This window comes from Rubellimicrobium roseum (assembly GCF_006152145.1).
GTDB lineage: Bacteria > Pseudomonadota > Alphaproteobacteria > Rhodobacterales > Rhodobacteraceae > Rubellimicrobium > Rubellimicrobium roseum.
In genome coordinates this window covers 1-97,218 of the sequence record NZ_VDFV01000013.1, presented here as the reverse complement: position 1 = coordinate 97,218, position 97,218 = coordinate 1, and the positions used below count along the sequence as shown (strand labels likewise).

General features: G+C 68.2%; 92 protein-coding genes, 2 tRNA genes, 1 other RNA gene and 5 pseudogenes. 62 read left to right on the top strand and 38 right to left on the bottom strand.

The features are described from left to right. Positions 1 to 540: 540 nt before the first annotated feature. Positions 541 to 617 (bottom strand) — tRNA-His (locus tag FHG71_RS11460). Between the two features lie 101 nt (positions 618 to 718). Here FHG71_RS11460 and FHG71_RS11455 point away from each other — a divergent pair. Further along, positions 719 to 919, top strand: a complete 201-nt coding sequence (locus FHG71_RS11455; RefSeq protein WP_139081810.1) for a DUF6324 family protein — start codon at positions 719 to 721, stop codon at positions 917 to 919. On the opposite strand, the gene FHG71_RS11450 is transcribed toward FHG71_RS11455, so the two are convergent. Continuing rightward, positions 916 to 1,386 (bottom strand): MmcB family DNA repair protein, encoded by a 471-nt coding sequence (locus tag FHG71_RS11450; protein ID WP_139081809.1) that lies wholly within the window; start codon positions 1,384 to 1,386, stop codon positions 916 to 918. The genes FHG71_RS11455 and FHG71_RS11450 overlap by 4 nt on opposite strands. A 102-nt stretch (positions 1,387 to 1,488) precedes the next feature. Between FHG71_RS11450 and FHG71_RS11445 the strand changes: the two genes are divergently transcribed. From FHG71_RS11445 to nusB, 7 genes are all read left to right on the top strand, one after another. Beyond that, positions 1,489 to 2,085 carry a riboflavin synthase gene (locus FHG71_RS11445; RefSeq protein WP_139081808.1) on the top strand — a complete coding sequence of 199 codons (597 nt, stop codon included), beginning with the start codon at positions 1,489 to 1,491 and terminating at the stop codon, positions 2,083 to 2,085. Next, positions 2,076 to 2,648 carry a hypothetical protein gene (locus FHG71_RS11440; RefSeq protein WP_425467350.1) on the top strand — a complete coding sequence of 191 codons (573 nt, stop codon included), beginning with the start codon at positions 2,076 to 2,078 and terminating at the stop codon, positions 2,646 to 2,648. The genes FHG71_RS11445 and FHG71_RS11440 overlap by 10 nt, the downstream gene beginning before the upstream one ends. Before the next feature lie 125 nt (positions 2,649 to 2,773). Next, on the top strand, positions 2,774 to 3,523 hold the full coding sequence (locus tag FHG71_RS11435) for a hypothetical protein (RefSeq protein WP_139081807.1): 750 nt from the start codon (positions 2,774 to 2,776) through the stop codon (positions 3,521 to 3,523). A gap of 303 nt (positions 3,524 to 3,826) precedes the next feature. Next, positions 3,827 to 4,984: an OpgC domain-containing protein gene (gene opgC / locus FHG71_RS11430; RefSeq protein WP_139081806.1), complete on the top strand. Its 1,158-nt coding sequence runs from the start codon at positions 3,827 to 3,829 to the stop codon at positions 4,982 to 4,984. A 93-nt stretch (positions 4,985 to 5,077) separates the two neighbouring features. Continuing rightward, positions 5,078 to 6,205, top strand: coding sequence for a 3,4-dihydroxy-2-butanone-4-phosphate synthase (gene ribB / locus FHG71_RS11425; RefSeq protein ID WP_139081805.1), 1,128 nt, complete (start codon positions 5,078 to 5,080; stop codon positions 6,203 to 6,205). Further along, positions 6,206 to 6,727: a 6,7-dimethyl-8-ribityllumazine synthase gene (locus FHG71_RS11420; RefSeq protein ID WP_139081804.1), complete on the top strand. Its 522-nt coding sequence runs from the start codon at positions 6,206 to 6,208 to the stop codon at positions 6,725 to 6,727. Further along, positions 6,724 to 7,200, top strand: coding sequence for a transcription antitermination factor NusB (gene nusB / locus FHG71_RS11415; protein WP_139081803.1), 477 nt, complete (start codon positions 6,724 to 6,726; stop codon positions 7,198 to 7,200). The genes FHG71_RS11420 and nusB overlap by 4 nt, the downstream gene beginning before the upstream one ends. A gap of 168 nt (positions 7,201 to 7,368) precedes the next feature. Here the strand turns inward: nusB and ssrS are convergent. Then, positions 7,369 to 7,524: non-coding RNA, 6S RNA (gene ssrS / locus FHG71_RS11410), on the bottom strand. Between the two features lie 294 nt (positions 7,525 to 7,818). On the opposite strand from ssrS, the gene FHG71_RS11405 reads away from it, so the two are divergent. Then, positions 7,819 to 8,259: a pseudoazurin gene (locus tag FHG71_RS11405; protein ID WP_139081802.1), complete on the top strand. Its 441-nt coding sequence runs from the start codon at positions 7,819 to 7,821 to the stop codon at positions 8,257 to 8,259. Between the two features lie 18 nt (positions 8,260 to 8,277). On the opposite strand, the gene ribD is transcribed toward FHG71_RS11405, so the two are convergent. Together ribD and nrdR are read right to left on the bottom strand one after the other, a co-directional pair. After that, positions 8,278 to 9,360: a bifunctional diaminohydroxyphosphoribosylaminopyrimidine deaminase/5-amino-6-(5-phosphoribosylamino)uracil reductase RibD gene (ribD, locus tag FHG71_RS11400; RefSeq protein ID WP_281281963.1), complete on the bottom strand. Its 1,083-nt coding sequence runs from the start codon at positions 9,358 to 9,360 to the stop codon at positions 8,278 to 8,280. After that, complete coding sequence (gene nrdR, locus FHG71_RS11395) at positions 9,357 to 9,824, bottom strand: transcriptional regulator NrdR (RefSeq protein WP_139081801.1); 468 nt, start codon at positions 9,822 to 9,824, stop codon at positions 9,357 to 9,359. Before nrdR ends, ribD begins: the two co-directional genes overlap by 4 nt. A 95-nt stretch (positions 9,825 to 9,919) precedes the next feature. Between nrdR and FHG71_RS11390 the strand changes: the two genes are divergently transcribed. Next, positions 9,920 to 10,303 (top strand): YkvA family protein, encoded by a 384-nt coding sequence (locus FHG71_RS11390; protein WP_139081800.1) that lies wholly within the window; start codon positions 9,920 to 9,922, stop codon positions 10,301 to 10,303. A 5-nt stretch (positions 10,304 to 10,308) separates the two neighbouring features. On the opposite strand, the gene FHG71_RS11385 is transcribed toward FHG71_RS11390, so the two are convergent. From FHG71_RS11385 to FHG71_RS11365, 5 genes are all read right to left on the bottom strand, one after another. After that, positions 10,309 to 11,937, bottom strand: a complete 1,629-nt coding sequence (locus tag FHG71_RS11385) for a DNA recombination protein RmuC (RefSeq protein ID WP_139081799.1) — start codon at positions 11,935 to 11,937, stop codon at positions 10,309 to 10,311. Positions 11,938 to 12,430: 493 nt separating this feature from the next. Further along, a complete protein-coding gene (locus FHG71_RS11380) occupies positions 12,431 to 13,144 on the bottom strand; it encodes a hypothetical protein (RefSeq protein WP_139081798.1) in 714 nt (237 codons plus the stop codon). 83 nt (positions 13,145 to 13,227) lie between these two features. Next, entirely contained in the window at positions 13,228 to 15,222 is a 1,995-nt protein-coding gene (rpoD, locus tag FHG71_RS11375; RefSeq protein ID WP_139081797.1) for an RNA polymerase sigma factor RpoD, read from the bottom strand. Positions 15,223 to 15,364: 142 nt separating this feature from the next. Beyond that, a complete protein-coding gene (dnaG, locus tag FHG71_RS11370) occupies positions 15,365 to 17,368 on the bottom strand; it encodes a DNA primase (RefSeq protein WP_139081796.1) in 2,004 nt (667 codons plus the stop codon). A 63-nt stretch (positions 17,369 to 17,431) separates the two neighbouring features. Continuing rightward, positions 17,432 to 17,887, bottom strand: a complete 456-nt coding sequence (locus FHG71_RS11365; protein ID WP_139081795.1) for a nucleoside deaminase — start codon at positions 17,885 to 17,887, stop codon at positions 17,432 to 17,434. 75 nt (positions 17,888 to 17,962) lie between these two features. Here FHG71_RS11365 and FHG71_RS11360 point away from each other — a divergent pair, with 75 nt between their 5' ends. The 12 genes from FHG71_RS11360 to ppk2 all read left to right on the top strand — a co-directional run bounded on the left by FHG71_RS11360 (position 17,963) and on the right by ppk2 (position 30,481). Next, positions 17,963 to 19,840: a pseudouridine synthase gene (locus FHG71_RS11360; protein ID WP_139081794.1), complete on the top strand. Its 1,878-nt coding sequence runs from the start codon at positions 17,963 to 17,965 to the stop codon at positions 19,838 to 19,840. Between the two features lie 112 nt (positions 19,841 to 19,952). Next, on the top strand, positions 19,953 to 20,168 hold the full coding sequence (locus FHG71_RS11355) for a hypothetical protein (protein ID WP_139081793.1): 216 nt from the start codon (positions 19,953 to 19,955) through the stop codon (positions 20,166 to 20,168). Further along, positions 20,168 to 21,067, top strand: coding sequence for a 5-bromo-4-chloroindolyl phosphate hydrolysis family protein (locus tag FHG71_RS11350; protein WP_139081792.1), 900 nt, complete (start codon positions 20,168 to 20,170; stop codon positions 21,065 to 21,067). Before FHG71_RS11355 ends, FHG71_RS11350 begins: the two co-directional genes overlap by 1 nt. Before the next feature lie 12 nt (positions 21,068 to 21,079). Next, positions 21,080 to 22,270, top strand: coding sequence for a toxic anion resistance protein (locus FHG71_RS11345; protein WP_139081791.1), 1,191 nt, complete (start codon positions 21,080 to 21,082; stop codon positions 22,268 to 22,270). An 18-nt stretch (positions 22,271 to 22,288) separates the two neighbouring features. Continuing rightward, a complete protein-coding gene (locus FHG71_RS11340; protein WP_139081790.1) occupies positions 22,289 to 23,272 on the top strand; it encodes a DUF2927 domain-containing protein in 984 nt (327 codons plus the stop codon). Positions 23,273 to 23,388: 116 nt separating this feature from the next. After that, positions 23,389 to 24,498, top strand: a complete 1,110-nt coding sequence (locus FHG71_RS11335) for an SPFH domain-containing protein (RefSeq protein WP_139081789.1) — start codon at positions 23,389 to 23,391, stop codon at positions 24,496 to 24,498. Positions 24,499 to 24,608: 110 nt separating this feature from the next. Then, positions 24,609 to 25,775, top strand: a complete 1,167-nt coding sequence (locus FHG71_RS11330) for a TFIIB-type zinc ribbon-containing protein (protein ID WP_246045428.1) — start codon at positions 24,609 to 24,611, stop codon at positions 25,773 to 25,775. A 22-nt stretch (positions 25,776 to 25,797) separates the two neighbouring features. Next, entirely contained in the window at positions 25,798 to 26,718 is a 921-nt protein-coding gene (locus tag FHG71_RS11325; protein ID WP_139081788.1) for a carbohydrate kinase family protein, read from the top strand. Next, the gene (dtd, locus tag FHG71_RS11320; RefSeq protein ID WP_139081787.1) at positions 26,715 to 27,152 is read left to right on the top strand and encodes a D-aminoacyl-tRNA deacylase; all 438 of its coding nucleotides are present in this window, start codon (positions 26,715 to 26,717) and stop codon (positions 27,150 to 27,152) included. Before FHG71_RS11325 ends, dtd begins: the two co-directional genes overlap by 4 nt. Positions 27,153 to 27,329: 177 nt before the next feature. Then, entirely contained in the window at positions 27,330 to 28,508 is a 1,179-nt protein-coding gene (locus FHG71_RS11315; protein ID WP_139081786.1) for an aspartate aminotransferase family protein, read from the top strand. A gap of 57 nt (positions 28,509 to 28,565) precedes the next feature. Then, positions 28,566 to 29,492 (top strand): ornithine carbamoyltransferase, encoded by a 927-nt coding sequence (gene argF / locus FHG71_RS11310; RefSeq protein ID WP_139081785.1) that lies wholly within the window; start codon positions 28,566 to 28,568, stop codon positions 29,490 to 29,492. 71 nt (positions 29,493 to 29,563) lie between these two features. Further along, on the top strand, positions 29,564 to 30,481 hold the full coding sequence (gene ppk2, locus FHG71_RS11305; protein ID WP_176559389.1) for a polyphosphate kinase 2: 918 nt from the start codon (positions 29,564 to 29,566) through the stop codon (positions 30,479 to 30,481). Here the strand turns inward: ppk2 and FHG71_RS11300 are convergent. The 4 genes from FHG71_RS11300 to FHG71_RS11285 form a co-directional block, all read right to left on the bottom strand. Next, positions 30,478 to 30,960, bottom strand: a complete 483-nt coding sequence (locus tag FHG71_RS11300) for a periplasmic heavy metal sensor (RefSeq protein ID WP_176559388.1) — start codon at positions 30,958 to 30,960, stop codon at positions 30,478 to 30,480. The two genes, ppk2 and FHG71_RS11300, sit on opposite strands and share 4 nt — an antisense overlap. Positions 30,961 to 30,965: 5 nt before the next feature. Next, complete coding sequence (locus FHG71_RS11295) at positions 30,966 to 31,307, bottom strand: hypothetical protein (RefSeq protein ID WP_246045427.1); 342 nt, start codon at positions 31,305 to 31,307, stop codon at positions 30,966 to 30,968. Continuing rightward, positions 31,300 to 31,905 carry an RNA polymerase sigma factor gene (locus FHG71_RS11290; RefSeq protein WP_425467348.1) on the bottom strand — a complete coding sequence of 202 codons (606 nt, stop codon included), beginning with the start codon at positions 31,903 to 31,905 and terminating at the stop codon, positions 31,300 to 31,302. The genes FHG71_RS11295 and FHG71_RS11290 overlap by 8 nt, the downstream gene beginning before the upstream one ends. Positions 31,906 to 31,976: 71 nt before the next feature. Continuing rightward, positions 31,977 to 32,549 (bottom strand): EF-hand domain-containing protein, encoded by a 573-nt coding sequence (locus FHG71_RS11285; protein WP_176559387.1) that lies wholly within the window; start codon positions 32,547 to 32,549, stop codon positions 31,977 to 31,979. A gap of 199 nt (positions 32,550 to 32,748) precedes the next feature. Here FHG71_RS11285 and FHG71_RS11280 point away from each other — a divergent pair, with 199 nt between their 5' ends. Beyond that, positions 32,749 to 33,165, top strand: a complete 417-nt coding sequence (locus FHG71_RS11280) for a DUF983 domain-containing protein (protein WP_139081781.1) — start codon at positions 32,749 to 32,751, stop codon at positions 33,163 to 33,165. Here FHG71_RS11280 and FHG71_RS11275 read toward each other — a convergent pair. Next, on the bottom strand, positions 33,082 to 34,068 hold the full coding sequence (locus FHG71_RS11275) for a fatty acid desaturase (protein WP_425467347.1): 987 nt from the start codon (positions 34,066 to 34,068) through the stop codon (positions 33,082 to 33,084). The two genes, FHG71_RS11280 and FHG71_RS11275, sit on opposite strands and share 84 nt — an antisense overlap. A gap of 118 nt (positions 34,069 to 34,186) precedes the next feature. On the opposite strand from FHG71_RS11275, the gene FHG71_RS11270 reads away from it, so the two are divergent. Next, positions 34,187 to 35,044: a helix-turn-helix domain-containing protein gene (locus FHG71_RS11270; RefSeq protein WP_139081779.1), complete on the top strand. Its 858-nt coding sequence runs from the start codon at positions 34,187 to 34,189 to the stop codon at positions 35,042 to 35,044. 60 nt (positions 35,045 to 35,104) lie between these two features. Next, positions 35,105 to 35,560 carry a tryptophan-rich sensory protein TspO gene (gene tspO, locus FHG71_RS11265; RefSeq protein ID WP_139081778.1) on the top strand — a complete coding sequence of 152 codons (456 nt, stop codon included), beginning with the start codon at positions 35,105 to 35,107 and terminating at the stop codon, positions 35,558 to 35,560. Between the two features lie 13 nt (positions 35,561 to 35,573). Here the strand turns inward: tspO and FHG71_RS11260 are convergent. The 3 genes from FHG71_RS11260 to FHG71_RS11250 form a co-directional block, all read right to left on the bottom strand. Continuing rightward, positions 35,574 to 35,647: transfer RNA gene (locus FHG71_RS11260), tRNA-Gly, on the bottom strand. A gap of 45 nt (positions 35,648 to 35,692) precedes the next feature. After that, positions 35,693 to 36,367, bottom strand: coding sequence for an SOS response-associated peptidase (locus FHG71_RS11255; RefSeq protein ID WP_139081817.1), 675 nt, complete (start codon positions 36,365 to 36,367; stop codon positions 35,693 to 35,695). A gap of 54 nt (positions 36,368 to 36,421) precedes the next feature. Continuing rightward, positions 36,422 to 38,083: a bifunctional metallophosphatase/5'-nucleotidase gene (locus tag FHG71_RS11250; RefSeq protein ID WP_139081777.1), complete on the bottom strand. Its 1,662-nt coding sequence runs from the start codon at positions 38,081 to 38,083 to the stop codon at positions 36,422 to 36,424. Between the two features lie 145 nt (positions 38,084 to 38,228). Here FHG71_RS11250 and FHG71_RS11245 point away from each other — a divergent pair, with 145 nt between their 5' ends. Both FHG71_RS11245 and FHG71_RS11240 read left to right on the top strand, forming a co-directional pair. Continuing rightward, positions 38,229 to 38,561 carry a DUF952 domain-containing protein gene (locus FHG71_RS11245; RefSeq protein ID WP_139081776.1) on the top strand — a complete coding sequence of 111 codons (333 nt, stop codon included), beginning with the start codon at positions 38,229 to 38,231 and terminating at the stop codon, positions 38,559 to 38,561. Continuing rightward, complete coding sequence (locus FHG71_RS11240; RefSeq protein ID WP_139081775.1) at positions 38,558 to 39,613, top strand: quinone-dependent dihydroorotate dehydrogenase; 1,056 nt, start codon at positions 38,558 to 38,560, stop codon at positions 39,611 to 39,613. Before FHG71_RS11245 ends, FHG71_RS11240 begins: the two co-directional genes overlap by 4 nt. On the opposite strand, the gene FHG71_RS11235 is transcribed toward FHG71_RS11240, so the two are convergent. From FHG71_RS11235 to FHG71_RS11225, 3 genes are read right to left on the bottom strand one after another with little or no spacing between them, the layout of a single operon-like run. After that, entirely contained in the window at positions 39,610 to 40,923 is a 1,314-nt protein-coding gene (locus FHG71_RS11235) for an MATE family efflux transporter (protein WP_139081774.1), read from the bottom strand. The genes FHG71_RS11240 and FHG71_RS11235 overlap by 4 nt on opposite strands. Then, positions 40,920 to 41,411, bottom strand: a complete 492-nt coding sequence (locus FHG71_RS11230; protein WP_139081773.1) for a PaaI family thioesterase — start codon at positions 41,409 to 41,411, stop codon at positions 40,920 to 40,922. Before FHG71_RS11230 ends, FHG71_RS11235 begins: the two co-directional genes overlap by 4 nt. Beyond that, on the bottom strand, positions 41,408 to 41,851 hold the full coding sequence (locus FHG71_RS11225; RefSeq protein ID WP_139081772.1) for a PaaI family thioesterase: 444 nt from the start codon (positions 41,849 to 41,851) through the stop codon (positions 41,408 to 41,410). The genes FHG71_RS11230 and FHG71_RS11225 overlap by 4 nt, the downstream gene beginning before the upstream one ends. A 106-nt stretch (positions 41,852 to 41,957) precedes the next feature. Between FHG71_RS11225 and FHG71_RS11220 the strand changes: the two genes are divergently transcribed. From FHG71_RS11220 to FHG71_RS11190, 7 genes are all read left to right on the top strand, one after another. Beyond that, positions 41,958 to 42,341 (top strand): MerR family transcriptional regulator, encoded by a 384-nt coding sequence (locus FHG71_RS11220; protein WP_139081771.1) that lies wholly within the window; start codon positions 41,958 to 41,960, stop codon positions 42,339 to 42,341. Between the two features lie 165 nt (positions 42,342 to 42,506). After that, positions 42,507 to 42,905: a MerR family transcriptional regulator gene (locus tag FHG71_RS11215; protein WP_139081770.1), complete on the top strand. Its 399-nt coding sequence runs from the start codon at positions 42,507 to 42,509 to the stop codon at positions 42,903 to 42,905. Between the two features lie 30 nt (positions 42,906 to 42,935). Further along, the gene (locus FHG71_RS11210) at positions 42,936 to 44,714 is read left to right on the top strand and encodes an acyl-CoA dehydrogenase C-terminal domain-containing protein (protein ID WP_139081769.1); all 1,779 of its coding nucleotides are present in this window, start codon (positions 42,936 to 42,938) and stop codon (positions 44,712 to 44,714) included. A 301-nt stretch (positions 44,715 to 45,015) separates the two neighbouring features. Continuing rightward, entirely contained in the window at positions 45,016 to 45,651 is a 636-nt protein-coding gene (locus FHG71_RS11205; RefSeq protein WP_139081768.1) for a glutathione S-transferase family protein, read from the top strand. A 108-nt stretch (positions 45,652 to 45,759) separates the two neighbouring features. Then, positions 45,760 to 46,971 (top strand): acetyl-CoA C-acetyltransferase, encoded by a 1,212-nt coding sequence (locus FHG71_RS11200; protein WP_139081767.1) that lies wholly within the window; start codon positions 45,760 to 45,762, stop codon positions 46,969 to 46,971. Positions 46,972 to 47,086: 115 nt separating this feature from the next. Next, positions 47,087 to 47,509: a hypothetical protein gene (locus tag FHG71_RS11195; RefSeq protein WP_139081766.1), complete on the top strand. Its 423-nt coding sequence runs from the start codon at positions 47,087 to 47,089 to the stop codon at positions 47,507 to 47,509. A gap of 70 nt (positions 47,510 to 47,579) precedes the next feature. Further along, on the top strand, positions 47,580 to 49,778 hold the full coding sequence (locus FHG71_RS11190) for an FAD-dependent oxidoreductase (protein WP_139081765.1): 2,199 nt from the start codon (positions 47,580 to 47,582) through the stop codon (positions 49,776 to 49,778). Here FHG71_RS11190 and FHG71_RS11185 read toward each other — a convergent pair. Next, the gene (locus tag FHG71_RS11185; RefSeq protein ID WP_139081764.1) at positions 49,745 to 50,314 is read right to left on the bottom strand and encodes a DMT family transporter; all 570 of its coding nucleotides are present in this window, start codon (positions 50,312 to 50,314) and stop codon (positions 49,745 to 49,747) included. The two genes, FHG71_RS11190 and FHG71_RS11185, sit on opposite strands and share 34 nt — an antisense overlap. A gap of 250 nt (positions 50,315 to 50,564) precedes the next feature. Between FHG71_RS11185 and FHG71_RS11180 the strand changes: the two genes are divergently transcribed. Further along, entirely contained in the window at positions 50,565 to 51,581 is a 1,017-nt protein-coding gene (locus tag FHG71_RS11180) for a hypothetical protein (protein WP_139081763.1), read from the top strand. Between the two features lie 4 nt (positions 51,582 to 51,585). Here FHG71_RS11180 and FHG71_RS11175 read toward each other — a convergent pair whose 3' ends face one another. From FHG71_RS11175 to FHG71_RS11140, 9 genes are all read right to left on the bottom strand, one after another. After that, a complete protein-coding gene (locus tag FHG71_RS11175) occupies positions 51,586 to 52,338 on the bottom strand; it encodes an SPOR domain-containing protein (protein ID WP_139081762.1) in 753 nt (250 codons plus the stop codon). Positions 52,339 to 52,409: 71 nt separating this feature from the next. After that, entirely contained in the window at positions 52,410 to 53,102 is a 693-nt protein-coding gene (upp, locus tag FHG71_RS11170) for a uracil phosphoribosyltransferase (RefSeq protein ID WP_139081761.1), read from the bottom strand. Beyond that, positions 53,099 to 54,085, bottom strand: a complete 987-nt coding sequence (locus FHG71_RS11165) for an adenosine deaminase (protein ID WP_139081760.1) — start codon at positions 54,083 to 54,085, stop codon at positions 53,099 to 53,101. The genes upp and FHG71_RS11165 overlap by 4 nt, the downstream gene beginning before the upstream one ends. Next, complete coding sequence (locus FHG71_RS11160) at positions 54,082 to 55,257, bottom strand: phosphopentomutase (RefSeq protein ID WP_139081759.1); 1,176 nt, start codon at positions 55,255 to 55,257, stop codon at positions 54,082 to 54,084. Before FHG71_RS11160 ends, FHG71_RS11165 begins: the two co-directional genes overlap by 4 nt. After that, positions 55,254 to 56,555, bottom strand: coding sequence for a thymidine phosphorylase (locus tag FHG71_RS11155; protein ID WP_139081816.1), 1,302 nt, complete (start codon positions 56,553 to 56,555; stop codon positions 55,254 to 55,256). The genes FHG71_RS11160 and FHG71_RS11155 overlap by 4 nt, the downstream gene beginning before the upstream one ends. An 11-nt stretch (positions 56,556 to 56,566) precedes the next feature. Further along, positions 56,567 to 57,028, bottom strand: a complete 462-nt coding sequence (locus tag FHG71_RS11150; protein ID WP_425467351.1) for a cytidine deaminase — start codon at positions 57,026 to 57,028, stop codon at positions 56,567 to 56,569. Positions 57,029 to 57,499: 471 nt separating this feature from the next. After that, positions 57,500 to 57,658: a hypothetical protein gene (locus tag FHG71_RS23540; protein WP_176559386.1), complete on the bottom strand. Its 159-nt coding sequence runs from the start codon at positions 57,656 to 57,658 to the stop codon at positions 57,500 to 57,502. A 58-nt stretch (positions 57,659 to 57,716) separates the two neighbouring features. Further along, positions 57,717 to 58,541 carry an aldo/keto reductase gene (locus FHG71_RS11145; RefSeq protein WP_139081758.1) on the bottom strand — a complete coding sequence of 275 codons (825 nt, stop codon included), beginning with the start codon at positions 58,539 to 58,541 and terminating at the stop codon, positions 57,717 to 57,719. Between the two features lie 73 nt (positions 58,542 to 58,614). Beyond that, the gene (locus FHG71_RS11140; RefSeq protein ID WP_139081757.1) at positions 58,615 to 60,039 is read right to left on the bottom strand and encodes a glycoside hydrolase family 1 protein; all 1,425 of its coding nucleotides are present in this window, start codon (positions 60,037 to 60,039) and stop codon (positions 58,615 to 58,617) included. A gap of 367 nt (positions 60,040 to 60,406) precedes the next feature. Here FHG71_RS11140 and FHG71_RS11135 point away from each other — a divergent pair, with 367 nt between their 5' ends. The 3 genes from FHG71_RS11135 (at position 60,407) to FHG71_RS11125 (ending at position 64,380) form a co-directional block, all read left to right on the top strand. After that, the gene (locus FHG71_RS11135; protein WP_139081756.1) at positions 60,407 to 61,438 is read left to right on the top strand and encodes an aldo/keto reductase; all 1,032 of its coding nucleotides are present in this window, start codon (positions 60,407 to 60,409) and stop codon (positions 61,436 to 61,438) included. Continuing rightward, positions 61,435 to 62,772, top strand: coding sequence for a glycoside hydrolase family 1 protein (locus tag FHG71_RS11130; protein WP_139081755.1), 1,338 nt, complete (start codon positions 61,435 to 61,437; stop codon positions 62,770 to 62,772). The genes FHG71_RS11135 and FHG71_RS11130 overlap by 4 nt, the downstream gene beginning before the upstream one ends. A gap of 246 nt (positions 62,773 to 63,018) precedes the next feature. Further along, positions 63,019 to 64,380, top strand: a complete 1,362-nt coding sequence (locus tag FHG71_RS11125) for a polysaccharide biosynthesis/export family protein (protein ID WP_176559385.1) — start codon at positions 63,019 to 63,021, stop codon at positions 64,378 to 64,380. A 59-nt stretch (positions 64,381 to 64,439) separates the two neighbouring features. On the opposite strand, the gene FHG71_RS11120 is transcribed toward FHG71_RS11125, so the two are convergent. Further along, the gene (locus tag FHG71_RS11120; RefSeq protein WP_246045432.1) at positions 64,440 to 66,602 is read right to left on the bottom strand and encodes a polysaccharide biosynthesis tyrosine autokinase; all 2,163 of its coding nucleotides are present in this window, start codon (positions 66,600 to 66,602) and stop codon (positions 64,440 to 64,442) included. Between the two features lie 861 nt (positions 66,603 to 67,463). On the opposite strand from FHG71_RS11120, the gene FHG71_RS11115 reads away from it, so the two are divergent. From FHG71_RS11115 to FHG71_RS11025, 19 genes and pseudogenes are all read left to right on the top strand, one after another. Next, positions 67,464 to 68,606 carry a nucleotidyltransferase family protein gene (locus FHG71_RS11115; protein WP_139081753.1) on the top strand — a complete coding sequence of 381 codons (1,143 nt, stop codon included), beginning with the start codon at positions 67,464 to 67,466 and terminating at the stop codon, positions 68,604 to 68,606. Beyond that, positions 68,603 to 70,255, top strand: coding sequence for an ABC transporter ATP-binding protein (locus tag FHG71_RS11110; RefSeq protein ID WP_139081752.1), 1,653 nt, complete (start codon positions 68,603 to 68,605; stop codon positions 70,253 to 70,255). The genes FHG71_RS11115 and FHG71_RS11110 overlap by 4 nt, the downstream gene beginning before the upstream one ends. Continuing rightward, positions 70,252 to 72,186, top strand: coding sequence for an asparagine synthase-related protein (locus FHG71_RS11105; protein WP_139081751.1), 1,935 nt, complete (start codon positions 70,252 to 70,254; stop codon positions 72,184 to 72,186). The genes FHG71_RS11110 and FHG71_RS11105 overlap by 4 nt, the downstream gene beginning before the upstream one ends. A 4-nt stretch (positions 72,187 to 72,190) precedes the next feature. Further along, entirely contained in the window at positions 72,191 to 73,096 is a 906-nt protein-coding gene (locus FHG71_RS11100) for a phosphoenolpyruvate carboxykinase (ATP) (RefSeq protein WP_139081750.1), read from the top strand. A 682-nt stretch (positions 73,097 to 73,778) separates the two neighbouring features. Then, positions 73,779 to 74,057: a PqqD family protein gene (locus tag FHG71_RS11095; RefSeq protein WP_176559382.1), complete on the top strand. Its 279-nt coding sequence runs from the start codon at positions 73,779 to 73,781 to the stop codon at positions 74,055 to 74,057. After that, the gene (locus FHG71_RS11090) at positions 74,050 to 74,499 is read left to right on the top strand and encodes a lasso peptide biosynthesis B2 protein (protein ID WP_139081748.1); all 450 of its coding nucleotides are present in this window, start codon (positions 74,050 to 74,052) and stop codon (positions 74,497 to 74,499) included. Before FHG71_RS11095 ends, FHG71_RS11090 begins: the two co-directional genes overlap by 8 nt. Before the next feature lie 36 nt (positions 74,500 to 74,535). Next, positions 74,536 to 74,859 (top strand): annotated as a pseudogene (locus FHG71_RS11085) (IS3 family transposase); the annotation flags it as partial. A 169-nt stretch (positions 74,860 to 75,028) separates the two neighbouring features. Further along, entirely contained in the window at positions 75,029 to 75,709 is a 681-nt protein-coding gene (locus FHG71_RS11080) for a sugar transferase (protein ID WP_246045425.1), read from the top strand. Positions 75,710 to 76,052: 343 nt separating this feature from the next. After that, positions 76,053 to 77,171: a GDP-mannose 4,6-dehydratase gene (gmd, locus tag FHG71_RS11075; RefSeq protein ID WP_246045424.1), complete on the top strand. Its 1,119-nt coding sequence runs from the start codon at positions 76,053 to 76,055 to the stop codon at positions 77,169 to 77,171. Positions 77,172 to 77,174: 3 nt separating this feature from the next. After that, the gene (gene fcl, locus FHG71_RS11070; RefSeq protein WP_139081746.1) at positions 77,175 to 78,134 is read left to right on the top strand and encodes a GDP-L-fucose synthase; all 960 of its coding nucleotides are present in this window, start codon (positions 77,175 to 77,177) and stop codon (positions 78,132 to 78,134) included. Positions 78,135 to 78,249: 115 nt separating this feature from the next. Then, positions 78,250 to 79,674 carry a mannose-1-phosphate guanylyltransferase/mannose-6-phosphate isomerase gene (locus FHG71_RS11065; RefSeq protein ID WP_139081745.1) on the top strand — a complete coding sequence of 475 codons (1,425 nt, stop codon included), beginning with the start codon at positions 78,250 to 78,252 and terminating at the stop codon, positions 79,672 to 79,674. Positions 79,675 to 79,881: 207 nt separating this feature from the next. Then, entirely contained in the window at positions 79,882 to 80,376 is a 495-nt protein-coding gene (locus tag FHG71_RS24745) for a glycosyltransferase (protein ID WP_176559381.1), read from the top strand. A 97-nt stretch (positions 80,377 to 80,473) separates the two neighbouring features. After that, entirely contained in the window at positions 80,474 to 81,304 is an 831-nt protein-coding gene (locus tag FHG71_RS11055; RefSeq protein WP_139081744.1) for a hypothetical protein, read from the top strand. 78 nt (positions 81,305 to 81,382) lie between these two features. Further along, positions 81,383 to 83,167 carry an ABC transporter ATP-binding protein gene (locus FHG71_RS11050; RefSeq protein WP_218014081.1) on the top strand — a complete coding sequence of 595 codons (1,785 nt, stop codon included), beginning with the start codon at positions 81,383 to 81,385 and terminating at the stop codon, positions 83,165 to 83,167. A gap of 199 nt (positions 83,168 to 83,366) precedes the next feature. Further along, positions 83,367 to 84,290 (top strand): glycosyltransferase, encoded by a 924-nt coding sequence (locus tag FHG71_RS11045; RefSeq protein ID WP_176559380.1) that lies wholly within the window; start codon positions 83,367 to 83,369, stop codon positions 84,288 to 84,290. A gap of 213 nt (positions 84,291 to 84,503) precedes the next feature. After that, positions 84,504 to 85,691, top strand: a complete 1,188-nt coding sequence (locus FHG71_RS11040) for a glycosyltransferase family 4 protein (protein WP_176559379.1) — start codon at positions 84,504 to 84,506, stop codon at positions 85,689 to 85,691. A gap of 4 nt (positions 85,692 to 85,695) precedes the next feature. Continuing rightward, positions 85,696 to 86,892, top strand: coding sequence for a glycosyltransferase (locus FHG71_RS11035; protein WP_176559376.1), 1,197 nt, complete (start codon positions 85,696 to 85,698; stop codon positions 86,890 to 86,892). Further along, positions 86,892 to 88,166 (top strand): glycosyltransferase family protein, encoded by a 1,275-nt coding sequence (locus tag FHG71_RS11030; RefSeq protein ID WP_139081739.1) that lies wholly within the window; start codon positions 86,892 to 86,894, stop codon positions 88,164 to 88,166. Before FHG71_RS11035 ends, FHG71_RS11030 begins: the two co-directional genes overlap by 1 nt. 230 nt (positions 88,167 to 88,396) lie before the next feature. Beyond that, on the top strand, positions 88,397 to 89,701 hold the full coding sequence (locus FHG71_RS11025) for a hypothetical protein (protein ID WP_139081738.1): 1,305 nt from the start codon (positions 88,397 to 88,399) through the stop codon (positions 89,699 to 89,701). A 56-nt stretch (positions 89,702 to 89,757) separates the two neighbouring features. Here FHG71_RS11025 and FHG71_RS11020 read toward each other — a convergent pair. Then, positions 89,758 to 91,040 (bottom strand): IS3 family transposase gene (locus tag FHG71_RS11020; RefSeq protein WP_425467346.1). Its coding sequence is split into 2 segments (ribosomal slippage): positions 89,758 to 90,684 and positions 90,687 to 91,040, totalling 1,281 coding nucleotides; the frame shifts between segments, so codons are not numbered across the junction. Between the two features lie 488 nt (positions 91,041 to 91,528). Between FHG71_RS11020 and FHG71_RS11015 the strand changes: the two are divergent. Together FHG71_RS11015 and FHG71_RS11010 are read left to right on the top strand one after the other, a co-directional pair. After that, a pseudogene (locus FHG71_RS11015) lies at positions 91,529 to 91,744 on the top strand (IS3 family transposase); the annotation flags it as partial. A gap of 419 nt (positions 91,745 to 92,163) precedes the next feature. Beyond that, complete coding sequence (locus tag FHG71_RS11010) at positions 92,164 to 93,213, top strand: acyltransferase family protein (protein ID WP_139081737.1); 1,050 nt, start codon at positions 92,164 to 92,166, stop codon at positions 93,211 to 93,213. 312 nt (positions 93,214 to 93,525) lie between these two features. Here the strand turns inward: FHG71_RS11010 and FHG71_RS24265 are convergent. Then, positions 93,526 to 93,705, bottom strand: a pseudogene (locus FHG71_RS24265) (hypothetical protein); the annotation flags it as partial. A 289-nt stretch (positions 93,706 to 93,994) separates the two neighbouring features. On the opposite strand from FHG71_RS24265, the gene FHG71_RS11005 reads away from it, so the two are divergent. Together FHG71_RS11005 and FHG71_RS11000 are read left to right on the top strand one after the other, a co-directional pair. Continuing rightward, positions 93,995 to 94,276 (top strand): type II toxin-antitoxin system ParD family antitoxin, encoded by a 282-nt coding sequence (locus FHG71_RS11005; RefSeq protein WP_139081736.1) that lies wholly within the window; start codon positions 93,995 to 93,997, stop codon positions 94,274 to 94,276. Beyond that, positions 94,277 to 94,561, top strand: a complete 285-nt coding sequence (locus tag FHG71_RS11000) for a type II toxin-antitoxin system RelE/ParE family toxin (RefSeq protein ID WP_139081735.1) — start codon at positions 94,277 to 94,279, stop codon at positions 94,559 to 94,561. 114 nt (positions 94,562 to 94,675) lie between these two features. On the opposite strand, the pseudogene FHG71_RS24260 reads toward FHG71_RS11000, so the two are convergent. Next, positions 94,676 to 94,801, bottom strand: a pseudogene (locus tag FHG71_RS24260) (RES family NAD+ phosphorylase); the annotation flags it as partial. Positions 94,802 to 94,824: 23 nt separating this feature from the next. Further along, positions 94,825 to 95,772 carry a tyrosine-type recombinase/integrase gene (locus FHG71_RS10990; protein ID WP_139081734.1) on the bottom strand — a complete coding sequence of 316 codons (948 nt, stop codon included), beginning with the start codon at positions 95,770 to 95,772 and terminating at the stop codon, positions 94,825 to 94,827. Positions 95,773 to 95,801: 29 nt separating this feature from the next. On the opposite strand from FHG71_RS10990, the pseudogene FHG71_RS24740 reads away from it, so the two are divergent. Continuing rightward, a pseudogene (locus FHG71_RS24740) lies at positions 95,802 to 95,927 on the top strand (helix-turn-helix domain-containing protein); the annotation flags it as partial. 226 nt (positions 95,928 to 96,153) lie between these two features. Here the strand turns inward: FHG71_RS24740 and FHG71_RS10980 are convergent. After that, the gene (locus FHG71_RS10980) at positions 96,154 to 96,846 is read right to left on the bottom strand and encodes an RES family NAD+ phosphorylase (protein ID WP_139081732.1); all 693 of its coding nucleotides are present in this window, start codon (positions 96,844 to 96,846) and stop codon (positions 96,154 to 96,156) included. Beyond that, positions 96,843 to 97,218: MbcA/ParS/Xre antitoxin family protein (locus FHG71_RS10975; protein ID WP_139081731.1), on the bottom strand; the 376-nt coding region annotated here is incomplete at its 5' end. The genes FHG71_RS10975 and FHG71_RS10980, both read right to left, overlap by 4 nt.

Here is a 97,218-nt window from a genome sequence, read left to right as displayed (position 1 = left end):
CCCCCTCAGACCGGGAGCTTGAATCACACCGTCACAGCGGGAGCGAGCAGATCAATGGGTCCTGAACCTACAGTCGTCCACGCTCCCACCCCTCGGCTGCTGCGTCATTGTTGGGGCTCCAATCTGCTACCAATCGGAATCAATCATGGCGAAAATGGACCATTTTTCCGCGCTCCGGCCTGCCGGCGCGTCAACGGCCCCGCAGGACCCATCGGTCATGTCCAGGTCGGAAGAGCGCGTCCCCGGCATCCGGGATCTGTCGTCCGGCCGAGAAGTCTCCGATGACGTGACCACTCCCCCTTGTGGATCGTCGCTGACCCACCTCGGCGCGCCAATGCCGTCGGGGGGCGGTCACAAGATCAGAACCGTCCTGAACAGGACACCCGTTCGAGAATTGCGACACGGAAATGCGAGATCAAAGAAAGCGGCTCTCTTGTGTGCAAACGTCCGTTCCGGCGGGCCGCCAGAAACCGGCTTGCATACATCGATGTACAGCGCTGTCGCTCGGAGGACCAAAGCTCAGGAAACATTGTCCCTGAATGGTACCGACACCCCGGCTCGAACGGGGGACCCCCAGATCCACAATCTGGTGCTCTAACCAACTGAGCTATGTCGGCACTGACCCGGGACCTAACGCCACCTTTGGGCGAATGCAAGACCCTTGCCGCCCCCTGCCCCCCGCGCTAACCCCAGGGCAGCGCAGCCGAAGGAGGGACCCATGGGGATCGACAAGGAAAGCGAGGTCGCCGCCAACCTCCAGATCGGGCCCACGTCGATGGGCATGGTCCGCATCTACGTCGAGGCCGAGGGCGGGATCGAACTGCCGCTCGACTTCGACCCCGAAGAGGCCGAGGAGATCGCCGAGGAGATCCGCGCGGCCGCCGAGATGGCGCGCTCCATGGGCAAGAAGCGCCGCTAGCCCAGTCCCATCCCGGGGTCGCGCGCGCCGTGCCAGCGCAGCGCCGCATGCCGCGCGAAGCGGTGCGTCAGGTGCTTGCGGCGTGCCCCTGCCAGCTTTGTCTCGGGCGCCATCCGCACGATCTCGGCATCGTAATGGTCCGCGATGATCAGTCCCATGCCCTCGGGCAGCAGCTCCACCGGGAACTCCGCGTCCACCGCCCAGAAGAAGCGGTCGCAGAACTCTAGGTAGCCCTGCCACTTGTGGTCCGACTGGAAGTCCGCGCGCGAGGACTTGCACTCCACGACCCACAGCTCCCCCTTCGGCCCCAGCGCCATCACGTCCACCCGCAGCCCCGGAGCGGGGGTCATCTCCTCGACCGTGACGAAGTCGTGGCTCAGCAGGTGCCGGCACACCCCGCGCGCCAGAAGCTGCCCCGGGCGGGGCGCGGGGGCGGGTAGGTCGAGCGCGGGCTGGGGAAGCGGCATCCCCCGAATCTCGCCGCTCCGATTCACGGGGTCAAGCGCGCGCCGCTCACGGTTGCGTCCCTCTTTCCGCCAGTCTAGCAACGGGCGCGGAGGGCCCATCCCATGTTCACCGGCATCGTCACCGACCAGGGCGAGATCCTCGCCACCGAAGCCCAAGGCGACCTGCGCGCCCGCATCGCGACCCGTTACGACGTGGACCGCATCGACATCGGCGCCTCGATCGCCTGCGACGGCGTCTGCCTCACGGTCGTCGCCAAGGGCCACGAGCCGCGCCCCTGGTTCGAGGTGCAGGTCTCGGCCGAATCCGTGGGCAAGACCAATCTCGGCACCTGGGAGCCCGGCAAGCGCATCAACCTCGAACGCGCGCTGAAGGTGGGAGACGAGTTGGGAGGCCACATCGTCTCGGGCCATGTGGACGGCGTGGCGCGGATCGTCTCGCTCCGCGGCGAGGGCGACTCGACCCGCGTCCGCCTGCGGGCGCCCGATCAGCTCGCGAAGTTCATCGCCCCCAAGGGCTCGGTCGCGCTCGACGGCATCTCGCTCACCGTCAACGAGGTCGAGGGCGCCGAGTTCGGCGTGAACCTGATCCCCCACACCAAGGAGGTGACGACCTGGGGGAGCCTTCAGGAAGGCCAGCCCGTGAACCTCGAGGTGGACACCATGGCCCGCTACGTGGCGCGGCTGCGGGAATGGGGCTGACGCCCGGCCCCGGCCACAACGGCGGACCCTCGCTCGACGAGGGCACCGCCTGGCGCCGTCACTGCTGGACGCGCGCCCGCACGGATCTCCTGCCCACCCTTCCGGTCGAGGTCGTGCGCCTGCGTGTGGCCCGAGCCCGCGAGCTGGGCCTTCCATACCGCACCTATGCGGGCTTGCGCGCCAGCACCGGGCGCGACCTGATCGGCTTCCTGTTCTCCTCGAACGCGCTGCGCCTCCTGCGCGCGACCGATCCCCTGCCCGAGGACCGCCACGCGCGCCTTATGGCTCTGGTCGCCTGCGACCGCGTGGGCCTGGCCCAGCCGCCGCTCGCCCCTTCGGCCCTCCTGGCCCGCGCGCCACTCGACGCCGCCCAGGCCGCGCCGCCCGCGCTCGCCTCCTGGCCCGCCCTGCGCAACGACCTCAAGGCCCTCCTTCGCACCCGGCGCCTGCCCGGCGACGCGGTCCTCCTCGTGGCCGACACCGCGCTCGAACGGGACTGGGTCGCGGCCGGGGGCCTTGCCGGAGTCCTCGCCGGCGACGCCTACTTCGCCCCGCAGCCCTGACGCCCTGCCCGATCACCCCCGCGCGATCGCCACAAAACGGCCGCAATGACCTCGTCTGAGCCGCCCTCAATTCGCGCTCGCCTTCCGGCGACCCGCGGCGTTCCGGCAACGCGAAAGGACGGCCCATGGCGACCCGACTCGGCCCGCATCCCCCCAAGAAGGGCTGGGCCCTGCGCTGGACCCGACAGGCCGCGTCGCTGCTGCTGGCAACGCCGATGGCTTTCCTCGCGCTCGCGACCGCCATCCTGACCTTGGGCGCGCTGGGCGAGGCCGCGCGCCACCTTCTTTGGGGACCGGGCGAGATCGCCGCCGCGGGCGTCCTCACCGCGCTGGCCATCCTTCCGGCCGTCACGGTGTCGAACCTCATCCTCATGGCCGACGGGCGGGGCCGGCGCAGCCTGACCGAGATCTGGGACATCGCGCGTCCGCTCCTCCTGCCCGCCTTGGCGCTGGCCGGGGCTCAGGCGCTGATGAACGCCCTCCTGCCCGGCGGTCCGGCCCCTGTCGACGCCAACCTGCCGGAAACCTGGCGGGTCGCCCAGACCGGCCTTGCTCTTTACGCCGAGGCAGCGGCGCTCCTCGCCGTTCTGAACGTCTTCTGGCTGGGCTCGGCCGCTGCCTTGGGCCTGCGCCCGGCCGAGGCCTGGACGCTGCAGGAGCTTCTGTCGCGCCGCGAGGCCAGCCTCTTCCTCACCCTCCTCCTGATGACGCTGGCGCTGGGCAAGGTCCTGGCGGTCCTCCACCCTCTCCTGGGGCTCGTCCTGCTCCTGGCCTATCAGACCTGGAACTACGTCGCCGGACGCGAGGTGCTGGGCGGCCTCGATGGCAACGGCACGCCCGAGACGTCGCCAGCCGCGCGGGCGCAGGCTGCCTGAGGCCCCGGCCGAGCGCGCCCTGCGGCCCCCGGCCGTCTGCGAGACGGTGAGTCTGGCGAGCGTCCCGGCCCGATCTGCCGTCAAGCGGCCCCGGACCACGGGGCGAGGTCCATCCTGCGCGCCCGCCGCCTGCCCGCAACCGGCCGACCGCTCCCATCGTTCCGCGCCACCCAAGGGGCCGCCGGCTCTCTCAAGTTCGAGGTCCGAGCTGCGGGTTGAGAGATCATCCCGCGCGAAGTAAGCCGATCCGGGGATGCGCCGGATGTCGTCCGCCGACCTCCCGGGCAACGGCCGGAGATCCCGATGCGCTATCAGTCCCTCGACGGCCTGCGTGGCCTGTTCCTGATCCTGATGATGGAGGCGCACGTCAACGCCGTCCTGCGCTCGGGCCTCGGCCGGCTCGACCATCACGACGTGAGCTGGGCGGACGCGGCGCACGGCTTCGTGCTGCTCTCGGGTCTGGTCGCCGGCCTCGTCTACACGCGCATCCTGGCCCGCGATGGCGCCTCCCGCATGACCCGGTCGATGCTGGACCGCGTGCGCACCGTCTACGCCTACCATGCGGCGACGGTCCTCGCGCTGCTCGCGCTCGCGCTGGCCGCGCTTGCCTTGGGACGGTCGGTGCCGCTCCTTGCGCCCGTCATGGAGCATCCCGCGATGATGACGGCGCTGGCGCTGGGCCTGGTGGCCGACCTCGACTTTCTCGATATCCTGCCGATGTACGTGGTCTTCATGGCGGTCTCGCCCGGACTGCTGCGGTGGATGTGGCGGGGGCGCCTCTTCCCGATCCTGGCGGCCAGCGGCGCCCTCTGGCTCATGGCGCAGGGCGGCCTCGGCGGCTGGTTCATGAGCCGGATCGAGGCGTGGCTGCCGCGCAACCTTTCCGATCTGCCGATCGGGATCTTCTTCGACCTGATGGGCTGGCAGCTTGTCTTCGTGGTCGGGATGGCCCTGGGACATCTGGTCGCCACGGGGCGCAATCCCGCCCCGACGCTCCTGCGACCGGACCGGCAGGGCCCGGTCTGGGCGGCCCTGGGCGTGATCGTGGCCCTGGCGGTGCTACGCCTCCTCGTCAAGCCGACCTCCTTCGGCCCGCTTCCGCCGCTTCTCGACGACAAGGCGCGCAACAGCGTCATCTACCTTCTTTCCCTCGTCGCGAACGGCTATGTCGTCGCGTGGCTGCTGGTTGCCGCCCAGGCCGCCTCGACCCCATGGCTCAGGGCCGCGGGCCGGGGACTGACCGGCATCGCGACCTGGAGGCCGCTCGTCTTCCTCGGCCAGCATTCGCTCCAGGCCTTTGCGGCCCATGTCGTGTACGTCTACGCGCTGGCGCTGGCGATCGGACCCACGCCGCTCGACCAGGGTCCGGCCGCGGTCCTCTTCCTGACCAGTCCGGCCCCGCTGTTCCTCGCGGCCTGGCTCCACAGCGCCGCCCGGCATCGCCGCCTGGGCGCCGCCTGAACCGGCGGGAGCATGGCCCCTCGCCCGCACATCCTGCGCCCTTTCCATCGCGCGCCGCCTCGGCTATCTGCCGCCCGACAGGGAGCGCACGCCATGACCATCGCCTTCGAACAGCCCGGACCCGTGGAACGCGACTGGTCCGACGCGATCTCGCCCATCGAGGACATCATCGAGGACGCGCGCAACGGCCGCATGTTCATCCTGGTGGACCACGAGGACCGCGAGAACGAGGGCGACCTCGTCATCCCCGCCCAGATGGCGACCCCCGAAAAGATCAACTTCATGGTGACGCACGGGCGCGGCCTCGTCTGCCTCACGCTGACCGGCACCCGCGTGGACCAGCTCGGCCTGCCGCTGATGGCCTCGCAGAACCATTCCCGTCACGAGACCGCCTTCACCGTCTCCATCGAGGCGCGCGAGGGTATCTCGACCGGCATCTCGGCCCATGACCGCGCCCGCACCGTGGCCGTGGCCATCGACGCCAGCCGTGGCCCGCAGGACATCGCCACCCCCGGCCACATCTTCCCGCTACGCGCCCGCGACGGCGGCGTGCTCGTGCGCGCCGGCCACACCGAAGCCGCGACCGACATCGCCCGCCTCGCCGGCCTCAACCCCTCGGGCGTGATCTGCGAGATCATGAGCGAGGACGGCTCGATGGCGCGCCTGCCCGAGCTGGTGGCCTTCGCACAGAAACACGGCCTCAAGATCGGCACGATCAGCGACCTGATCGCCTACCGCCGCCGCCACGACAACCTCGTGCGCCTTCAGAGCGAGCAGACCGTCGCCTCCGAATTCGGCGGCGACTGGGCCCTGCGGGTCTTCAGCGACGAGACGCAGGGGGCCGAGCACATCGCCCTCGTCAAGGGCGACCTCGGGGGCGACGCACCCGTGCTGGTGCGGATGCACGCCTTCGACCCGCTCCTCGACCTCGCGGGCGCGGGCCCCATGGGCCGGTCGGACGAGTTCCGCGACGCCATGCGCCTCATCGCCGCCGAAGGGCGTGGCGTCGTGGTGCTGCTGCGCGACCTGCACATGAAGCTCAGCTCCGGCCCCGAGGCCTCGCCCCAGACGCTGCGCCAGTACGGCGTCGGCGCCCAGATCCTGTCGGCGCTGGGCCTGTCGCGCATCGTGCTCCTGTCCAACAACCCCAAGCCGCGCGTCGTGGGCCTCGAAGCCTACGGCCTCGACATCGTCGGCACCCGCAAGCTCACGGAGGGCTGAATGGCCGGATCGCAGACCCAAGCCCTCGAACGGGGCCGCTTCGACGACAAGCCCGCCAAGGTGCTGATCGTCGTCTCCCCCTACTACCGCGACATCTCCGCCGCCCTCCTTCAGGGCGCGCGGACCGAGATCGAGGCCTGGGGCGCCACCCACGAGACGGTCGAGGTGCCCGGCGCGCTCGAGATCCCGGCCGCCGTTGCCATGGGCGCGCGCCTGGGCGACTTCCACGCCTTCGTGGCGCTGGGCTGCGTCATCCGGGGCGAAACCCCGCATTTCGAGATCGTCATCAACGAATCCGCCCATGGCCTCACGCTGCTGGGGCTCCAGGGCCACTGCATCGGCAACGGCATCCTGACCGTCGAGACCGAGGAACAGGCGGTCGTTCGCGCCGACCCCACGGGCGAGGACAAGGGCGGCGGCGCGGCCGCGGCGGCGCTGCACCTCGTCCAGCTTTCGCGCCGCTTCGCCCGCCCGGAAAAGGGGCTGGGCTTCCTGCGCGAGCGACTCGGAGCCGGCGAATGACCCCCGAGGACAAGCGCCGGATGCGCTCGGCCGCGCGGCTCTACGCCGTGCAGGCGCTCTTTCAGATGGAAGCCTCGGGCTCCAGCGTCGACCGCGTGACGCGCGAGTTCGAGACGCACCGCTTCGGCGAGACGTTGGACGACCTCGAGATGGCCGAGGGCCATGTGGACCTGTTCCGCAAGATCACCGCGCAGGCGGTGAACCACCAGGCGCGCATCGACCAGATGACCGACCGGGCGCTGGTGGCCAAGTGGCCCATCGACCGCATCGACCCGACGCTGCGCGCGCTGTTCCGCGCCGCCGGAGCCGAGCTGGTCGCGGCCGACACGCCGCCCCGCGTGGTCATCACCGAATACGTGGACGTGGCCGACGCCTTCTACCCCGGCGGGCGCGAGAAGAGCTTTGTCAACGCCGTGCTCGACCACATGGCGCGCGAGGCGCGGCCCGAGGCCTTCCCGGCCTCCGCCGGTTAAGGACTCCTCGACCCCCATCCTGCGACGCGTCCCGCGGCAGAGCTGGAGGAGCCGGAAGCTGGCGGTCGCGGAACCGACACCGGAAGACCGTCGCATCCGTGCCGACGCCTCGGCGCATCGCCGGTGAGGCCCCCTCGGGGGCAGTCATCGCATGGGGGAGGTGCGGTGGCGGGAACCGCGGCAACCGTGTGGGTGACGTTTCCCGAGGACCTGTGCATACAGGTGGGTACCAGATAACCAGGCCTGGACCTGATCAGAGCCAGCTCCCTCGGAGTCGTTATAGGCCACTGGAATCGAACCCGTTCACGAGAGGGGCAGAAACCCGCCGGAGACGAAGGTAGGATGCGCGCCCCGCCCCTGCAAGGCCCGCCCCTGCCATCCTGCCCCCACGACAGGCCCCGCCTGACTGTTTCCATATCCTCAACGGTCGAACATCCGGCGCGGCGGGCCAGCAGACTCAACCCACGGAAAAGCTGAAGTAAACCCGACCCCCTGATGGCTTTCCCCTCAGTGACGGATTGTCCACGAAGCGCCTTGACCCCGATCAAGTCCCGACGCGTCCCAAGCCCCTATCACGGCAGGCAACGCAGCTCGCGCCCCGCGAAAGGACAGACCCCCATGCTCAAGACCCCGCTCGCCGCCGCCCTCCTTCTCGGCCTCGCCTCGGCGGCCCAAGCCGACACCCACCAGATCTCCATGCTCGACATGGGCGAGACCGGCCACATGGTCTTCGAGCCCGCCTATCTCCACGTCCAGCCCGGCGACACCGTGGTCTTCGTCCCCACCGACCCCGGCCACAACGTCGCCTCGCTCGAAGGCCTGATCCCCGAGAACGCCGACCTCATCGAAAGCGCCATCATGGGCGAGCCGATGCCCGTGACCTTCACCGAGGAAGGGATCTACGCGCTCGAATGCACGCCGCACTTCGGCATGGGCATGGTGGCGGTGATCCAGGTGGGCGACTCCAAGGACAACCTCGAAACCGTCGCCGACGGCATCAGGAAAATGCGCGGCCTCCCCAAGCAGCGCTTCACCGCGCTCCTCGAACAGGTCGAGTGATCCTTTGCGGGCGCGGGCTCAGTCCCGCGCCCAGCGCCCCGCGACGTCGCCGCCCACGGTGTGCAGCCCGCGCAGCCGCAGCCGCGGCGCCTGGTGCAGCCGCTCCAGCGCCAGCGGCCCCAGCATCGGGCGCCCCTCGGCCCCCAGCGCCAGCCCCGCCTGGAACAGCCACAGCTCGTCCACGAGGTCCGCGCGCAGCAGGCTCGACGCGAGCCGGCCGCCCCCCTCGCAGAAGACCCGCGTGATCCCCTGCGCCGCCAGCGCCGCCAGCGCCGCGCGCGGATCGACCCCGCCTTCGCTTTCCGCCACCGGCAGGCCCACCGCTCCCCGCGCCGTCCAGGGCGCCGCGTCCGCCCGTTCGCCGTGCAGCAGCCACAGAGGCACCTCCCGCGCCGTCCGCACGAGCTGCCCGTCCATCGGCAGCCCCATGTCGCGGCTCACCACCACCCGCACGGGCTGGGGCCGCGCGCCCATCCCGCGCACCGTCAGCAGCGGGTCATCGTCCCGCGCCGTGCCGCCGCCCACCATCACCGCGTCATGTCGGGCCCGCAGCGCATGGACCATCGCCCGCGCCGCCGGCCCCGTGATCCACTGGCTTTCCCCCGCCGCCGTGGCGATGCGCCCGTCGAGGCTCGCCGCCAGCTTCAGCGTGACCCAGGGCAACCCTTCCGTCACCCGCCGCAGGAAGCCCGCGTGATCCGCCCGCGCCTCGGCCTCGCGCACCCCTTCGACCACCTCAGTCCCGGCGGCCCGCAGCCGCGCGATCCCGCGCCCCGCCACGCGCGGATCGGGATCGCCGGTCGCCACCACCACCCGCGCCACGCCCGCCGCGACCAGCGCCTCGGCGCAGGGTGGCGTCTTCCCATGATGGGCGCAGGGCTCCAGCGTGACATAGGCGGTCGCCCCCCGCGCATCCCCCGCCTGCGCCAGCGCCCGCGTCTCGGCATGGGGCCGCCCGCCATCGGCGGTCCAGCCCCGCCCCAGCACGCGGCCGTCCCGCACGATCACGCAACCCACCGCCGGGTTGGGCCAGACCCGCCCCATCCCGCGCCGCCCCAGCGCGAGCGCGAGGTCCATCCAGCGCCCGTCCTCCTCGCTCACGGCTCGGACGTCTCCGGCGGGCGCAGCTCGGCCATGAAGCGATCAAAATCGCCCACCGCCTGGAAGTTCATGTAGACGGAAGCGAAGCGCACATAGGCCACCGTGTCGATCCGGGCGAGCGCCTCCATCACGATCTCCCCGATCTGGCGCGAGGAGATGTCCGTCTCGCCCAGGCTCTCCAGCCGGCGCACGATGCCCGACACCATCTGGTCGATGCGCTCGGGGTCGATGGGCCGCTTCTGCATGGCGATGCGGATCGACCGCTCCAGCTTGCCGCGGTCGAAGTCCTCCCGCCGCCCATTCGCCTTGAGCACCACGAGATCCCGCAGTTGCACCCGCTCGTAGGTGGTGAACCGCCCCCCGCAGGCCGGGCAGAAGCGCCGGCGCCGGATGGCCACGTGATCCTCGGCCGGGCGCGAGTCCTTGACCTGGGTGTCGATATGTCCGCAGAACGGGCAGCGCATGGGGTCAAGGCCCTCCTTTCGTGCGGCGCATCCTAGGTAGGGCCGCAGGGATTGGGTAGACTCGATCTGCCACCACCAGAGGCGGGACTCGCGCAATGACCACGCCCCTCGCCCGCCTCAAGGACTGGGCCCGGCGCATCCGGCGGGACGTGCTCGCGCTCTGGATCGCCGCCCGCGACCCGCGCACGCCCCTCACGGCCAAGATCCTCTGCGGCGCCATCGCCGCCTATGCGCTCTCGCCCATCGACCTCATCCCCGACGTGATCCCGGTCCTGGGGCTGCTGGACGAGGCGATCCTGCTGCCCCTCCTCATCCTTCTCGCCGCCCGCCTGATCCCCGCGCCGCTCATGTCCGAGTTCCGCGCCGAGGCCGCCCGCCGCGACGAGCGCCCCGCCAGCCGCGCTGGCGCGGCCGTCATCGTCGCGATCTGGCTCCTCGCCCTCGCGCTGATCGCCTGGTGGGCGATCCCCGCGTTCTAGGGCAGCTACTCCGCCGGCCGCACGCCCGGCGCGGGCTGGGGATCGGGCTCGGGCAGGCCCAGGATGCGCGGCGCCTCGGTCTCCTCGTCATCGGGCTCGGCCTCGAAGGCCACGGTGATCGCCTTGCCCGTCTTGGCCCCCAGCTTCCTCAGCTTGTCCACCTGCCCCATCAGGTTGCCCGACCCGCGGTTGAGCTGCCCCCAGGCCCTTTCGTGGGCCGCGCTCGCCTGGCCCAGGGCCTTGCCCACCGCCTCGAAGCTGTCCACGAAGCCCAGGAGCTTGTCATGCAGGCGGCCCGCCCGGTCGGCGATGGCCTCGGCGTTGCGGTTGCGGTTGTCGATGTCCCACAGGTGCCGCACGGTCCGCAGCGCCATCAGCAGCGTCGTCGGATAGGCGATGCCGATGCGCCGCTCCATGGCATAGGCCGCGATGTCGGCCTCGTGCGCCCAGGCGGCGCTGACCGCGCCCTCGATGGGCATGAACAGCAGCACCCATTCGACCGCCCCCTCGTCAAGCCGCTGGTACTCCTTCGAGGCCAGCTCATCGATGCGGGCCTTCACGGCCTTGACGTGGTCGCGCAGGTGCCGCGCGCGCTCGGCCTCGTCCTCGGCCCCGATGGCGGCGGCATAGGCGGCCAGCGACACCTTGCTGTCGATGATGAGGCTGCGCCCGCCGGGCATCTTCAGGATCACGTCGGGCCGCAGGCGGTTGCCGCTCTCGCCCGTGCGCGTCTCCTGCGTCGAGTAGTGGACCCCCTTCACGTAGCCCATGTGGTCCAGGTACTGCTCCAGCTGCGCCTCGCCCCAGGCCCCCTGCCGCTGCTTCTCGCCCTTGAGCGCGCGGGTCAGGTTCACCGCCTCCTTCGACACCATCTCCGTGCGCGTGGTCAGCTCGCGGATTTGGTCCACCAGCACGGCCCGGTCGCGCCCGGCGGACTGGTGCACCTCGCGCAGCTCGGTCTCGAAGGTCCGGACTTGCTCGCGGAACGGGTTGAGCAGCGCCTCCAGCCGCTGCTGGTGCGCCTCCGAGAACTGCGAGCCCGTTTCCTGCAGCATCCGCGCGGACAGGGCCTGGAACTCGTCGGACATCTCCTTGCGGATCTCGCGAAGCCGCTCGACCTCACGCTGGGCGGCCGCCGTCTCGGCCTCCAGCCGCTCCTTCAGCCCGCGATGCTCGACGCTCAGCCCCGCGTGGCGGTCCTCCGCGTCACGCAGCGCCCCCGTCAGCCGGTCGATGTCGGCCCGCAGTTCCCCGGCCGCCTTCTCCGCGTCCACCCGCAGCCGGCGCTCCAGCGCTTCCAGCCGCGCCACCGCCTCGGTCGCCGTCGCGCAACGCGCCTCGGCCTCGGCGCAGCGCCGCTCGGCCTCGCCGTGCTTCTGCCGGACGTCCTCGACCTGCCGGGCGATCTGCGCGATCTGCCGGTCCCGATCCTCCACCGCCTTGGCCTGCTCCTCGGCCCGCGCCCGGATCGCCTGCGCCTCGCCCCGCGCCGCCTCGACGCCGCGCAGCGCCTCCAGCCCTTCGCGCCGCAGCGCCGCGCATTCCACCTTGGCCGAGCGTGCCGCGACCAGCGCCGCCACCGCCGTCGCCAGGAGCGCGCCGCAAAGCGCGAGAAGTAGGGTCTGAAGGTCCAAGGCGCACTCCCGAAGCCGTGATGCGCCAGTCGTCCCGCGCCGCCCGCGCCCGGTCAAGCGCCCGCTGCGGTTGCGCCTCCGATCCCGCGCGGTCGAGTCCCCGCCGCCACCGCTGCACCCAGCCGGCAGCCCCAAAGGGCGGCCACGCTCCCCATGGGACCGGCTTCGCCCCGCCCCCCCTTGCGGGTGTTGCGCGCACCGGGGGAGGACCGTTCGGTGCTGTAGGAAAGCGTTAATCCCTCCCTGCGAGAGTGGACTTCACATGACGGGGCCGCTTGCGGGACATCGCTCTCCCGCTCTCGGAGGGTGCCCCCGTTTATCGCTCTTTTCTGGGACGGCCCAAACGCGCCCCCGTCCCGACTGGGACACAACCGCCCAGCCGCCGCGCGTCGTGGACGCGCCCCCTGCCCGCCCGGAGTGGCGTCCCGCGGGCAGCCTCCGGGCGCGACGGCAAGGCATCCCATGCCCTCCGTGACGGCCCGGCCCCTGCGCCTCAGTCCGCGATCCGCACCGCGAGGTCCTGCCCCCGCAGGTAATCGAGCACGGCGTACAGCATGACCGAGATCCCGAACATTTCGAGGGCCTCCTCGATCGTCGCGACGGCCAGGTAGGCGGGATTGCTGAAGTGTTCGTCGGCCGTCAGACCGCCCAGCCCTTCCATGACCAGGCCGCCAACGACGTAGATGACGGCGGCCGTGACGAACAGCTTGCGCGTCCGCGACGGAAGCCGAAGGAACCACGGCAGAAACGCGACCGCCACCGCGGCCACGATCAGGACCCCCGGAATGATCCAGTTGAAGCCCTCGGTCGCGTCGCTGACCTGGATGCCGGCGGAATGCTTGGACCAGAAGCCGTGCATGTCCGTCTCCTCATCCACCGAAAGATAGACGAACAGAAGCGACAGGAGCCTCCACCCCCAACGTCCGGTTGGCGCGAAGGCCCCGGCCACCACAAGGGCAAGCGCCACCGCCGCCAGTTGGACCGTCGAGAACCACGTGGGGACGCTCAGCTCCGACCCCAGGTCGAACAGGTATCCATAGGTCATGTCGAAGCTGCGGGACGGTCCGCAAATGTCCTCGTACCAGCACAGGTGGATCTTGACGTGCATGCCGACCAGAACCGCGATGACGGCCGTCAGTATGCCAAGGACGAGACGGGGGGTGATGACCAGCCCGGTTTCCGGAAGGGATCGTTCGATGGCCACCATGTGTGAAGCTTCCGTAAAACGAATGTTACGAAAGCTTCACACGACTGTCACAAGATTGGAAACGATAAATGCCGGGCCCCGGATCACTGATCCAGGAAGCTCCGCAGCTTCCGCGACCGGCTCGGGTGCTTCAGCTTCCGAAGCGCCTTGGCCTCGATCTGGCGGATGCGTTCCCGAGTCACGTTGAACTGCTGGCCCACTTCCTCCAGCGTGTGGTCCGTGTTCATCCCGATGCCAAAGCGCATCCGCAGCACCCGCTCCTCGCGCGGGGTCAGGGACGCCAGCACCCGCGTCGTCGTCTCCTTCAGGTTCTCCTGAATGGCCGAGTCGAGCGGCAGGATCGCGTTCTTGTCCTCGATGAAGTCCCCAAGCTGCGAATCCTCCTCGTCCCCGATGGGGGTTTCGAGGGAGATCGGCTCCTTGGCGATCTTCATCACCTTGCGAACCTTCTCGAGCGGCATCTGCAACTTGTCGGCCAGCTCCTCGGGCGTGGGCTCGCGCCCGATCTCGTGGAGCATCTGCCGGCCCGTGCGGACGAGCTTGTTGATGGTCTCGATCATGTGGACCGGGATGCGGATCGTGCGGGCCTGGTCCGCGATGGACCGCGTGATGGCCTGACGGATCCACCAGGTCGCATAGGTCGAGAACTTGTAGCCCCGCCGGTACTCGAACTTGTCCACGGCCTTCATCAGGCCGATGTTGCCCTCCTGGATGAGGTCCAGGAACTGCAGGCCGCGGTTCGTGTACTTCTTGGCGATGGAGATCACGAGCCGCAGGTTCGCCTCGACCATCTCCTTCTTGGCCTGACGGGCTTCCTTCTCGCCCTTCTGGACCTGCGCCACGATGCGGCGGAACTCGCTGATGTCCACGCCGACGTACTGGCCCACCTGGGCCATCTCGCCGCGCAGATCCTCGATCTTGTCGCGCGACCGCTCCAGCAGCATCTGCCAGCCCCGGCCGGGCTTGGCGCCCATGCGGTCGATCCAGGTCGGGTCCAGCTCGGCGCCGCGATACTCGTCGATGAACTCGCGCCGGTTGATGCGCGCCTGATCAGCCAGCTTCACCATGGCCGAATCGATCGTCATGATCTTGCGGTTCACGCCGTAGATCTGGTCGATCAGCGCCTCGATGCGAGCGTTGTGCAGGTGAAGCGAGTTCACCATGACCACGATCTCCGAGCGGAGCTGCTGATACTCCGCCTCGTCGGCTTTGGAGAAGGACCCGTCCTCGTTCAGCGTGGCCGACATGCGGGCGTCCTGCATGTCCGACAGCATCCCGAAGTCGCGGGCGATGGCCTCCAGCGTCTCCAGCACGCGCGGCTTGAGCGTCGCCTCCATCGCGGCGAGCGACATGTTCGACTGGTCGTCGTCCTCGTCCTCGTCGTCGCGCAGGATCGGGTTGCCGTCCGCGTCGAACTCGGGCCCCGCCGCACCGCCGGCACGCGGCCCCGGGGCCACCTCGCCCGCTTCGGCCAGAGGCTCGATTCCCTCGTCCTCGCCCAGCTGGTTGCCGAAGGTGGCCTCCAGGTCGATGACGTCGCGCAGCAGGATCTCCTCGTTCAGGAGCTCGTCGCGCCAGATCGTGATGGCCTGGAAAGTCAGCGGGCTCTCGCAGAGGCCCGCGATCATGGTGTTGCGGCCGGCCTCGATGCGCTTGGCGATGGCGATCTCGCCCTCGCGCGACAAGAGCTCCACCGAGCCCATCTCGCGCAGGTACATGCGCACGGGGTCGTCCGTGCGGTCGAGCTTCTCGGTCTCGCCCCCGGCCAGCGCCACGTCGCGCCCGCCGCCGCCCACCACCGCCAGCTCGCGCGAGCCCTGGGCCTCGTCCTCGGCCTCCTCGGGCTCGTCGTTCTCGGTGACCTGGATGCCCATTTCGGACAGCATGGCCATCACGTCCTCGATCTGGTCCGAGGAGACCTGGTCGGGCGGCAGGACCGCGTTGAGCTGGTCGTAGGTGATGTAGCCGCGCTCGCGCGCCTCCGCGATCATCTTCTTGACCGCGGCCTGGCTCATGTCGAGCGAGATGTCCCCGTCCTCGGCGTCGTCCTTGATCTGGTCGTCAGTGTCCTTGGCCATGGGGGGCTCCCTGAGGTCGAGGTGATTCGGCTGATTCGGTCGATTCGGGCATCTGACGAATCAACTGCGGTCCTGGGTGATTCGCAACGGCCATATAGTGATTCTCAAAGGCCCTGCCACATGCGTCGTGCGGGCGCGGTCGTCAAGCACGGGGACCACGTCCCCCCCGGCTGAAGTCGATCCCGGAAAAGATCCGGTCCAGCCGCTCGCGTTCGTCCTTGTCCATGGGCAGGCCGTTCGGAGCCAGCACGACCTCCCGCGTGTCCTCCGTCTCCTTGCGGAGCGTGGTGTCCACGCCCGCCGCCGCCTGGCCGAGCCGCCGCGTGAGCCATTCGTCGGCATGGCCCGTGGTGATGTCGTCCTCGCCTTCCCGGATCGCCTCGACGAAGCCCCGCCGCGCCGCCAGCTTGGCCAGCGCCTCGGCCAGGTCTAGCCGCGACGACTCGATCTCGCCGGGGGGCCGTATGGCCAGGATGTGGGCGGCCCGCAGCAGCCGTTCAACCCCGTCCGTCCCGATCTCGCGCCCCAGCGCCTCGCGCAGGTCCGGCGCGTCGGCATGCCGCAGCAGCCCGTCCCGCAGCGCGGCCTGTCCGGCGTCGGGGCAGTCCAGGGTCTCGATCTCGTGGGCGAAGTCGGGAATCAACGCGGGCGTCACGAGAAGGATGGCAAGGATGTTGCGCCGCAGGTCGTCCTCGGCGGACCCGCCCGGACCATCGCCGCCCAGCACGTCCCACAGGATGTTGCGCACGGGGGCCGTTCCCGCCGCCAGCGCCGAGGCCCGCGTCGAGGCCATGGGATGCGCCGGCAGGCTCTTGGCCCCCTTGCCCCGGAACTCGCGCCGCTCGTAGGGCCGGAACTCGCGGGGCTTCGCGCCCCACAATTCCTCGCGCAGGCGCTTGATCTCCTCGCCGTAGTGGTGCCGGATCGACGGGTCCTTGACCCCCGCGATGGCCGCCCTCAGCGCCTTGTCCAACGCCGCCTTCCGCTCGGGGCTGTCGAAGACCTTCCCTTCCGTCTCCCGCTGCCACAGGAGCCGCACCATGGGCTGCGCGGCGTCCAGCACCGCCTGCATGGCGCCCGCGCCCCTGGCCTTGATGAGCTCGTCCGGGTCCTGCCCCTCGGGCAGCAGCGCGAAGCGCAGGCCCTTGCCCGCCTCCAGCTTCGGCAGGGCGAGGTCGATCACCCGCATCGCCGCCCGCACCCCGGCCTTGTCGCCATCGAGCGCCAGGATCGGCTCGTCCGCGATGCGCCACAGCAGCGCAAGTTGCTCGTCGGTAATCGCAGTCCCGAGCGGCGCCACCGCTCCGGCGAACCCGGCCTCCGCCAGCGCGATCACGTCCATGTAGCCCTCGGCCACGATGAGCGGCGCTCCCTTGCCCGCCGCCTCGCGCGCCGGGCCATGGTTGAACAGGTTGCGCCCCTTGTCGAAGAGCGGCGTCTGCGGCGAGTTCAGGTACTTGGCCCGCGCGTTCGGATCGAGCGACCGCCCCCCCAGCGCGATGGCCCGCCCCCGCGCGTCGCGGATCGGAAAGATGATCCGTCCCCAGAAGCGGTCGTAGCCGCCGCCCTGCCCCTCGCCCGTCAGCCCCGCCTCGAGGAGCAGGTCGTCGGTCACGCCCTTGGCCTTGAGTGCCCGCGTCAGCCCGTGCCGGTCGTCACCGGCCCAGCCGATCTCCCAGCGCTTCTGGGCGGCCTCGGACAAGCCCCGCCGCCCCAGGTAGGCCCGCGCCGCCTCGGCGCCCTTGGTCGCCAGTTGCAGCCGGTAGTGCTGCACGGCCAACTCCATGACCTCGGCCAGCCGCGTGTTCCGCGACACCTTCTCGGCCGCGCGCGGGTCCTGCGCGGGCATCTGCATCCCCGCCTCGCGGGCCAGGATCTCGACCGCCTCAATGAAGGACACGTTCTCCGTCTTGGTCACGAAGGAGATGGCGTCGCCCTTCTCGTGGCAGCCGAAGCAGTAGTAGAAGCCCTTCCGGTCATCGACGTGGAAGCTTGCGGACTTCTCCTGGTGAAAGGGGCACGGCGCCCAGAAGTCGCCCTTGGCCTGGTTCGACTTGCGCGCGTCCCATGCGACCTTGCGGCCCACCACCCGTGCAAGGGGGAGCCGGTTCCGAAGCTCTTCAAGGAATCCAGGGGGCAGGCTCATGGCAGGCGAATCCCTTTGCACAAGGATTCCCCATCCCGCAAGCGGAAGCGAGTCCCGATCCGTTCAGCCCCGCCGCAACCCGGCGAAGAAGCCGCGCAGAAGAGCCCCGGCCTCCGCCGCCCCGATCCCCTCGTAGACCTCGGGCGCATGATGGGCCTGCGGATGGGCATAGATGCGCGGCCCGTGCAGGACGCCGCCCGACTTCGGGTCCTCGGCCCCGAAATACAGTCGCCCGATCCGCGCGAAGCCGATGGCCGCCGCGCACATCGGGCAGGGCTCCAGCGTGACCCAGAGCGAATGTCCGACCAGCCGCTCGGACCCCGCCGCCGCGCAGGCCGCCCGGATCGCCAGCATCTCGGCATGCGCGGTGGGGTCGCACAGCTCCCGCGTCCGGTTGCCCGCGACGGCGACCACCCGTCCGTCGGGCGCCACGACCACGGCTCCCACTGGCACCTCGCCGCGCCCGCCCGCCGCCCGGGCTTCGGCCAGGGCCGCTTCCATGTGAGTCGCGAAAATCATGGCGCTTCGTCGCAGCCCCCCTATCTTCCCAAGGCTCCTCTGGCGTGGAGGGGCCATAACCGCTATGGGCGCCCGATGAGCACAGATGACAAGACCCCCGATGGCGCCCCGGGCGAAGGCGAGCGCATTGCCAAGGTTCTCTCCCGCGCGGGGGTGGCCTCGCGCCGCGATGCCGAGCGGCTCGTCCTCGAGGGCCGGGTGACGGTCAACGGAACCCAGGTGACGAGCCCCGCCACCAACGTCACCGACAAGGACCGCCTCGCCGTCGACGGCCAGCTCGTGGCCGCGGCCGAGGCGACGCGCCTGTGGCTCTATCACAAGCCCGCCGGGCTCGTGACCACGGAACGCGACGAGGAGGGCCGCGAGACCGTCTTCGACTCGCTGCCCGAGGACATGCCCCGCGTCATGAGCGTGGGCCGGCTCGACCTCACCTCCGAGGGGCTCCTGCTGCTGACCAACGACGGCGAGATCAAGCGCAAGCTCGAGCTGCCCTCGACCGGCTGGTCGCGCCGTTACCGCGTGCGCATCCACGGCAATCCGACTCCTGCGGACCTGGAGCCGCTGCGGCAGGGCGTGACCGTCGAGGGCATCGACTACCAGCCGATGGAGGTCGCCATCGACCGCCAGCAGGGCAGCAACTGCTGGCTGACGATCACCCTGCGCGAAGGCAAGAACCGCGAGATCCGCAACTCGATGGAGCATCTCGGCTACACCGTGAACCGGCTCATCCGCGTGAGCTACGGCCCGTTCCAGCTGGGCGACCTGCCCGTGGGCGACGTCGAGGAGGTGCGGCCCAAGATCGTCCGCGACCAGTTGGGCCTCGGCAAGCCCGAGCCAGTGACGCGGTCCCGCAGGAAGCCCGAGCCCTCGGATATGCCCGTCTTCGACGACGAGGCCGAGGACCGGCCCGCGCGCGCGCCTCTCGCCACCCGCCGCCCCGAGGGCGCGACCGTCCGGCGCGAGATGAAGCCCCGCCTCAAGGCCAAGGGCGAGGCGCGCGAGGACAGCCGTCCGCCGCGCAAGCCTGGCAAGCCCTCCATGCCCGGCTCCTTCACGCGCCCGCGCACCTGGATGCGCGACGGCGAGGAGCCGCCCGCGACTCGCGACGAGCGCCCGCGCCGCGACTTCGGCGACAAGCCCCGCTCGGGCGGCTATAAGAGCCATGACCGCGGCGAAGGCGACCGGCCCCGCCGCGCCGAGGGCTTCCGCAGCCACGCCGACGGCGAGCGCCCCCGCCGGGACGAGGGCGACCGCCCGCGCCGAGACTTCGGGGACAAGCCGCGCCGCGATTTCGGGGACCGTCCCCAGCGCAGCGAGGGCGACCGCGGCCCGCGTCGGTCCAACGACGACCGCCCGCCGCGCCGGTTCGACAACGACCGCTCCCCACGCAAGTTCGGTGACGACCGTCCGCCCCGGCGCGAGGGTGACGACCGCCCGCCCCGCCGCTTCGACAACGATCGTCCGCGTCCGCCCCGCGAGGGTGGCGAGGACCGTCCGCGCTCCTTCAAGCCGCGCCGCGAGGACGGCGACCGGGCCCCGCGCCCGTTCAAGCCCCGCTTCCCCCGTGAAGGTGGTGACGACAACCGGCCGGCGCGCAGCTTCAAGCCCCGGGAGGGCGGCGACGACCGGGGTCCGCGCCCCTTCAAGCCTCGCTTCCCGCGCGAGGGTGGAGAGGATCGCGGCCCGCGCCGCGAGGGCGAGGATCGGCCCGCGCGGCCCTTCAAGCCCCGGGGCGACGACGAGCGCCGTCCCCCCCGCGACGGCGACCGCCCGGCCAAGTTCTCGCGCGAGGGCGGCGGTTTCGCGGGCCGTGGCGGCGACCGGCCCGAGGGCGGGCGCCCGCCTCGCAAGGGTCCCCCGCGCGACGGTGGCTTCAAGCCCCGCACGGGCGGCTTCGACAAGGGCCGCCCCGCCGCTGGCGGGCGCCCCGGCTTCAAGCCCCGCAAGGGCTGACGGCCGGTCCCGCCCTGGAACATCCCCCGCGCCCCTTCGTTGAACGGGGCGCGGCCGCACCTAAGTAGGGCTTTCCGCTTGTGATGGTCCGGCGGCTTGGGGATGATGAGGCATGGCGCGGCTGATCCTGTTCCTGATGCTGTTCGCGGCGTTGGCCCTGGCCATCGCGGCAGCCGTCACGCTGGTCCGCTCCCTTTCGACCCCTGCCCCGGCGCCGTTGCCCGTTCCCACGGAGGACAGGATGCCCAAGGCCGCTCGCAACATCGCGTATGTCGTGCTTCTGCTGCTGCTCGTGGGCGTGACAGGCGGCGTGATGGGGCCATCCTGATGGCGCAGCGCTTTGGCGGACGATTCAGCCCCGGCGCCCGGCCAGCAGGCCCGCCCGACGACGCCGCGCGCGAGGCCCGGGCCGAGATGCGGCAGGTCGACGCGGCGGGTGCCAAGGCGAACCTTCTCTTCGTGCCTCCGGTCCTTGCAGCCTTCACCTCGCTTGGCGGCGACGGAAGCGAAGTGGTCCTCGGCCTCGGGGCGGCGGCCGTCCTCGGCCTCGGGGCCCGGCTCCTGCGCCACGGCCTGCGGGCTCAGGCGGCCTATGACCTTCGTCCGCTGGCGCGCCGCCCGGCCCTGCCGCGCAAGATGCTGGCGGCAGCGCTGGCCGCCCTTGGAACGGCGCTGGCCGTGCTCTCGGGCGCCCCGGATGCCGTGGGGGACGCGATCCTCTACGCCATCGCCGCCGGAGGCCTGCACCTCGCCGCCTTCGGTCTCGACCCCCTGCGCGACAAGCGGATGGAAGGGATCGACACCTTCCAGCAGGACCGCGTCGCCCGCGTGGTCGAGGAGGCCGAGGCCCACCTCGCCACCATCCGCGACCGCATCGGCGCCCTGGGCGACCGGGGCCTTGCCACCCGCGTGGCGGGCTTCGAGGCGCTCGCGCGACGCCTGATCCGCACCGTCGAGGAGGACCCCCGCGACCTCACCGCCGCGCGTCGCTACCTGGGCGTCTACCTGATGGGGGCGCGCGACGCGACGCTGCGCTTCGCGGAGCTTTACGCCCGTACGCGTGACGCCCGCGCCCGCGCCGACTACGAGGCGCTGCTCGGGGACCTCGAAACCAACTACGCCCAGCGCACCACCCAGCTTCTCGAAGGCGGGCGCGAGGCGATGGACCTCGAGATCACCGTGCTGCGCGACCGCCTGCAGCGCGAAGGCGTGCCCACGGACCACTAGGGGGAGAGCGAGATGTCCGACACCACCCGCAAGGCAGCCGAGGCGGCGCTCGCCCAGGCCGAGAAGGTCACCGCCATGGTCCTGCCCGAACCCGCCGCCGCCGTCACGCCACTGGACCAGGCCGCGCCGCCCGTGGGCGAGGAGATCCGCCGGCGGATGGCCGAGATCGACCTGTCCAGCGCCGGCTCCATCGTCGCCTTCGGCTCGCGCGCGCAGGGCGAGCTCCAGCAGATAAGCCAGTCGATGCTCGAAGGGGTGCGCAACAAGGACGTGGGCCCAGCGGGCAACGCGCTGCGCGACATGGTGGCCGCCATCCGGGGCTTCTCCTCGGACGAGCTCGACGTGCGGCGCGAGCGGTCCTTCTGGGAGAAGCTGACAGGCCGCGCCGCGCCCCTCGCCCGCTTCGCCGCCCGCTTCGAGGAGGTGCAGGGCCAGATCGACCGGATCACGGACGACCTCCTGAAGCACGAGCACCAGCTCCTGAAGGACATCGAGGCGCTCGACCGGCTGTATGACCGGACGCTCGCCTTCTACGACGAGCTCGCGCTCTACATCGCCGCCGGCGAGGCCAAGCTCCAGGACCTCGACCGCGAAACGATCCCCGGCAAGGAGCGCGAGGTGAAGGCCGCCCCCGAGGAGCAGGCCGTGATGCGGGCGCAGGAGTTGCGCGACCTCCGCTCGGCCCGCGACGACCTCGACCGCCGCGTCCACGACCTCCGGCTTACCCGGCAGGTCACGATGCAGTCGCTGCCCTCGATCCGGCTGGTGCAGGAGAACGACAAGAGCCTTGTGACCAAGATCAACTCGACGTTGGTGAACACCGTGCCGCTCTGGGAAAGCCAGCTTGCCCAGGCCATCACCATTCAGCGGTCCTCCGAGGCTGCCTCGGCGGTGCGCGAGGCCAACGACCTGACGAACGACCTCCTGACGCGCAACGCGCAGAACCTGCGGCAGGCCAACAAGGTTGTCCGCACCGAGATGGAGCGCGGCGTCTTCGACATTGAGGCCGTCCGCGTGGCCAACGACAGCCTGATCGCCACGATCAACGAGTCCCTCGGGATCGCCGACCAGGGCAACGCGCGCCGCGCCGCCGCGGAAGCCGATCTCGAACGCATGGAGCAGGAGTTGAAGGCGGCGCTCGCCTCTGCCAAGTCCCGGTCGACGGGCCTCGGCGAGTCGGTTAGCGGCTCCGCGCGCGGCTGAAGTGGAGGGACCCTCGTGATGCGTCGCCGCCCCCTGTCCGCCGCGCTCGCGGGCCTTCTGGCCCTGTCGCTTGCCGGCTGCGCGACGGCGCCCGAGGAGCCCCCGGGCCGCCCTCCCGCCGTTCGTCCCGAGCCGCCGCCGGCCCCCTCGCCCAACGCCGAGGAGCCTGAGCCCGCCGCGATCCCGTCGGCGCCCTCGCCGGAAAGCCAGGCGCTCGCGCTCTACTACCGCCGGCTCCAGGCCGACCTTCTGGCGCAGGGCCTTCTGCGCGGGGACGGGGGTGGCAGCGACACGCCCTACACCGACACGATGCTCGCGCGGAACTTCGTCGAGATCGCGCTCTTCGACGAATATGCCTCCGCGGGCGGCACGTTGGTGGCCGAACGGTCGGCCGCGCGGCTCCGCCGGTGGGAGCAGCCGATCCGCATGGAGATCGAGTTCGGTCCCTCGGTCGAGCCCTCCCAGCGTGTCCTCGACCGCGCCTCGGTCCTGGCCTATGCGGCGCGGCTATCGCGCCTCACGAGCGTGCCCATCGCGCAGGTGGAGGAGGACGCCAACTTCCACGTCCTCTTCCTGAGCGAGGACGACCGCGAGGCCTTCGAGTCGCGCCTGCGCGACCTCGCCCCCGGCATCGCGGAGTCCTCGGTGCGCGCCTTCATGAACCTGCCGCGCTCGACGCTCTGCCTCGTCTTCGCCTTCGGCTCGGGCGACGGCTCCGGCTACAGCAAGGCCGTGGCGCTGGTGCGGGCCGAGCATCCCGAGCTCCTGCGCACCGCCTGCATCCACGAGGAATTGGCCCAGGGCATGGGCCTCGCGAACGACAGCCCGAACGCGCGCCCCTCGATCTTCAACGACGACGAGGAGTTCGGACGGCTCACGGCGCATGACGAGCTGCTGCTGCGGATGCTCTACGACCCGCGTCTCAACTCGGGGATGACGGCCGAGGAGGCCACGCCCGCCGTGCAGCAGATCGCGGCCGAGCTCGTGGGCGGCCCCGTCTGAGGGTCCGGCCACCGGGTCGGGAAAGCCGCCATAGCGGAGCGGCCCTCCGCTGCTATATCTTCGGGGCGCACCGGGCCGGAGCTTTCCGGCCGCCCACCATCCGAGGAGCCGCGCCCATGGCCCTGTTCGACTTCCTGTCCGGCCAGTTCATCGACGTCATCGCCTGGACGGACGACACCCGTGACACGGTGGTCTGGCGGTTCGAGCGCTACGGCCACGAGATCAAGTACGGCGCCAAGCTCACCGTGCGCGAGGGACAGGCCGCCGTCTTCGTCCACGAAGGGCAGCTCGCCGACGTCTTCGGCCCTGGTCTCTACGTGCTCGAGACCAACAACATGCCGATCATGACCACGCTCCAGCACTGGACGCACGGCTTCCAGTCGCCGTTCAAGAGCGAGGTCTACTTCGTCAACACGACCCGCTTCACGGACCAGAAGTGGGGCACCAAGAACCCGGTCATGTGCCGCGACCCGGAATTCGGGCCCGTGCGCCTGCGCGCCTTCGGCACCTACGCCCTGCGCGTGACCGACCCCGCCCTCTTCATCAAGGAGATCGTCGGCACCGACGGCGAGTTCACCACCGACGAGGTGACGAACCAGATCCGCAACGTCGTGGTGCAGGAGGCGAGCCGGGTGCTGGCGGGCTCGGGCATCCCGGTCCTCGACATGGCGGCCAACACCGACGACCTGGCCCGGATCGTCCGGGACGCCATCGAGCCGACGATCAAGGACTACGGCCTGACGCTGCCCGAGTTCTACATCGAGAACGTCTCGCTGCCCGAAGAGGTCGAGCGCGTGCTCGACAAGCGGACCTCCATGGGCATCGTGGGCGACCTGCACCGCTACACCCAGTTCTCGACCGCCGAGGCGATGACCAGGGCCGCCGAGAACCCTTCGGGCGGCATGGGAGCGGGCCTGGGCATGGGGATCGGCTTGGGCATGGCCGGGGCCGCCGGACCCTGGGGCCGGGCGCCCGACCAGCCGGCGACCCAGGCAGCTCCGCCTCCTCCTCCGCCCGCCACCGACGCGCAGTGGCACATCGCCGAGAACGGCCAGACCATGGGCCCCTATGGTGCGGCCGACCTCCAGCGCCTCGCGCGCGAGGGCTCGCTCACCCGCGAGACCCATGTCTGGACGGCCGGGCAGGACGGCTGGAAGCGCGCGGGCGAGGTGCCGGCCTTGACCTCGCTGCTGTCGCAGGTCCCGCCGCCCCCGCCGCCGGCCTGACGCCGCCCCCTCTGGCGCGACCGACACGCGCCCGGCCCCCGGCCGGGCGGTCCATGGCCTTCGGTCCCGCGCCTTGCCACCCTGCCCCGAAGACCGCGACCGGAGACTCCATGCCCGACCAGCGATTCCCCTGCGAGAACTGCGGCGCGCAGCTCGTCTTCGCGCCGGGGCAGACCTCGCTCGCCTGCCCCTACTGCGGCCACGTGCAGGAGATCCCCGAGGGCGAGGCCGAGGATCTGTCCCAGGCGCTCCAGGAGATCGACTACAGTTCGGCCATTGCCCGCCTGGAGGGCGGTGCCACCTACGAGGAGACGCGCGTCCTCCGCTGCCCCAACTGCGGGGCCGAGACGAGCTTTCCCGAAGGCACGCGCGCCGCGACCTGCCCCTTCTGCGCTACCCCGCTGGTCACGGAAGCCAGCACCCACAGGCAAATCGAGCCCGCCGCCCTGATCCCTTTCCAGCTTTCCGAGGCGCAGGCCCGGGACGCGATGACCCGCTGGCTGGGCAGCCTCTGGTTCGCGCCCAACGGCCTGCAGGACTATGCCCGACGGGGGCGCAAGATGGACGGCATCTACGTCCCCTACTGGACCTTCGACGCCGACACGGCCACCGATTACCGCGGCCAGCGCGGGGACGACTACTATGTCACGCGCACCCGGACGGTGAACGGCAAGACCCAGACCTACCAGGAGCGGCGGACCCGCTGGCGTTCGGTCAGCGGCCATGTCGCGCGGTTCTTCAACGACGTGCTGGTGCTGGCCTCGACCTCGCTCCCGCGCGGACACACGGACGGGCTGGAGCCCTGGGATCTCTCGGCGCTGGCGCCCTACCGCGCCGACTACCTGTCGGGCTTCGGCGCCGAAAGCTACCACGTCGACCTCAAGGAGGGCTTCACCCTCGCGCGCGCCAGGATGGACGCGCAGATCGAGCTCGACATCCGGCGCGACATCGGCGGCGACCACCAGCGGATCTCCTCCAAGCGGACCGAGATCTCGGACGTGACCTTCAAGCACGTCCTCCTGCCCGTCTGGATGGCCGCCTACAAGTTCCAGGACCGCAGCTTCCGGTTCGTGGTCAACGGCCAGACCGGCAAGGTGCAGGGCGAACGGCCCTGGTCCAAGTGGAAGATCTTCCTTGCGATCCTTCTCGCCCTCATCGTCGCGGGCGTGGCGGCCTACCTCTACCAACTCTATGGCGAGGGCGGCTCGATCTCCTTTGACGGCGGCGCGGGCTTCGGGCAGGACGCTGGCCCAAGCTGGCTCGACGAGGGCGGCTGACGGAACGAAGCGGAGGAGACCCATGATCCTGTCCTGCGGCGAGGCGCTGATCGACATGCTGCCCCGCACCACTCCGGCGGGCGAAGCCGCCTTCGCCCCCTATGCGGGCGGCGCCGTCTTCAACACCGCCATCGCCATCGGCCGGCTGGGCGCGCCGTCCGGGTTCTTCTCCGGGCTCTCCTCCGACCTCTTCGGCGACCTCCTGCGGCAGGTGCTGGCCGATTCGCGCGTGGACACCTCGCCCGCCCATGTCTCGCCGCGGCCGACCACGCTGGCCTTCGTGCGCCTGACCGATGGCCACGCGACCTACACCTTCTACGACGAGAACACCGCCGGCCGGATGCTCTCGCCCGCCGACCTGCCGGTTCTCGGCGCGGCGACGCAGGCCCTGTTCTTTGGCGGCATCTCCCTCGTGGGCGAGCCCGCAGCCCAGGCCTACGAGGCGCTCCAGGCCCGGGAATCCGCGGTTCGCGTGACCATGGTGGACCCCAATATTCGCCCGTCCTTCATCACCGACGAGGCGGGCTACCGCGCCCGCATCGACCGGATGCTCGCGCGCGCCGACATCGTGAAGCTGTCGGACGAGGACCTGCACTGGCTCATGGGTCCGGGCGACAGTCACGACCAGGCGCGCCGGATCATCGACATGGGGCCGAGCCTCGTCTGCATCACCGAAGGCGCGCGCGGCGCAACCGGCCACACCCCCGCGGGTTACGTCCATGTCCCTGCACCCAAGGTGACGGTGGCCGACACCGTCGGCGCGGGCGACACCTTCAACGCGGGGCTCCTGACCGCGCTCTGGAAGGCGGGGCTGCTTTCTAAGGCGGCGCTCCGCACGCTGCCCGAGGCGGCCCTGCGCGACGCGCTGTCGCTCGGCGTCCGCGCCGCCGCCGTCACGGTCAGCCGCCCCGGCGCGAACCCGCCCTGGGCGCACGAACTGTGAGGGCGCTTGTCCAGCGCGTGTCCGAGGCTGCCGTCCGCGTGGACGGCGAGACCCTGGGCGAGATCGGCCCCGGCCTCCTGATCCTTGTCTGCGCCATGGGGGGCGACGATGATTCCAAGCCGCGCATCTTGGCCGAAAAGCTGTCCAAGCTCCGCATCTTCAAGGACGAGGCGGGCAAGATGAACCGCTCGCTCAAGGACACGGACGGCGCTGCGCTGGTGGTGAGCCAGTTCACGCTGGCTGCCGACACGTCTCGGGGCAACCGCCCCGGCTTTTCCACGGCCGCGCCCCCGGCCGATGGCGAGCGGCTTTACGAGCTGTTCGCCGCCGAGATAGAAGCCCTGGGCATCCCGACCGCGCGCGGACGCTTCGGCGCCGACATGAAGGTGAGCCTCGTCAACGATGGCCCCGTCACGATCTGGGTCGAGGTTTGACCTTGCGTGAGCGGGTCCGACGTCTTATGGCCCGCTTATGAGCCCGAGCCCCGCGATCCGACGCCGACGCTGACCGTTCCGGCCCCCGTTCCGGGGCCCGCTCCCGCTCGTCCTTCCCGTTGACACCCATCCGGCCCTCCTGCATCGAAGGGCCCATCCTTTCCCGGGGTATTGCCCATGATCCCTGCCGTCCTGCCCACCTACAACCGCGCGCCCCTCACCTTCGAGCGCGGTGAAGGCGCCTGGCTCGTCTCGGATGACGGCCGCCGATACCTCGACCTGGGCGCCGGGATCGCCGTGAATGCGCTGGGCCACGCCAACCCGCAACTCACCGAGGCGCTGACGGCACAGGCCCACAAGGTCTGGCACCTCTCGAACCTTTACCGCATCCCCGAGCAGGAGCGGCTGGCCGAGATGCTGGTGGACAGGACCTTCGCCGACACGGTCTTCTTCACCAACTCGGGGACCGAGGCCGCCGAGCTTGCCGTCAAGATGGCGCGCAAGCACTGGCACGACGCGGGCCGGCCCGACCGCACCCGCATCCTGACTTTCGAGGGTGCCTTCCACGGCCGCTCCTCGGCCGCCATCGCCGCCGCGGGCTCCGAGAAGATGACCAAGGGCTTCGGCCCCCTCCTGCCCGGATTCACCCAGCTCGCCTGGGGCGACCACGAGGCGCTGGACCGCGCCATCCGCGAGCCCGACGTGGGCGCGGTCATGATCGAGCCCATCCAGGGCGAGGGCGGCATCCGGCCCCTGCCGGACGTCTGCCTCAAGGGGTTGCGCGACCTCTGCGACCAGACCGGCGTCCTGATGATCCTCGACGAGGTGCAGTGCGGCATGGGCCGGACGGGCCGTCTCTTCGCCCATGAATGGGCGGGCGTGACGCCCGACATCATGATGGTGGCCAAGGGCATCGGCGGCGGCTTCCCCCTCGGCGCGGTGCTCGCCACCGAGAAGGCGGCCGCCGCCATGACCGCCGGCACCCACGGCTCGACCTACGGCGGCAACCCGCTCGCCTGCGCGGTGGGCGCGAAGGTCATGGAGATCGTGGCCGACGACGCCTTCCTGTCAGAGGTCCGCCGCAAGGGTGCTCTGTTCCGGCAGGGTCTCGAAGGTCTCGTGGCCTCGCATCCCAACCTTTTCGAAGGCGTGCGCGGATCGGGCCTGATGCTTGGCCTCAGGTGCAAGGTCGTGCCCGCCGATGTGGTCAAGGCGGGCTATGCCGAGGGCCTTCTCACCGTCCCCGCAGCCGACAACGTCGTGCGCCTCCTGCCCCCGCTCAACATCCCTGACGCGGACATCGCCGAGGCCGTGCGACGTCTCGATGCCGCCGCAAGCGCCCTGAACGCCGCCTGATCCCTTTCGGAAATCGGGGGCCGACAGCCCCCGGTGACTCCCGCAACGAGCCCCGCAATGAACCACTTCCTCGACATCGACAAGACGACGCCCGCCGACCTGCGGGCCATGATCGACCACGCCCATGCCATGAAGCAGGCGCGCAACGGCCGCCCCAAGGGCGCGCCCGACGACGCCCAGCCGCTCAAGGGCCACATGGTCGCGCTGATCTTCGAGAAGCCCTCGACCCGCACCCGCGTCAGCTTCGACGTGGGCGTGCGCCAGATGGGCGGGGAGACGATGGTCCTGTCGGGCGCCGACATGCAGCTCGGCCACGGCGAGACGATTGCTGACACGGCGAGGGTTCTGAGCCGCTACGTCGACCTCATCATGATCCGCACCTTCGAGGAGGCCACGCTCCTTGAGATGGCGGAATACGCGACCGTGCCCGTCATCAACGGCCTGACGAACCGCACTCATCCCTGCCAGATCATGGCCGACGTCATGACCTACGAGGAGCATCGCGGCCCCATCGGCGGCCGCAAGGTCGTCTGGTCGGGCGACGGCAACAACGTCTTCGCTTCCTGGGCGCAGGCGGCCGGGCAGTTCGGCTTCGACATCACCTTCACCGGCCCCGAGACGCTGGACCCCGAGCGGGCGCATCTCGACTTCGCCCGCTCCAAGGGCCGCGACGCGCAGGTGATGCGCGACCCCTTCGCCGCCGTGGCGGGCGCCGACCTCGTGGTCACCGACACCTGGGTTTCCATGCACGACCCCCAGTCGGCCAAGGAGCGGCGGCACAACCAGCTCCGCCCTTACCAGGTGAACGAGCGCCTGATGGCCGCCGCCAGGCCCGACGCCCTGTTCATGCACTGCCTCCCCGCCCATCGCGAGGACGAGGTGACGAGCGCCGTCATGGACGGCCCGCAGTCGGTGATCTGGGACGAGGCCGAGAACCGCCTCCACGCCCAGAAGGCCGTCATGCGCTGGTGCCTCGGCGTCTGATGGCTTGACCCAGGTCAAGGCGGGGCGTCACGGAACCGTCATGCTAGCGGCATCCAACTGCGGAGACCGCGATGACCGACGCCGCCTTGGCGCCTGCGCCCACCGAGCCGCCATCCACGACCGGAACGGAGCCCACGACCCCGGTCGCGACTCCCCGTCCCGCCGCGCATGAGGGCCGGCTCACGCCGATGGGCACCCGCGCCTACGAGGCGCTCCTCCAGCCGCTCCAGGCCGAGCTGCTCAAGGTCCAGATCTGGGCGCAGGACACGGGCCAGAAGTTCGTCATCCTCTTCGAAGGGCGCGACGCCGCCGGCAAGGGCGGCACCATCAAGCGCTTCATGGAGCACCTGAACCCCCGCTACGCCCGCGTGGTCGCGCTGACCAAGCCAGACGAGCGCGAGAAGGGCCAGTGGTTCTTCCAGCGCTACATCGCCCACCTGCCCACTCGGGGGGAAATGGTCTTTTACGACCGCTCCTGGTACAACCGCGCCGGCGTCGAACGTGTCATGGGTTTCTGCAGGCCCGAGGAATACCTAGAATTCATGCGCGAAGCCCCCGAGCTCGAACGGATGCTCGTCCGCTCGGGCATTCGTCTGACGAAGTTCTGGTTTTCGGTCAGCCAGGGGGAGCAGCGCCGCCGCTTCGTCGCGCGCGAGACCGATCCGCTCAAGCGCTGGAAGTTGTCGCCCATCGACAAGGCCTCGCTCGACCGCTGGGACGACTACACCGAGGCCAAGGAGGCGATGTTCTTCTACACCGACACCGCCGACGCGCCCTGGACGGTGGTCAAGTCCGACGACAAGAAACGCGCCCGGATCGAGTGCCTGCGCCATTTCCTCCATGGCCTCGACTACCCCGGCAAGGACCCGTCGGTGGCGATCGCGCCCGATCCGCGCATCGTGGGCCAGGCCGAGGCGGTGGTCGAGCGGCACCCTGCGATCCTGTCGACCGCGCTCCACCCCCTGACGCGCATCCGTCGGGACCGCTAGTTCCGCCCGCCCCGGCCGCGTCCCTGCTCGATCCGGTCCGCGAAGGCCGCGCGCTGCACGGGTTCCATACCGGCGATGCGCTCCATCACGGCGGCCTGCACGGCGGCCTCGATCTCGGCGCGGCCCGCCCGCAGGCGGTCCATGGCCTCGGCCAGGGCTACCGGGTCGAAGGGCTCGCGCCGGATCGCTGCCAGCATCCCGGCCATCTCCGCCTCGCGCGCGCGGCGGCCGTGACGCGCGAGCACACCGGATCGGTCCAGCGCTTCCAGGACCGCCCTGCGATCCTCCTCCTCCAAGGCGCGGGACATCGGCCCCAACGCCAGTTCCACGGGACGCGGGCGGCCATGCGGTCCGTCGCCATGGAGCAGCGCACCCACGGCCAGCCCTGCCACGAGCAGGTTCAGCCCGAGCGAGACCACGAGCAGCCAGCGCAGCGGGCGCGACAGGCCGGGACGGGGAGAGGCGGCGGTGTCGGTCACGTCGGTCAGCCCTCCAGCAGGCTCAGAAGATCCTCGTCCACGCCCAGGGCGACGCTGACGTCCTCGCCCCAAAGCCCAGGCGCGAGCGCCGAGACGCCCGCGGGCGCGGTCAGGCCGATCCAGAAGCCCGCGACCGTGGCAGCTGCAAGCCCGCCCAGCGCGGGCCAGCCGCCCAACGCCCGCATCCAGTCGCGCCAGCCCGGCTTCGGCCGGGGCGCCGCGACGACCGTCCCCGGCATCTCTCGCAGGGCATCGGCCATGAGCCGCGCCATCAGGTCGTCGTCGGGCTCGGGCCGCAGGCCGCGCGCCTGGGCGAAAATCATCTCCAGCTCGTCTTCGTCAGTCATCGCCATAGCCCAGCTCCGCCTTGCGTCCCTTCAGCAGCGCCGCCAGGGCCCGCTTGCCCCGCGCGGTCAGGGACTCGACCGCCTCGACTCCGACCTCCATCACCATGGCGATCTCCGGGTTCGACAGCCCCTCCAGATGCCGCAGCGCCACTGCCTGGGCCTGCCGCTCGGGCAATTGCCCCAGGGCCTCGGACAGCGCATGCAGCCGCGCCTCGCCCTGCATCCGGTCCCCGGCCGAGGGCGCGGAGTCCGGCGGCTCGGGCACGTCTTCGATCGCTACCGACCGCCGCCGTTTCCGCAGCCGGTCCGTGCAGAGATTGGCCGTCACGCGAAACAGCCAGGTTCCCACCCGTGCCTCGCCCTGCCGCCAGTCGGGCGCCACGCGCCAGAGCCGCAGGAGCACCTCCTGCGTCACGTCCTCGGCCTCGGCCCGGTCGCCCAGCATCCGCATGGCCTGCCCCAGCACGCGCGGCGCCAGCCGGGCCACGAGTTCGCGCGCGGCGCCCGCGTCTCCGTTGGCATAGGCCACCAGGAGCGCGCCGTCGGGATCGTGGGGCGGGGAAGGCTCGGCGTCCATCGCCCGCAGCTTGTCGGTCATCGGTGGCCCGGCGTCCAGCATGGCAAGGGCGCCCCGGGCCGGCCTGTGCCGACCCGGAGCCCATCAGGCGCTCAGCCGCCGTGCCCATGGCCTCGGCCGCCCCGGCCTTCGCCGCGCCCCGGTCGCCCGGCCTCGATCTCCTCGAGCGAGATGCCGCGGTCGCCGTCCGCGTCCAGCCGGTCGAAGATCGGCGCCAGCCTCGGGCTTCGCGCCTCGATCTCCTCGGCCTGGAGCAGGCCGTCCCCGTTGTCGTCCATGCGCTCCACGGCGCGGGTCGCGCGGGCCAGTCGCATCTCCTGCCGGATCTGGTCCTCAAGGGCGATCAGCTCCTCGGGCGAGAGCGCGCCGTTCCTGTCGGCATCGGCCTGCCCGAAGCGCTCGGCCTTGCGCGCCTCGATCTCGGGCTGCGTGACGATCCCGTCGCCGTCAGTGTCATAGGTCTCGAGCGGCGCAAGGCCCAGCGGTCCCATCCTGTCGCCGCGACCAAAGCCCCGGCCCGGACCGTTCCCTTCCGCCATGGGCGGCATCGGCGGCGCCTCGGCCGTCGCCGATGTGTCGGGCTCGGGCGTGGTGGTCTGCGCCAGCGCCATCGTCCCGACCAGCCCGGCCAGAAGTCCCGCCATCAGCATGGTGTGTCTCATCATTCGGGTCCTTTCCCATCTGCATCCGCAGCGCATCGCGTCCGGATCTGGGGCTTGAACGGCGTGGCCCGGAACTTCCGTCGCAGCCTTCGGCGACAGGCACCGCGGAAGCGACATGGCGCCGCAACGGTCCCGCTCCCCCTTTCCAATCCAGCGGGAGGGGTCCACATCATCGGGCAACTTCTTGCACACGAGGTCCGTCATGGACGATCACGCCCCGGCGGCCCTGGCCGCTCCCGCCATCGCTGACCCCGACGAACGGCCCACCTGGCCCGCCCTGCGGCGCGGCCTCCTGCGCCGCTGCCCCAACTGCGGCGAGGGGCACCTGTTCGACGGATATCTCAAGGTGACGGACAGCTGCGCGTCCTGCGGCGAGGTGCTCAAGCACCATCGCGCCGACGACGGCCCGGCCTACCTCACGATCCTGCTCGTGGGGCATCTGCTGGCCTTCGTCATGCACTTCGTCTGGGTGACCTTCCGGCCCGAGCCGCTGGTGTTCGCGACGGTCCTGACGGTCTTTGCCGTGGGCCTGTCGCTATGGCTGCTGCCACGCTTCAAGGGCGCGATCGTGGGCTACCAGTGGGCGCACCGCATGCACGGCTTCGGCGGGCGCGACTGAGCGCTCGCGCCGCAGGAGCGGATGCGGCACCGGGTCCTTCGCGCGCCACAGATAGCGGGCGAAAATTTCGGCATAGGATCGGTAGCTGTAGCCGCCGTTGACCCCCAGGTAGCGCTGGGGATTGGCCCGGTAGAGCCGGGGCAGCCGATACCACGGAACGCGCGGGTGCATGTGGTGGACCACATGCAGGTTGTTGTTGAGGAAGAGGAGCGCGAGCGGCCCCCGGTCCTCGATGATGACCGTCCGCCCCCGCGCCTTCTCGTGCGCCTGATGCTCCAGGAAGGTGCGGATCTTGAGGAGCGACAGCCCCCCATAGGCCGCGACCGCGTAGGCCCAGAGTGGCATGGGCGAGGCCAGCACCAGCGCCAGCACGGCGGCCATGGCCGGAAGGTGCCAGAGCCAGCCCGCGATGACCCGCCAGTCGCCGTCCCGCGCCGCACGCCAGTCGGACGACATCCAGAAGACCTGCCCCACCACCGGCCCGATCAGGAGCCGCCCCGCCAGCGTGTTGTTGACCCTCAGCACGAACCGCAGCCAACCCGGCATTTGGTTCCAGTCCCGCTCGGCCAGATAGTTCGACTCCGGGTCGTCGTAGGGGTCGGTCAGGTTGGCGTCGTGGTGATGCGCCAGATGTGTGTCGCGGAACCGCAGGTAGGGCACGACCAGTGTCAGCGCCGGAAAGACCAGCGCCGTGTTCAGGCGCGGATCGCGGAACGGGTGCCCGTGGATCATCTCGTGCTGAAGCGAGGAGTGCTGGGCGATGGCCCAGGCCGCGACCGGCACCGCGAGCCAGAGCGAGACTCCGGGCAGCGAGAACACCGCCGCCCCCCAAGCAACGTAGCACGCCGCCAGCATCCCGAGGGTCGGCCATTCGACCCCCGACGTCATCTTCGTCATGTCCATTGTTCCTGGGGCCGACGTGGTCCCTTCAGCCCATGAACGTCTGAATGCCGGCAAAAGCTTGACGCGTGCAGCCGGCTTATGCGCAACATGGATGCAACTTTGTTGTGTTTCCTCACCGATGTCTCGAAACCTCGACAAGCGGCAGCGCGCCACCCTGTTCCGGGAACGCCTGCTCGCCGGCATGACCCAGGCCGGGATGACTCAGGCCGACCTCGCCCGCGCCGTGCGGGTCGACCGCTCGACGGTTTCGCAACTTCTGGCACCCGATGGCGTGCGTCTTCCCAACGCCCAGGTCGCCGCCGAATGCGCGGGCGCCCTCAAGGTGTCGGCCGACTGGCTGCTGGGCCTGTCGGACCGGCGCGAGCCTGCGGCCGACCTCGTCGCCGCCGCGCTCACCATGACCGAGGCGCCCCGCGCCCTTGTGGACGACCGGATCTTCGCCTGGCATCGCGAGGCCGCGGGCTACAAGATCCGCCACGTCCCCACGGGCCTGCCCGACATGCTCAAGACTCCCGAGATCCTGCGCTGGGAGTCCGAACCTTCGCTCGGCCGCACCACCGAGCAGGCCATCGGCGCGAGCCGCGACCGCCTCGACTGGATGCGGGGCGCACGCTCAGACTACGAGATCGCCCTGCCGCTTCACGAGCTCGACAGCTTCGCCCGTGGCGAAGGCTATTATGCGGGCCTGTCCGTCGAGGACCGCCGGGCCCAGCTCCTCCGGATGGCCGCGCTGCACGAGCAGCTCTACCCGACGCTGCGGGTGCATCTCTACGACGGGCACAGGGTCTTCTCGGCGCCGATCACCGTCTTCGGGCCCTTGCTCGCGGTGATCTACCTCGGCCACCACTATCTCGCCTTCCGCGACACCGAGCGCGTGCAGGCCATCAGCCGCCACTTCGACGCGCTGGTGCGCGAGGCCGCCGTCCCCTCACGCGACTTCCCCCGCTACCTAGCGACGCTCCTGGCCGGACTCTAGGCCGCTTGTGGGGCCGCGCCCGGTCGGGCAAGCTCGGCCTGCGGCCACAGGGGGCACCCAATGCTATTCCTCGTCTTCCTCCTCGCCTGTCTTTGCGCGGGGATGACCGGCTATCTTTTCCCGACAGGCGAGTGGTACAAGCGCCTCGACAAGCCATCGTGGACCCCGCCCAACTGGGCTTTCCCGGTGGTCTGGACGACGCTCTACCTCTTCATGGCCATCGCCGGCGCCCGGGTCGCAGCCATCGGAGGCCCAGGCGCGACGACGGCGCTGGCCTTCTGGGCGCTCCAGATCGCGGCCAACACGCTCTGGACCCCCACAGTCTTCGGCCAGCACCGGCTGCGGCTCGGCCTGGGGGTCATCGGGCTCCTGTGGCTGGCCGTCCTGGGCGCCACCATCGCCCATTGGAACGTCTCGACGCTCGCGGGCATCCTCTTCCTGCCCTACCTTGCCTGGGTCAGCGTCGCCGCCGCTCTCAACGCGGCGCTCGTGCGCCTGAACCCGTCAAAACGGTGAACCTGTCGAGATTTGGAGCGGCTAGTGGGAATCGAACCCACCCCATCAGCTTGGAAGGCTGAGGCGCTACCACTACACCATAGCCGCGCTCGGGGTTGATATAGGCTGAGCCGGCAGGCGGGCGCAAGCCCATCAGGCCGGGTTCAGCGGCACAGGCACGATCAGCCCCTCGCCCGTCGCCCGGGACGAGTTGATCTCGGTCCCCACGCGCACCAGCGTCAGCGCGCCCTCGGCGATGGGCCGCATGAGCCGCGCCGCGCCCTTGCCCTCCTCGCCCAGCCACAGCGCCCAGTCCTCCGGCTCCAGGATCACCGGCAGGCGGTGATGGATGCGCGACAGGTCGGCGTTCGCGTCGCAGGTCACCACCGCGCAGGTGGAGATGCGCTCCTCCCCTTGCCCCCAGTCCTGCCAGAGCGCGGCGAAGACCATGGGCCGCCCGTCCGCCCGCGTGACGAACCACGGCAACGGCTTCTTGGGGTCGCTCCGGTCCCATTCGTAAAAGCCCGTCGCGGGCACGAGACATCGCCGCTCGCGAATCGCTGTCCGGAACGCGGGTTTCTCGGCCACCGTCTCGGAGCGCGCGTTGATGAGCAGCGGTCCGTCGTTCGGCGCCTTGTACCAGTGCGGGATCAGCCCCCAGCGCATCGGGCGATAAAGCCGTCGCCCCTCCTCGGCCGTGCAGACGGCGATCGCCTGCGTCGGGCAGACATTGTAATTGGGCACCTCCGGCATATCGTTGGCCGGGGATGCCGCGAAAAGCTGCGCCATGGCGTCATGGGGCAGCGTCATGACCATGCGTCCGCACATGACCGGCAAGGTGGCGCCCCCGCCCGCGCAAGGCAAGGGCGCCCGAGCGGACCTTTAGGGCGTGGCCGCCTCCGCCGGGGCGGCCTCGGTCGCCCCCTCGGCCGGGGCGGCCTCGGCGGGCGCAGCCTTCTCGGCGGCGGGCGCGGCGGCGCCGAGGACCGTGATCCGGCCGTCCACGAAGGGCGTGTAGGGCTGGTTCGCCGCCAGGTACTCGGCCGTCACGTCCGCGAGGTCGGGCCCGAAGTCGTAGGCGTTCTCGGCGTCCACGAACATCGCATAACCATCGCCGCCGGTGCGGACGTAGTTGTTCGTGACCACACCGTAGGTCGCCGCGGGGTCGATGGGCGCCCAGGCGTCGCCGCCCAGCAGCACCATCACGTCCGACACGCGGCTGCCAGCGGGCTGCGACAGATCGATGCTGTACATGAGCCCGGCCACCTGCGCGAAGCGGCCGCCCTGCTCCTCGATCTGGCTCGCGCCGTTTTCCAGCGCGTCGATGATCGTCTGCCCGTCCGTCTGGAACGTCGAAAGCGTGTTCTGGAACGGCAGCACCGTCAGCACCTCGCCCATGGTCACCGGGCCCTGGTCGATGGACGCCCGCAGCCCCCCGCCATTGGCAATGGCGATGGTGACGCCCTGGTCGGCCACGCGCGCCAGCATCGCCTCGGCCACGAGGTTGCCCATCTCGCATTCCACGGCGCGGCAGGACTCGCGCTCGCCGTCGATGGCCTCGGCGGCCTCGGCCACGACCTGCGCGCGCAACTCCTCGAGCGGCGCGGCCAGTTCGGCCACACGCGCCTTCGCGGCCTCGTCCTCGGCCACAGATGCGTCGAGCAGGATCGGATCGCCCTCGGCCGAAAGGACGTTGCCTTCGTCGTCAAAGGTGACCGTCAGCTCGCCCAGGTACTTGCCGTAGGACCGCGCCTGCGCGATCGGCACGTCGTTGACCATCGTCGGATAGGGCCCCTCGGCGCCCTCCTCGGTGTTGGACAGGAGCGTGTGCGAATGCCCGCCCACGATCACGTCCACCCCCGTCAGGGTCTCCGCAAGCTGCTGATCCTCGGCAAAGCCGGCATGGGACAGAAGGACGATCTTGCTCACCCCCTGCTCCGTCAGGGCGTCGATCTCCTCCTGCGCGGCGTCGTAGGGCACGAAATTGACGTTCGGCCCCGGCGCCGCGATCTCGGGCGTGTCCAGCGTCGTCAGGCCGACGATCCCGACCCGCTCCCCGCCCACCTCGATCACGGTAGACTTGCCGATCTTGCCCGCCAGGGCGGGCTCCTGCGAAGGATCGATGTTGGCGGACAGGACGGGCAGGCCCACGCCGTCGATGAACTCGCCCAGGACGGCGGGGCCGTCATCGAACTCGTGGTTGCCGACCGCCATGGCGTCGTAGCCCAGTTGCGGCATGAACTCGGCCGACATGTCGCCCTTGTATTGCGTGTAGAGCAGCGAGCCCTGGAACTGGTCGCCCGCGTCCAGAAGGATCGTGTTCTCGTTGCGCTCGCGCGCCTCGGCGACGGCGGTGATGAGCCGCGCGATCCCGCCGAAGCATTCGTTCGCCGCCGCCTGCTCCTCGTTACAGGCCGAGTCCGTGGCGTTGATCGGCTCGAACCGGTCGTGGAAGTCGTTGGTGTGCAGGATGGTGAGCGTGAAGTCCGCCCAAGCGCCCGAAGCCGTCAGCGCAAGCGCGCCCGCGGTGCACAATAGTCGCATCGAAGTCTCCCCTGTTGGTCTTGGGCCAGGATCTAGGGCGCGAGCGGCGCCCGTCGAAACCCAGCCTGCCGCGATTGCGGTTAACGAAGCGTGACAGCACCGCGCGGTGCTTGACCCGTTCACGCAACACCGTCATTGCGCCCCCATGGCCATCTACAAGATCCTCCGCACCCCCGAATGGGAGGCGCTCCAGGCCGCCGGGCACAGCCTCGGCGCGCCCGTCGACCTCCAGGACGGCTACGTCCATCTGTCCACCGCCGCGCAGGTCGAAGAGACCGTCGCCAAGCATTTCGCGGGCGAGGAGGGCCTCGTGCTCCTCGCCGTGGACGAGACGCGGCTGGTGCCCGAGCTGAGGTGGGAGCCGTCGCGCGGCGGCCAGCTTTTCCCGCATCTCTACCGCGAGCTGCGCATGGCCGACGTGATCTGGTCCGCGCCCCTGCCGCTGGACGGCGGGCGTCACAGGTTCCCGCCGCTATGAGGCGCGTCATCGAGCAGGCGGGGCTGAAGGCGCTCCAGCGGATGGACCCCGAGGCGGCGCACGGCCTTGCGCTCAAGGCTCTGCAGGCGGGGATCGGGCCTGCTGGCGGTCCCGTGACCTCGGCGCGGCTGCGCACGCGCCTCATGGGCCTCGACCTGCCCAACCCGGTCGGCGTCGCGGCGGGCTTCGACAAGAACGCCGTGGCGCTCCGCGGGCTCGCGCAGGGGCCGACCGGCTTCGTGGAGATCGGCGCGGTCACGCCCCGACCGCAGGAGGGGAACCCTCGCCCCCGCCTGTTCCGCCTGCCCGAGGACCGCGCGGTCATCAACCGCTTCGGCTTCAACAACGACGGCATGGAAGTCGTGGCGGCGCGACTGACGAACCGCCCGAAGGGGATGGTCCTGGGCGTGAACCTCGGGGCCAACAAGGACTCCGAGGACCGCGCGGGCGACTTCGCCACGGTTCTCGGGCGGCTCGGTCCCTTCGTGGACTTCGCCACGGTCAACGTCTCTTCGCCCAACACCGAGCGGCTGCGCGACCTCCAGGGCCGCGCGGCCCTCTCGGCCCTTCTTGCCCGCGTGATGGAGGCCCGCGCTGGCCTGCCCCGCCCGATCCCGGTCCTCCTCAAGATCGCGCCGGACCTGACCGAAGGCGAACTCGCCGACGTGGCCGAGGTCGCGACCGCCGCAGACCTGTCGGGGATCGTGGCCACCAATACGACCCTGTCGCGCGACGGCCTGCGCGGCGCCCACGCCGGCGAGAAGGGCGGCCTCTCCGGCGCGCCGCTGTTCGAGCGCTCGACGAGGGTCCTGGCGCGGCTCTCGACGCTGACGCCCTTGCCGCTGATCGGCGTGGGCGGCGTGGACAGCGCGGAGGCGGCCTTCGCCAAGATCCGCGCCGGAGCCAGCGCCGTGCAGCTTTACACCGCGATGGCCTATGGCGGGCTCAGCCTCGCCGCCGACATCGCGCGCGGGCTCGATGCCCTGCTCGCGCGCCACGGCTTCGCGACGGTGGCCAGCGCCGTGGGTACCGGCCGGGGCGACTGGCTCTAGCGCCCCGCCGCCCGCTCCAGCGCCGGATAGCGCCAGCCCAGAGTGACGGCGCGCAGTGCCCAGCTCAGGGTCAGCGCCGCCCAGAGGCCGTGGTTGCCGAAGGCCTCGGTCAGCGGCCAGGCCGCCGCGAAGTAGAGAGCCACCGCCAGCGCCGTCATCGTCCGCATGTCGCGCGTCCGCGTGGCCCCGATGAAGATGCCGTCGAGCATCCAGGACGGCAGCCCGATGAGCGGCGCGAGGGCGACCCAGGGCAGGAACCTCGCCGCCTCCTCGCGCACTTCGGGCGCGGTGGTCATCAGCGCGACGATCCCAGGCCCGAAGGCCGCATAGGCCAGCCCCAGCGCCGCCGCGGCCCCGAGCCCCCAGAGCGAGGCGAGCCGGATGCCCCGACGCAGTTCTCCGATCCGGCCCGCGCCGAAGGCCTGCCCGACCAGCGCCTCGGTCGCGAAGGCAAACCCGTCAAGGGCATAGGCGGCGATGTTCACGAATTGCATGAGCACCTGGTTGGCCGCCAGCGTCGCATCCCCCATCCCCGCGCCCCAGAACTGGAAGGACACGAAGATCGACAGCAGCAGAACGGTGCGGATCAGGATGTCGGCGTTGACCTGCGCCATCCGCCGCAGCCGCACGGAGTCCAGCACCCGCGCCCGGTCCTTCCACGCCGTCCCCCGGAAGGCGTCGCGGCAGAGCCAGAGACCCAGCACGAGCCCCGACCCTTCGGCCAGCGCGGTCGCCAGGGCCACGCCCGGCACGCCCCAGCCGAAGCCCAGCACGAAGGCGACATCCAGCGCGATGTTGATCCCGTTGGTCCAGAGCTGAAGCGCCAGCACCGCCCGCGTCCGCTCCTGCGCGATGAGCCAGCCGTTGATGCCGTAGGCCGCGATGGCCGCCGGGGCGGCCCAGATGCGGATGGTGAGATACTGGCCCGCCAGCGCCTCGACCTCCGGCGAGGCGGGCGCGAGGCGAAAGGCGGCCCAGAACAGCAGCGGCTGGAGAAGGATCAGCAGGCACCCGCCCCCGAGCCCGATCAGGAGCGCCCGCGACAGCAGCGCCGCCACCTCCGCGCCGTCCCCCGCCCCGCGCGCCTGCGCCGCGAGGCCCGTCGTGCCCATCCGCAAGAACCCGAAGACCCAGTAGATCGAGGTCAGAACCACCGCCCCGATCCCCACCGCCCCGATGGGCGCGGCTTGCCCCAGTTGCCCGATCACGGCCGTGTCCACCGCGCCCAGCAGCGGCACGGTCGCGTTCGACAGAACGATGGGCACCGCGATGCGCAGCACCCGGCCGTGGGTGATGGCCTCTGCGCTCACCCGGCCGCGTCGGGCATCAGGAAATGCCCCGTTGCCTGCGCGAAGAGCCGCGAGCGGTGGTCCTGCCAGGCCTCGACATGGACGCTCGCGTAGCGCCGCCCCGAGCGGTTCACCCGCGCCCGCGCATAGGCGTCGCGCGGCAGGCCCGAGCGGAGGTAGTCCACCGTGAAGTCGATGGTCTTGGGCAGCCGCAGGGGCGAATCGGAACCGATCCGGCCCGCCTCCATGTCTTCCCACATCGCGGTCCAGGCGAGTTCGACGACCGCCGCGCATTCCAGCATCGCGGCCGTGGCGCCTCCATGGAGCGCGGGCAGGATCGGGTTGCCGATCAGGTCCTCGCGGAAGGGCAGCACGGCGGTCAGCTCGTCGCCACGCCGGTCGAAGCGCAGGCCCAGGAAGCCGATGAAGGGCACGGCGCCCACCAGCCGCTCCAGGGCGGCGTCGCGGCGGCCCTTGACCACCTGCACGGGCTCGGGCGGGGTCCTCATGCGCGGGGTCCCTCTATGGTCCAGGCGCCGGTCGCGCTCGCCACGGGGCGCCCGTCCGTCCCGTCGTCGGCGGTGGCGCGCACGAAGGCCACGGTGCGCGTGACATGATAGCATTCCGCCCGCGCACGGATCGGCTGGCCGGGGACGGCGGGGCGCATGTAGTCGATCCGCAGGTCCAGCGTCGCCGTCCCCCCCGGACGGCTGGGATGCGCCATCACCGCCACGCTCGCGCAGGTGTCCAGAAGCGCGAAGACCGCGCCGCCATGGATCACGCCCGTCTCGGGGTCGCCCACGAGCCGGTCGTCCCAGGGCATCTCCATCTCGGCCACCCCGTCGCCCAGCGTGGCGAGCGAGAGGCGCAGCGCCCGCGCGAAGGGCAACGCAGCGATGAAGCCGCGCGCGGCGGCCAGGCGCGGATCGGCGTCGGTCTCCTGTGTCATGGGCGGGACCATGCCAGCAAAAGCCCGTTACGCAAGGCGAATCCGCTTGCCCCCGGCTCGTGACCTTGCGACCTAAGGAGCGGGCCGCGATGCAGCGAGGGGGATCATGTCAGACGAGCGACCCGAGATCCGGCTGTCCTTCAAGGAGATGTGCGCGCGCTTCGACGTGACGCCGCGCACCCTGCGCTATTACGAATACATCGAGCTCCTCGCCCCCCAGAAGGAGGGCCGCGCCCGCTTCTACGGCCCCCGCGAGGTCGCGCGCATGACACTCATCCTGCGGGGCCGCAAGTTCGGCTTCTCGCTCGAGGAGATCCGCCAGTGGCTCCTCGTCTACCAGCAGGAGGGAACCGAGGTGCAGATGCGCCGCTTCCTCGACATGGCCGACCGCCAGCTCGCCGCCCTTCGCGAGCAGAGCCGCCAGCTCGAGGAGACCATCGACGAGCTTGCGAACCTGCGCGAGGACACGGCCCGCACTCTGGGCTCCTGACCGCTGCGCTGGCCGGCGCGGGGGGGTGTTGCACCGACGCTCCGTCACGCTGCGGCGTGACGCCGCGTTACCGGCACGCGTGTTACAATCGGCTTGTAAGATGAATTCGTTCGGCCCATTTGCCGCCTCTCATCACGTGGCGGCAAGAACAAGAGGGCCAACCCGATGACCGACCAACTCATGACCATCCGCGAGATGTGCGAGCAGTACGACGTGACAGCCCGGGCGCTGCGCTTCTACGAGGCGAAGGAGCTTCTGTTCCCGATCCGCGAGGGGACGAAGCGGCTGTTCACGAAGTCCGACCGCGCGCGCCTCACGCTCATCCTGCGCGGCAAGCGTTTCGGCTTCTCCCTGGAGGAGATCCGCCAGCTCCTCGACATGTGGGACGGCGGCAAGGGCCGCACGAAGCAGCTTGCCAAGACCCTCGAGGTCGCCGAGCACCATCTCCACGAGATGGAGGCCCGCCGGGCCGAGCTCGACGCCACCATCTCGGAACTGCGCGAGCAGCTCCTCTGGGGCCGGGACGAGCTGGAGCGCAACGGGCGCCAGGCCACCGCTGCGTGATGGAGGATTGACCAAGGGGGAGCACCCGGAATGCCGATCTACCAGAGCCCGCTTCGCGACATGCAGTTCATCCTCCACGAGGTGCTGCGAGTAAGCGAGGACGAGACCCCGGGCTTCGCGGACCTCGACCGCGACACCACGGGGGCGATCCTGGAGGAGGCCGGCCGCGTGGCCGCCGAAGTGCTCCTTCCCCTGAACCTCGTGGGCGACCGCGAGGGCTGCCGTCTCGAAAATGGAGTCGTCCGCACGCCCGAGGGCTTCAAGGACGCCATGCGCGCCATGCGCGAGGGCGGCTGGACCTCCATCGACTGCGACCCCGCCTATGGCGGCCAGGGCCTGCCCTATGTCATGCACACGGCCGCGCAGGAGGCCTTCGTCTCCGCGAACATGGCCTTCAACATGTACCAGGGCCTGACGCACGGCGCCTATTCCGCGATCCACATCCACGGGACCGAGGCACAGCGGCAGGCCTACCTGCCCAGGCTCACCACCTGCGAGTGGACGGGCACCATGAACCTGACCGAGCCGCACGCCGGCACGGACCTCGGCATCATGCGGACCCGCGCCGTCCCGAACGGCGACGGCACCTACGCCGTCACCGGCCAGAAGATCTTCATCTCCTCCGGCGAGCATGACCTGGCCGAGAACATCATCCACCTCGTCCTCGCCAAGATCCCCGGCGGACCCGAGGGGACCAAGGGCGTCTCGCTCTTCATCGTGCCCAAGTATCTCGTGAACGAGGACGGCTCGCTCGGGGCCCGCAACGCGCTGTCGTGCGGCAAGCTCGAGGAGAAGATGGGGATTCACGGCAACGCCACCTGCGTGATGAACTTCGACGGCGCGACGGGCTACCTCCTCGGAGATGAGCACAAGGGCATGCGCGCCATGTTCACCATGATGAACGAGGCGCGGCTCGGTGTGGCCCTCCAGGGCTATGCCCAGGCCGAGATCGCCTACCAGAACGCGCTGGCCTATGCGCGCGAACGCCTCCAGGGCCGCGACCTGACCGGCGCGAAGAACCCGAACGCCCACGCCGACCCGATCATCGTCCATCCGGACGTGCGCCGCAGCCTCATGGACCAGAAGAGCTTCTGCGAGGGCGCGCGCGCCTTCACCTACTGGGGCGCGACGCTGATCGACCGCTCGCACCGGGCGGGCGATCAGGACGCCGAGGGGCTGATCTCGCTTCTCACCCCGGTCCTCAAGGGCTTCCAGACCGACAAGGGCTTCGAGATGGCCGTCGCCGCCCAGCAGCTCTACGGCGGGCACGGCTACATCGAGGAATGGGGCATGTCGCAGTACGTCCGCGACGCCCGCATCGCCATGATCTACGAGGGCGCGAACGGCATCCAGGCGCTCGACCTCGTGGGCCGCAAGCTCGCGGCGGGCGGCGGCAAGCCCATCATGGGCCTCTTCGAGCAGATCAAGTCCTTCATCAAGGCCCACGAGGAGGACGCCGATCTCAAGGCCCAGGTGCTCGATCCGCTCAAGGCGGCCAGCAAGGACCTGCAGGCGGCGGCGATGTTCTTCATGGGCGCGGCCGGCAAGAACCCGAACGACGCCTTGGCCGGGGCCACGGACTTCCTGCACATGATGGGCCATGTCTGCCTGGGCTACATGTGGGCGCGCATGGCCGTCGCCGCACGGGCCGCGCTGGCCGCAGGGGCCGAGGACCGCGCCTTCTACGAGACCAAGCTTGCCACCGCCCGCTACTACGCCGCCCGCCAGCTTCCGGCGACGGGGATGCACCTCGCCCGCATCCAGAGCGGCGCCGCCCCGGTCATGGCGCTGGAAGCCGCGAGCTTCTGAGGTAGTCTCCGAGTCCGGGCAGGCGCCCGGACCGGACAGGCTGCGCGAGGAGGACAGGTCGCATGCGTATTTGGACCAAGTTGATAGGGCGGGCGCGAGACGACGCCGCCCTGCCCGCGCTCCTCCTTGCGGACAGACCGGACAGGGCTTGCATCAACTTGGGCGGTCATCGGCTCGCCAGCCTGTACCGCAGCGCCACACTGCCTCAGGACGGGTTAAGATCCGGTAAAGGGCGGGCCTCATCAACTTGGCCCAAATACGCCAGCGACGCCTCCGCATGCGCGGCGTCGGAGGTCTGCTCATGACCCTTCATCTCCACTGCTTCGGCGAGTCCGGCAACGCCTACAAGGCGGCGCTGACCCTCACCCTCTGCGGCATCGACTGGGAGCCCGTCTTCGTCGACTTCTTCCACGGCGCGACCCGCACCCCCGAGTTCCGGGCCCTCAACGTCATGGGCGAGGTGCCCGTCCTCGTGGGCGACGACGTCAAGCTCACCCAGTCCGGCACGATCCAGCTTTGGGCGGCCGAGCGGACGGGCAGGCTCCTGGGCCCCAGCCGCGCCGAGGCGCTGCGCTGGCTGCTCTTCGACAACCACAAGGTCTCGTCGCAGGCCGGTGCGCTGCGTTTCCACATGAACTTCCTCGCGCCCGAGAAGCGCTCGCCCCAGGTGATGGACTGGCTTTCGGGGCGCCTGCGCGCCGCGCTCCAGTCCATGGAGGCGCAGTTGGGCCAGACCCCCTGGCTCGCGGGGGAGGAGGTCACTATCGGCGACATCGCCTGCTGCGGCTATCTCTACTACCCCGAGCCCTTCGGCTTCGACCGCGCCGAATGGCCCGCCATCGACGCCTGGCTGGACCGCATCTCCGCCCTGCCCGGCTGGCGGCATCCCTACGACATGATGCCCGGCCGGCCCTCGGATCGCGCCACCATCTCGTGACGCAGCGACGCGGTGGACGGAGGGCGCGGGCCGTCGCAGGCTCACGCTCGACCGATGGCCGCTCGCCCCCCGGCGGCCATCCCGCAGACGACCGACCGGAGAGCGCGCATGACCGACGCCTACATCTACGACGCCATCCGCACCCCCCGTGGCAAGGGCAAGCCCGACGGATCGCTCCACGAGGTCACGAGCCTGCGCCTCTCGGCCCAGGTGCTCGACGCGCTGCGCGAGCGCTCGGACCTGCCCCCCGACGCGGTCGAGGACGTCATCTGGGGCAACGTCACCCAGGTGGGCGAACAGGGCGGCTGCCTCGCCCGATCGGCCGTCCTGGCGTCCAGCCTCGCCGAGTCCGTGCCCGGCCTCTCGGTCAACCGCTTCTGCGCCTCCGGCCTGGAGGCGGTGAACCTCGCCGCCAACCAGATCCGGGGCGGCGCGGGCGAAGGCTACATCGCCGGCGGCGTGGAGATGATGGGTCGCGTGCCCATGGGCTCGGACGGGGCGGCCATCGCCGTGGACCCGACCCTGGCGCTCGAGACCTACTTCGTCCCGCAGGGCATCTCGGCCGACATCATCGCGACCGAGTACGGTATCACCCGTGACGAGGCCGACGCCTTCGCCGTCCGCTCGCAGAAACGCGCAAAGGCCGCCTGGGACGACGGCCGCTTCGCCCGCTCGGTCGTGCCGGTGGTGGACCAGAACGGCCTGACCATCCTCGCCCATGACGAATACATGCGGCCCAACACCGACATGCAGGCGCTGGGCGCGCTGGAGCCCTCCTTCCGCGCCATGGGCGAGGTCATGCCGGGCTTCGACAAGGTCGCCCTGATGAAGTACCCGCACCTGGAGCGGATCAACCACATCCACCACGCCGGCAACTCCTCGGGGATCGTGGACGGCGCGGCCGGCATCCTCCTGGGCTCCAAGGAATTCGGGGAAAGGCACGGGCTCACCCCCCGCGCCCGCATCCGCGCCACGGCCAAGATCGGCTCGGACCCGACGATCATGCTGACGGGCCCCGTCCCCGCCACCGAGAAGATCCTGCGCGACAGCGGCATGGCCGTCTCCGACATCGACCTCTTCGAGGTGAACGAGGCTTTCGCCTCGGTGGTGCTGCGCTTCATGCAGGCCTTCGACGTGGACGACGACCGGGTGAACGTCAACGGCGGGTCCATCGCCATGGGCCATCCGCTGGGGGCGACCGGCGCCATCATCCTGGGCACCCTGCTGGACGAGCTGGAGCGCACCGGCAAGGGCACGGGCCTGGCCACGCTCTGCATCGCGTCCGGCATGGGCGCGGCCACCATCATCGAACGGGTGTGACCCCGGGTCATCCGATTTCGCATCTGGGCACGCGCAATGTATGCTATAGCCTACAACCAGAAGGATACGTCGACTCCCCGACACGGACCTGAGGCGGAGGTGGCCGGCAAGGATCATGGCAAGCCGCAAACCCTTGGGCGTGACGGATCTTTTCACCCGGATGGGTCAGGACTTCGTGGCAGGGCGGTTCCGCGCCATGACCGAACCATGGATCTTTCCCTGTCCCGTGGAGATGGACGGCCATCTCGTGGTGATGCGCTCGCCCGAGGATCTCGAAGACTACTTCCGGCGGCGCTTCGCGGCCCACAAGTCCGCCGGCATCAGGACGATGGCGCCGCGCATCTCGGCGATCGAGGTGCCGCGACAGGGGCGGTTCCGGGTCTGGCTCCGCTGGATCGGCCACTACGACGACCATCAGGAGGAGGACGACTACGTCGCCCTCTACTACCTCAAGCAGCAGGCCCTGGACAGCCCGCGCATCGAGATGATGGACGTCGTGCACTGCACCCTGGTCGCCCGCTCGGACAGCGACGGCTAGCCGGCGGCGACCGGGCGCCCGACCCACGCGGCTTCGGGCCGACCGACATTCCCATGGAAAGGACAGGATGATGACCGACTTCTCCTTGCAGACGGACGACCAAGGCATCGCGGTCCTGACCTGGGACGTGCCCGGCCGCTCGATGAACGTGCTGAACCTCGACTCGCTGCGCGAGCTGGACGCGCTGGTGGCCGAGGCGCTGGCCGACCCCGCGGTGAAGGGCATCGTCGTCACGAGCGGAAAGAAGGACTTCGCGGCCGGCATGGACCTCGCCGTGATCGCCGCCATGAAGGAGAACGCCGGCGACGAGCCCGCGCGCGGCCTCATGGACGGGATCATGGGGATGCACCACGCCCTGCGCCGGATCGAGCGGGCGGGCATGGAGCCCAAGACCAACAAGGGGGGCAAGCCGATCGTGGCGGCGCTGCCCGGCACCGCCCTGGGCATCGGCTACGAGATCCCGCTCGCCTGCCACCGCATCATCGCCGCGGACAACCCCAAGGCGAAGATCGGTCTGCCCGAGATCAAGGTCGGCATCTTCCCCGGCGCGGGCGGCACGACGCGGCTGGTGAGGAAGCTCGGCGCGATGGGCGCCTCGTCCTGGCTCCTTGAAGGCAAGACGGTGGACCCGCAGGCGGCCAAGGCGGCGGGCCTGATCGACGAGGTGGTCCCGGCCGACCAGCTCCTGTCGCGCGCCAAGGAATGGGTGCTCTCGGCCGTGGGCGCGGAGTTGTCCAAGCCCTGGGACCGCAAGGACTACAAGATGCCGGGCGGCACCCCTTATCATCCGGCGGGCTACATGACCTTCGTCGGCGCCTCGGCCATGGTGAACAGCAAGACCTTTGGCGTCTATCCGGCCGCCAAGGCGCTGCTGTCGGCGGTCTACGAGGGCGCGCTGGTCAACTTCGACACGGCGCTGCGGATCGAGGCGCGCTGGTTCACCAACATCCTGATGAACCCCTCCTCCTCGGCGATGATCCGGTCGCTGTTCATCAACATGCAGGCGCTGGGCAAGGGCGCGAACCGGCCCGAGGCCCCGGACCAGAAGGTGCGCAAGCTCGGCGTCCTCGGCGCGGGCATGATGGGCGCGGGCATCGCCTATGTGGCGGCCAACGCGGGGATCGAGGTCGTGCTCGTGGACGCCGCGCAGGACGCGGCCGACCGTGGCAAGGCGCATTCCGAGGGGCTGCTCTCCAAGGGCGTGAGCCGCCGCAAGGTGACCGAGGAGAAGAAGGCCGAGGTGCTGGCCCGCATCACGCCCACGACCGACTATGCGGCGTTGTCGGGCTGCGACCTGATCGTGGAGGCCGTGTTCGAGGACCCGAAGGTGAAGGCCGAGGTGACGCGCAAGGTGCTCGGGCATGTCGGCCCCGACTGCATCTTCGCCACCAACACCTCGACCCTGCCGATCACCGATCTCGCGAAGGCCAGCGACAAGCCCGACCAGTTCATCGGTATCCACTTCTTCTCCCCCGTGGACAAGATGCAGCTCGTGGAGATCATCCGGGGCCAGGAGACGGGCGACCGCGCCGTGGCCAAGGCGCTCGACTTCGCGCGCCAGATCGGCAAGACGCCGATCGTCGTCAACGACGCGCGGTTCTTCTACGCCAACCGCTGCATCATCCCCTACCTGAACGAAGGCGTCCGCATGGTGGCCGAGGGCGTCTCGCCCACGCTCATCGAGAATGCCGCCAAGCTGGTGGGGATGCCGCTCGGGCCGCTACAACTCATCGACGAGACCTCCATCGACCTCGGGGTGAAGATCGCCAAGGCGACCCGCGCCGCGATGGGCGACGCCTACAAGGACGAGGCCGTGGACCAAGTCCTCTTCCCCATGGCCGCCGAGGGGCGCCTCGGCCGCAAGGCCAAGGCCGGCTTCTACGCCTACGACGACAAGGGGGAGCGGCAGGGCCTCTGGCCCGACCTCGCCCGCCGCTTCCCGCTGGCCCAGGAGCAGCCGAGCCTTCAGGAGGTGCAGGAGCGCCTGCTCTTCGCGCAGGTGCTGGAAGCCGTCCGCGCGTTGGAGGAGGGCGTCCTGACCGACATCCGCGAAGGCGACGTGGGCGCGATCCTGGGCTGGGGCTTCGCGCCCTGGTCGGGGGGGCCCTTCTCCTGGCTCGACATCCTGGGCACGCCCTACGCCGCCCAACGCGCCGAGGAGCTGGCCGAGGCGCACGGCGACCGCTTCGCCCCGCCCGCGCTGCTGGAGGAGATGGCCGAGCGGGGCCAGAGCTTCTACGGCCGCTTCTCGCCCGCCCAGGCCGCCTGAGTCCCGGCGGAGGGGGCCGGTCGGGCCTCCTCCGGCACCGGCCCGGCGGCGCGCGGCTCGCGCAGAGCGATCATCACGCCGGCGGCGGTCACCAGCCCCAGCCTCAGCGCCTCGGTGGGGCCGGGCACCTCGCGCCACAGCACGACGGCCCACAGCGTGGCAAAGACCAGCAGCGTGTTCTCGAGGACCGAGACCACCGTCGCGTTGGCGATCTGGTAGGCCTTGATCGACATCCCCACGCCGACCAGCGACCCCACTCCCTGCACCACGGTTATCACCAGGAACACGCCTTGGGGCGCGACCCAGCCGCGCGTGGCCCAGCCCGCCGCGCCCTCGGGCACCGACCGCGGCAGGAACCACAGCACCAAGCAGCCCAAGGTCCCCCAGACCATCATCAGCGCGAAGAAGCCACCGAGCAGCGTCAGCGTCCCCTCCTCGGCGCACCACTTGCGCGTCACGAGGTTCCCCAGCCCATAGAGCGCGCCCGCCAGCACCGGCAGCCCCGTCCAGACCGTGACCTCCTCCGCGACTGCCACAACCCGCCCGTCTCGGCCGCGAGCCGCATGAAGTTGTCGATGAGCCCGAACAAGGCCATCGCCCCCACCACCAGCGCCCCCGCCAGCGCCGGCCGGTTGCCGCCCCCCTCCATGCCCGCCTCCTTCGGTTTTCCCTTCCCTATCCGCCGGCCTGCCCGGACGGTACGCCGTTCGCGACGGGTCCGCCCCACCTTCCCCTTCCCGCCCCGGCCGGGATATACCGGCGTCCGAAGCGACACCCCCGAGGACCATGACCGCGCTCTCCCGATACGCCCGCCTGGAATCGACGGGCCGCTGGCGCGCGGCCCCCGGCGAGGGCGGGCGCGAGGTCGTCGTCTCCTTCGGCCACGCCACCCTGGTCCTGGCCGACGGCTCCGGCCTGCCGCTCGCCCATTGGTCGCTTCCGGCGGTCACGCGGCTCAACCCCGGCACCCGGCCCGCGCTCTACGCCCCCGACGAGGCCGGCTCCGAGACGCTGGAGATCGACGACGAGATCATGGTCTCGGCCATCGAGACGGTGCGCCGCAGCGTCGCCAGGGCGCGCGGCGGCCCCCACCGGCTGCGCCGGGCGCTTTGGCCCACGCTCGCTGTCCTCGCCGCGTTCCTGGGCCTCGTGTGGTTCCCCGGCGCCGTCCGGCGCGAGGCGCTGGAGGTCGTGCCGCTCTCCAAGCGGACCGAGATCGGGGCCACGCTCCTCGGCCATCTCCAGTCGCGCCTCGGCCCCGCCTGCCGCGACCCGCTCGGGGCCGAGGCGCTCCAGCAGCTCCATGACCGGGCGCTGGGCCAGGGCGGCCATGCGGTGGTCCTGCCTCTGGGGCCCGCCGCGCCCCTCGTGCTGCCCGGCCACATCGCCGTCGTCCCGCGCGACCTGGTCGAACGCGCGGCCGAGCCCGCGGTGGTGGCCGGTCACCTCCTCGCCGCCGAGGCGACCCTCGACGGCGACGACCCGCTCGGGCTCCTCCTCGACGAGGTGGGGGTCTGGGCGACGCTGCGCCTCCTCGTGACCGGCAACCTCGACCCCGCCGTGCTCGAGGCGCATGCCGCGACTCTCTTGGCCGCGACGCCGACCGAGCCCGACGCCGACCTCCTGGGCCCTGCCTTCGCCCAGGCCGAGGTGCCGCTCGCGCCCTGGGCGCTCGATCTCGACCCCACGGGCGACACGGTGGAGGACCTCGTCGCCGCGGACGCCTATGCGCAGGCCGAGGCGCCGATCCTGATCTCCGATTCGGAATGGGTGGCGCTTCAGGGCATCTGCCAGGGCGTCTGAGCGTTCAGCGCGTCAGATACGCCTCGACAAAGCCCGCCGCCCGCAGCGCCGCCAACGCGACCGCCGCCTCGCTCTCGGACGCGAAGGGCCCCGCCGCGACGGCGCGCATCGCCCCGGCCCGTGCCGCCCGCTCGCCCACGCCAAAGCCCATGGCCTTCAGCGCCGCGACCGCCCGATCGGCGTTCGCGCCGTCGGCATAGGTGCCCACCTGCACATGGAGCGGCCCGGACTCGACCGGCACGGCCCGCCGGGCCACCTGGCGCGGCGCGGCTTCGGCCAGGGACGCCACATCCGCCCCGCGTGGCACGGGCCGCACCGCCCCCGCCCAGGCGAGCGGCGCGGGGCGCAGGGTCGGCGTCGCGGTCTCGAAGGCCTCCGGCGCGGCATCGCGGGACAGCGCCGTCAGACGCCCCGGCCCGACCCAGTCCGACACCCCGGCCAGCCCGGCGGGCCGGACGGGCCCGGCATCGACCAGCCAGTGGAGCGGCGGCAGGGGCTGCCGGGCCTTGATCGGAACCGGGGCCGCCGAGGCCTCGCGCCGGGGCAGCTCGCAGGGCCGCTTGGCGACGGGCGAGGCAAGGCAGACGCTCATGGGGCGCGACTCGGACCGTGGCAGGGGCGCGGGGGCCGTCGCCACAGGATCGCTCGGCGCCCAGACCAGCGCCATGGCCAGCCCCAGCGCGGTCACGACCGGCACCAGATGGCTCCGCACGGCCTCCACACCCGCCTGTCGAATCGCGTCGAACCCCGTCGCCATGCCGCCTCCCCCGGTGCGGGCGGAGATTGCCGAACGAATGGGGAAATCTTATGACGCGACGACGGGTTGCGTCACTTGGTCCCGAACATCCGGTCGCCCGCGTCGCCCAGGCCCGGCACGATGTAGCCGTGGTCGTTGAGGTGGCTGTCGATGGCCGCCGTGACGATGGCCACGTCCGGGTGGGCCTCCTGCATCCGGGCGATCCCCTCGGGCGCGGCCAGCAGGCACAGGAAGCGGATGTCCTTCGCGCCCGCCTCCTTCAGCAGGTCCACCGCCGCCGCCGACGAATTCCCCGTGGCCAGCATCGGGTCGACCACGATGCAGGTCCGGTCCTCCAGATGCTGCGGCACCTTGAAGTAGTACTGCACAGGCTGGAGCGTCTCGGGGTCGCGGTAGAGCCCCACGAAGCCCACCCGCGCCGCCGGGATCAGGTCGAGGATGCCGTCCATCAACCCGTTCCCCGCCCGCAGGATCGAGATGAGCGCGAGCTTCTTCCCCTCGATCGTGGGCGCGTCCATCTCCTGGATGGGTGTGCTGATGCGCTTGGTGGTCATGGGCAGCGTGCGCGTGACCTCATAGGCCAGCAGCAGGCTGATCTCGCGCAGGAGCCGCCGGAACGAGGCCGTCGAGGTGTCGTGCTCGCGCATGAGCGTCAGCTTGTGCTGCACCAGCGGGTGATCGACCACGGTGACGCCGGCCGGGGCGGCCACGACGGATGCGGGCTCCACCGGCGTTCCGGTGGGCAGGTCGGGGGTGTCGGTCATGCGGCCTCCAGCGTCTTTCGAATGCGGTCCTTCGTCGCCTCGTCGCAGAACGCCGCGTCGAGCGCCACCCGGTTGAGAGCCTTCAGGTCCTCCTCGTTCCACTCGAAGACCCGCTCCAGCATCTCCCATTCTCGGGTCAGGGTCGTCCCGAAGAAGGGCGGGTCGTCGGTGGACACCGTGACCTTCACCTCGCGCGACCGCAGGGTCTCGATAGGGTGCTTCTCCCAGGACGGCACCGCGCCGAGGTAGACGTTCGACCCCGGGCAGACCTCCAGCACAATCCCCGCCTCCGCGATCCGCTCCATCAGCGCCGGGTCCTTCGCCGCCGCGATCCCGTGCCCGATCCGCGCGGGGTTCAGGTCCCGCAGCGTGTCCGCCACCATGTCCGGCCCGCCCCATTCGCCCGCGTGGCAGGTCAGCCGCAGCCCCGCCTCCCGCGCGCAGTCGAAGGCCCAGGCGTAGTCCTTGGGCCGCCCCACCGTCTCGGCCCCCGCCATGCCGAAGCCGGTGACGAAATTCCCCGCCGTCTCCGCCGCGCAGAGCGCCGCGGCCTTCGCCTTCTCGGGGCCGAAGTGGCGCACGCAGGTCACGATGCCTCGCAGGGTGATCCCCGCCTTGGCTTCGGCCTCCCTCGCCGCGTCCTCGATGGCCAGCAGGTAGTCCCGCCACGCGGCCACGTCCCCGTCGCCGCAGAAGTCGGGGCACAGGAACGTCTCGGAATAGACGACCCCGTTGGCCGCGCTCTCCTCCAGCACCGCGAGCGTCAGCCGTCGGTAATCCTCGGGCGAGGTCAGCACCGTGCAGGCCGCCTCGTAGACCTTCAGGAAATGCGCGAACGTCCCCGTCCGATACCCGCCCCGCTCGTCGAAGATGCCCGAGATGTCGACGCGCTTCTCCTGCGCCATCCCCCGGATGAAGGCGGGCGGCGCGCCTCCCTCCAGATGCAGGTGCAGCTCCACCTTGGGCAGATCCCGCCAGCTCACAGCACGCTCCTCCCCGGCCCCTGCGCTGGCACGCCCAGATGCGCCGCGACCGACGCCCCCACGTCCGCGAAGCCCATCAGTCCCAGCTCCCGCGCGCCCAGCCCATGCATCAGCACCGGCACCCGCTCCCTCGTGTGGTCGGTCCCGCTCCAGGTCGGGTCGTTGCCGTGGTCGGCGGTGATGACCAGCAGATCGCCCTCCCGCAACCGTCCCAACAACTCCCCGATGCCCCGGTCGAACCACTCGATCTGCCGCCCGTAGCCCGCCGCGTCGCGCCGGTGCCCGTACTCGCTGTCGAACTCCACGAAGTTCGCGAAGACCAGCGCCCCCTCCTCCGCCTCGTCCGCCAGCCGGTGCAGGTGCCCCATCAGCTCCCGGTCCGGCCCCTTGGACAGCGTGTCGATCCCGCGCATGGAGAAGATGTCGCCGATCTTGCCCACCGCATGGACCTTGTGCCCCGCCCCCTGCACCCAGTCGCACAGCGTGGGCGCAGGCGGCGCGATGGCGAAGTCCCTCCGGTGCGCCGTCCGCCGGAACGCCCCCGGCCCGCCCACGAACGGTCGCGCGATCACCCGCCCGACCTTCATCGCGTGAAGCCTCGGCGCGAGGTCCCGGCACAGCCCGATCAGCCGGTCGAGCCCGAACGCCTCCTCGTGCGCCGCGATCTGCAGCACGGAGTCCACGGAGGTGTAGCAGATCGGCCAGCCGGTCCGCAGATGCTCCTCCCCCAGCTCGTCGATCACCGCCGTCCCCGAAGCGTGCCTGTTCCCCAGGATGCCCTCCGTGCCCGCGATCCGGCACATCTCGGCTACCAGATCGTCAGGAAAGGCGGGCTCCGTCTTTGGAAAGTAGGTCCAGCCCCACGGCACCGGCACGCCCGCCAGCTCCCAGTGGCCCGAGGGCGTGTCCTTGCCCTTTGACACCTCCGTCGCCGCGCCCCAGGCCCCCGTGACCGTCGCCGCCATCCCCGGCACCTCCAGCCCCGAGGCCAGCCGCACCGCCGCTCCCAGCCCCAGCTTCGCCAGCGTGGGCACGTCCAGCCCCACGGCCTCCGCGATATGCCCTACGGTGTTCGCGCCCGTGTCGGGCCGGTCCCCGTTGAAGAAGGCCCCCGCATCCGGCGCGCCGCCGACGCCGACCGAGTCCATCACGACCAGAAAGGCACGCGTCACCCCACCGTCTCCCGCACCAACGGCCCGACCTCCGGCGCCTCGCCCAAGCGGATCGCCGCCCGCACGGCCTCGACGGCCGCCTGCGCCGACGCCTCGTCCCGGGCGTGCACCCGGGCCAGTGGCTCGCCGCGCGCCACCCGCGCGCCGCGCCGCACGACATCTGTCAGCCCCACGGCCGGATCGACCGGATCGGTCTCCTTGGTCCGCCCGCCGCCCAACCGCACGACGGCCAGACCCAGCGCCTCGCCGTCGAACTCCGCCGCGAAGCCCTCCACCTCGGCCGGCACCTCCACGACGACCGGGGCCCTCGGCAGCCGCTCCCGCCATGTCGCGGCCAGATCGGACGGCCCGCCCATCAGCGCCACCATCCGCTCGAACCGCTCCATCGCCGCTCCGCTGGCGATGGCCCGCGCCACCCGCTCCTCGCCCTCGCCCTCGGCCTCCCCGGCCAGCGCGAGCATCCGCCCGCCCAGCGCCACCGTCAGGTCATGAAGCCGCGGCGCGGCCTCCCGCCGTCCCTCCATCACCTCCAGGCAGACCGCGACCTCGACGGCGTTCCCCAGCGCCGGGCACAGCGGCTCGTCCATGTCGGTGACGAAGGCCGCCGTCGGGCAACCCGCTCCGTTCGCCGTCGTCACCAGCGCCTCGGCCAGCGCCCGCGCCTCCCTGTCCGTCTTCATGAACGCGCCCGACCCGCACTTCACGTCCAGCACCAGCCCCTCCAGCCCCGCCGCCAGCTTCTTCGACAGGATCGACGCGGTGATGAGGTCGATGCTCTCCACCGTCCCCGACACGTCCCGGATCGCATACAGCCGCCGGTCGGCGGGCGCGATCTCGGCCGTCGCCCCGGCGATGGCGCAGCCCACCTCGCCCACGATCCGCCGCAGCAGGTCCTCGGAAACCTTGGGCTCCACGCCGGGGATCGCCTCCATCTTGTCCAGCGTCCCCCCCGTGTGCCCGAGGCCGCGCCCCGAGATCATCGGCACCGCCACCCCGCAGGCCGCGAGCGCGGGCGCGAGGATCAGCGACACCGCGTCGCCCACGCCCCCTGTCGAATGCTTGTCCAGCACCGGCTTGCCGACGTCCCACGACAGCACCCGCCCCGAATCCCGCATGGCGAGCGTCAGCGCCACCCGCCCCTGCTCGCCCAGTCCCCGCAGGCAGACGCCCATGGCAAAGGCCCCCGCCTGCGCGTCGGTCACCTGCCCGCTGGCCAGCCCCCGCGCGAACCAGCGCAGCTCGTTCTCCGACGGCACCTCGCCGCGCCGGAGCTTCCCGTTCACCCAGCGCGCGTCCAGACGCGGCTCCATCAGGCCATGTCCGTTTCGGCAAAGGCGCCGGGCAGCAGATCGGCCACCGTGGTCTCCATCGCCTGCCCCCGCGTGGTGGCCAGCGTCACCTTTACCCCGCCCCCCGCGAACTCCGCCAGCTTCTGGCGGCAGCCGCCGCAAGGCGGCACCGGGCGCGGCGCGTCGGCGATGACCGCGATCTCGTCGATGCGGGTGTCGCCCCCGGCGATCATCGCGGCGATGGCCCCGGCCTCGGCGCAGGTGCCCTCGGGATAGGCCGCGTTCTCGACGTTCACGCCCAGGTAGACCTGCCCCGACCCGGCCCGGATCGCCGCGCCCACCTTGAAGCGGGAATAGGGCGCATAGGCGTTCTCGCGCACGCGGGCGGCATCCTCGACGAGGCTCATGGCAGGTCTCCTTCTTTGCGACGAAGACTGGTCCCGCGCCGCATCCGAGGCAAGGCCCGAGGCCCCGCGACGCAGGGTTCCGCCGTCCCGCAGGTGTTGCGCGCACCGGGGGAGGACCGTTCGGTGCTGTAGGAACCTGTTAACCTCTGTCCCGCACCCTGATCGCGCACGCATCGCCACGGGACCGCCTGCGGGACATTGCTCTCCCGCTCTCGGACGACATCTTCGTGGCCCGCTCTTTGCAGGAGCCCGGCCCGCGTGCCGCCGGACCATCTGGGGAACCCGGCCCGCGTGCCGCCGGACCATCTGGGGAACCCACCCCCCAGCCGCCGCGCGTCGAACACGCGCCCCCTGCCCGCCCGGAGTGGCGTCCCGCGGGCAGCCTTCGGAGGCCGTCCGGCCCGCGACAGCACACGCGTGACCCGGAAACGCTCCGACCCACCACCTCTTTTCCGGCTCCCGATATCCCGCAAGCTTCCGAGCGCCCGCGAGCGGCAGGACGCGCCACAGGCGCGGGGGGACAGACCCCCCGTCCGTGGCCCCGCCTCAGGCCCCGCCGATGGGCGTGTTGACCTTGCCCGTGCCGCCGCAGTCCGGGCAGTCCTGCCCCTCGACCTGGCCGGTGCCTTCGCACTTGCGGCAGGTGTTCTCGCCCGACCCGACCGTGCCCGGCGGCACCTCTTCCGGAGTCTCGTTGTCGGCCATGATCCTCTCCGTCGCTGAACGCCCGCTCAACCGCCCTCGGCCCGGGATCGTTCCCCGCTCACGAGAAGCTCTTCGGATCGGGCCCCGTCCGGTGCCCCGTCTCCAAGCCCTCGATGGCCGTGACCTCCTCGGGCAGAAGCCGCATCTCCGCCGCCGCCAGGTTCTCCGCCAGCCGCGTCTTCTTCGTCGACCGCGGGATCGCCGAGCAGCCCAGGGCCAGGTGCCAGGCCAGGATCACCTGCGCCGGGCTCGCCCCCGTCCGCTCCGCCGCCCGCCTCACCGGCTCGGCGTCGAAGGTCCGCGACTGGCCCAGCGGCGTCCAGCTCTGGGTGACGATCCCCATCTCCGCGTGCTTCCTCCGCAGCTCGGCCTGCGGCAGTTCCGGGTGCAGCTCGATCTGGTTCAGCGCCGGCACCTCGCCCGTCTCGCCCACGATCCGGTCCAGATGCTCGGGCAGGAAGTTCGACACCCCGATCGAGGTCACGCGCCCTTCCTCGCGCAGACGCACCAGCGCCTTCCAGGCCTCCACGTAGCGGTTCCGCGCCGGCGCCGGCCAGTGAATCAGCAGGAGGTCGATCCGGTCGAGCCCCAGCCGCCCGAAGCTTTCCTCCGCCGCCCGCAGCGTCTCGTCAAAGCCGTGGCGGTCGTTCCAGATCTTGGTGGTGACGAAGACCTCGTCGCGCGGCAGGCCGCAGGACCGCACGCCCTCGCCCAGGCCCTCCTCGTTGCCATAGAGCGCCGCCCCGTCGAACAGCCGGTAGCCCACCCCGGCCGCCTCGCGCACCAGCCGCGCCGTCTCCTGCGACGGCACCTGCCAAAGGCCGAAGCCCATCTGCGGCATGGTCTTGCCGTCGTTGAAGGTGAGGACCGGCTGCGAGGTCATCGGGCGCTCCGTTCGTTGCACGAGGCCACGAGATAGCGGCGAACGCCGGACGGCAAGGCCCGGCCCACGCGCCTTACCGCGGCCAGGCGGGCCAGCCCGGCTGGCTCGGCACCCCGTCGGCCCAGTCCCAGCCCACCCCCGTCATGTGGGGCAGGAACTTGCCCACGCGCCGCCCGACCATCACCGGCTCCTCCAGCCGGTAGGCCGGGATCTCCGCCGATCCGATCTCGCCCCGCGCGAGCTGCGCATAGATCCGCGTCAGCTCCGACTCCCGCCGGTTGAAGCCCTCGTCCAGGAAGTAGATGCCCTGCGGGTCGATCCGCCGGTTGGGCTGGCGGCACAACGAACACCAGTCGGTCGAATCGATGTAGGGATACCAGCAGAAGCCCTCGAACCGCTGCCCCCGCGCCTCCAGCTCCGGCACCAGCGCCTCGCATTCGCCGACCATGTACTTGAGCCAGGTGATGCGGTCCTCGATGCGCCCGCGCACGTTGGTCTCGGTCAGCATGAGAGGGAACTGCGGGTAGCGCTCGGCATAGTCCAGCGCCACGCGCCGGAACCCCCAGGGCAGGAAGTCGTCGCTCTGCCCTTCCACGGTCCAGCCCAGTTCGCTGTGCGCGTAGTAGTCGAGCCCCAGCACGTCCACCCGCGCCGGGTTGTCGCGGAACCAGGCGGCGTCCTCGGCCGAAAGCCCGTGCGTCGTCAGCGTCTCCCACAGGGGATGGCTCTCGTCCACGCGGCCCAGGATCAGGTCCAGCACCACGAACCGCAGGTCGTTGCCGAAATCGGTATGGTACTGCGACTGCGGATCGAGAGCGGTGTGCCGCTCGCAGGTGTCCACGTGGACGACCCGCAGGTTCGGCACCATCCGTTCCAGCATCGGGGTGATCAGGCCGATCGCCTTGGCCTTGCCCAGGATGATCGGCACCACGCCCTGCCGGTCGCGCCAGTGGGGATACCATTCGCCCATGAACCCCGCGAGGACGGCGGTCGCCAGCGGCTCGTTGATGATCGTGTAGTCCGACACCCAGGGATAGCGCTTGGCGAAGGCCCGCACGAAGTCGCGGTAGACCTCGGGAAACTCCGGGTGCGCGAAGCCATGCTCCAGCCACTGCGGAAAGCTCGTGTGGTGCAGCGGATCGACGATGGGCGTCAGCCCCAGCCGCCGAACGTAACCCAGGTAGCGGTCAGTCCAGGCCCAGTCGTAGACGCCCCGCACGCGCTCGATCTTGTGCCAGGGGATGCAGCACCGGAACGTCGTGATCCCGTCCGCCACCAGCAGCTTGAGGTCCTGCCGGTAGCGCACCGTGTGCTCGGTGGTGTCGAGCACGTCGGTCCCGTGCCCGAACATCTGAGTACCCTCGAAGCCGGTGAGGTAGGACAGCCGGGGCACGGCGGGCCCGATGCGCCCCGAGACCTCCGTCTCGGGCGACGGATCGAGCGGGACTCCGGAGCCCAGGTCATACGGGGAAAGGTATCTGGACAGGTTTCTCTGCATATCCGTTCTGGCGCTGCTGGTCGGTGATCGTTCGGGGTGAGGAGGCCTCGTCCGTGGGGCCGGCGGCAGGGGGGACGCCTCGACGTCGCCGAGACAGGAAAAGATGCGGCATCCTCCATCGCTTGCGCCCGGTCGCACCGCGCTCCGGGCCCTTGGGGACCCGATGGCGGCGTCCGGTTAACGTCCCTTCAACATAGGAAGGTTCCCGCCGTTCGCGCTTTTCGCGCAACCCTGCACATGGGTTAACAACGCCGGGGGCGCCCACCCGCCGAAACCAGACCCCCGTCTCGGCGGCTCGCCGCAAGTCTGGTCCGCTCGATCCCGGCGCTATGTTGCGTCCCGCATGGCACCGCACAGGGAGGACCGAATGGAGATCAGGCCGATGGGCTGCAGCGGCACGGGGGTCTCGGTCCTCTGCCTGGGGACGATGACCTTCGGCGCCGAGTCCTCCGAGGAGGACTCGGTCCGCATGATGGACGCCTACGCCGAGGCGGGCGGCACCTTCCTCGACACCGCCGACGTGTACAGCGCCGGCGTCTCCGAGGAGATCGTGGGCCGATGGCTTCGGTCCCACCCGACCGAGGCGCGGCAGATGGTGCTCACCACCAAGGGTCGTTTCCCGATGGGCCCCGGCCCGAACGATCTCGGCCTGTCGCGTCGCCACCTGCGCGACGCGCTCGACGCCTCGCTCCGGCGGCTCGGGGTCGATCACCTCGACCTCTACCAGGTCCATGCCTGGGACGCGCTGACGCCGCTCGAGGAGACGCTCCGCTTCCTCGACGACGCGATCTCCCTGGGCAAGATCGGCCATTACGGACTGTCGAACTTCCTGGGCTGGCAGATCACCAAGGCCGTCCACGTGGCGAAGGCCCATCTCTGGGCGCCGCCCGTGACGCTCCAGCCGCAGTACAACCTGCTCGCCCGCGACATCGAGCACGAGATCGTCCCCGCCTGCCTCGATGCCGGGATCGGGCTCCTGCCCTGGTCGCCGCTGGGGGGCGGCTGGCTCACCGGCAAGTACAAGCGCGACCAGATCCCCACCGGCTCCACCCGCCTGGGCGAGGACCCGAACCGCGGCGTCGAGGCCTACGGCCCCCGCAACGAGTCGAGCCGCACCTGGGATGTGCTCGGCGCGCTGGAGGCCATCGCCGGCGAGCGCGGCACCAGCCAGGCCGAGGTGGCGCTCGCCTGGCTCAAGGGCAAGCCCGCCGTGACCTCGGTCATCCTGGGCGCCCGCACGCCCGAGCAGCTCGCGGAGAACCTGGGCGCCGCCGATCTCGTGCTTTCGGCCGAGGAGATGGCCCGCCTCGACTCGGCCAGCGAGCCCATCACCGGCGACTATCCCTACGGGGCCAAGGGCATCGCCCAGCGGCACCGCCGGATCGAGGGCGGGCGATGACCTCGGGCTTCATGTTCGCCACGGGGATCGAGAACAGCTATCCCACAATCAAGGGCGGGACCCACCGCGTCGACGAGATGGAGAAGTGCGGCCACTACACGCACTGGAAGCGCGACTTCGAATGCGTGCAGGAGCTGGGCATCGACTTCCTGCGCTACGGCCCGCCCATCCACCGCACCTGGCTCGGGCCCGGCCGCTACGACTGGGAGTTCGCCGACCTGACCTTTGCCGAGATCCGGCGCCTCGGGATCATGCCCATCGTGGACCTGTGCCACTTCGGGGTGCCTGACTGGATCGGCAACTTCCAGAACGGTGACTTCCCTGCGCTCTTCGCCACCTATGCCCGCGACTTCGCCCTGCGCTTCCCTTGGGTGCAGCTCTACACGCCCGTGAACGAGATGTTCATCTGCGCCACCTTCTCGGGCCGCAACGGCTGGTGGAACGAGCAGGGAACCACCGACCTGACCTTCGTGACCGCCCTCAAGCACCTCGTCAGGGCGAACGTCCTCGCCATGCAGGCGATCCTGACGGTGCGGCCCGACGCGCTCTTCATCCAGTCCGAGTCGTCGGAATACTTCCACGCCTCCAGCCCGGCGGCGATCCGGCTGGCCGAGACCTACAACCAGCAGCGCTTCCTGACGCTCGACCTCAACTACGGCCACCGCGTCAACAGCGACATGTACGAGTTCCTGACCGACAACGGCATGACCCGGGACGAATATCACTTCTTCCTGGAGAACCGCCTGCGCCGCCACTGCATCATGGGGACGGACTACTACTTCACCAACGAGCACCGGGTCTACGCCGACGGGCGCGTGACCGCCTCCGGCGAGGTGTTCGGCTACGACGAGATCACGCGCCAGTACCACGACCGCTACCAGCTCCCGGTGATGCACACCGAGACGAACCTCTGGGAGGGTTCCACCGGCGAAGAGGCCGTGGACTGGCTGTGGAAGCAATGGGCCAATGTCCTGCGGGTCCGCAACATCGGCATCCCGATCCTGGGTTTCACCTGGTACTCGCTCACCGACCAGGTGGACTGGGACACCGCCCTGCGCGAGGACAACGGCAACGTGAACCCGCTCGGGCTCTTCGACCTCGACCGGAACATCCGCAGGGTGGGCGAATGCTATCGCACGCTCATCGCCGACTGGTCGAGCGTGCTGCCGGCCCAGAGCCACTGCCTTGTCCTGCCGCTCGACATGCCCCGGGACGAGGCCCCGCCCCGCGACAAGGCCGATCACCTGCGCCGCCTCGCGGTGCGCGGCCTGCGGCGGGCGGGCAGTTTCGGGCCGGGCGGAGACCGCAGCCCCGGTCCGCCGGGCGGCTGGTGAGAGAGCCCGAGCTCCTCCGGCAAAGCTGCAACACCGCACGCGCCCATGCCGGAGTCGTGCGCCCCGTCTGACTGGCCTGTCGGCCGCGTTCCGTGCTTTCCTCTGCCCGGCCGGCCCTTGCGTCCGGTCCACGACGACGGGGGACAGCCGGTCGCATCAGGCGGCACATGAGCGAGCCCGGCCATAGGTCCGGCGCGCCTGCGTGTCCCCTTGCGCTCTGCAAGGCCCCGAGCATAGAGGACAAGGATGCGCAGAGTTCCCACGTTCCGTTCGATCCTTCTCGCCTCCGCCATGAGCCTTGGCGGATGCGGCGTGTCCTATGTCAGCCCGCTCGTGCGCGAGGACCCGAACGACGGCGTCCAGGTCGTCGAGATCACCCGCGACACGCTGTCGGTGGCCAACGCCGCAACTTATGTTCCGCGCGCGCTTCCCCCCGCCTTCACCCAAGCGGCCGGCGGTGGCAGCCTGCGCGGCGCCGGGGCGCTGCCCGCCCCTCCCGAGGTGCCCGAGTTCGCTCCCGTCGCGCTCGACCTGCGCCCGCCGCCGCCCGCCACGCCCGAGCCCTACCGCATCGGCGTGAGCGACGTGGTGCAGCTCGCCACCCGCTCGGCCGCGACCGCCCCCGATGCCACCGTGACCGGCACAGTCTCGGGCAGCGAGGTCCGCCAGACCTACACCGTGCGCGACGACGGCACCATCGCCGTGCCCGAGGTGGGCACCGTGCAGGTCGGCGGCCTCACTATCGAGGAAGCTGAGCAGCGGGTCTTCGAGCGGTTTCTCGATTCCGGCATCGACCCCGATTTCAGCCTGGAGATCGCCGGGTTCAACGCCCGGTCCATCAGCGTAGGCGGCGAAGTCGGCCAACCCGGCAACCTGCCGGTCGGGCTGCGGGTGCCCCGCCTCGACGAGGTCCTGGCTGAGGCCGGAGGGCTCGCCGTCGACACGCCCGAGTTCGCCTCCATCCGCATCTACCGGGACGGCACGCTCTACCAGATCCCGCTCGACGACTACACCGAACGGGCCGAGCTGCGCGACGTGCAGCTCCTGCCGGGCGACTCGGTCTTCGTGGACACGAGCTACGATCTCGACCGGGCGCTGGGCTACTACTCGCAGCAGCTTAATGCTGCGAACCTGCGCCGGGCCGAGCGGACCGCTGCCCTCGAGGAGCTACGCGCCGAGATTGCCATCCGGCGCGACGCTCTCGCTGATGAGCGGGCGCTCTTTGCTGCGCGCGCCGAGCTGGGCGCCGAGCCGCGCGACTACGTCTACCTAACCGGTGAGGTGGCCCGGCAGCGCCGCTTCGCGCTGCCCTATGGACAGCCGGCTTCGCTTGCGGACGCCCTTTTTGAGGATGGCGGCTTCGAGACGGAGACCGGCAACCCGTCGCAGATCTACGTCCTGCGCGCCAATGACGGCTCGACGGGCGAGCCGGTAACGGCCTGGCATCTCGACGTGCGGAATGCGGCGAACCTGACACTCGCCACCCGGTTCGAGATGCGCCCCGACGACATCGTGTTCATCGAGGAGCAGCCCATCACTCGCTGGAACCGGGCATTCCAGCAGTTTTTTCCGACCGTGATCAATACCGCTTCGTCAGCCGTAGATTGACCTCCTGAGTCCCGGCGGCGAATTGTATCGCCGCCGGTCCAACAGGTTCGGATACCTGCTCAGTTGTCGTAATAGCTGCGACCATAGCGGGAGTAAGCGCCGTATCGGCCCCCATAGCCGTAGCGCTTCATTCCCTTCGGATCGACACGCGACAGCACCAGCCCTGTAACAGGTAGGTTCACAGAGCGGAACTGCCGCAGCCCCTCCTCGACCTGAGACTTCGTCGTATGGTCCCAATGGACGACGTAGATGACGGCGTCCGTCTGCTGGGCAATGACCCGCGCATCCGGCACGACAAGGACCGGAGGCGTGTCAATGACGATATAGTCATATTGGGCGCGGGCCATCTCGATCAGCCGCTTGAAACTCTCGGACGAGAAAAGGTCCGCTGCGTTGATAGCAGATCGCTCTTCGCCCAGGAGCACGTCGATCCCTAGATTGTCCGGCCGGACGACAGCCTCACTCAGCGCACTCCGCCCCGCGATGACGGACAGGAGTCCATGCTGCCCTTTCGCTTGGGAGAAGTAAGCTTGGAACGTCCGCCGCCGGATGTCTCCTTCTATGAGCAAGACCCGCTTGTTGAGCCCGGCCAGGTTCTGCGCCAGAGCAATTGTCAGAGTGGTCTTGCCCTCGTTCGGCACGGAGGACGTCGCCATGATAACCTGCGGCGGGCGGTCCACATTTGAGAGCAGAAGCGAGGTACGCAGGTTCCGGATCGCCTCAGCTGCAGCCGAGGTCGGTTTGTTGAGCAGGTATTCGATCGTGTCGGGGCGGCTCCGCGCCGGTATACGCGGGAACTGGCCAAGAACTGTCCGTCCCGTGTGCTGCTCCAGATCTTCGGCGGTTCGGATCGTGTTCTGGAGGAACTCGCGCAAGAGCACGATGCCCGCACCGAGCAGGAGACCAAGCAGGAGCGCCATGGCCATGATGCGGGACGAGCGAGGGGCCACCTGCTCACCTACCCTGGCTTCGGTCAGGATCCGGCTATCGGACTCATGGATGCTTTCTTGGACCGTCGTTTCCTTGAGACGGTTCAGGAACGTCTCATAGAGAACCTGAGTCGCCTCGGCTTCCTGCTCGAGTTGCTGAAGCGCCTGGAAATCAGCCGATTGCCCTTCGAACTGGCCCGAAAGGTCCTCCACGGTGCGCTGCAGCTCTTCGATCTGCTTCTGCGCCCGTTCACGTTCCGCCTCAGTCTGTAAGAGCAGTTGCGAGTAGCGACGGTCGAAGCGAATCTGGGCGCCCGGCTCGGACGCGGCCAGTTCGGCTGCAGCAGCCTCAAGCTGGCCGTCGTCGGCGGCGGCTAGCTTGGCCTCTGTGTCGCCTGACGCGGCAGCCCGCAACTCAGCAGCTCGCTCGTCGATCTGAACGAGCTGGCCCTGGACCTGCTGCAACGTGGTGCGCAGCTCGATCGCCTGGGCATTCAGGGCTTGTAGGCTTTCGGCACTCACGAGAGCGCTGCGGGCGCGAAGGTCCGAGATCTCATTCTGCCGCTCGTCGAGCTCCGCCCGCAGTTCCCCCACGCGGCCGGACAACCATGTGGCGGCACGCTCGGTGGCCTGAACTTTGAGGCGGATCTGATCGTCGCGGTAAAGCTCGGCCAGAGTGTTGGCCAGGAGTTGCGATTTTACGGGATCTGTCGTGGTGGCCGAGATCGAGAACACGTAGGTGTCCCAGCTGCTTTCGGTCTCGAACGCGCCCCGGACAGCATCGATAAGCTCTTGTCGCTGCTCCTGAGGAGACGGCAGAGACTCAGCCCCCTCGTCCTGCTCACTACCCCGCAACGCCTCCGATATCGTTCCCCGCAGCCGCGTGATGAGCCCAGGCGAGTAATCTGGGTCGGGCAAATAGGCGTTGAACTCGGGGTCCTGCTCAAGGTGCAACTCATCCACGAGCCGCCCGATCAGATCTCCCGAGCGCACAATCGCCATTTCAGTGTTGATGCTGGCTTCGTCGCCAGAGAACCCCGAGACAACAGCGTTGATGTCCAGGACAGGCGCGCTGTCCACCTCCAGCGCCATCTCCGCCGTCGCCGTGAAGAGCGCGGTCGAGGCGACGTTGGCCTTGTACCATCCGTAGGACAGGGCCAGCGTCGCACAGAGCGCGATCCAATGCTTTCCGCGCCAAAGAGTCCGAGCAAGTCCGAGAAGATCAATCTCGTCCTCGTCCTCCCGTCTGCCGACGGCTGGCTGGGCGTCTAACGGACTTACCGGCTTCTGCATCACGATGTTGTCTCTGATTCTCGGTCTCGGGGGAGTCTGAGGAGACCCCATGCACATGGATAAGTGTCAAAACTTGGGCGACTGTTGACGCTATCGAAATTGTGGATGCCCCATGCGACCAGCCGTTCACTCAACCTGAACGGTAATGGGGCCTGGAAGCTCGACGCACCCTTACGGAAGTGAATCGACACATTGTCCAGCTGAAGCCCGCTTGCGCGGCACTGACCGAGCAGCGCGAGTTTTGTCAAGAGTTTAAAGAATATTCTCCGGTTCAGCCCACGGTTTCAGGGCGCGCATTTTCACCACCTCAGCATCTGATCTGCTGAACAGGGAGCAGCTTACGCAGTCGGGCGACAAAGCCTGACCATCAGGAGCGGCCTGCCGCCCGACCGGGATAGGACGAGAGTCGCTGCTTCAGGACACGAGCCGTTCGCGACATACGAATGTCTCAAGGCAGCGCAACTGCCCGTCGAAGCCTTGCAGTTGAGAGCGCTCCAAAGATGCTCCCCGTCGTGCATGGGCATGCGGAGCTACTCAAAGCCTTTTACTGCCTCCCACTGCTGCGACGAAGCGCCGCAGCCTTACGGTCTGGTAGACAAGCGAGCTGAGTTCATGGCAGGGCTGCGCTGGCCGACAGGCTCCGGTGGAGATTGCGCCTATTGAAGATTGGTGCGTCTAAAGCCGTCGCTGAGGTCGTACTTCCCCATGGCAGGATTGAACCACAGTCTATTGAACGTGCCGTGTGGCACCAAGCCAAACCAGTAGAGGCAGGCGGAAAGCTCAACATGGGTTTCACGCCCTTTAGACGGCCGAGTTAAGCAGCCGAAAGGCTCCAAGCACTATAAGACAAAGGTAGAAGCAGTGATTGCGGACACTGATGAATTCGTGGACTCCTTTCTTGCAAAGGCGCTTTCTGGTCCAGTGCTTTGGCCTTCCCAAATCAAAGCCGATCTCGTTGTACGGCGGGCCCTCTACCACGGCATAGCAGGCTGTCTCGCAAGTCGCTTGGGTAACTGGCCAACCGAAGCGGCAGATCCACTCCGCCGAGCGGCCATGGCCCAAGCCATGTGGGAAATGCGACACCAGATCGTTCTGTCCAGTTTGCTCCAGGCGATGGCAGCAGCAGGTATCAGGGTCTTGGTTCTGAAGGGATCAGCACTTGCCTATGATCTATATGACTCTCCTGCGGCGCGCTCGCGAGGAGATAGTGACATTCTCATTGAGCCCAAAGATCTACCTGCCGCACGAGCGGTGTTGTCCGACCAAGGGTTCTCGCACTTCTACGACGATCCCACCGCGGACGAGAATGTTCGGCTTCAAGAGGCGTGGACGCATCGTACGGCCGATGGTCTCATGCATGAGGTCGACCTGCATTGGCAGACACTTAACGCACCGGCCCTCGCGGACCTTTTCCCGTTTACGGAAATTTGGACGCGTGCACGCGCCCTCCCCCGCCTTGCTCCTGTCGCTTATGGGCTCGCCAGGGACAGCGCCTTGCTCTTCGCCTGCGCCCATCGCGCACAGCATATCGTAAATCCTTACTTCGTCGATGGAAGTATCTACTATGGCGGCGATCGACTGATCTGGCTGTACGACATCGATCTTCTGAGCCGCGCGCTAGATGAAACTGAATGGGCTGCATTCGAAGTCGCCGTGCGCCAAAGCGACTTGGCTGAAGTAGCTCTACACGGCCTCCAGATGGCGGCGGACCGGCTCGGAACGCCCCTGCCTTGCGATGTAATCTCTCGCCTTGAGAGAATGAATCTCAAAACTAAGTCATCTCGTTACCTGCTCAGCAGTCGGCAGACTGGTCGAGCTTGGCGGGATCTTCGTGCGATCCAAGGATCGAAGGCTAAAGCTGCCTTCCTAGCGGGTCGAGCGTTCCCTTCGGAGGCATTTATACGAGCCAAGTATCCCGACATGGCGGATCGGCCTCTGCTGCTCCTGCACCTCCGCCGCATTCTAAATTTCGTGAAGCCACGCCCGCGCGGAGTAGGACAGTGACCTTCGCCCGACTGCTTGATCTCGCGCACCCACACCGCACTGCTCTAGCGCTCATGGTGCTGCTTACGCTGCTCGAGGCGGCGGCCGTACTTCTCGTGCCGGCGCTGGGGGGCTGGATGGCCGGAGAGGTCCTGACCGCGACAGGGTCGTTCCTAGGTCCGGTGGCCTGCCTACTTCTTGTCCTGACTCTATTGGCCTTGCTGCGTACGACTTCGGGCATCATCTCCGGCCGCACCTCCGCACGAGTGCTCGCCCATTTGCGCACAAAGGTGCACGATCACCTCCAGTGTTTGCCTTTGTCATTTCACCAGCGGCATAGCCAAGGCGATCTTCTTGCGCTCTCGACTTACGAGATTAGCCGACTCGGCGACTTCCTTGCGGTCACGTTGGCCGCGTTGCCTGCCCAGCTACTAACGGCGATAGGCGCTGTTGTTCTCATGTCCCGCATCGATGCTGCGCTGGCTGTGGCGGTCCCCATCCTAGTGCCTGTGTTCTATCTTGGGCTCAAGATGCTCGGCAGGCACCTGCGCCGCATCGCCCAGGAGCATCAAAAAGCCGAGGCGGCGATCGTTGCGGCCGCGTCCGAGGATCTCGCGATGCTATCGGCGATCAAATCCTTCACGCGGGAAAGCGAAACCGCCCGCCGCTTCGCGGAACGTGTCACGGTTTCGCGTAATCTGCTCATCAAAGAGACCGACATCTATGCCATACTCGGTCCTGTGACGAGCCTCCTCGCGGGGATCGGCGCTGTGGCCCTGTTGGCATCAGGCGGAGGGAGCTTGCAGTCCGGCGAGATCTCCCCGTCCGCAATGGTTAGCTTCTTCCTTTACGCCGCGCTCCTGACCCGTCCTGTGGCGGAACTCTCCCATGTTTACGGTCAGGTCCAGTCGGCTAAGGGCACTCTGAGCCGCCTTGGGGCCATTCTGGACACAGCAACCGAGTCTGATCCAGCCACGCCACATCCGCTGGGCCGGATGCGGGGCCAAATCACATTCGAAAACGTGACCTTCTGCTATCCTGGCCGAGACCCGGTTTTGCGTGGGCTTTCGCTGTCGCTACGGCCCGGCGAGACGCTGGCGCTGACCGGGCCGAATGGCGCGGGAAAGAGCACGCTCGTATCCCTTCTCCTCCGGCTTGAGGTTCCCGAGTGTGGGACCATTCGGCTAGACGGAGTCGACATCCGCACCGTGGCATTGCAGGATCTCCGTCGCCAGATCGCTTGGGTCCCGCAGCGACCCTTACTCTTCGACGGCTCCATCCGCGAGAATATTGCCTTCGGTCGGGCAGGTGCAACGGACACCGAAATCGAGAGAGCGGCCCGATTGGCTCAGGCCCACGATTTTATCGGCGACCTGCCCCATGGATATGACACTGAGATCGGCGAGCATGGCGTCCGTCTTTCCGGGGGACAGGGCCAGCGCATCGTTCTGGCTCGCGCGATTCTCAAGGATCCGGCCATCTTAATCCTAGACGAAGCCACTTCGATGTACGACCTTAATGGCGAGACGGCCTTTGTCGCTGCGGCTGCCGCAGCCTTTCGAGATCGTACGGTCATTCTGATCACGCATCGGCCCGCCACGCTAGCCTTGGCGGATCGGATCGTTGTGCTCGAGAGGGGCCAAGTCGTGGCTCCGAGAACCGCAGCATGAGCGGTATCTGCGGACTATTCCGCCTTGATGGAGCCCCGGCAGAGAGTGCCGATCCTATGATTGCCCGCCTACGGCGGCGCGGGCCCGAGGCGAGTCGCACCCATGTCGAAGGTTCGGTGAGCTTGGGTCATGCCCTGCTCGCGACAACGCCCGAGGCGCTGCATGAAGTCATGCCTCTGACTGACTCCACAACGGGCTGCACCATCACGGCCGACGTCCGGTTGGACAACCGGGAGGAGCTGATCGCAGCGCTACGGATCTCAAATCCGAAAATCGGCGACGGAGAGCTACTCCTGCGAGCATGGCTCGCGTGGGGCGAAGCCTGCCTCGACCACCTGCTCGGGGACTTCGCGTTCGCCATATGGGACCCTCGAAACCGTCAGCTCTTCGCTGCACGGGATCACATGGGCCTGCGGCCGTTCGCCTATGCCCATGTGCCCGGCCGCATCCTCGCCTTTGCGTCCGAGGTCGTTGCAGTGCTGGCTGCGCCCGACGTACCTCACCGGATAGATGAAGGCCGGATTGCCGACTTCCTGTACAGCGGTCTAGAAGGCCTAGGCTTCACTTCCACCTTCTTTAAGGATGTGCAGCGGCTGCCTCCCGCCCATTGCCTGACGGCGAGCTCGACTGGCCTGTCCGTGCGTCGCTATTGGTCCCTCGCCCCGGGCCCCGAGCTCCGGCTTCCCAGCAACGAAAGCTATGCCGAGGCTTTCCTCGACATCTTCACCGAAGCCGTGCGCTGCCGTTTACGAGGGGTCGGTCCTGTGGGGTCCATGCTGTCTGGAGGCATGGACTCGGGCTCGATCGTCGCCGTCGCGACTCGCTTGTTGGCCGAGGAAGGTCGAGGGCCTCTTCCGACATTTTCCCTGGTCGGGCCCGACCCCGACACCTGTAAGGAAACCCGCGCCATCCGGGCGGCCATGACGATGTCGAACCTCCAGTGCTATGTGCTCGACTGGTCTCAACCCGAAACGTGGCCAACGGACTTGGTACGGGATCTCAATCAGATAGATGAACCGTTCGACGGGCACATAGATATCCTACGCGGCATCTATGGGGCGGCCCAGGCCGCTGGTGTGAAAGTGGTGCTGGACGGAGCCGCCGGCGACGTCGTCCTGTCCGCGGGAAACCGGATCGAAGAGCTGGTTAGATTGCTCCGCTGGCGCGAGGCTTGGCGCGAGAGCAAGGGCGAGTGGGAGTTCTACCCCGGAGGACCGCGGCCATGGCGAACTTTTGCCGCCTCTGTCCGTCGTGCGGCGACGCCGGACTGGGCCCGCCGCCTGCGCAGGTCCTGGCAGACGTACTTCTCAGGATTACCGGAACATCGGCTGATCTCGCCAGAGTTTGCCGCCCGGAGCGATCTGGTCGGGCGTCTGGCACGGGACCGGGAGCAGACCCTCTTGGGCCGCCACTCGAACTCTGTCGCACATGCCCATACGATCCAGCGCGCATTCCTGACAGCCGCGCGAGAGCGATACGACAGGGTTGCCTCGGCCTATGGGGTCGAATGCCGCGATCCGTTCTTGGACCGTCGGTTCATCGGCTTCTGCCTTCGCCTGCCTGCAAGCCAGCGTTTGTCAGACGGGTGGCCAAAGGTGATCCAGCGGCGCGCGATGGCCGGGCGCCTCCCCGACGAAGTCCGCTGGCGAAAAGGAAAGGAGCACTTGGGCTTCACGCTCACGAAGGCGATGTTTGCGACGTGGCCGGATTGGACCCAACGCTTGGCCGAAGCACGGCCACTGCTGGCGAATTATGTTTGCCGGGATGTAATAGACCGTATTCTCGCCGACGACCAGTCCGTCGTTGCCGATCAATGGAACCTCCTTTACCTTGCGCTCTGGCTGGATCGCCATCGGCACAGTGAGCATTCCCAGTCGCTCGGAAGCGCTATTGGTGCTACCTTTTCCAACAGTTTCAGCTCGGACATGTGATCACGTGACAGCCGCCGTGCCGCTCGATGGCTCCCGCACTCTCCAAGACTACGGCTGGTCGCTTCTACCCGACGAAGGGCCACCATTTGACGTAACGGACGCCGCATCGATCTGGGTGGACCCCCAGGGCACCTTGGAAGTCTTGCGCGTGGGAACACGCAGTTCGACGCAATATGTCCTCCGCTTCTTTGGCCAGGACTTCGCGGCCGTCGAAATCGGCATGCAGCGCATCTGGCTGTTATCCGGTGAACGCGACCTCCAATCGCCAGATACGGTTCACATGCTGCTAGATCAGGTACTGCCTCGTGTGCTGGCCCACGAAGGGCATCTTGTTCTTCATTCAGGCGGAGTTGCCTTCGAGAATCGTGCTATCCTGATCCTGGGTGATTCAGGCTTCGGAAAGTCCACCCTGACCGCCCGTTTCGCCCAGTCCGGGGGTGTCCTGCTGAGCGACGACGCCATGCTTGTGGACCGCTTTGACGGCGCGTTCGTTGTCCGACCCGTGTATCCCGGTCTGCGCCTGATGCCGGACTCTTTGGCCGCACTTTTTGCCGGCCGGAGTGGCAGCCCCGTCGCCGCTTACACGGACAAGAAGCGGCTCCCGGTCCCACTGGCCGGGCACAATGGCCCTGTGAGGCTTGCCATGATAGTGGTCCTCGGACGTCCTAGCGATGCGGTTGATCTGGAACTGGCCCAACTTGCTCCGGCCGAGGGATGCATGGCCATGATCCGTAACAGCTTTGCTCTGGATCCGACCGACCATGCGCTCGCGGCAGCACGCTTAGAGCGGTTCTCTATGATCGCCCGCCACATCCCTGCGGTCCATCTCAACTACCGACGCGAGTTCGATCGTCTGCCCGAGGTGATCGCCAGAGTGCAGCAGGCTATGGTCGTCGGACAGGCGATCTGAAGCCGCGACCAGGTTGCGTCAAGCCGAATCATCAAGATACAGTTAAGGCCCGACAGATCCGGCGCCACGACCTTCACAAGATTTGGCGCTCAACCCCTGCAACAACTACAAGGCGAATTAATGAATTCATATAATATCTTAAGGCGTAAACGCACGACGGACAGTTGGCTTTATGTCAAATGTTGGACGGTCAGCAAGCCATAAGCGTTAGCCGCCTCGCTTGCGACCACAACTGCGCGAAAACTTTACCTCATCTGGACACCATTGCTCGATACTAGATGCGGGCACCTTCGCAAGGTAGGCGGCCACAACGTGCGCTATCTCAACTTGGCACCGGGTCAGAGATCAACAGGCCCCGGAATATATAAGGACTGATCATGACTAATACGACTTCTACGGACGGAACTGTGCGTGCCTATCAGGCTCCGACGCTCAAGGTGTTTGGCAGCGCCATCAAGCTGACTGCGGCCGGGACCAAGGGCCAACCCGAAGGTCAGAGCTCTAGCAGGCAAAAGGTTCTGCCCTGAGGGGGTTATCAATGTGCAGGCAAGCCCGCGATCCTTTTGGACCGTGGGCCTGCTTACTGAGAGAGCGGCTCTGCCGTTCCGATTGCGACGCAGGCGGCCGGTCAGCGTTACAACGCCGCCTGAAAACCTATTGGAGACAAGAAGGCACCCGCTCCTTGACAGACCTCCTCGCCCGCACCCTGAAACCTTCGCCCGAGACGATTGAAAGTGCTCTGGGGGACGAGACCGTTATCCTGCACATGGGCAGCGATACTTACTTCGGCCTTGATGCGCTGGGCACCCGAATCTGGGCCATGATCAAAGATCAACGACCGCTTCCGGAGATACGGGACAGCTTGGCGCAGGAATTTGGCGTCGATCCGTCAGTGATAGAGGTAGACATGACCCGTTTCCTTAGCGATCTCTTGGCCCATAGGATCTTGGTGGATGCCTAAAGAACCGCCGCTGGTTACGCGCCTGCTGTCACTTGGGCCGCGTCAATGGGTTGATCTACTTCGCGCCCTGACTGAGCTGGCAAAAGCTCGTTGGTCAATTAGGTATCATTCGACACAAGACCTGATCAGGTTGGCCCGCCACCGCAACCCAGCCTCCTCGATTGCTGACGACGCCGCCGCCTCGTTCGTGCGGCGGGTTGCCTGTGCCATCCCGCGGGTTGCCGCCCGTGTTCCGTGGCGCGCCGACTGCCTTGTCCAAGCAGTTGCTGCACAGTCTTGGCTGGCCAGTAAAGGGATCGCGAGCGATCTCCATATCGGCGTGCGCCAGAACCGCGGAGCGGGGTTCGAAGCTCATGCATGGCTTCACTACAGAGAGCATCCCATCACCGGCGGTAACGTTGCAGGATTTAAGACCCTCGTCACCCCGGACACCAAACTCTGAATCAGCTTGTTGAACGGCTCTTTGGCCAGAGGCATCCAGGGGAGCCAATATACCAGCGAGCAGTTCCAGCGCCTCATGGCCGACCACGGCATCACCTGCTCGGTGTGCCGGGCGGGCAACGTCTGGGACAACTCTGCGATGGAGAGCTTCTTCTCGTCGCTGAAGACCAAGCGGACCGCCCGCAAGGTCTATCGCACCCGCGATGCCGCCATAGCCGATGTCTTCGACTACATCGAGCGCTTCTACAACCCGACCCGCCGGCACTCGACCCTGGGCTATCTCAGCCCCGTAGAGTTCGAGCGGCAGGCAGTGCTATCCCCAACTTGCTGTCCACGAAACTGGAGCCGGCTAAGGACCTAACTCTAGGGCTGTCTAGAAAACAGGCATCCTGCCTTTAGACGTCACTCGGCACATTCCGGAACAGAATCTTTCGTCGATTGTTTACGTTTTTGCCTTATTCACGCCCAACTGACCCGCTTTTAGGGCGCTGACCCCGCTCCCCTGAGGGAGCTAGTATGAGGTTAGTCTCGTGAGCTCTATCGATGATGCGCCGCGCGCCAGCGCGACATCGCGTGTTGATATTCCCTTCTCCTCATCCGTAACCTGGCGCGCACCAAACTCGTCTGCCTCCTATCACGCCTCCAAGCGTGCCTTCGACGTAATGGTGTCGCTGATTCTCTTGTGGCCACTTGTGATTGTTGGCCTGATGCTGCTGATGCTAAACCCGCTCTTCAACCGCGGCAGGCTCTTCTTCGTGCAAACCCGGATGGGGGCGGAATGTCAGCCGTTTCGGGCGTGGAAGTTCCGCTCCATGCGGCCCGCTCCTTCCATCGAGCGCGGCGCGTTTGACGCGCTCGATAGTCACCGCATCACTCCCTTGGGACATCTCCTGCGAAAGACCCGGCTGGACGAGTTGCCGCAGGTCATCAACGTGCTCAAAGGCGAGATGAGTCTAATTGGACCTCGTCCTGACTTCTTTGATCACGCGCAGGTTTATGTCCGGCAGATTCCTGGATATCGCGAGCGTCATGCGGTGCGGCCGGGCATCAGTGGGTATGCACAAACCGAGGTGGGCTACGTGGACGGCCTCGAAGGTCTGCGCGCCAAAGTAGCGGCGGATCTGCACTATGCGCGCCATGCCTCCTTCGGCTTCGATATGTGGATCGCTTGGCGGACGCTTTGTGTGGTGTTGGGCCGGAAAGGGTCCTGAACCACTTGCGAGGCCATAATGGTCTCAGTCCGGTCATGCCGCTGCCACAATGATTGTTTCCAAAGTGGACATAGTCGAGGTCTGAGCGGCCGTCCCAGCCGCCTTCAACCGTTGAAGCAGAGCAGGCCATCCAGAAACCGACCTACCGGCTGGCTCCCTCCAGGGCGGCGCCAGTCCGGTGGCTATCAAGAGCAGCGCTGACTCACAGTGGGTCAGCAATCAGGCAATGAAATGGCTGACGAGAAGCAGGTCTTCGAACTCAGCTGAGCGGTACACCTCTCTGTGGCTCTGCTTGCAGGAGCCACGCTGGGAACGCCAAGAGTTACGGCAGGAGCATACTAGCGTGACAAAACGTGCCCTTATCACCGGCATCACGGGCCAGGACGGCTCCTACCTGGCCGAGTTGTTGCTCGCAAAAGGCTATGAGGTGCACGGCCTCAAGCGCCGCGCATCTCTGTTCAACACTCAACGTGTGGACCACCTTTACGAAGACCCGCACGAGAACGGGCGCTTTCGCCTGCACTACGGCGACCTCACCGACACCTCGAATCTGACCCGCATTCTGTCCGAGATCCGGCCCGACGAAGTGTACAACCTCGGCGCCCAGTCCCACGTCGCCGTGAGCTTCGAGGCCCCCGAGTACACGGCCGACGTGGACGCCGTGGGGACGCTGCGACTCTTGGAAGCGATTCGTTTTCTCAGGCTCGAGAAGACCACCCGCTTTTATCAGGCCTCGACCTCCGAGCTTTACGGTCTCGTGCAGGAGACACCGCAGACGGAGCGGACGCCCTTCCACCCGCGCTCGCCCTATGCCGTGGCCAAGATGTACGCCTACTGGATTACGGTGAACTACCGTGAGGCCTATGGCATGTACGCCTGCAACGGCATCCTTTTCAACCACGAGAGCCCTCGCCGCGGCGAGACCTTCGTGACGCGCAAGATCACGCGCGGCCTCGCGAACATCGCCATGGGTCTCGAGAAGTGCCTCTACATGGGCAACATCGACAGCTTGCGCGACTGGGGCCACGCCAAGGATTATGTCCGGATGCAGTGGATGATGCTCCAGCAGGATGAGCCCGAGGACTTCGTCATCGCCACCGGCAAGCAGTACTCGGTGCGCGAGTTCATCACCTGGGCGGCCCGCGACCTCGGCATGACGCTGAAGTTCATGGGCACCGGCGTGAATGAGGTCGCGGCGGTCGACAGCGTGGAGGGGGGGCTCGCGCCGATGGTCAAGGAAGGCCAGATCATCATGCGCATCGACCCGCGTTACTTCCGCCCCGCCGAGGTGGACACCCTCCTCGGCAACCCGGCAAAAGCCAAGCAGAAGCTGGGCTGGACGCCCGAGATTACCGCGCGCGAGATGTGTCGTGAGATGGTGGCCGCCGACCACGTCGCGGCGCGGCGTCAGGCGCTGCTGCGTTCGCATGGGCTCGACCTGCCCATCAGCGTTGAGGCCTGAGCTATGGCGCGCATCTACGTGGCCGGCCATCGCGGCATGGTGGGCGGCGCTATCCTCCGGCGCCTCCTCGCCGAGGGCCGGCACGAGCTCATCACCCGCACGCATGCGGAGCTGGACCTGACGGACCAAGCGGCCGTGCGCGAGTTCATGCAGGTTGAGCGCCCCGACGCGGTCATCCTGGCCGCAGCCAAGGTGGGTGGCATTCACGCCAACAACACCTACCCAGCCGATTTCATCTACGACAACCTTCTCATTGAGGCGAATGTCATAGGCCAGGCGCATGCGGCGGGAGTCCAGAAGCTCCTGTTCCTGGGCTCCTCCTGCATCTACCCGCGCGAGGCACCCCAGCCCATGGCGGAAAACGCCCTCCTGACCGGGACACTGGAGTCCACCAACGAGCCCTACGCCATTGCAAAGATCGCCGGGATCAAGCTCTGCGAGAGCTTCGCGCGCCAGTTTGGCCGCGACTACCGCTCGGTCATGCCCACGAACCTCTACGGGCCCGGCGACAACTTCCACCCTGAGAACTCCCACGTGCTTCCCGCCCTGATCCGCCGCTTCCACGAGGCCGCACGGGACGGGAAGAACGAGGTGGTGATCTGGGGCACGGGCACGCCCCGGCGCGAGTTCCTGCACGTGGACGACATGGCTGAAGCCTCGCTCTTCGTGATGGATCTAGACCGCACAGCCTACGAGGCCAACACTCGGCCCATGCTCTCGCACATCAACGTGGGCACTGGCGAGGACATCTCTATCGCCGACCTCGCAAGCATGGTCGCGGAGGTGACGGGCTTTGGCGGCAACATCGCCTTTGACGCGACCAAGCCCGATGGGACACCGCGCAAGCTCATGGACGTGACCCGGCTGGCGTCGATGGGCTGGCGGGCCCGGACTCCGCTGCGCGGAGGGCTGGAGCAGACCTACGACTGGTTCAAACACGAACAGGGCGAGATCCGGCAATGAGCGGCCCCGTTTTTTTTCAATGCCGATGCGCAGGTATGATATGAATAAGATAATTTTGACCACTTCCCTGCTCCGTCAGGATGATGACCGGCGCGTACGGACCTCCGAGGCTCCCATGGCCACCATCCATCCCGTTCTCCTCTGCGGCGGCTCCGGCACGCGGCTCTGGCCATTGAGCCGCAAGAGCTATCCCAAGCAGTTCGCGGCTCTGCTCGGCGAGGAGAGCTTGTTCCAGGCTTCCGCCCAGCGCCTGTCGGGTTCGCTATTCGCGGCGCCCACCGTGGTGACGGCCGACGCCTTCCGTTTTATCGCCGCAGAGCAGCTGTCGAACTCAGGCATCCGTCCCGAGGCCCTGCTGATCGAGCCTGAAGGGCGCGACACCGGCGCGGCCATCCTGGCCGCAACACTCCATGTGGCGGCCCAGGATCCGGAGGCGCTCCTCCTCGTGGCGCCTTCTGATCACGTGATCCCCGAAGCGCAGCGCTTCCGCGACACCGTGGCGGCCGCCATCCCGACGGCGCTCGCTGGCCAGATCGTCACCTTCGGCATCGCCCCCGACCGGCCAGAGACCGGCTACGGCTATCTCGAGCTCGAGACGGCGCTGGACGCCGGCACTGTGGCGGAGCCCCTGCCCCTCGCGGCCTTTGTCGAGAAGCCCAATGCCGCCCGCGCCGCCGCCATGGTCGCCGACGGACGGCACCTGTGGAACGGTGGGCTGTTCCTGTTCCGCGCCGATGTCATGATCGCCGCCGCCCGCGTGCACGCGCCCTCGCTTCTGGCCGCCGTGGAGGCTTCGCTCGCCGGCGCCACGCGTGACCTGGGCTTCTGCCGGCTTGACCCGGCGATCTGGGCCACGGCGCCCGCGATCTCGATCGACTACGCCATCATGGAGAAGGCGGACAACCTGTCGGTAATGCCCTATACCGGGCGCTGGTCGGACCTGGGCGACTGGGCCGCTGTCTGGCGCGAGACCGAAGAGGACGGTACCGCGCTGTCCGGCGCCACCACGGCTATTGACTGCGAAGGCGTACTCCTGCGCTCCGAGGCGCCCGGCCAGCGTGTTGTGGGCATTGGCCTGCAGGACATCGTGGCCGTGGCAATGCCTGACGCCGTGCTTGTGGCCCACAGGGATCGCGCGCAGGACGTGAAGGCCGTCGTGGCTTCGCTCAAGAAGGACGGCGCCCGTCAGGCCGAGACCTTTCCGCGCGATCACCGCCCTTGGGGCTGGTTCGAGAGCCTTGCCATGGGCGATCGCTTCCAGGTCAAGCGCATCGTCGTCCATCCCGGTGCAGCCCTCAGCTTGCAAAGCCATCATCATCGCTCCGAGCACTGGATCGTCGTGCAGGGCACCGCACGGGTGACGGTGAACGAGGAGGTCAAGCTCGTGACCGAGAACCAGTCCGTCTACATCCCGCTCGGCGCCGTCCACCGGATGGAAAACCCCGGCAAGCTTCCCATGGTGCTCATTGAGGTCCAGACCGGTGCGTATCTCGGTGAAGACGACATCGTGCGCTACGAGGACGTCTATGCGCGGCAATAGTTTGCGTTATCGGGCTTTTGGCAGGTTGGCCGATTCCGAGAGGGCGGCGGTGCGCCGAGGCGGCCGGCATGAACCCCCAATAGCGAAATCACCCGCAGGCCAGTCGTCCAAGCGAACCAAGCCGCCGCTGATCTCCTGAACCCATCCGGACTGCCCCTCGGTCGAAGCTAAATAGGGCTGACTATCTCCGTTCCTGAGGATCTTGCGTTGCATCTGTCCATCGTCACAGCGGTCTATAACCGAGCCGACACCATTGCGGATGCGGTCCGGAGCCTGCGCGAGGAAAGCTTGACCGATTGGGGGCACGTAGTCCAGGACGGCGCCTCGACCGACGGCACCCTCGACGTCCTCGCTGGCCTGGCCGATGGCCGCACCTGCGTTAAGAGCGGCCGGGATGGCGGGATTTGCGACGCACTGAACCGTAGTTTGCCCGCGCCACCGGCGAGGTGGGCCTCCTGCACTCGGACGAACTTTACGCCGCCCCCGATACCTTGGCTGAGGTGGTCCGCGCCTTTCCTCGCAAGAGGTGGCGACCAGCCATCCGACGGCGCGGGGCCAACGCAGCCGGCGCCGCGAGTCGCAGGAAGCCTTCCTCCGGTCACAGGACCCCGGCCGGACCGAGCCACCGTCCCCTTCCGCCGAACCACCGAAGCCGGTCCCCATAGGGGACCGGTCCGCAACCATCTCTTAAGGACGTCCTAAGTTGCGCCCTCCTGCAGCACAACCTTACGCCGAATGGCGCATCCATCTCGGGGCCCACAAGACGGCCACCACCTACATCCAGATCATATTGGAGCGGATGGCGCACGACCTGAACGGCAATGGGGTCGATGTCCTCGTGCCTCAACTTGGGCTGCGCGACGCGAACCTCCTCAGACCCTACTCCCTACGCCGCCCGGCGACTTGGCTCCTGCCCGGGGCCCGCAACCTGACCGGCAGGATCTCCCATCTTCGCCAGGGCCACCCGGTCGCCCTCCTCTCCGAAGAGAACCTGCTCGGGCCCCCAGGCAACGTGATCAGGGGCAACTTCTACAAGAACAGCCTTCTGTTGAAGATCCTGGGCGACCTCGCCCGCCGGACCCCTACGACTCTCTACCTGTCGGTTCGGTCCCCGGCCACCTTCCTCCCCTCGATCTACGCCGAGTCCCTGCGCCACGAGGCCGCCCCCGCGGGCGGGTTCGACAACGTCATTCGCTGGGTCTCGAGACGGGCTCCCCGCTGGAGCGGCTTGGTCTCCGACCTCAAGGCCGCGGCCCCGAGCGCCCGCCTTGTGATCTGGCGCTACGAGGACTTCCGGAACAACGACGCGGCGATCCTGTCCGAGCTCTGCGGAATCAAGGTTGCCCTGCCGGCCGAGCCCGCGGACACCTTGCGCACACAATCCGGCTCGGCCAATGCCGTCCGGCTCGCGGAGCGGCTCGGACCGGAGATGGAAGCGGACGAGCGACGCCGCCGCGTGCACGAGATTTACACCGACCCGGGCAGTGCGGGTCCGCCGTTTCGTCCGTTCCCGCCCGATCTGATCAAGAGCCTTGAACTCTCCTATGAGCTGGACCTGCACGAGATACGGCGCATCTCGCCTGGCTCGCTGATGGAGTTCGGCGGGCCCCGTGCCACGTACGCCGCATGACCGACACCGTCCCGGGCGCCTACGGCGCATCCTCCTTCCTGTAGAGGCACCACTATGCTCTGGCGAGATGTTCCCGGCATGCTGACCCGCGACGAACGTCGGCGCGGCGGTCTCGTGCTTGTCCTGATGTGCGTCATGGCCCTATTCGAGGTCGTAGGCGTGGCCGCCGTCATGCCCTTCCTCGCAGTCCTAGCTGATCCCGGCGCGATCGACCGGTCGCCGGCGCTGTCCCGGCTCTATGGCGTGGGCGGATTTACCTCGGATGAGACGTTCCTGATGGCGCTGGGTCTCGGGGCCTTCGCCCTCGTCATCCTGTCGGCAGTCATTCGCAGCATCTCGCTCTACAGCCAGACCCGCTTCCTCCACATGTGCCGGCACACGCTGTCCTGCCGGCTCCTCGAAGGCTACTTGGGCCAACCCTATGAGTTCTTCCTCGCGCGCAACACCGGCGACATGTCGAAGAACATCCTTTCCGAGGTCGACCATTTCGTCGACCGGGTCCTGCTGCCGATGGGGGGCATCGCGTCCTACGGCATCGTCCTGATGGCCGTGGTGGCCTTCCTGCTGGTTATTGAGCCGAGCTCGGCCATCATGATCGCGGTGGTCCTAGGCCTCTCCTACGGCGCCGCCTACCTCGTCGTCCGGCGCGTAAGTAACAGGATCACGGCCAACCGCATGGCGGCGAACCGGCACCGGTTCGAGATCGCCGCCGAGGCGTTTGGGGGGATCAAGGGCATCAAGGTGCTCGGCCGGGAACGCCAGTACCTCGCGCGCTTCTCCCAGTCGACGCGGGTCTATTCCCAGCATCTGGCCACGAGTTCGGTGCTCGGGCTAATCCCCAAGTACGCCGTGGAAGCCATCGCCTTCGGCGGGATCATCGTTATGGCGCTGCACATGATGATGCGCCAAGGCTCGGACGACGGCCGGACGCTCGCCACTGTCCTTCCGCTGCTGGGCCTTTATGCCTTCGCCGGGTATAGACTGCTGCCCGCGGTGCAGGGCCTCTACCAGAACTTCACTACGCTCCGCTTTACCGAGCAGGTGATCGCTCTCGTCAAGAAGGAACTCGCGCTGGCCGGCCGCAGGGAGCAGCGCGCAGGCTCGACGGGCGAGCGCAGACCGATGTCCGACGGCATCGAGCTTCGCAATGTCACCTACCAGTACCCGACGGCCGACAGGCCCGGGCTGTCCGACATCAGCCTCCGCATCCCGGCCCGATCGACCTTGGGCATCGTCGGCAGCACGGGGGCCGGCAAGAGCACCCTGGTCGACGTCCTCCTGGGGCTCCTAGAGCCGACCGACGGAGCGATCCTGATCGACGGCGCGCCCCTGACCAAGGAGTCGGTCCGGGCCTGGCAGGACCGGATCGGATACGTCCCCCAGAACATCTTCCTGAGCGACGCCACGATCTACGAGAACATCGCCTTCGGCTTGGGGCTGGACGAGCTGGACACGTCGCGCGTGCAGGCCTGCGCCCGCGCAGCCAAGGTGTCCGACTTCGTCGAGAGCCTACCCGACGGCTACCGGACCCGGGTGGGCGAGCGCGGCGTCCGCTTGTCCGGCGGCCAGCTCCAGCGCATCGGCATCGCGCGCGCCCTATACGACAAGCCAGACGTGATCATCCTCGACGAGGCCACGAGCGCCCTCGATAACCTGACCGAGGCCGAAGTGATGCAGACGATCAACTCGCTCCCAGGGGATCGGATCATCATTATGATCGCCCACCGGCTAACCACGGTGAAAGGCTGCGACCAGATCCTCGTGCTCCACCGCGGGCAGGCCACCGGCCTGGGCAGTTACCAGGAGCTCTTGGCCGACCACACGGAGTTCCGGAAGATGGTGGACATGTCGGCCATGGCTTGAACAAGGAGCTCGGGCACGGTGACCTCCCGTTGCACTGGCCTCCTCCAGGGCGTCCAATCCGGAGCCGAGCCTTCCCGGTCGGGCGCAGCCGATGGGGCAAGAAAGCCACTTGCCCGGACCTCGGTTATTGAACCGGCTTTACATTTCCCGGCTAGGCCAACGAACCGAGAGGCGGCCGGACCAAAAGGAGATCGAGAAGGTGGACGGCGTCACCATCATCGTGTGTTGCTATAACTCCGAGCAAAGGATCGAGCGGACGATCCGGCATCTTCTCGGACAGCAGATCCGGTCGGTGCCCGGCTGGGAGATCGTGCTCGTGGACAACAAGTCCACCGATCGGACGGTCGAGCTGGTCCGGGCGATCTGGAGCCGTGAGGCCGAGCCGCCGCCGCTGAGGGTGGTGCACGAGGAGCGTCCCGGCCTCTCCCACGCGCGCAAGGCCGGCGTGCAGGCGGCCAGTCACTCCTGTATCGTCTTCTGCGACGACGACAACTGGCTCGACGCCGACTATGTCGAGACGGCCTACCAGATCATGTCCCGCGACCCGCAGATCGGCGTGCTGGGCGGTGCGATCACGCCGGTCGGCGACGCGCCGTTTCCGCCGTGGTTCCTAACCAACTGCGCTTGCTTTGCGGTGGGCGCCCAGGGACGGGTCTCTGGCGACATCTCGGCGCGCGGCTATGTCTGGGGAGCCGGTGCAGTCGTCCGTCGCGACCTGCTGCTGACACTTTACGAGACCTGCGGCGGCGGGCTCCTCGTCGGGCGGGAGGGCTCGAAGCAGGGCTCGGGCGACGACAGCGAGATCTCTAAGTGGTACCTGCTCGCGGGCAGGAAGCTCTACTATTCCGAGCAGCTCATCCTGTCGCATTACATGCCAGCGTCGAGGGTCAGGAAGGAAGTGCTCGAGCGCCTCCTGAACGAAGGCGCTTCGGCCACCTCCTACCTCAACCTCTACGACGCGATCCTAATGGTCCTTGAGCCCGCGCGCTTCGCCTCGGTGTCGGTCCCGCGCCGCCTGCTGACCCTCGCGCGGGGCGCGCGCGGCCTACTTTCCATGACCCGCGCAGACTTCCGCAGGTTTCGGCGCCTCATCCGCTGCTGCCGGCAGGCCCGGCTGGCCTGAAAAACGGTACCTTCCGTGTCCTCAGGGGATGCCACCTTGCCCCCCGGGCCAACCTTCAATGCGCCCCCCGCTCCTGCATCCTTCCCTTGCGTCCAGAAGGACCACAACCATGATTCCCCCTTACCCGAGGCCACGATGCCGTCTCTCCGATCTCTTCCCGGCAGGTGCGGCCGGTGCGGCAGACAAACGGGCTTCAGCTCCGGAGACCGGCCCATGCAGGCAGTAGATCCCAGCACGTCGGCAGATGCTATGGAGCGCATCGTCTTCTGGCAGCCGACCATCACCACGCACCAGGCCAACACGCTCGAGGAGCTAGACCGGCAGCCCGGCCTTGCGGTGGCGGCCTACGAGGTCCAAGCGAAGGAGACCCGCCGGGCCGACCAAGTCTGGACCCGTCCGAGCCTCACCTTCGAGGCGGGCCGCCTGGACGGCCTTGCCTTCTACATCCGGGCGGCCCGGCAGGTGCTCCGCGAACGGAAGAGCGCCCACGTCTTCTGGAGCCCCTTTGCGAGCTTGCGGATGCTCTACTTGCTGGCCCTCGCCAACGCCCTGGGCCTCCGGTTCTATCTGGTGTCCGAGCCCTACTCGCCGTCGGATCTCGGCTACTTCTCCGGTCGGGTGCGCCTGAGGGACAGCCTAAAGAGCCGGCTCCGACCCCAGTTCTACCGCGCCTACGCCGCCCTGCTCTGCCGCAGAATGTCCGGCGTGTTCGCCATCTCAGACTTGGCCAGCGAGCAGTATCGGGCGCTGGGGGTGCCTTCGGAGCGGATCTTCCCGTTCGGCTACTTCGTGCGCGAGGAGGGATCGGGGGAACCCGGTCCCCAGCCCGACCAAGTTCCCGATGGCTCGGCGCTGCGCTGCATTTTCGTCGGGAACCTCATTCCCCGGAAGGGCCTCGACCTGCTGCCGCAGGCCGCGCGCTACGTCCAGGCCCGCGGCGCCTCGATCCGTATCGACGTCTACGGGCCGGGCACGCCGGGTTTGGATCTCCCAGGTTGCGAGCAGGTCCGGCTCTGCGGCCCCGTCCCGTTTGGCGAGGCCTCGGAGGTCATCCGGACCTACGACCTGCTGGTGGTTCCCAGCCGCCACGACGGCTGGGCCGTCGTCGTCAACGAGGGCATCCAGGCAGGCACTCCGGTCGTCTGCAGCAGCGCCGTGGGCGCGAAGACGCTGGTCACCGACCTAGATTGCGGCTGGGTCTTCCGGTCGGATGACGCCGAGGACTTGGGCCGGGTGCTCCTCGACTTGGCGCTGCACCCGGAGAAGGTCGCAGAGGCCGCGCGAAACGCGCGCCAGAACCGGCACCGCCTCCATCCCCGGAAGGCCGCCAAAGTGCTGGGCTCCATCATTGCGGGCCGTCCATGCCTCGACGGCGTCACGGCTCCCTGGAACGCCGTCTGAGATCATGACGGAGCTAAGCATTCACCTCACCAACATCAACGGCACCGGAGCCCGTCAGCTCGTCTCGTCCCTGCTGCCCGCGATGCGGGCCAACGGAACCTGCGACCTACAGTTCTGCTACCTCTCCGACGACGAGTTCGGCAACCGACTCGAAGCGGTCCTGAAAGGTGCCCAGGTGGTCAAGTACCGCCGCCGCCTCCCGAACGCCCTGTCGCGGCTCTTCGAGTGCCTCGCCTACCGTGGCGATCCGTCCGACACCTCGCCGCTTTTGGTCCTCGGGGACGTCCCGCTCCGCACCGGCAGGCGGCAGATTCTGCTGCTGCACAAGCCCGGCCTAGTCGCCATCGGCCCCCTGCCGGGCGGCGTGCAGGGGATCAAGCTCTTAGTGGAAAGGCAGATTTTGAGGGCCAACCTCCGGTACACCGATCTCGTGATCGTCCAGACGGCCCATATGGAGGCCCGCTTCCGCAGCCTCTATCCTGACTATGCCGGGGACGTCCTGGTGCTACCGCAGCCCGTTCCCGTCTGGGCGTCCCGGGCCCTAGACCCGGCGCGGGGCCGACAGACCGATCCTTCCGCTGGGAAGCTGAACCTGTTCTACCCCGCTGCCTCCTATCCCCATAAGAACCACGCCCTGCTGGGGAGGCTGCCGGACGGGTCGTCCGACCTAGACGAGATCGTCGGCCGCCTCGCGCTGACGATCGATCCCGGCTCGAAACTCGCGCCCGGGCTGCCTTGGGTCGACTGTGTCGGCCTCCTCGACCACGAGAGGGTCATCGAGGAATACCTCCGCAGTGACGCCCTGCTCTTCCTCTCCCGGTCCGAGAGTTTCGGCTTCCCGCTGATCGAGGCGATGACGCTCGGATTGCCGATCGTATGCCCCGACCTTCCCTATGCTAGAGAGATCTGCGGCGACCAAGCCATCTACTTCCGGGACGACGATCCCGGCTCCCTCCGTCTGGCGATCCTCGGTCTCTCCGAACGGATCCTCGGCGGCTGGAGGCCCGATTGGACCGACCGCCTGAAGGTCCTGCCCGCCAACTGGGGCGACATGGTCGCCAGACTCCTCCAGAGAATCGAGCAGATGGGCAGCCAAGACGCCGAACCGCGTTCCCAGATGGCAGGCCCGCGCCGACTGTGGCTCGCACAAGACCTGAAGGACCGGCCCGGCATCACCCAAGCAAATTGCAGCGAGGATTGATGAGCCAGACACCGACGCGACCGAGGATCTACTACTTCTGCTTGGTGAACACCCAGCGCTACAATCAGATAGCCGGCGACGGCTCTTATGTCGGCGCCGCTTCCAACAAGGTGTCAGCGCTGTCGGCGGCCCTGAGACAGCGGGGCCAGCGGTCCTGCGTCGTATCGATGCCCCTCTGCGGCCGGGGCGCCGCCCCTCCGGCAAGCGCGACCCTGCTCCGCGACAACGGCCTCCCTTGGCTCTTCCTGCGCTCCCACAGGAGCCGTTGGCGTCGCAAGTTCTCGGCCCTGGCCCAGTTCGCTTGGTTCTCGCTTTGGGTCGTGGACAGGCACGACCGGGTTATCCTCTACAATCACGGGTTCGAATACCTGCTGGCGCTCTTCGTCCTGCGGCTTAGGGGCGTCGTGACGGTCCTCGACATCGAGGACGCGCCCAGGCTCGACGAGCCGGGACTGCGGCCCGCCGTGGACCGCCTCATGTTCCCCGCCTTCCTGAAGCTTACGAGCGCGAGGAAGATCGTCGCCTCCCGCGGCGTCGGAGAGGGCCTGAAGCTTCGTGAGTTCACCCCAGTCTACGGCGCCATCAACGCGCCTACGCGTCGGCCCGAGCCGCGCGCAACGTGGACCGATGTCGGGATGACTGCGGCCAACCCCCTCCGGATCTGGTACGGCGGCACCATCGAGCGGGACACCGGCCTCGACCTCTTCTGCGAGGTCCTACCCCTTCTCGGGGAACGCCTTGCCGAGGCCGGCAGATACGTGGTGTTCGAGGTCACCGGACGAGGCGGGGAGGCAGCGATCGCCGCGGCTCAGGCGGCCGCATGCGACAACCTAAAGGTCGAGCAGCGCCAAGACCTCGATCGTCCCTCCTTCCTCGCGGTGCTTCGCGCCTGCCATGTGGGGCTGTCCCTGCGGATCACTGATTCCAGCCTCGCGCAATCCACTTTCCCCTCAAAGGTCGTGGAGATCACGCAGCACGGCCTCGCGCTGATCGCAACGCCGTCAGCTGATCTCCTCCACATCTACGGCTCCGACGGAGCTGTCATCCTGGGCGACTGCGCTCCCCATTCCCTGGCCGAAGCCATCATGCTCGCCCTGCATGACACGTCGGCCCTCCAGGAAATGGCGCAGGCTGGATTTGACCGCTCGTTGGACCAGTTCGAGGCCGGCCGAGTCGCCGACCGCCTAGTCCTGTCCCTCGGGCTGAAAGTCCGGGACCTCCGCACCGCCCCAGACCCGGCATCGGCGGAGACCTGCCCCACGGCCCCGAGGTGATGCTCGCCCTAGATGCTCGGCCCAGTTCCGGCTACAATTCCCCGGCTGGGCGGTCCTCGTCGCCGCAGCGCCCTAGCCCCGGCAGCGCCCCAGCCCCCACGACGTTGCACTGAATGAGTATGCCCCTTCCCACCACATCGCCCCTGCTGCAAATGAGCAAGCCGACCGGTCTCCTGGTGGTGGTGGTCGTGACCATGGCTCTCCTCGCGGCGGCCTTGGATGCGGGCCTGGTGGCCCTCTATGTCTCCGGCCTGGCCCTCATCATCAATTTTGGGATGACCCGGCCGACGAGCCCGCTCTCCCTGCTTGTCTTGGCCTGGATGCTGGTCGCGCACAACTTCCTGTTCGGGCCTATCGCCTACGACCCCTCACTCTCCTGGTTGCCGACGCTCCTCTACCTGGCGCTGTGCTTCGCCTTTTTCCTGATCCCCTACCTCGTTGCGCTGCGGACAAAGGTCGTACTCCGCGGCAGACGCGACCTCTTCCACCGGGCGAGGACGCCCCTGCTCGCCTGCGCGCTGTTCGGGGCGGGTCTCCTCCTGGCCGGGGGACTGAAGACGGCCCTCCCGTATCTTCTATCGCTGAATCTAGGGGGCCTGAGGGGCGCTTTCATCGAGGACGTGAACGTCCTGTCCAAGCTCGGTTGGCTGTTCCTCTGGCCCGCGTTCTTCTTCATCGTCTCTTTTGCCCTGCCCGGCCGCTATGCCCCGGGCTTCTGGCTCGCGGCGATCTTCCTGTCACTGTTCGCGATCCCACTCTTCTCGGCGGGACGACAGATCTACCTGCAGGTCATCCTGCTCATCCTCATATCCTTTTCGCTGGTGCGGCGGCACCAGGCCCAGATGCCCGACGAGGCGCGGGCCATCCTGAAACGGCGTCGCAGGACCGTATCAATCCTCATCCTTGTCTGCATCGGGTTCATCGCCGCGGTAAGCCAGCTGAGATTCGGCGGGGTGTCGCAGGAATACTTCGGGAACAAGCTCAACGTGTACGCCACCTTCAGCGGTGCGAGCCTATCGGAAGGCTACGAGGCCCTGTGGGCGGGCCTGTCGCCCACACTACAGGACATCTGGGTCGAGTTCGCCTACTACTTCGGCGCCCAACTGCCGCGCTTCGGCGAGGTCTACCACCTGCAGACCTTCCCGATTGTCGAATTCGACCCCATGTCCAAAGTCGCGATCCTGGAGCGCAACTTCGACAAGCTGCTTTCGGGCGACACAGTCACGGCCCTCTCGGCCAGCGACGGCGTGGTCGGCAGCATTGCCTCGTTCACTTGGAAGACCGCGCTGCCGAAGAACATGGAACTGTTCGGCGAAGTCGGCAACCTCCTCATATGCGCCCTGTTCGGCTGGGTGGCGGGGATCGCATACAATGCCTACCGCTCCTTTCCTCTGACCTTCGAGGCTCTCAATCTCTGCGTCGCCAACGGGGTCGTGGCGTTCTATTCGATCATGTTCTCTCCGTTCGGGGAGACAAACTTTTTCCTCTACTATCTGGCCTCCCTTGTCCTCTTCGCCCTGCGCTTCCGCGTCTAGCCGCCGATCGGCTTTATTGCTGTACCGCCCCCGGATCTTGAGACACTCGATTGCGATTATGCGGCCAGGGGCATGGTGTCCATCTGGTCGCGTCGGAACTGGGCGGGCGAGCGGTGGCCATGCCGCTCGATCAGCCAGTGCTCATTGTAGGTCCGCTTGAACTCGAGCAAGGCAAGCCGGAGTTCCTCGACGGTGCGGAAGGTCCGGACCCAGAGCAGGTTCTCCTTCAGGGTGCGGATGAAGCGCTCAGCGCAGCCGTTGCCTTCAGGGGCACGGACAAAGGCCGGCGACGAGGAGGCGCCGAGCCAGGCGATCTCTTTCTGGAAGTCGTGCGACATGTACTGGCTTCCGTGGTCATGGCGGATCGAGAGGCCGGTGGCCGCGTCCTTCTCGACAGCTCCGAAGCGCTCCGCGACGCCCTGCCGGACCGGCTCCAGTGCCTCGTGGCGGGTGCCGCGCAGGGCGGCGTGGAGGCCCACGCACTCCGCCGAGCAGTGATCAACGGCAACGAAGACGGCGACCTGCCCATGCTCGGTGGCGAAGGCGGCGGTCATGTCCGTGCCCCACATCGTGTCGATGCTCTCAGGGATGATCGTGCCGTCGTGGTTGCGCGGGCCGGTGGGGCGGCCGGTTCGGACGGGCGCTGAGAGGCCGTTCTCGCGCATGAGCCGTCGCACGCGCTCCTTTGAGCTGCGCAGGCCAGCATGGCGCAGCCGCGCCCAGACCTTGCGGTAGCCCTCGCCGTGAAACGGGCTGGCGAGGAGCACGCCCCGGATCGCCTCGACCAGGGCTGCGTCCGGCATTGGCCCCTGCGGCCCTGGTCGCCGGCGCGGCATCGCCGGAGCGTCAGCCGGCCGACGCCGCCGATACACACCCGAGCGGGCAACGCCCCAGACCCGGCAGACCCGGGCCAAGCCGTAGGGACGGCGCGTGGAGATCGAGACGGCGGGGCTCATCGCTTCGACCTCCGCGACCCAAAAGGGCCACCGCCACCTCCGGCCTCGAGCCGGTCGACCTTGGCCTGGAGCAACTCGTTGTCCATCAGCACCTCGCCGAGCTTCGACTGCAAGCGGTCGATCTTCTCATCGCGGTCATCCCGCTCCCGCGCCTTCAGGCTTGCGGCGCCCGCCTCCAGAAACGCTTCCCGCCAGGCGCTCAGGTCCGCGGCTGTGACGCTGAGCTCCCGCGCCACGATCTCCAGGGGCTCGGCCCGGAGAAGCCGAAGAACCGCGTCGCGCTTGCGCCCCGCCGTCATCCGCCGTTCCCGCCCCGGAGCCGCGGACGCTCCGATCCCTGAGGTCTCCGCGCCCGCGGCTCCTCCGTGCTTCCCATCCGTCATCCAACACCTCCGGTCGGCTTCAATAAGCCTTCAGCGGTGTCTCAGCGAACCCTGGGGCGGAGGATTGCAGAGCTCAGGCAGGACTCCCCTTATAGGCTGAGCGGGCTGGTCGCTGGGAATGACCACCTTTCCCTGCCGCTTACCGCACGACTGAACCGCGCCGGGTTTGAGGGCAACTGTACTCAGGACGGTGCGGTTTCGAGGCAGTCGGTCTCCGAAGCGATCATGGTGTTGAGGACGGTCAGTAGCTTTCGGGCGGCTGCGGTTAGCGCGGCCTTGACCGGCTTGCCGGCTGCTTCGAGGCGCCGTCGGAAGTGACCAAACGCCAGCAAGTGGCGAGAGGCGTGGAGAGCCGCCAAGTAGAGTATCGTGCGGATATTGGGTCGCCCTCCACCGATGATTCGCCGGTCGATGGTCCCGAGCTCAGGCAGTTCAGCCATGAGGGTTGCCGCGACGATCGGGCCCCCTTTGATGGACACAGGAGCATCAACACCCTAGCCGAGACGATCACCGGTCTCTTCAAGATCGAGGTGATCCATCGCTGCGGACCTTGGTGCAGCTTCGAGGATGTCGACTACGCCACCCTCGGATGGGTGGACTGGTTCAACCACCGGCGTCTCCTAGAACCGATCGGACACACCCCGCCGGCCGAAGCCGAAGCAAACTTCTACGCCGCTCTGGAGCAATCCGCTTTGGCCGCGTAGCTTAGACCAACCGGCATCCGGCAAACCCGGCGCGGTGCAGGTTCTGTCTTCCGGCGCCAGCACCCGTCGCGTCGAGTGCCCATCACGGCTTCGCGCCTCCGCGCGCCGAAGCTCCGTAGCGGACGGCTCGGTGCGCGTGATCTCCACAGTTCGCCCCGTCGGCATCGTTACCTCCCTCCATGCCACGCACAGAGTGAATTACCGCAGCCCCCGCCCGAAAAGCCCCAAGTCACCGCCAGTGGCCGTTGGCATGACGCAGGAATAAAGGCAAGCAAGGTCAGCAGCACTCTACATCGGGGAGGGGCCCTGCGTAGATGTCCTGCTACGTCATCTATTTGAGCGGCATTCGCCGCAATGGCGCCACTTTCTGAGTTGCTGTACCGGGGCGCCGGAAGCAGTATCAAGGAGGCAACCTCACTATGGTGGCAAGAGCGTCCAACGAGAAGGTAGCCAGCCTTCAATACTTGCGAGGTGTGGCGGCCCTCATGGTGGTCCTTTTCCACGCAGGGGCTCTCATCGGGAGCGACAATTATCATGGAAACCAGGCGATAGGATCACTCACTAGTGGGCTTAACATCGGTGTCGATCTATTCTTCGTCCTTTCTGGGTTTGTGATATCGGTCCCTCTGTTTCTCGGGAGGACAGTTCCGTCACCTAGGGAGTTCTTAGTTAACCGCGCGCTGCGGATCTATCCGTTGGTCGCTCTAACAGCGCTGATCTTCACTGCCTCCTCGACTATACTTTCAGGCAAACCTTTCGCTGACAACATTGACGTCCTGCTTTCCTCGGCACTCCTCGTACCCTATCCTAAAGACCCCGTGCCAATCGTGCTCTGGACGCTGCGCCAGGAGATGCTGTTCTACTTACTCTTCGCCGTGGTGCTAGTAAGCCGGCGCACTGGCCTCATAATGATTGTTGGTTGGGCAACTTCCTCCTTTCTTATCGGCAGTTCTCACTGGCTTTGGGGTATCTTCTTCCACCCAAACAATATCCAGTTTGCTATGGGGATCGGGACGTGCTTTGTTTGCTCGCGCATCAGCATTAGCTCGGCTCTCGCCAGTGTTGCGTTCGCCCTTTCAGGAGCTCTCCTGCTCGTATATGCGCTGTTCTGGAACGAGCACACGTCGGTCGGGATGTTCAACTGGGGCGTAGGCTCGGCCGGGATTCTGAGCAGCATCGTAGTAGGCACTGCCTACTTCTCGAGCCTCCTGCTTGGCCGTAGTCTCTTACTCTTGGGCAAGGCATCGTTCTCGATCTATCTGATCCACTACTTCTTCATCTCAGCTGTCAACAAAGTCCTATTTGGCTTCCGACATTTTCTTCCCGATGTTGTCTCTCTGGTAATTCTTTTCGTGCTGGCAGTCATTGGGGGCGTGATTTTCTTCCTGCTGTTCGAAAAGCCTTTGGAGAGAGTCCGCAAGGGTCTGATGCTGCGGCCTAAGCTGACTTGTGCCGGACAGACCACGTGAAGGGATTAGACTGCTCATGCCAGCGGCTTTAGCTATTGACCCTGGCCCAGGCTCGGGTGGTGACGGAGCGTACGATGTCGGGCCGGGCCAGGACGCGGCTCCAAGTCTGACAGCAAGCCTCAACGATGGCGGAGGCGTCCTCTCAGACTTGGAGACTGAGGCAGGTCTGGCGTTCTCGACTGGGTTGAGCTCGGGGCTGCGAGGCGGCAGCGGCGGGAGGGTGATGTTGGTGGTCACGACCAAGGCGGCTGAGGCGTGCCAGCCGGCGCCGTCGAGCACGAGCACAGAATGCCCGCCCGGGGCGACCGCTGCGCTGATCTCGGCCGCCGTCACCGACAGATCCCGTGCCACGATCTCCAGGGGCTCGACCCGGAGAAGCCGCAGCACCGCATCGCGCTTGCGTCCCGCCGTCATCCGCCGCTCCCGGCCCGGAGCCGCTCCGACCACTGACGCCTCCGCGACCACGACTCCTTTGCTCTCAACCTTGTCCATCTCAACACCTCCGATCGGCTTCAATAAGCCTTCAGGGATGTCTCAGCGAACCCTGGGGCGGAGGATCACAGCACTTCGATGCGGGGCTAGCGGCTACATTCTCAAGAGCAGTAGTTCCGCCGACCTTAAAGAGGCGCTGCTGCGGATACATGGATTCTGGCGTTCCAAAAGCGACAGGAGTTCGCCGGCTGGCCTGAGCCCGCCAACGCCTTGGCGGAGCGACGGCGCCAGTCAATCCGCCCTTGCCGCGGGTAGTAAGCTTGCCTACCATCACGTCCGGAGGTGCCCCATGTCTCGCGTTGAGAAGGTCAGCGTCGCGCTCACGCCCGAGATGGCTACGATGATGCGCGAGGTTGTCGAAGCCGGCGAATACGCCTCCGCCAGTGAGGTCATGCGCGAGGCGCTACGCGACTGGCAGGCTCGGCGCATTCAGCGGGAGCGCGCCATGACGGAACTGGGCCGCCTCTGGGACGAGGGTCTCGCCAGCGGCCCGGCCCAAGACGGCGCCGAGGCCTTCCGCGCCCTCCGCGCGAGCTTGGACAACGGGGATATATTGGCCCTTCGCTCCTGAATGGCCTACCGCCTCCTCCCCGCTGCGCTGGCCGATCTTGAGGTCATCTCCCTCCACATTGCCGCCGACAACCCCCGCGCCGCCCGCCGCTGGCTCGACCGCATAGAGGAGCGCTGCGCCCGTCTCGCCGAGCTGCCGGGCCTCGGCGTCGCGCGCCCCGATATCCGGTCCGACCTCCGCTTCTGGCCCGAGGGCAGCTACCTGCTGCTCTACCGCCAGACCGGCGAGGACGTGGAGTTCGTGCGCATTCTCCACGGCGCCCGCCAGTGGGAGGACCTGCTCTGATGGCGCGTGAGCCCGTTACCACTCCGACGTGCCCTGCACCTCGAGGGGCGTCCAACTTCAGGTTCCTCGCCCGACACATCACGGACCCCGAATGGTGAAACCGGGTATCTCCTTTCAGATCAGATCCCAACTCGCGCCGGGCCGCACGTTCTGGATGGCCAAGTGATCGGAGAGTACGAGGCAGCCTCCTCCCGGGTGTCGAACAAAAGGGTGGATCAAGTCACGATGGCCCTCCCGCCGACTCAAACGCCTGATGACCGACGTTACCGAGCCTCCGCGCCGGCCGGCGGAGGCGCTGCCCGCCTTTCTTCCCAGACATTGTGCTCGGCGTGCTCCAAGTATCGCGCCAATACGTTGATGCTCTTCCACCCACCTGCCCGCATGATGGAGACGGTGTCATGCCCAGCGCAGAGGAGATCTTGCGCTGCTCCCACACGCATGGAGTGCCCGCTGAAACCCTCCGCCACAACGTCATACAGCCCTGCCCTCTTCGCGGCTGTCTTGATCAGCCGCTTGACCGTCGTGTCGCTCAGGTCTCGATTGATGGCTTTACCCTGGTAAATCGGGCAGAACAGTGGCCTGATCGTGAGGCCACGCCAGTCCAGCCACGCATTGATCAGGTCCGCCGACCGCCGGGAGGTGAAGGCGATCCGGCCCTGCCCAAAGGGGTCGGCCTTGCTGCGCCTGATCAGGACCCGCAAAGTTCCATCAGCCCGCCAGGAGAGATCGTCAATCTGCAGAGCAATCAGTTCCGAGCGCCGCGTCAGCAGGTCGTAGCCGAGCGACAGCATGGCCTTGTTTCGGAGGCCTAACGGAGTATCGGGCTGAACTGCCAGGAAGCGCTCGAGATATTCGCGTGTCATTCCGGTTGCTTGCTTCGGCCTCTCGAACTTGGAGCGCCGAATACGCCGCAGGGTCAGGTTGATCTCCTCGTGCTGCGTTGGATCTGGCAGATCCAGAAGTGCGTGGGCTTTCCGAATAGCATAGAGCCGCCTGCGGACTGTCGAGGGCGCCAGTGCGGGAGCTTGGGCTTCTAGGAAGGCGCATACTGTCAGCACCGCCGCCGGAAATGGGGCCTCTCCCCTCTGCTGGCACCAAATCACGAAGATCTCGACATCGGTATAGTACGACCGCATGGTAGCAGGCGCATAGGCGCCTTCGAGGCGCATGAACTCGGCGCGCCAATCGTAGTTTTGCCCAGCCTGTGACATGGGCCCTTTATGATAAGATTTTTATCACAATGCAAGAGGTGAATCTTACTGGTCAGCAGATTAGAGCAGCTCGATCGGCACTAGGCTGGTCGGTGCGGGAGTTGGCCGAAAAGACAGGAGTCGGTAGCGCCACCATCGTACGCTACGAGACCTACGATGGTTCGCCTGCCTCACGGAAAGGGCACTTGGAGACCATTCGAGTGACGCTCGAAGCCGCCGGTATAGAGTTCATTGGCACGCCCGACGACGGGCCCGGCATCCGCATCCGCAAACCTAGCGGAAAAGGCTGACTGCGTCCGCCTAGCCTCCAGTAGACCGCTTATTTGTCACGGGACAGTAGTCGCAAATCCGTCCCCTAGGTATGCTCCCAGTGGGTCCTTTCTACAGAAACTGCACCCTGTAATCCGGCGACCCGCTCCAGATCAGGTCCCAGCTCGCGCCAGGCCGCGCGTTCTGTATGGCCGAGGGTTCGAAGGCGACGAGGCAGCGCCCTTCGGGCTGCCGAACCGAAGGATAGATCAGGCCACGATAGCCGTCCCGCCGCATAGCCAGAGCGAGTGCCTGGCCCTCGGGATACCCAATGTCCGGGTCCGGGTGAAGCGCAGGATGGCTGGTCTCGTCGTGCAGGTCCGGAAAGTCCCCAATGAAGTCGGCCAAGAGCTCGACATATCGCGCCTGGTCCTCGTAGATCCCGATATAGTCCAGCTCCCGCGTCCGGTGGAACGCAACTTCGGCCATTGACGTCATGGTGTCCCAGCTGCAGTACCACGCCCCACGCGTACTGTCGTTGAAGCGGTTGCCCGTCGGACGAGTGTAGGTGAAGGCGGCGTTGACGTGGCTATTGCCGTAAACCTGTAAATCTCGGGCCCGACGTGCGAAGGCCAGTTCACGCCGGTCGAGGTGAAGAGAGCGGCCGCGCTCCGCAATTAGCCGCGCGCTCGTCAGTCCCTCGATTTCCACGAGGATTTCAAACTGGTCATCCGTGTCGACTAGGCCCCGCAGTGTCGGAGGCTTGTGGTACGTCGCAGGGATTAGCCGGACGAGGCCACGATCATTGATCGGGCTGAGCCTCATGCACCCCCGCGCAGTGCATCAAGGTAGGTCCGGACCTGCAGGAACTGCGGCAGGCCCTCGCGGATCATGGTATCGATCGGGCGTTCTCCGTTAAACAAAGGGCCATCGTTCGGCAGGGTAATCCAGCGCCTCGCGATAGGGTCGCTGAAGTAGAGCTTCAGGGCCTTGTAGATCCCGACCACTGCGCTGAGCCGCAACAGCTGGTCATGGGTGAGATCGCCTGTGTAGCCCGCCCTTCTTGCCCGTTTCCATGTGGACTCCGACATATCGGCCAGCGCGGCCGCTTCGGGAATGGGGATCTGCCACTCAGAGATGATGTAGCTGAACGCCTTCAGAGCAACCGTCTTCGTCTCGGCTGCACTGTGCTTTTGG

Bases quoted from the DNA above. Each gene is read 5' to 3' on its own strand.
- FHG71_RS11455 (WP_139081810.1), top strand. From the start codon at position 719: ATGGGGATCGACAAGGAAAGCGAGGTCGCCGCCAACCTCCAGATCGGG.
- FHG71_RS11450 (WP_139081809.1), bottom strand. From the start codon at position 1,386: ATGCCGCTTCCCCAGCCCGCGCTCGACCTACCCGCCCCCGCGCCCCGC.
- FHG71_RS11445 (WP_139081808.1), top strand. From the start codon at position 1,489: ATGTTCACCGGCATCGTCACCGACCAGGGCGAGATCCTCGCCACCGAA.
- FHG71_RS11440 (WP_425467350.1), top strand. From the start codon at position 2,076: ATGGGGCTGACGCCCGGCCCCGGCCACAACGGCGGACCCTCGCTCGAC.
- FHG71_RS11435 (WP_139081807.1), top strand. From the start codon at position 2,774: ATGGCGACCCGACTCGGCCCGCATCCCCCCAAGAAGGGCTGGGCCCTG.
- opgC (WP_139081806.1), top strand. From the start codon at position 3,827: ATGCGCTATCAGTCCCTCGACGGCCTGCGTGGCCTGTTCCTGATCCTG.
- ribB (WP_139081805.1), top strand. From the start codon at position 5,078: ATGACCATCGCCTTCGAACAGCCCGGACCCGTGGAACGCGACTGGTCC.
- FHG71_RS11420 (WP_139081804.1), top strand. From the start codon at position 6,206: ATGGCCGGATCGCAGACCCAAGCCCTCGAACGGGGCCGCTTCGACGAC.
- nusB (WP_139081803.1), top strand. From the start codon at position 6,724: ATGACCCCCGAGGACAAGCGCCGGATGCGCTCGGCCGCGCGGCTCTAC.
- FHG71_RS11405 (WP_139081802.1), top strand. From the start codon at position 7,819: ATGCTCAAGACCCCGCTCGCCGCCGCCCTCCTTCTCGGCCTCGCCTCG.
- nrdR (WP_139081801.1), bottom strand. From the start codon at position 9,824: ATGCGCTGCCCGTTCTGCGGACATATCGACACCCAGGTCAAGGACTCG.
- FHG71_RS11390 (WP_139081800.1), top strand. From the start codon at position 9,920: ATGACCACGCCCCTCGCCCGCCTCAAGGACTGGGCCCGGCGCATCCGG.
- FHG71_RS11380 (WP_139081798.1), bottom strand. From the start codon at position 13,144: ATGGTGGCCATCGAACGATCCCTTCCGGAAACCGGGCTGGTCATCACC.
- rpoD (WP_139081797.1), bottom strand. From the start codon at position 15,222: ATGGCCAAGGACACTGACGACCAGATCAAGGACGACGCCGAGGACGGG.
- dnaG (WP_139081796.1), bottom strand. From the start codon at position 17,368: ATGAGCCTGCCCCCTGGATTCCTTGAAGAGCTTCGGAACCGGCTCCCC.
- FHG71_RS11365 (WP_139081795.1), bottom strand. From the start codon at position 17,887: ATGATTTTCGCGACTCACATGGAAGCGGCCCTGGCCGAAGCCCGGGCG.
- FHG71_RS11360 (WP_139081794.1), top strand. From the start codon at position 17,963: ATGAGCACAGATGACAAGACCCCCGATGGCGCCCCGGGCGAAGGCGAG.
- FHG71_RS11355 (WP_139081793.1), top strand. From the start codon at position 19,953: ATGGCGCGGCTGATCCTGTTCCTGATGCTGTTCGCGGCGTTGGCCCTG.
- FHG71_RS11350 (WP_139081792.1), top strand. From the start codon at position 20,168: ATGGCGCAGCGCTTTGGCGGACGATTCAGCCCCGGCGCCCGGCCAGCA.
- FHG71_RS11345 (WP_139081791.1), top strand. From the start codon at position 21,080: ATGTCCGACACCACCCGCAAGGCAGCCGAGGCGGCGCTCGCCCAGGCC.
- FHG71_RS11340 (WP_139081790.1), top strand. From the start codon at position 22,289: ATGCGTCGCCGCCCCCTGTCCGCCGCGCTCGCGGGCCTTCTGGCCCTG.
- FHG71_RS11335 (WP_139081789.1), top strand. From the start codon at position 23,389: ATGGCCCTGTTCGACTTCCTGTCCGGCCAGTTCATCGACGTCATCGCC.
- FHG71_RS11330 (WP_246045428.1), top strand. From the start codon at position 24,609: ATGCCCGACCAGCGATTCCCCTGCGAGAACTGCGGCGCGCAGCTCGTC.
- FHG71_RS11325 (WP_139081788.1), top strand. From the start codon at position 25,798: ATGATCCTGTCCTGCGGCGAGGCGCTGATCGACATGCTGCCCCGCACC.
- FHG71_RS11315 (WP_139081786.1), top strand. From the start codon at position 27,330: ATGATCCCTGCCGTCCTGCCCACCTACAACCGCGCGCCCCTCACCTTC.
- argF (WP_139081785.1), top strand. From the start codon at position 28,566: ATGAACCACTTCCTCGACATCGACAAGACGACGCCCGCCGACCTGCGG.
- ppk2 (WP_176559389.1), top strand. From the start codon at position 29,564: ATGACCGACGCCGCCTTGGCGCCTGCGCCCACCGAGCCGCCATCCACG.
- FHG71_RS11295 (WP_246045427.1), bottom strand. From the start codon at position 31,307: ATGACTGACGAAGACGAGCTGGAGATGATTTTCGCCCAGGCGCGCGGC.
- FHG71_RS11290 (WP_425467348.1), bottom strand. From the start codon at position 31,905: ATGACCGACAAGCTGCGGGCGATGGACGCCGAGCCTTCCCCGCCCCAC.
- FHG71_RS11285 (WP_176559387.1), bottom strand. From the start codon at position 32,549: ATGATGAGACACACCATGCTGATGGCGGGACTTCTGGCCGGGCTGGTC.
- FHG71_RS11280 (WP_139081781.1), top strand. From the start codon at position 32,749: ATGGACGATCACGCCCCGGCGGCCCTGGCCGCTCCCGCCATCGCTGAC.
- FHG71_RS11275 (WP_425467347.1), bottom strand. From the start codon at position 34,068: ATGGACATGACGAAGATGACGTCGGGGGTCGAATGGCCGACCCTCGGG.
- FHG71_RS11270 (WP_139081779.1), top strand. From the start codon at position 34,187: ATGTCTCGAAACCTCGACAAGCGGCAGCGCGCCACCCTGTTCCGGGAA.
- tspO (WP_139081778.1), top strand. From the start codon at position 35,105: ATGCTATTCCTCGTCTTCCTCCTCGCCTGTCTTTGCGCGGGGATGACC.
- FHG71_RS11255 (WP_139081817.1), bottom strand. From the start codon at position 36,367: ATGTGCGGACGCATGGTCATGACGCTGCCCCATGACGCCATGGCGCAG.
- FHG71_RS11250 (WP_139081777.1), bottom strand. From the start codon at position 38,083: ATGCGACTATTGTGCACCGCGGGCGCGCTTGCGCTGACGGCTTCGGGC.
- FHG71_RS11245 (WP_139081776.1), top strand. From the start codon at position 38,229: ATGGCCATCTACAAGATCCTCCGCACCCCCGAATGGGAGGCGCTCCAG.
- FHG71_RS11240 (WP_139081775.1), top strand. From the start codon at position 38,558: ATGAGGCGCGTCATCGAGCAGGCGGGGCTGAAGGCGCTCCAGCGGATG.
- FHG71_RS11230 (WP_139081773.1), bottom strand. From the start codon at position 41,411: ATGAGGACCCCGCCCGAGCCCGTGCAGGTGGTCAAGGGCCGCCGCGAC.
- FHG71_RS11225 (WP_139081772.1), bottom strand. From the start codon at position 41,851: ATGACACAGGAGACCGACGCCGATCCGCGCCTGGCCGCCGCGCGCGGC.
- FHG71_RS11220 (WP_139081771.1), top strand. From the start codon at position 41,958: ATGTCAGACGAGCGACCCGAGATCCGGCTGTCCTTCAAGGAGATGTGC.
- FHG71_RS11215 (WP_139081770.1), top strand. From the start codon at position 42,507: ATGACCGACCAACTCATGACCATCCGCGAGATGTGCGAGCAGTACGAC.
- FHG71_RS11210 (WP_139081769.1), top strand. From the start codon at position 42,936: ATGCCGATCTACCAGAGCCCGCTTCGCGACATGCAGTTCATCCTCCAC.
- FHG71_RS11205 (WP_139081768.1), top strand. From the start codon at position 45,016: ATGACCCTTCATCTCCACTGCTTCGGCGAGTCCGGCAACGCCTACAAG.
- FHG71_RS11200 (WP_139081767.1), top strand. From the start codon at position 45,760: ATGACCGACGCCTACATCTACGACGCCATCCGCACCCCCCGTGGCAAG.
- FHG71_RS11195 (WP_139081766.1), top strand. From the start codon at position 47,087: ATGGCAAGCCGCAAACCCTTGGGCGTGACGGATCTTTTCACCCGGATG.
- FHG71_RS11190 (WP_139081765.1), top strand. From the start codon at position 47,580: ATGACCGACTTCTCCTTGCAGACGGACGACCAAGGCATCGCGGTCCTG.
- FHG71_RS11180 (WP_139081763.1), top strand. From the start codon at position 50,565: ATGACCGCGCTCTCCCGATACGCCCGCCTGGAATCGACGGGCCGCTGG.
- FHG71_RS11175 (WP_139081762.1), bottom strand. From the start codon at position 52,338: ATGGCGACGGGGTTCGACGCGATTCGACAGGCGGGTGTGGAGGCCGTG.
- upp (WP_139081761.1), bottom strand. From the start codon at position 53,102: ATGACCGACACCCCCGACCTGCCCACCGGAACGCCGGTGGAGCCCGCA.
- FHG71_RS23540 (WP_176559386.1), bottom strand. From the start codon at position 57,658: ATGGCCGACAACGAGACTCCGGAAGAGGTGCCGCCGGGCACGGTCGGG.
- FHG71_RS11145 (WP_139081758.1), bottom strand. From the start codon at position 58,541: ATGACCTCGCAGCCGGTCCTCACCTTCAACGACGGCAAGACCATGCCG.
- FHG71_RS11140 (WP_139081757.1), bottom strand. From the start codon at position 60,039: ATGCAGAGAAACCTGTCCAGATACCTTTCCCCGTATGACCTGGGCTCC.
- FHG71_RS11135 (WP_139081756.1), top strand. From the start codon at position 60,407: ATGGAGATCAGGCCGATGGGCTGCAGCGGCACGGGGGTCTCGGTCCTC.
- FHG71_RS11130 (WP_139081755.1), top strand. From the start codon at position 61,435: ATGACCTCGGGCTTCATGTTCGCCACGGGGATCGAGAACAGCTATCCC.
- FHG71_RS11125 (WP_176559385.1), top strand. From the start codon at position 63,019: ATGCGCAGAGTTCCCACGTTCCGTTCGATCCTTCTCGCCTCCGCCATG.
- FHG71_RS11120 (WP_246045432.1), bottom strand. From the start codon at position 66,602: ATGCAGAAGCCGGTAAGTCCGTTAGACGCCCAGCCAGCCGTCGGCAGA.
- FHG71_RS11105 (WP_139081751.1), top strand. From the start codon at position 70,252: ATGAGCGGTATCTGCGGACTATTCCGCCTTGATGGAGCCCCGGCAGAG.
- FHG71_RS11090 (WP_139081748.1), top strand. From the start codon at position 74,050: ATGCCTAAAGAACCGCCGCTGGTTACGCGCCTGCTGTCACTTGGGCCG.
- fcl (WP_139081746.1), top strand. From the start codon at position 77,175: ATGGCGCGCATCTACGTGGCCGGCCATCGCGGCATGGTGGGCGGCGCT.
- FHG71_RS11065 (WP_139081745.1), top strand. From the start codon at position 78,250: ATGGCCACCATCCATCCCGTTCTCCTCTGCGGCGGCTCCGGCACGCGG.
- FHG71_RS11055 (WP_139081744.1), top strand. From the start codon at position 80,474: ATGGCGCACGACCTGAACGGCAATGGGGTCGATGTCCTCGTGCCTCAA.
- FHG71_RS11050 (WP_218014081.1), top strand. From the start codon at position 81,383: ATGCTGACCCGCGACGAACGTCGGCGCGGCGGTCTCGTGCTTGTCCTG.
- FHG71_RS11040 (WP_176559379.1), top strand. From the start codon at position 84,504: ATGCAGGCAGTAGATCCCAGCACGTCGGCAGATGCTATGGAGCGCATC.
- FHG71_RS11035 (WP_176559376.1), top strand. From the start codon at position 85,696: ATGACGGAGCTAAGCATTCACCTCACCAACATCAACGGCACCGGAGCC.
- FHG71_RS11030 (WP_139081739.1), top strand. From the start codon at position 86,892: ATGAGCCAGACACCGACGCGACCGAGGATCTACTACTTCTGCTTGGTG.
- FHG71_RS11010 (WP_139081737.1), top strand. From the start codon at position 92,164: ATGGTGGCAAGAGCGTCCAACGAGAAGGTAGCCAGCCTTCAATACTTG.
- FHG71_RS11005 (WP_139081736.1), top strand. From the start codon at position 93,995: ATGTCTCGCGTTGAGAAGGTCAGCGTCGCGCTCACGCCCGAGATGGCT.
- FHG71_RS11000 (WP_139081735.1), top strand. From the start codon at position 94,277: ATGGCCTACCGCCTCCTCCCCGCTGCGCTGGCCGATCTTGAGGTCATC.
- FHG71_RS10990 (WP_139081734.1), bottom strand. From the start codon at position 95,772: ATGTCACAGGCTGGGCAAAACTACGATTGGCGCGCCGAGTTCATGCGC.
- FHG71_RS10980 (WP_139081732.1), bottom strand. From the start codon at position 96,846: ATGAGGCTCAGCCCGATCAATGATCGTGGCCTCGTCCGGCTAATCCCT.